Origin of the sequence: Pseudosulfitobacter koreensis, from assembly GCF_024733015.1 — a bacterium.
Taxonomy (GTDB): domain Bacteria; phylum Pseudomonadota; class Alphaproteobacteria; order Rhodobacterales; family Rhodobacteraceae; genus Pseudosulfitobacter; species Pseudosulfitobacter koreensis.
In genome coordinates this window covers 1-108,314 of record NZ_JANKJG010000003.1, presented here as the reverse complement: position 1 = coordinate 108,314, position 108,314 = coordinate 1, and the positions used below count along the sequence as shown (strand labels likewise).

The following is a 108,314-nucleotide window of genomic DNA, read 5'->3' as shown; positions in this document are numbered from 1 at the left end:
TGCGCGCTTCAGGTCCTCGGACGCGGCCTTGAGCACATCGGTGCTGGCCCCGAAGAACTGCACGTCCAGCGCATCGCCCCCAGGGCCCGAACGCCCGCCTCGAAAGCTGACAGTCTCGGCCTGAGGGTGCGCCACAACCGCCTCTTGCAGTTCCGCGACAAAGGCAAAGGACGAATAGGGCCGCAGGTCCGCGTCGATCAATTCGATCGAGATACCGCCCAGCAGATCGGGGTCCTTGGTGTCTACCCCTGCCAGCCCGCGCCCGGCGTTGCCGCCGATCTCGGCGATGACGTAATCCAGAGGGTTGCGGCCATAGCGCTCGGCATAGGAGGCGCCAAGCGCCTCGGTCGCGCGCTGCATCTCGCGCATCATCTCGATGGTGTCTTCGCGCGTCGCGCCTTCGGCCATGGCGAAGTTGCCGCTGACCGTGCCCTGCTCGGGCGAGTTGAAGAACCGCCACTGCACCTCGCCGGTGATCAGCAGCGCCACCTGGCTGGCCAGCACGGCCACAACACCGGCCAGCACCACGTAGCGCGCATGGATCACACCGGCCATGAAGGGGCGGAACAGCCGCTCGCGCAGCCATTCAAAGCCCCGGTTGACGATCTTCGACGGCAGGTCGATGCCCGCCGTGCCGATGCGCTGCACCACAACAGCCTTGATCCGGCGCGGCGACAGCAGGAACAAGACCGCCACTGCGGCGAGCGTATAGGCGGCCATGCGCAGGCCATCCCAGACGATCGCGCCCCAAACGCCGCCCTCTGGCTTGGTGACCAGCGCCCAGACCAGGATCGCGCCACCGCCGATGAACAGCGCCCCTGTGACCAGCCCGACCGCCAGCTTGCCCAGGCTGAACTGCGACTGTCCGTCCGGCCGGATCGCATGGGACATATGGTGCGGCAGGATCAGGAAACATTCGACCAGCGAGGCGATCAGCACCACGATCACGGTATAAGGAATGTCGCGGATCAGGTCGCCAAAACGCCCCCCCACCGCCACCAGCCCGAAGAACGCGATCACCGTGGTCAGCGTGGCGGCAAAGACCGGCATCGCCATGCGCTGTGCCGCCGTCTCGGCGGCGACCACCGGGGATTCGCCGTAATAGCGCGCACGGTGATCGGCATGTTCGCCCACCACGATGGCATCATCGACCACGATCCCCAGCGTGATGATCAGTCCGAACAGCGAGACCATGTTGATGGTAAGGCCGCCCACGTACATCAGCGCAATCGCCGCCATCATCGCCACCGGAATGCCCGCCGCAACCCAGATCGCGGTGCGCGCGTTCAGGAACAAAAACAGCAGCGCCACGACCAGAGCCAGACCGACCAGCCCGTTGTCGATAAGGATGTTCAGGCGCCCCGATATCGCCTCGGCGCGGGTGCGGATCAGCTCGACCTTGACCTCGGGGGGCAATGTCGCCTCCAGCGCCGCGGCCACCTCTTCGACCCGGTGCTGGATCGCGATGGCGTCGCCGCGGTCGGTGCGGTCGACGCGGATCGTGACCGCAGGGTTCGGCCCGACAAAATAGCCGCGCGCGCGGTCGATACCGCTCTGCTCGACGCGGGCGACATCGCCGATGGTCAGCTTGGAGCCGTCCGCGTTCGACCGCAGCACGATGCCGCTGATCTCCTGCGCGCTGCGCTTGGCGGTGCCGGTGCGCACCCGTGCGTTGGCCCCGGCCACATCCCCCGCCGGATCGGCATCGACCTCTGCAGCGATGGCCGCTGCGATCTCTGCCATTGTAACGTCATAGGCAATCAGCCGGGCCGAGGGCACCTCGACCAGAACCTGCGGGGCGGCAACGCCCTGGATGCTGGTGCGGGTGACCCCTTCGGCAAAGAGACGCGTCACCAGCTCATCGGCGAACTGCCCCAGTTGCTGCGGCGCCACGGGGCCGGTAATGACCACATCGGTCACCCTGTCGCGCCAGGCACCGCGCCGCACCGATGGCTCCTCGGCCTCGTCCGGCAGCGTGGTGATTGCATCCACCGCCGTCTGAACGTCGACCGAGGCGCGGGCCATGTCCCAGTTCGGCTCGAACTCCAGCGTGATAGACGCACTGCCTTCGGTCGATCTCGATTGCGAACCTTCCACACCCTCGACCGCCAGCAACACAGGCTCAAGCACCTGCACGATGCCTGCGTCCACGTCGTCGGCCCCTGCACCGTCCCAGCGTACGCTGACGGTGACGTTGTCGATGATCACGTCGGGAAAGAACTGCGCCCGCATGTTCGGCGCGGCGAAGGCCCCCGCCGCCAGCATCAGGACCAGCAACAGGTTCGCCAAGGTCCGGTGGCGGGTGAAATAGCTGAGGATGCCGCCGGCGGCGGCGGGGATCGCGCGCGCCATGCTCAGCCGCCCATCCGGCTTTCGATGCGCGCGACCATTTGCGCGGGCACCTGCGGTTCGGCCAGTTGCGCCAGCACACGCGCCTTGGCCTCTTGCGGCATGCGGTCATTGGCCTCGACGAAGGCCACCAACCGCGCGCGGCGTTCCACGCTGAGTTCAAGCATGTCGGACGTGGACGGGGCCGCATCCTGAAGGCCCGCGCGCAGCGGTGTCACGGCAATGCCCGCGCCCAGCAAGGGCGAGCGTGCCTCGACCACCTCGCGGCCCTGCAATTCATCGCCGCGCACCAGAACGCTGTCGCCCTGACGGCGCAGCAGGGTCACGGGCACGGTCTCCAGCCGGTCGCCTTCGCCTAGGACCAGCACCGATCCGTCAGCGCCAAGGGCTGATGCTGGCAGCCGGACAACCTGCGTCAGCACAGGCTCCTGCACCGCGACGGTCACGAAGTCGCCGGGTTTGAATCCCCGCGCGCTGTCGAGCCGGGCAAAGACCAGACGCCCGGTCTGGGTTTCGCCCGCATCGGCGCTGACACGGGTAATCATGCCCCTAGCGCTTAAGTCGATGCCTGCGACATCCAGCGTGGCCGTGACGGGCGCATTCAGCAGATCGCCTGCATCGTCCAGCAGCCGCGCATATTGCGCGGTGGACAGCCGAAACGACACCTCCAGCGCGTCGGGGTCGATCAGATCGGCCAGCTTTTCATTCGCTGAAACCAGCCGCCCCAATGTCACGTTCGTCAGACTCAGCGTGCCGTCGAACGGCGCGCGCAAGGTCGTATCTGCCAGACGGCGCTCTGCCTCGGCCAGCGCAATCTCGGTGCGTTGCAGGGTGGTTTGCGCCTGATCTATCCGCGCCTCGGCTGCAGTCACGGCCTGCCTGCGCGACAGCACCGCCTGGCGCGCGGACGACGCGGCCAGTTCGGCGGTTTCCACGGCGGCGGCGGTGCCCACTCCGCGTTCTTCCAGATCGACCTGCCGCTGGAATGCCCGTTCGCGCAGGTCTGCCTGTTCCTGCGCGGCTGCCTGATCGTCGCGGCCCAGATCCAACGTGCGCTGCGCGTCCAGCAAATCGGCTTTGGCGTCAGAAATATCGGCCTGCACCCGATCCAGAGCCGATTGCGCATCGGCGGGGTCGATCCGCAACAGAACCTCGCCCGCGCGCACGATGCCGCCATCCTCGAAGCTATCGGCCATCTCTACCACGCGCCCGGTGACAGCAGCGCGCAACTCAAGCGTGCGGCGCGACTGGACCTGACCGAAGGTCTCCAGCACCGGCACCACGTCATCCGCCTGCGCCAGCACCAGGTTGACCGAAAACGTCCGTTCGCGGGCAGGCGGTGCCTTGGTCTCGCGCGAGAGGCGCTCCTGCACGGCACCGCGCAGAAGATCGCCCGCATAAACCAGAAGGGCCAGCGTTAATGCCGTCAGAACCAGACCGATCAGGCTTTGCCTCAGAAACCGCATGTGTCCATACCTATATGCCCCTGCATCGTGTCAGAGGCTGTTATCATAGCGCGCATCGGCACCGGGAAACCCCCGGTGCACGACACTGTTACGCGGCACGATTTCATTTCCGTCGCAGATGTTCGTCCAGACGCGGCATTATTTCCACGAAATTGCAGGGACGGTGCCGGAAATCGAGTTGTTTCAGCAATATCTCGTCCCAGGCGTCCTTGCAGGCACCGGGGCTGCCGGGCAGTGCAAACAGATAGGTGCCGCCCGCGACGCCCCCCGTCGCGCGGCTTTGAACCGCGCTGGTGCCGATCTTGTTCATGCTTACGATGGTGAAGACGGTGCCGAAGGCGTCGATTTCCTTTTCATAGACATCGCGGTGCGCCTCGACCGTGACATCGCGGCCCGTCAGGCCGGTGCCGCCTGTACTGATCACCACGTCGATCTGCGGATCGGCGCACCATGCGCGCAGTTGTGCTGCGATCTCGGCGCGCTCGTCCGCGATGATCTTGCGGTCGGCCAGAACGTGACCCGCCGCCGCGATCCGGTCCACCAATACGTCACCAGACCGGTCATCGGCCAGTTGCCGCGTGTCGCTGACGGTCAGCACCGCGATGCGGACGGGGATGAATTCAATGGTCTCGTCGATACGGCTCATGCGCTGCGCTCCAACAGGGCCAGCCGCAGCGCGAGTGCCGCGAAAATGCCACCGGTTACATAGTCCAGGATGCGGCTGCCCCGCGCCAGCCGTGCGCCGAGGCCCGAGGCAAAGATGCCTACCGCACCGTTGATCACGAAACCGCCCAGCGCCATCACGGCACCCAGTATCAGGAACTGCACCAGTACCGGCGGCCCCTCGGGACGCACGAACTGGGGCAGAAAGGCAACCACGAACAGGATCACCTTTGGATTGGTCAGGTTGACCACCAGCCCTGTGCGAAAGGCCCGCACGACACTCATGCCCCCGACCTTGCTGCGTTTCGCGTCATCGCCACGCAGCAGTTGCACGGCCAGGAACAGCAAATAGGCGACACCTGCCCAGCGTATCACCTCGAATGCGCCGGGCACCGTCGCGACCACGGCACCCAGACCCAGACCCGCCAATCCGGTGTGAATGAACGCGCCGAGCGAGATCCCCGCACTGGCAGCCACTGCGGCCTTTGGACCCGACCTCAGCCCCTGCCCCAGACAGAACATCATGTCCGCCCCCGGTGTCAGGTTCAGCGCCAGCGCCGCAGGCACGAAGGCCAGCAAAGTGATCCATTCGGTCATCATCCCTCGACCTCGAACCAGTTCACCGTAGGCCCCAGATTGACCACGCGGGTTGCACCGATCAAGCTTTCCTGACCCCAGCAGTCGTGGATATGCCCGCAGAGCATCAGCTCTGGCTGCACCCGCTCCACCGCGGCCCGCACGGCAGTCGATCCCACCGACATGCCACCACTGGTCACGTCCACCGCACCCTTGGGCGGGGAATGGCAGATCAGGATATCTGCCCCGTCGCAGCCTGCAAGCATCGCCTCGGCCGCGCCTTCGTCCAGATCGCACGACCATTCGCCGAAGGGCGTGGGCGGGATGCCGCAGCCCAGACCGAACAGGCGCAAACCGTTGATCTTGCAGCCCGTCCCATGCAGCACCGTCGCACGCGGGGCGGCGGCGCGCAGCTCATCGGCGCTTTCGGCATTGCCGGGAACCAACACCATCGGCGCCTTGATCCCGTCCAGCAGCGCCATGGCGCCCTGCAAATCCTGACGCATGTTGCAATAGTCGCCCGCGCCGATGACCAGGTCGGCACCGGCGCTTGCGGCGACCAGATCGGCGGCACGGGCACGGGCGTGGTGCAGGTCGGAAAAGGCGAGGATCTTCATGCGGTCAACCTGGCCTTTATCTCCAGCAGATCGGCCCAGGCCTCGCGTTTGGCCAGCGGGTTGCGCAGCAGATGGGCGGGCGGGAACATCGGCATCGCGGGCTTGCCGCAGACCTCGGCCCAGGTGCCGCGCATCCGCGTGATGCCGGGTTTGCCCAGCAGCGCCTGCGCCGCCACATTGCCCATGATCACCACCACATCCGGATCGGCCAGCGCGATGTGACGCTCCAGAAACGGCGCCATCATCGTGATTTCCTCGCCGCTGGGCGCGCGGTCCTGCGGGGTGCGCCAGGGCAGCGCCAGCGTCATGTAGACCGGCACATCAGTGCCGCGCCCTATGCCGATGGCCGCGAACATCGCGTCCAGCATGGCACCGTCAGCCCGCACGAACGGCTTGCCCTCGCGGTCTTCGTCGCGGGTGGGCACGTCGCCCACGATCATCACCCGCGCGGACGGATCGCCATCGGCGAACACCAGATTGCGCGCGCCTTTTTGCAGATCGCACCGGCCAAAGCCGTCAATCGCCGCGCGCAGGGCCGCCAGATCGCCCGCCTGCGCCGCCGCCGCGCGTGCCAACGCAGGCAAATCCACGTCCGGTTCGACAAACCGCACCGGCCCGCGCTGGGGCGCTTTCTCGGCGGCCTTCGCCTTCGGCGCAGCGGCAGGTGTTTCATAGCGGTTCACGGGCGCATCCATGATGCACTCGTCCACCCCCAGCTCGACCTGCCAGGCCAGCATCGCGGCGGCGTCTTGATAGCTCAGTGATTCCATGTCGCCAGTCTACGCCGCCCCGCCGCCAGACAAAACGCCTGTTGCGCAGATGGCCACCGATGCTTGCCGCCCCCTTGCCGCCTGCCTATAAAGCGCCGTAACTTCGGAGACGCGCGCAATGACCTTCAAACACCGCCATCTGCTGGGCATCGAGCCGCTTGCCCCCATGGACATCACCACTTTGCTGGATCTGGCGGATGATTACGTCACCCTGAACCGCACCGCGAAACACTCCGAAACGCTGGCGGGGCTGACCCAGATCAACATGTTTTTCGAAAACTCGACCCGCACGCAGGCATCCTTCGAGATCGCGGGCAAACGGCTGGGCGCGGACGTGATGAACATGGCGATGCAGGCCTCGTCGATCAAGAAAGGCGAGACCCTGATCGACACCGCGATGACGCTGAACGCGATGCACCCCGATCTGCTGGTGGTGCGCCATCCGCAATCGGGCGCGGTCGATCTGCTGGCGCAGAAGGTGAACTGCGCGGTGCTGAACGCAGGCGACGGACGCCACGAACACCCCACGCAGGCACTGTTGGACGCGTTGACGATCCGCCGCGCCAAGGGGCGTCTGCACCGGCTGTCGATCGCTATCTGCGGCGACATCGCCCACAGCCGCGTGGCGCGCAGCAACATCATGCTGCTGGGCAAGATGGAAAACCGCATCCGCCTGATCGCACCGCCGACGCTGATGCCCTCGGGGATCAAGGAGTTCGGCGTCGAAGTGTTCGACAACATGGCCGAAGGGCTGAAGGACGTCGACGTGGTGATGATGTTGCGCTTGCAAAAAGAGCGCATGGACGGCGGCTTTATCCCCAGTGAACGTGAGTATTACCACCGTTTTGGATTGGATTCCGAAAAGCTTGCACATGCCAAGCCCGACGCCATCGTCATGCACCCCGGCCCGATGAACCGGGGCGTCGAAATCGACGGAACCTTGGCCGACGACATCAACCGCAGTGTCATTCAGGAACAGGTCGAGATGGGCGTAGCCGTACGCATGGCCGCGATGGACCTGCTGGCGCAAAACCTGCGGGCCGAACGCGCCGCCGCCTGAGGGCACTGGTCACGCAGCCCATCCGTCATATGTTGAACCAGACACTTTCAAACCCGCAAAGGGCACCCTGATGAGCCTTGCCGAAATACCCCCCATGGAACGTGGCCGTCTGCGCCTGTTCGCTATCAACAAGACCGAAGCCGAAGCCCGCGCCCTGCTGGACGGGGGCATCAAGGCGATCCAGGACCTGCTGGGCATCGATGACCTGAACCCCGATTTCATCGAACTGTTTCGTGTCGCCGATCTGGGCGAGATGGGTCTCGATGACTATCTGCACACCGGCTACGATATCCCGCGTGCCCAGCTTGATCCGCAGGCGGGGCGTCTGCGCGCGCTTGAGGGCTACGTGCTGGTCGTGCTGTCGCTGGCGTTTCGCGATCTGCACGTGTCCCTGCCCGACACACCGGACCTGACCCTGATCGGCACCTTCGGCGCGCCCGCACCCGAGTGGACCACGACCGATACGATCACCAGCACCTCGGCTGACCTCTACAGCAGTCCGGAAAAGACCCGCAAACCTGTGTCCGACGCCGCCATGTCCGGCCGTATAGCCTCGATCGCGCTGCTGGTGATCTTTCTGATAACGGGCTTGGTCATCTGGCTGGCGTGATGCCTGTCCGGGGCGACATTTGCACTGCGCTTGCTCTTTCCCTGATCCGCAATCCCCGTTAAAGCCGTCGGGAACACCGGAATGAGGATGCGCCCCTTGACCCTGACCCTCTTTACCAACGCCAGGCTGATCGACCCCGAGGCAGGCCAGATCATCGACGGCGGTCTTCTGGTCGAAGATGGCACGATCAGGGAAATCCTGAACGGCCCTGTCGAAAATCCGACCAAATACGGCGCAGACACCGTGATCGACTGCGCAGGCAAGTACCTCGCTCCGGGCATCGTCGACATCGGCGTGAAGGTCTGCGAGCCCGGCGAGCGGCACAAGGAAAGCTTTCGCTCGGCGGGGGCTGCGGCGGCTGCGGGCGGGGTCACCACCATCGTCACCCGCCCCGACACCGATCCGGCGATTGATAACCCCGAAACGCTTGAATTCGTCATCCGCCGCGCGCGCGAGGCAGCACCGGTTCACGTGCTGCCAATGGCCGCGCTGACCAAGGGCAGGATGGGCCGCGAGATGACCGAGATCAGCTTTCTGCTGGACGCTGGCGCCGTCGCCTTCACCGATTGCGATCATGTGGTCACCGACACCAAGGTGTTCTCACGCGCGCTGACCTATGCCCGCTCGCTGGGTGCGCTGGTGATCGCCCACGTGCAGGACCCCGGCCTGAGCGCCGGTTCCTGCGTGACCTCGGGCAAGTTCGCCTCGCTGCGCGGCCTGCCCGGCGTGACGCCGATGGCCGAACGCATGGCGCTGGACCGCGACATCGCCCTGATCGAGATGACCGGCGCGCGCTATCACGCCGACCAGATCACCACCGCGCGCGCCCTGCCCGCACTTGAACGGGCCAAGGCCAACGGTCTGGACATCACGGCAGGCACCTCGGTGCACCACCTGACACTGAACGTGCTGGACGTGGCCGACTACCGCACCTTCTTCAAGCTCAAGCCGCCCCTGCGCGACGAGGACGACCGCACCGCGGTGGTCGAAGCCGTGGCCTCCGGCCTGATCGACATCATCTCGTCGATGCACACGCCGCAGGACGAAGAGAGCAAGCGCCTGCCGTTCGAGGAGGCCGCCAGCGGTGCCGTCGCCCTGGAAACCTTCCTTCCTGCCGCCCTTCGGCTGGTGCATGCGGAGCAGATCAACCTGCCGCACCTCTGGCGCGCGATGTCGCTTAACCCCGCCAAACGGCTGGGCCTTCCCTCGGGCCGTTTGAGTGCCGGAGCGCCCGCCGATCTGGTGCTCTTCGACGCCAACGCCCCCTTCGTGATGGACCGCACGACACTGCGGTCAAAGTCGCGCAACACGCCGTTTGACGGCCAGCGCATGCAGGGTAAGGTGCTGGCGACATATGTGGACGGCGCATGTGTTTTTGAAACGGGGTCCTGAATGCCGCTGATTGAAAGTTCCACCTTCACCCTGATCCTATGGGCGCTGATCGGCTATGGTTTGGGCTCGATCCCCTTCGGTCTGCTGCTGACGCAGCTTTTGGGGCTGGGCAACCTGCGCGAAATCGGATCGGGCAATATCGGCGCCACCAACGTTCTGCGCACGGGCAACAAGACCGCCGCGGCGCTGACGCTGCTGCTGGACGGTGGCAAGGGCGTTGTCGCCGTGCTGCTGGCGCGCAGTCTGGCGGGCGAAGACGCCGCACAGCTTGCCGCGCTGACGGCGATGATCGGCCATTGCTATCCGGTCTGGCTGCGCTTCAACGGCGGCAAGGGTGTGGCCACATTCCTCGGCCTGATGTGGGCGCTGGCATGGCCCGTGGGTCTGGGCTGCAGTATCGCATGGGCCGTGGGCGCGCTGGTGTCGCGCATGTCGTCGATGGGCGGCCTGCTGGCGGCCGCGATGTCGACGTTCCTGCTGGTTCTGACCGGTCACGGCCCGATGCTGATCCTTGGCATCCTGCTGACCATGCTGGTGTTCTGGCGTCACCGGGGCAACATCGCGCGCATCCGTCAGGGCACGGAACCGAAGATCGGCAGCAAGGCCTGAGGTCGTCTGCCATGCGGCTGATGACCCCGGACAGAGCCACTATCAATAGGAATATTCGGCAAAGATCCTTTTGAGGTCGCCGTTCCAGTCGCCATGATACTGCGCCAGCAATTCATCCGCAGGCGTGCGCCCGGTCTCGACGCTTTCATGCAGCGCGTTCAGGAAATGCGTCTCGTCGGGGATCAGCCCGCCTGCGCCGGGCCGTGCCCGCGCCTGCAAGCCTGCCTTGGAAATTTCCAGCGATTGCCGCGCGATGTCCATCATCGACACGTCGCCGACCTTGGCCTGCAACCCGTCGATCGACGCCGCGACGCGCAGCCCCTCGCGGGTTTCGGCATCCCAGTCCTTGACCAGGTCCCATGCCGCATCCAGCGCGCCCTGATCGTACATCAGACCGGTCCAAAAGGCGGGCAGCGCACACAGACGCCGCCACGGGCCTCCGTCGGCGCCGCGCATCTCGATGAACTTCTTGATCCGCGCCTCGGGAAAAGCGGTGGTCAGATGGTCGGCCCAGTCCGACAGCGTCGGCTTTTCGCCGGGCAGCGCGGGCAGTTGCCCCTTGAGAAAGTCGCGGAACGACATGCCCAGCGCGTCGATATATTTGCCGTCGCGGTAGACAAAGTACATCGGCACATCCAACGCATATTGCACCCATGCCTCGAACCCGAAGCCTTCGTCAAAGACGAAGGGCAGCATGCCGGTGCGCGCCGGGTCCAGATCGCGCCAGACGCGGCTGCGCCATGACTTGTGCCCGTTGGGCTTGCCCTCGAAGAACGGCGAATTCGCGAACAGCGCCACCGCGACCGGCTGCAACGCCAGCGCCACGCGCAGCTTTTGCACCATGTCCGCCTCGGAACCGAAATCGAGGTTCACCTGAACCGTACAGGTGCGGCGCATCATCGTGCGCCCCATCGTCCCGACCTTGCCCATGTAGGCATCCATCAGCTTGTAGCGCCCCTTGGGCATCAGCGGCATCTCGTCATGGGTCCAGATCGGGGCAGCACCCAGGCCGATGAAACCGACGCCGATCTCGTCCGCGATGTCCTTGACCTGGCGCAGGTGTTCGTTGACCTCGTCGCAGGTGCCGTGGATCGTCTCCAGCGGTGCGCCCGACAACTCAAGCGCGCCGCCCGGTTCCAGCGAGACGTTGGCGCCGTCCAGTTCCAGCCCGGTCAGGTGTCCGCCCTCACGCACCTCGGACCAGCCATAGCGGTCGCGCAGGCCTTCCAGCACGGCCACGATCGACTGCTTGCCTTCGAAGGGCAGCGGCTCCAGCGTGTCCTTGATATAGCCGAATTTCTCGTGTTCGGTGCCGATGCGCCAATCTTCCTTGGGCTTGCAGCCGTCAGCCAGATATTGCGCCAGTTGGTCGTGATGTTCGATCGGCCCGCCGCCGGACTGTGGAATAGACATGCGCTGTGGCCTTTCGTATGCGTCGCAAGACTTGGTGTATGGCGTGCGCAGAAGTGTCAAGGCGCAAGGCCGTGAACATGCGCTCTAATGCAACCGCATGGTCTGCGGACGCAGTGGTGCGCGCTCCCATATCACCACTGCGGCCTTGCTGTCCTCGCCCAGTTCGCTCAGCATCCGTTCGGTCCGCAAGCCCGGAAGGGTGGCAAAGGCATCGAACAGCGCGTCCGATCCGGCAGCATTGACCGGTATCATCAGCGCAGGCGATCCGTGCTGGTCCAGCCGCCAGTGCGGCGGATACATCGCGCGGTCCAGCGTCAGCCGCTCCAACTCGCGCAGGGCAACGGCACCCCCCGTCAGGGGCCCAAAGTACGTGATCTGCCCCTCGTCGACCTGCACCGCACCGGCACCGCCGCCGGGTCCGCGAAACCGCCCGCGCTGAACGCCGATCAGGATCAGACCGCCCGCGATCAGCACCAGCCCGGCCCCCACCAGCGCCAGCAGCCCGCCGGGACCCATGATCCACCACAGGCCCAGCACGGCAAGCCCCGCGCCGACCAATGCCTCGCGCCAGCGCTTTACTGCCGCGACCGCCTCGGGGCGAAAGAAACCTACTGCCATGCCCTACGCCTTTCGCTTCTTTTGGCCGAAAATATCCCGGGGGAGGCCGCAGGCCGGGGGCAGCGCCCCAATTGCACCAGCATCACCAATCCCCCAAGGCGCGTTGCCACAGCGTCATCGCCGCCACAGCCGCCGTATCCGCCCGCAATATGCGCGGCCCCAGCGCCACCGGATGCGCAAACTCTGCCCCCCGCAGTCGCTTGCGTTCGCTGTCCGAAAACCCGCCCTCGGGTCCGATCAGGATCGCCCAGGGGCCAGGCTCTTGCGGCAATTCCAGCGGGTCACCTACCAGCGCCTCGTCGCAAAACAGAATGCGCCGCGACGCGTCCCACCCATCCAGCAGACGCCCCAACTTTTCCGCTTCCGTCACTTCCGGCACATAGGTGCCGCCGCATTGCTCTGCCGCCTCGACCGCGTGGGCCTGCAGGCGGTCGCGCTGAATGCGGCCTGCGTTGGTGAACTCGGTCATCACCGGCACGATGCGCGCAGCCCCCATCTCGGCGGCCTTTTCCACGATGAAGTCGGTGCGCGCCTTCTTGATCGGGGCGAACAGCAGCCACAGATCGGGCGGCATCCGCAGGGGTGCCGTCTGCACCACGCAGGTCAGTTCACCGCCACGCTTGCCCGCCTGCGCAATCTCGGCGCGCCATTCGCCGTCGCGTCCGTTGAACAACAGCACGGCGCCCCCCACGGCCTGCCGCATCACCCCGAAAAGATAATGCGCCTGGTCGCGGTTCAGAGGAACCGTTTGCCCCTGCCCCAAGGGTGCGTCTACATAAAGGCGGATTTTCGCGTCACTCATGGGCAGATACATATGCAAGACAACCCCGCCACACCAGAGGCAGAGGCCGCTGAAAGCGCAACCGCCCAAGGATCGGTCGCCGATGCGGTCAGCGGCAACTGGGTGGATCAGTGGGCACCGGCCTGGACGCGGCCCTATCTGCGCCTGTCGCGCGCCGACCGGCCCATCGGGACCTGGCTGCTGCTGATCCCCTGCTGGTGGGGTCTGGCGCTGGCGATACTCTATGACCAGAGCCCGCGCTGGCACGATCTGTGGTTGGTCGTAGCCTGCGCGCTCGGCGCATTTTTGATGCGCGGCGCGGGCTGCACCTGGAACGACATCACCGACCGCGACATTGACGGGTCGGTCGAGCGGACGCGGTCGCGGCCCATCCCCTCGAGGCAGGTCAGCGTGCGCGGGGCGATGGTGTGGATGTGCATCCAGGCGCTTCTGGCCTTCGCGATCCTGCTGACGTTCAATGCCGCTGCCATCCGCATGGGTGTGCTGGCGCTGGTACCGGTCGCGATCTATCCCTTCGCCAAGCGGTTCACCTGGTGGCCGCAGGTCTTCCTGGGGCTCGCGTTCAACTGGGGCGCGCTGATGATCTGGGTCGCGCACACCGGATCGTTGGCCGCACCTGCCGTCGTGCTCTACCTGGCGGGGATCGCTTGGACGCTGTTCTATGACACGATCTATGCGCATCAGGACACCGAGGACGACGCGCTGATCGGGGTGAAATCCACCGCTCGTCTCTTTGCGGAAAAGTCGCCGCAGTGGCTGCGCCGCTTTCTGATGGCCACCGTCGGGCTGATGGGAATCGCGGTGATCTTCGCAGGCCTGCCGCAGGCGTCGGTGCTGGCGCTTGTGGTCGCACTTGCCGGTCCCTGGGCGATGGGATGGCACATGGCCTGGCAACTGCGCGGCTTCGATGCAAGCGACGCGGGAAAGTGTCTGCAACTGTTCCGCGCCAACCGCGACACCGGCATGATTCCGCTCTTGTTTTTCGGGGCCAGCCTGCTCGTATGATTGAAACCACGGGGTTGGCCGCGTAACACGGTTCCAACCAGTCACTGCCTACGGAATCCTCATGCGTCTCAGTTCGGTTCTGATCATCGCCATCACCTTTGTCGCAGCGGCGGCCGTGTCGGTGGTGGCTGCAAATTTCTCGGTCAAGCTGATCGAGGAAACGTCAGAGATCGGCGTGCGCGACGCGCTGGACGATGCCGGAGCCACCTGGGCCGAAGTCCAGGCCGACGGGCTGACCGTGACGCTGGCGGGCACCGCCCCGTCCGAGGCCGATCGCTTTGCCGCGCTAACCACCGCAGGCACCGTGGTCGACGCCGCGCGCGTCATCGACGGCATGGAGGCCGAGGTTGCCGACGCCATACGCCCGCCCCGGTTTTCCGCCGAGATCTTGCGCAATGATGCAGGCATTTCCATCATCGGCCTGATCCCCACCAGCACCGACCGCGACATCATAACCGACCGGTTCGCGGCGATGGCCGGGTCCGAGACGCCCGTGGCCGACCTGATCGAGACCGCCGATTATCCCGCCCCCGAGGGCTGGGAGGACGCGTTGAGCTATGCATTGGTCGCGATGGAGCAGCTGCCCCGCGCCAAGGTGTCGGTCAACGCCGGGCGCGTGGCGATCACCGCGATCACCGACAGCGCCAAGGACAAGCTGGCGCTGGAGAAATCGTTGAAGGCCGCCGCCCCTCCCGGTCTGCGGCTGATGCTGGACATCTCGGCGCCCCGCCCCGTCATCACGCCGTTCACGCTGCGCTTCATCATCGACGAGGACGGCGCACGTTTCGACGCCTGCAGCGCCGACACCGACAAGGCACGCACGCGCATCCTGAACGCAGCGCTCAAGGCCGGTCTGTCCGCGCAGGGCCGCTGCACCGTCGGCATGGGCGTGCCCTCGCCCAACTGGGCGCAGGCGGTCGAACAGGCGATCACGGCCCTTGCGACCATCGGCGGCGGGTCGGTGACCTTCTCGGATGCCGACATCACGCTGCTGGCGCTGGAGGGCACTGATCAGGATACATTCGACACCGTGGTGGGCGAGCTGGAAAATGCCCTGCCCGAGGTCTTCGCGCTCTATGCCAAGCTGCCCGAGACCCAGGCCCCCGATCAGGGACCGCCCGAATTCGTGGCCACCCTGTCGCCCGAGGGTCAGGTGCAATTGCGCGGACGGCTGAGCACCGAGAACCTGCGCAACATCGCTGACAGCTACGCGCGCTCGCGCTTCGGTTCGGACCGGGTCTATACCGCCGCGCGGGTCGTCGAGGGGTTGCCCTCGGACTGGTCCACCCGCGTTCTGGCCGGTCTGGAATCGCTGTCGCATCTGTCGAACGGTGCCGTCACGGTCACACCCGACAAGCTGACCGTTTCGGGCAATACCGGCAGCACCGACGCCAGCGGCCAGATCGCGGCGCTGCTCGCGGCCAAGCTGGGCGAGGCCGAAGATTTCGAGATCGACGTGACCTATCAGGAAAAGCTGGACCCGCTGGCGTCCATCCCGACACCGGATGAATGCGAGGCGCAGATCAAGGCCATCACCGACGCCAGCAAGATCAACTTCGAGCCGGGCAGCGCCACCATCGACGCAAGCACGCTTGGCACGATGGACGACATTGCCGAGGTGCTGAAGGTCTGTGGCGAGTTGCGTCTGGAAATCCAGGGCTACACCGACAGCCAGGGCCGCGAAGAGATGAACCTTGCGCTCAGCCAGGCCCGCGCCCAGTCGGTCCTGAACGAGCTGCGCGCGCGCCGTGTTCGCACCTCGACCTTCGAGGCCAAGGGCTATGGCGAGGAGCGCCCGATTCAGGACAACGCCACCGAAGAGGGCCGTGAAGCCAACCGTCGCATCGAATTCTGGCTGATCCGACCCGAACCGAGTGCGCCCGAGCGTCAAACAACTCTGGAAAGCATCGCGGAAACGAGCGATAACGGAGCGCAAGACGGCACCGAAGACGCAGCAGGCAGCAATGCGTCAGAACCGTCAGAGGACGCGACGGAATGAGCAGAACAGAATTCGTCATCGCGACGGCTATCATCCTATTCGTGGCATTCTGCCTTGGATGGTTTGCAAACTGGCTGGTGCACCGCTTCAGCCGCGTGGCACCGGGCGACGTGGCAGAACTGGACCGGATGAGCCAAGAGTTGCACGAGGCGGAAGAGACGCGCGATCAGGCGATCACCTACCTGCAGCAGCGCGAGGCAGAGCTGACCAACCAGTTGAGCCAGACCGAGGCCGAGCTGCGTGCCGCGATGGACGGCCTGCGCGATGCCCGCCACGAGGCCGAGGAAATGCGCGCCCATATCGACCGGATACAGGCGGGCTGAACGGCAACGGCGCTGACGAAATGTCTACGCGCGATGAGCAGCCGACACCTACCAGCGGTCCAGCGCATCCTCGTCCGTATCCTTCGCCTCGACCCATGCTGACGCGCCGTTGGCAGTGATCTCGCGCTTCCAGAAGGGGGCGCGCGATTTCAGGAAATCCATCAGGTATTCCGCCGCCTCGAACGCATCGCGCCGGTGCGGGGCGGCGGTGGCGACCATCATGATCGGCTCGCCCGGTGCCATCCGGCCATAGCGGTGGATCACCAGCACGTCGCCCAGATGCCACCGTTCCTGCGCGCGGGTCGCGATGTCGGTCAGCGCCGCCTCGGTCATGCCGGGGTAATGCTCGATCTCCATCGCGACAAGGGGATCACCAGGCAGATCGCGCACGACGCCGGTGAAAGTCACGATGGCGCCCATGTCGGTGTGCCCGGCGGCAAAGGCGTTGCTCTCGGCGCCCAGATCGAACGCAGCCTCCTGCACCGTCACGCGCATGGCCTAGCCGCCCGTCATCGGGGGAAAGAACGCAACCTCGCGCACACCTGCAAGCGATGCATCAAAGTCGGACAACTCCTGGTCCAGCGCCACACGCAGCGCGCCCAGATCGGAAAACGCCATGTCGTAGCGGTCTTCGCGGGCGCGCAGTTCTGCCACCAGATCGTTCACCGTCGCGGCATCGGTCTGGATCCGTTCGCGCGGCAGGCCGATACGCTCACGCACCCATGCGAAATACAGCACATCCATCAGGCGTTCTCCTTAAGATGCGGCAATGCCTTGCGAAAGTAATCCCAGCCCGTGACCAGTGTCAGCGCGGCGGCGATCCACAACAGCCATAACCCGATACGGCCCGACCATTCGGCGGTCATCAGCTTCCAGCCCAGCCCGCCGGCCGAGACGCTGTAATGTTCGAACACCCCTTGCGAGAACAGGACCGCGATGGCGACCATCTGCAATGTCGTCTTCCACTTGGCCAGTTTGGTCACGGCCAATGTGCCCGCCACGTCGCCCAGGAATTCGCGCAACCCGCTGACGAATACCTCGCGGAACAGGATCATCGTCGCGGGCAGCACCAGCGAGGCTTTCCAGCTGGAAAAGGCGATGATGACCATCAGCGCGATCACCACCATCGCCTTGTCCGCGATGGGGTCCAGCATCGCGCCCAGCTTGGTCTGTTGCTTCCACGCGCGGGCCAGATAGCCGTCGAACCAATCGGTGATGGCCGCCCCCACGAACAGCACCAGCGCAAACCAGTCGGCGTAAAAGCGCGGGAAAAACAGAAACATCACCGCGACCATAGGTGCCGCAAGCAACCGCAATGTGGTCAGGATATTTGGCAGGTTCCAGATCATATCAACGTGGTATCCTGTTGCGGGCCGATGGAAAAGGGTCAGATCGCGACGGCGGCGCGGATACGCCCGACCGCGTTCATCACATGATCCAGCCAGACCGCATCGGTGGGCGTGTCTTCGGACGAGAACCAGGCGATGGACAGTTCGCGCACCGGATCGACGAATACGAACTGGCCGTGAATGCCCAGCCCGTGGATCAGCGGCGTGTCGCCGGGGTGCACGTACCATTTGGCGCGGTAATGCATGTCTTTGTTCTCGAACTTGTCGTGGAAATCGCCGCGCATCCATGCGGCGTTGTCGCCCTTGGTCACGATGTCGTCGATCCAGCCTTTCGGGATGATCTGCACGCCCTCGCGCGCGCCGCCCTCGATGATCAACTGCCCCACCAGAGCCAGATCGCGCGCGGTCAGGCACATGCCCCCGGCCCCGCGCGCGCCGCCCAAGCGGTCGACGGTGATATAACCCGAAGTTTCGGCCCCCATCGGCGCCAGCAGGCGCTGCGACACCAGATCGGCAAAGCGGATGCCCGTTGCACGCTCCATCAGCCAGGCCAGAAGGTCGGTCACCGGCGAGGCGTAGTAGAAGGTTTCGCCGTGCGGCCCCGTACTGTCGGTCAGCCGCTCTTGGAAACTGCGCAGATCGCCCGCCACGTCGCCCGCCGCCAGCGGGTTCCAGTTGGCGGCCTTGCGGTAATCGACGATCACACCATCGGTCGCCGTATAGTCCTCTTCGAACAGCAGGCCCACCTGCATGTCCAGCGCATGACGCACGGTGGCCCCGGCATAGGCTGTAGCCTCCAGTTCCGGCAGGTGCTTGGTCAGCAGGTCATCCAGCGCCACCTCACCCCGCTCGACCAGCGTGCCCATGACCAGACCCAGCACCGATTTCGACACCGACATCAGGATGTGCGGATCGTGGCGCGTCATGCCGTTGCGATAGCTTTCGTGCACCACACGGCCCTTGTGCAGGATCACCAGCGCGTCGTTCGCCATACCGTTGACAGCGTGGTCCAGATCGGCGGCGGACAGGTCGGTGTCGCCCTCGGGCAGTACGCGCACATTTGCCGGATCGTTGCGGATCTCGGCAGAGGGCACGATTTCGCGCACATGGTGAAACGACCAGGCGTTGAACGGCTGGGTGCGCCAGTTGGCCAGCGTGGCGCGATCTTCGGGGGCGGGCGGAAAACCTTGCATCAGGGACATGTCGGGACCTTTTGTTGTTTCTCCGCAGCGTCGGAGGATTACGCGGCAGAGGCAAGACGGAATTGTGCGATGCCGCAAGGTTACTGCGCGCGCAGGGCCGCTAACCCGTCTGGAAATAATCGTAAATCTTCTGCGCCAGCGCCGCCGAGACGCCGTCGACCGCCTTGAGGTCCGCGAGGTTGGCCCGCCCCACCGCCTTGGCAGAGCCGAAATGCGCCAGCAGGGCACGTTTGCGCGCAGCACCCACGCCCGGCACATCGTCAAGCGGTGTCGCCCCCACGGCCTTGGACCGTTTCGCGCGGTGCGTGCCAATGGCAAAGCGGTGCGCCTCGTCGCGCATCCGCTGGATGAAATAAAGCACAGGATCGTTGTGGCGCAGCGCCTTGACCGTCTTGCCGGTGCGGTGGAACTCTTCCTTGCCCGCGTCGCGGTCCAGCCCCTTGGCGACGCCGACCATTGGGATGTCGCCGACGCCGTGATCCTCCATGATCTCGCGCACCGCACTGACCTGCCCTGCGCCACCGTCGATCAACAAAAGGTCCGGCCACATGCCCCGGCTGCGGTCCGGATCTTCCTTGAGCAGCCGTTTGAAGCGGCGGTTCAGCACTTCCTTCATCATGCCGAAGTCATCGCCGGGGGTCAGCTCATCGCCGCGAATGTTGAACTTGCGGTACTGGTTTTTCATGAACCCGTCAGAGCCCGCCACGATCATCGCGCCCACCGCATGCGCGCCCTGAATGTGGCTGTTGTCATAAACCTCGACCCGCGCGGGCGGCTTGGGCAGTTCGAACGCATCCGCCAGCCCCTGCAACAGCCGCGCCTGCGTCGCGGTCTCGGCCATCTTGCGCGCGAGGCTCTCGCGGGCATTGCGCAGGGCGCTGTCGATCAGTTCGGCCTTTTCCCCGCGCTGGGGCACCAGCAGCTCGACCTTGCGGCCCAGTTTCTGCGTCAGCGCGTCAGCCATCAGATCGGGGTTTTCGACCTGATTGGACAGGATCAGCTGACGCGGCGGCTCGCGGGTGTCGTAGAACTGCCCCACGAAGGCCTCGAGCACCTCGGCCGCATCCACATCCGCACCGGCGCGCGGATAGTAGTCGTGGTTGCCCCAGTTCTGCCCCGCCCGGATAAAGAACACCTGCACGCAGGCCTGCCCGTTTTCCAGATGCAGGGCGATGATGTCCGCCTCGTCCACGTTCCTGGGGTTGATGCCTTGCGCCGTCTGCACCTGGGTCAGCGCCTTGATCCGGTCGCGCAGGGCGGCGGCGCGTTCGAACTCCATGTTTTCTGACGCCTCGGCCATATCGCGGCCCAGTCGGGCCTGAATATCGGTAGACTTGCCGGACAGGAACTTTTCGGCGTCGCGCACGGTCTGCTGATACTCCGCCGGGCTGATCTTGCCCACACAGGGCGCGCTGCAGCGTTTGATCTGGTATTGCAGACAGGGGCGCGAACGGCTCTCGAACATCGAATTGGAACAGTCGCGCAGCAGGAACACCCGCTGCAACTGGTTCAGCGTGCGGTTCACCGCACCGGCGCTGGCGAAGGGACCGTAATAGGCACCCTTTTCCTTCTTCGCGCCGCGATGCTTCTTGATCTGCGGATAATCCTTGTCGGCGGTGACCAGGATATTGGGAAAGCTTTTGTCGTCGCGCAGCAATACGTTGTACTTGGGCTTGAGCTGCTTGATCAGGTTCTGCTCCAGCAGCAACGCTTCAGTCTCGGTGCGGGTGGTCAGGAACATCATCGACGCAGTGTTGTCGATCATCCGCGCGATCCGCCCGCTGTGCCCGGTGGGCCGCGCATAGGATGACACCCGCGCACGCAGGTTGCGCGCCTTGCCCACATAGAGCACGCGGCTTTCGCTATCGAGCATCCGGTAAACACCCGGCGAGGCGTCGATGGTCTTGAGATAGGCCTGGATGACCTTGTGGCCCTGTTCGACCTTTGCCGGGGTTTCGCTGCCGTCCTGCGCCATGTTCAAACCGAATCTTCCGCGGGGCGGGCTGCACCATACAAGGCGAACACTTCAAGCAGTTTGATGTCCACCATTCCTGTGGATAAGTCTTTGGACAACTTTCCCTGGTCTCGGATTTTTCGTTGGTTTTTACAGGCTTCCCTGATGTGCCTATTTTTTAGGCACATCGTGAGGTCCTTGATTTTTATCGAAAAATTCTTTCCCATCCGTCAAACCTATGAAAACACGTAGCTTTTCGTAACAGTTTTGTAACCAAGATTAACGCAGTGCAAAACTTTCGGGGCCTCACTTGATCTGCGGGCCTGAACAGCCCTCGAATCGCTTGCGACTCGTTTCACTCCACACCTTGAACGTCCGGTGTTTGCCATGCCAGATGCTGACCGCCATCGACGCACAGCAACTGACCCGTGATGGCAGGAGCGTCGAGGAAATAGCCCAGGGCAGCCGTGATGTCAGGGGCATTCGCCCCCCGCCCCAGGATCGTCGCGGCCCGTTGCGCGGCGAAATGCGCGTCGCTTTGCCGTGCACCCTGCAGGGTTGGACCCGGCCCGATCGCATTGACCCGGATCGCTGGGGCCAGCGCGCGCGCCGATGTCTGGGTCAGCGCCCAAAGCCCCATCTTGGCCAGCGTATAGGTCATGAATTCCGGCGTCAGCTTGCGCACGCGCTGGTCCACCATATTCACGATCAGCGCGGTGGCGACAGGTTCGCCGTTGTCATCGGTATCGGCCTGCAGCCCTTGGGCCGCCATCCGCTGCGTCAGCAGAAACGGCGCGCGCAGGTTGCTGCCCATGTGCCTGTCCCACGTGTCGCGGGTGGCCGAATGGATGGTATCGTATTCAAAGATCGAGGCATTGTTGACCAGACAGGTGATCGGCCCGCCCAAACCCTCGACCGCCTGTCCGAACAGCGTCTGGGTTGCGTCATCGTCCAGCAGATCGGCCTGGATGGCGATGGCATGTCGGCCCATGTCCTTGATCTGTTGCACCACGTCGTCGGCCCCCTCCGACGAGGTTGCGTAATGCACCGCAACGTCGTGCCCGCGCTGCGCGAGGTACAGCGCCATCGCGCGGCCAAGACGGGTGCCGGCGCCGGTCACAAGGCTGCGGGTCATGGGGCGGTCCTTTCAGGAACTCAGACGTAGAACAACACGACCAACAGATAGGCCGCATAGAGCGCGGTCAAGACCACCCCCCACAGCCGCGAGATGTCCTGCCGGAAATAGACGAAGGGCAGCAGCAGCAGCGACGAGGCCAGCATCACCCAGAAGTCAAAGGTCAGGAACTGCGGATCGACCGGGATCGGGCCCACCATCGTGGCAATGCCGATGATCGCCAGAAGATTGAACAGGTTGGACCCGATGACGTTGCCCAGCGCCACATCGGCTTGCCGACGCAATGCGGCCATCACCGTGGTGGCAAGCTCGGGCAACGATGTGCCGACGGCAACCAGCGTGAGGCCAATCACCGTGTCGCTGACACCGTACGCCGTGGCGATCACCGTCGCGTTGGTCACCAGCAGCTGCGCGCCCACGGGCAGACCGATCAGACCGGCCACCAGGTAGGCCAGGATGCGCCACATCTGCATGTCGGGATCGGCACCTTCGACCTCTGGCTCATCGTCCTCGCTGGCCTCGGCAGCGGCACGCGCCGCCTTGCCTGCATGGCGGTGCTTGCGGGTCTGGCGAAAGGCGTCGAACAGCACACCGGCCATCAGCGTCAGCAGGACAATGCCCGCGATCCAGTCGTAGACGCCGCGAAAGCCAAGCGCGATGAATACGACAGTGGCCAAGATCATGAAGCGGAACGTCTTGCGGGTGTTGTGCTCGGAGGTATGCATCGTCGCGAGGATTGCTGGTAGACCCAGCACGAGCAAAATATTCGCCGTATTCGATCCGACCACGTTGCCTAGCGCCATGCTGGGCACCCCGTCCAAGATCGCCTGCACCGAGATCAACAGTTCTGGCGCAGAGGTGCCGAAGGCCACGATGGTCAGGCTGACGATCAACGCAGGCACACCGAAACGCAGGCTGAGGTTCACCGCTCCTTTGACCAGCGCGTCACCGGCAAACAACAAGATAACGAGCCCGAGGCCCGACATGATCCACGGCAACAACATTTTCAGCCTTTTTTACAGGGACAGGGAGAGGTGCCGATGCGGTATCGACCACAGCTTTTGCATTTCGTCTGGCTCAGGCGCTTGCCCCCCAGCCAGTGCATCTTGCCGAAAAAGCCAAGAACGGCGATAAACACGAAGAACAGAACAATAATCTTGAGCAGCATGGATCAGAGCCCGAACCGCGCATAGGCGGCGCGTTCTTCGATCATGTGGCCCGCATCCTCAAACACCTGCGCCCCAAAGCGCGACAGGAACGGGCGGCGCACACCGTAGCGGCGCAGACGGACCTTGTCGCCAAAGCGCTGTTTCAGCATCGGTTTCAGGTGACCGATCCCGTCGATCAGCCCCAGCTCCTGCGCACGCTTTGCCAGCCAGACCTCGCCGGTGAACAGCTCTTCGGTGCTGTCCAGCTTGCCGCCGCGCCGGGCGGTGACATGGTCGATGAAGTTGGTGTGGATGTCGTTCAGCAACCGGTCCAGCCGGGCGACGTCTTCTTCCGTTTCAGGGCGAAACGGGTCGTTCATCGACTTGGATTTCCCGGCGGTGTGCACGCGCCGTTCGATGCCATAGCGACCGATCAGGTCCTGCAGGCCGAACCCTGCGGAAATCACCCCGATGGACCCCAGAACCGACGAGGGGTCGGCATAGATCTCGTCCGCCGCCGCCGCCAGCCAGTAGCCACCGGATGCCGCCACGTCCTCCACGAAGGCGATGACGGGAATGTTCTTTTCCTCGGCCAGCCGCCGGATGCGCGCCCCGATCAGCGAGGATTGTACCGGGCTGCCTCCAGGAGAGCTGATTTCCAGCGCCACCGCCGCCGGTTTGCCCCGCGAGAATGCCTTTTCAAGAATCGGCCCCAGGCTTGCATCATTCAGCGTGCCACGCGTACCGCCCGCGATCACGCCCTGCATCCGCACGACAGCCACCGACGGATCGGATTTCATAAAGGGAATAAAACGTTTCATTCCGATGATGTAGACAGCGCAGGCACCGCAAACAAGGCCAAGCGCGGTTTATTCCCGAATGCGCCAGCCGGTCCGGAAGATCCAGCCGATCACCAACAGGCACAGACCGGTGAATCCGGCAATCGCCAGCAGGCTGGTGGCGATGGGCACATCGGCAATGCCGAAGAACGCCCAGCGAAAGCCCGAGATCAGGTAGACCACCGGATTGAACATCGAAATCGCCTGCCAGACCGGCGGCAGCATCGTGATCGAATAGAACGATCCGCCCAGGAAGACCAAGGGCGTGACGATCAGCAGGGGCACCAGTTGCAGCTGTTCAAAGTTCTTGGCCCAGATGCCGATGATGAAGCCGAACAGCGAAAAGCTGACGCAGGTCAGGACCAGAAACAGCACCATCGCGCCGGGGTGCAGGATCGTGATGTCGACAAAGAAAAACGCGGTGATCAGGATGATCGTGCCGATGAACATGGCCTTGGTCGCCGCAGCGCCCACGTAGCCCAGAACGATTTCCAGAAAGTTTACCGGTGCCGACAGCAATTCGTAGATCGTGCCGATGAACTTGGGAAAGTAGATGCCGAACGAACCGTTCGAGATGCCTTGGGTCATCACCGACAGCATGATCAGCCCCGGCACGATGAACGCGGCGTAGCTCACGCCCTCGACCTCGTTGATGCGGCTGCCGATGGCAGCACCGAACACCACGAAATACAGCGATGTCGACAGCACCGGCGAGATCAGAGATTGCAGGAAGGTGCGGAAAAACCGCGTCATCTCGAAGACATAGATTGATTTGATCGCCGTCCAGTTCATGCCGCGTCCTCCTTGACCAGTGTCACGAAAATATCCTCAAGCGAGGACTGCCGCGTGACCACGTCGCGCAGGACCAGCCCCTCGGCGGCCACGTCGCTCAGCAGTTTGGTAATGCCCGTGCGCTCGGCGCGGGTGTCGTAGGTGTAGATCAGGCTGGAGCCGTCCGTGCCCAGCCGCACCGCATCCGATTTCAACCTGTCGGGCAGCACATCCAGCGGTGCGCTCAACTGCACCTCCAGTTCCTTCTTGCCCATCCGCTGCATCAGCGCGTTCTTGTCCTCGACCAACAGGATTTCCCCCTTGGCGATCACCCCGATGCGGTCGGCGATGGCCTCGGCCTCTTCGATGTAATGCGTCGTCAGGATAATGGTGACGCCATCGGCCTTCAGATCGGCCACGATGTCCCACATGTCCTTGCGCAACTCGACGTCGACACCGGCGGTGGGTTCGTCCAGGAACAGCACGCGCGGCTCGTGAGCCAGCGCCTTGGCGATCAGCACACGGCGCTTCATGCCACCCGACAGTTCCTTGATCTGGCTGTTGCGCTTGTCCCACAACGACAGGCGTTTCAGGATGCTTTCGATCAGCGCATCATCGGCGCGCTTGCCGAACAGCCCGCGTGAAAAGCGCACTGTGCTGATGACCCGCTCGAAGGGTTCAAGCGACACTTCCTGCGGGACCAGCCCGATCATGGTGCGCGTCGCGCGAAAGTCGGTGGCGATGTCGTGCCCGCCCACGGTGACGCTGCCCGACGTCGGCATGATGATACCGCAGATGGCAGAGATCAGCGTGGTCTTGCCCGCGCCGTTCGGCCCGAGAAGCGCGATGATCTCGCCCTCTTCGATGGACAGGTTCACGCCCTTGAGCGCCTCGAACCCGCCGTCGTAGGATTTCTTCAGGTCGCGGATTTCGAGAATGGGGGACATGGGAGCAGCTCCGTAAGGTTCGCAGTGTACCTAGTGCCTGCGCGCGCCCATGACCAGCGCAGGAGCGCACAGACACCTGTGCGCGTTTAGCTCTTGCCGCTGAACCGGCCCAGCCAGCTTTTCTTGGGCGTCTCGGCATCGGCCACTTCGACATCGGGAACGACCTCCTCGGGGGCGGCGTCTGCGACCTCGTCCGGTGCGGGACCCTCGACCGCCGCCTTGAAGTTGTCAAAGAACTGGTCGGCCATCTTCTTGGCGAAACCGTCGATGATCCGGCTGCCCAACTGCGCCAGCTTGCCGCCGACCTTGGCCTCGACGTCATAGCTCAGTTCGGTGCCGCCGTCTTTTTCGACCACGCGCACGTCCGCAGCCCCCTTGGCAAAGCCTGCGGCACCGCCCTTGCCCTCGCCCGAGATGGTCAAGGATTGGTTCTCGACCATCTCCGACAGCGTCACCTGCCCCTTGAACGTGGCCTTCACCGGGCCGACCTTCTGCACCACCGTCGCCTCGAAACCTTCCTCGGGCGATCCGGTCACGTCCTGTGCACCGGGCACGCAGGCCTGCAGAACCTGCGGGTCCAGCAATGCGGCATAGACATCTGCGGGCGGGGCCGCGATCTGGCGGGTGTCGGTCATTTTCATCTGGGTGGCCTCCCTCTGGGCTGTGATCCGGTCATATCCTAATGCACATGATGCGCCAAGAGGGGGTGACAGCCGCAGGAACCGTGATACGGCTGGAGCCATGACAAGCCTTCTGCAGAATCGCGCCAACATCGGCATCCTCTTCATCCTGATCGGCGTTTTCAGCATTTCGATCAACGACATGCTGATCAAGCAGCTGTCGGGTGGCTATCCGCTCCACGAGATCGTCTTTGTCCGCTCGGCGATCGGCATCCTGATCACGCTTTGCGTCGTTCAGATGGAAGGCGGCTGGTCGATCCTGCGCACCTCCACGCCAGGCCTGCATGCCCTGCGCGGGCTGTTGATCGTGGTGTCGAACATGACGTTCTTTCTGGCGCTGGCCGCGCTGCCCTTGGCCGATGCCACCGCGTTGTTCTTCGCGGCCCCCCTGTTCATCACGCTGCTGTCGATCCCCGTGCTGGGCGAAAAGGTCGGGCCCCTGCGGCTGGGTGCGGTGGTCGTGGGCTTTGTCGGCGTCATCATCATGCAGCGGCCATGGGTCGACAGCGGTGATCTCGCGGCCTCGCGACTGGTGCTGCTGCTGCCGCTGGTGGCGGCGCTGACCTATGCGATGAACCAGCTGATGACCCGCAAGCTTGGTGTCAAAAGCAAGGCCAGCGCCCTGTCGGTCTACATTCAGGGCACGTTCATCGTGGTCTCCCTGGGCTTTTTCGCGGTCGCCGGAGACGGGCGTTTCGCCGAAGGATCGACCAGCCCGTCGGTGCTGTTTCTGCTGCGCGCATGGGTCTGGCCCGCCGCTGCGGACATTTGGGTACTGTTGGGGCTGGGCCTCAACTCGGCCATCGTCGGTTATTGCCTCAGCCAGGCCTACCGCATGACCGACGCGGCCACCGTGGCACCGTTCGAATATGTGGGCCTGCCGTTGGCGGTGTTCTGGGGCTGGATCATCTTTTCGGAAATCCCGGTCCTCGAAGTCTGGATCGGCATCACGCTGATCCTCGCGTCAGGTCTGTTCGTGTTCCTGCGCGAACAGAAAAAGGCACGGCTGATCGCGAGTTCCAAGCTTAGTCAGCGGTGATCTCGATCACGACCTTGCCGGTGGCCTTGCGCGAACGCAACAGCTCCAGCCCGTCATTGGCACGGTCCAGCGGCAGCACGTTGCTGACATGCGGGCGCAACTTGCCCGCGTCGTACCACGCGATCAATTTGGCAAAGCTGCGGGTCAGCACGTGGGGCGCGAAACGCTTGTAGCCACCGACGTAAAAGCCGATGACGGTCAGGTTCTTCACCAGCAGGATATTGGCCGGAATTTGCGGCACCGTGCCGCTGGCAAAACCGATGGGCAGGATGCGCGCCTCGGGGTTGCAGGCGCGCATCGCGGCAGTGAACAGATCGCCGCCGATGGGGTCATAGACCACGTCGGCCCCGCCCAGATCCAGCACGGCCTCTCGCAGGTCATCCGCATCGCTGTCGATCAGATGGTCGGCCCCCGCCTTGCGCGCGATTTCCAGCTTGTCGGCTCCACGCGCACAGGCAATGACCTCGGCGCCCATCAGCTTGCCCAGTTCCACCGCCGTCAGCCCCACGCCACCCGATGCACCCAGCACCAAAAGCCGCTCGCCGGGCTGAAGATGGGCCCGGTGGTCCAGCGCCATGTGGCTGCTGGCATAGGCCACCAGAAACGCAGCCGCATCCGCGTCGGGCATGTCGTCAGAGATCGGCACGCAGGCACTGGCGGGCACAACGGCATAGTCCGCAAGCCCCCCATGTCCGGGGTTGGCCGCGACACGCTGGCCGACACTGAACCCGTCCATGCCCTCGCCCAGCGCGTCGATGACGCCGCAGAGCTCCATCCCCGGTGTCACCGGCAGATCAAATTTTTCCTGATATTTGCCGACCTGCACCAGCGTATCGGCAAAGTTCAGACCGCAGGCGCGCACCCTGACCCGCACCTCGCCCACGCCGGGTTCCGGCATGGCGATGTCATGCAGTTTCAGCGGCGCACCAAGGGCCCGGATCTGCATCGCCCGCATCAGAAGCCTTCGGGCCGCGCCTCGCGCGCCATGTGGTCCAGAACCGCATTCACAAAGCTGGGCTCCTTGCCGTCCGGAAAGAAAGCCTTGGCCACGTCGACGTATTCGACGATCACCACCTTGGGCGGCGTGCCTTGATCGCGGAACTCGGCGCCGGCGGCGCGGAACAGTGCGCGCAATGTGGGATCAATCCGTGCAATCGGCCATTTCGCCACCAGCGCACGGTCGGTCATCTGGTCGATCGACGCCTGATAGTTCACCGCATCTTCCAGCACCCGCGCGAAATGGTCGGGATCGCCTTCCTGCATCTCGTCGCCTTCGTAGATCGCACCGAAACGGTGGTCCAGAAACTCGCGCTGCACCGCCTCGACGGTCATGCTGGAATGTTCCATCTGGAACAGCGCCTGAACCGCATAAAGCCGCGAGGCCGAGCGCATCTTGCGTTTTTGATTGCCCGAAAGGGTCATGCTGTGGAAGATCCGTCTTTGTCGCCTGCAAGCAGGGTGTTCTCAGAGGCCGGTTTGAACCCGATGCCTTTGCTTTGGCCCCGCCATTTACGGGCGAGCGCGACAAGATGCAAGGCCGCAGCCGCCGCCCCACCGCCCTTGTTCTGGCCGTTCACGTCGGCGCGCACTTCGGCCTGCGCGCGGGTCTCGACGGTCAGGATGCCGTTGCCGATGCACAGGCCCTGCAGACCCAGCAATTGCAGCGCGCGGCTGCTGTCGTTGCACACGGTCTCGTAGTGGGTGGTTTCACCACGAATAACGCAGCCCAACGCCACGTAGCCGTCGAAGTTCGACGCGCGGTCCGAGATGCCGATGGCGGTGGGAATTTCCAGCGCGCCGGGCATTTCGACCAGATCCCAGGTGCCGCCCGCCGCCTCGATTTCGGCCTTGGCACCGGCGACCATATTGTCGGCGATGTCCTTGTAATAGGGCGAGACCACGATCAGGATCTTCACCGGCCGGTCAAAGCTTGGGCGATCCAGCACATAGTGTTGTTCGGTTCCGGCCATCAGGCGTCTCCCATGATCGGGCGGGTGCCCGTGATTTCCAGGTTATACGAATCCAGACCCAGATAGCGCGTTTGCGGGTGGTCCGTCAGCAGGATCAGCTGATGCACCCCGAGATTGGACAGGATCTGCGCGCCAAGCCCGGTGTTCTTGACGGTGCGCGGGCCATCTTCGCCAGACACCTCGTCGCTGAGCGTCTTGCGCGGCTGGCGGAACAGGCAGACGACGCCACGGCCCTCCTCGGCAATGATCTGCATCGCGCGCGGCAGTTCGGCGGCGGGTGCAGGGCCCAGACCCAGCACGTCGGTCGAGACATCCAGCGCATGGGTGCGCACCAGCACAGGTTCGGGCGTGGAGATGTCGCCCTTGATCAGCGCCACGTGTTCGACGCCAAAGGTCTGGTCGGTGAAAATCCGCATGTCCCATTCGCCACCGAATTCCGACGTCACCTTGCGCGCATCGGTCTGGTCCACCAGATTGTCGTGGCGGCGGCGATACGCGATCAGATCGCTTATCGTGCCGATCTTCAGCCCATGCTCTCGCGCATAGTCCACCAGATCGGGCAGGCGCGCCATCTCGCCGTCGGGTTTCATGATCTCGCAGATGACCGACGCAGGGTAATGCCCCGCCAGCCGCGCCACGTCGCAGCCTGCCTCGGTGTGACCGGCGCGCACCAGAACGCCGCCGGGACGGGCGCGCAGCGGAAACACGTGGCCGGGCGTCGCGATATCGGCGGCACCCGCCTGCGGGTTGATCGCGGTCGCAACGGTCAGCGCCCGGTCGGCGGCGGAGATGCCGGTGCTTACGCCCTCGCGCGCTTCGATGCTGACGGTAAACGCGGTTTCATGCCGCGACGAGTTGTGCATCGCCATCATCGGCAGGCCCAGTTCCTCGATCCGCTCGGCGGGCAGCGTCAGGCATATCAGCCCGCGCCCGTGCGTCGCCATGAAGTTCACAGCCTTGGCATCGGCAAAACCTGCGGGGATCACCAGATCGCCCTCGTTCTCGCGGTCTTCGTGGTCGACCAGAATGAACATCTTGCCCGCGCGTGCTTCCTCGATGATCTCTTCGATCGGGCTGATGGCGTCCGCAAGGCTGCCTTCGACGGGGCCTGGCGTTTCGAATGTCTTGCTCTCGGGCATGTGGCGCCTCCGTTTGAACTGTTATCCGGCAGATAATCCCTAAGGTCGCAAAACGCCAGTGCGGGCTGTCGTTCAGGGGGCTGTGCGCCGATGCACAAGCCAAAGCGCCGCAGGGTAACTTCCACCGCGCGTTGCAAATTCGTTAGTCTGATACCGCGACACACAAAAGTCGCACTTTCTTTGGGAGGAGAAACACGATGATTACACTCAGAACCGGCCTGCTTGCCGGGGCCGTCACCATTGCCACCGCGCTGGCCTCTGTGACCGCATCGCTTGCGCAGGAACTGCCACGGGGCGACGCGACCGAACTGGGGCTGGACCCATCGCGCCTGGCCCGGATGGACGCCACGTTCAGCGCGCTGATCGACAAGGGGATGACCCCCGGCGCCGTCATCATGCTGATCCGCGACGGCCAGATCGCGCATCTGTCGACGCTTGGCAAACGCACGCCTGACGGCGAGCCGATGACCGAAGACACGCTCTTTCGCATCTATTCGATGACCAAACCGATCACCACCGTCGCCGCGATGATGCTGGTCGAAGAGGGGCGGCTGGTGCTCGAGGCTCCGGTTGCCAACTACCTGCCCGCGTTCAAGGACATGACCGTCGTCACCGGCGAGACCGACGCCGAGGGCAATGCCGTCACCCGCCCCGCCAAGGGCACGATGACGGTGCGCGACCTGATGCGCCATACCGCCGGGCTGACCTATGGGTTCTTCGGCGCGGGCCCTGCGCGCGAGGCCTATAACGAGGCGGGCGTATTTTCGTCAGAGAATACGGGCATCGAGCAGGCAAACCTGCTGGCCAGCTTGCCGCTGGAACATGATCCGGGCACCACGTGGGAATATTCCCGCGCCACCGACGTGCTGGGGGCCGTGGTCGAGAAAGTCTCGGGCCAAAGCCTCGAAGAGTTCATGACCGCCCGTATCTTCGAGCCGCTGGGCATGGACGACACCGCGTTCTACATCGACGACGAGGCCGACTTCCCCCGCATCGCCGAACCATTCTCGGATCAGGCCGGCCTGGGTGAAGGCGACGTCTTCGATCCACGCGTGCGCAAACCAAACCAGTCGGGCGGCGGCGGGTTGATGTCCACAGTGCACGACTATTCCAAATTCGCGCAGATGATGCTGAACGGCGGCGAATTGAACGGCACCCGCCTGTTGTCGCCCATGACGGTGCAACTGATGACCGCGAACCACCTGGAGGGGATCACGCCCGGCAAATACTACTTGCCCGGTCCCGGCTATGGCTTTGGTCTGGGCTATGCGGTGCGGTTGCAGAACGGCAATGCGCCCTCGCTGGGCTCGGAGGGCGAGTTCAACTGGGGTGGTGCTGCAGGCACGGCCTATCACACCGACCCCAAGGAAGACATGATCGCGCTTTTGATGATCCAGTCACCGGCCAATCGCGGCCCGCTGCGCGTGATCTTCAAGAATCTGGCGTTCAGCGCCATCGCGGAAAGTCAGGACTAAGCTGCACCGCACCTGAAACCAAAGCGCCCCTGCACACACCTGCGGGGGCGCATCAGTTCTCAGCCAGCCTCGGCCAGCCGCGCGACGTAGCGGGCCAGTGTGTCGATCTCGAGGTTGATGGCGTCGCCCACGGCCACGTCGCCCCAGGTCGTCATTTCCTTGGTGTGCGGGATAAAGTTGATGCCGAACACGTCGCCGTCCACCTCGTTCACCGTCAGCGATGTGCCGTTCAGAGCAACCGACCCCTTGGACGCGATGAACCGCGACAGGGCGGCAGGTGCGCGCAATTTCACACGCGTGCTGTCGCCCTCGTCCGTGACCGAGATCACCTCGGCCACGCCGTCGATGTGGCCCGACACGATGTGACCGCCCAGCTCGTCGCCCACCTTCAGCGCGCGCTCCAGATTGACCCGCTTGCCTTCGGTCCATGCCCCAAGGTTGGTCTTCGACAAGGTCTCTGCGCTGATGTCCACATCATACCAATCGTCGCCCAACGCCACGACAGTCAGGCAAACCCCGTCCGACGCGATAGACGCCCCCATGTCGATGCGGGCCGTGTCATAGCTGGTTTCGATCCGCGCGCGCAGGTCGCCCGCGTGCTCCAATGCGGCGACTTTGCCGATATCCGTGATGATCCCTGTAAACATGGCGGTGCCCCCTTTGACGCTGATCCTTTCAGCTAAACCTGCCGGTGCCCCCGCGCAAGAGGTGTGCAAGATCCGCAGCCATTGCGCAAATGCCCAAGCACAGTCATATTTCAGCCGGATTTGGATGGTCACTGGAAGATAACCTTTTCCGTCCAGTCAGGGAACCGATGCCACACACGACCGCCGATCAACGCGTATTCCTGTTCCTGCAGGGCCCGCACGGACCATTTTTCAACCGTCTTGGAAAAATGCTGCGCCGCGCGGGGGCGTCCGTGTGCCGTGTGGGTTTCAATGCGGGCGACCGGGCCTTCTGGTTCCACCCGTCCAGCTATATCCCCTATCGCGGCACGGCCGAGGATTGGCCGCAGACCTTTGCCGATCTGTGCACCGCCCGCAATGTGACCGACATCGTGCTTTATGGTGACACCCGTCCCATCCACGCCAGCGCCGTGGCCGAGGCGAAGCGGCGCGGGATCACCGTGCATGTTTTCGAAGAAGGCTATATGAGGCCCTATTGGGTCACTTACGAACGCGGCGGCACCAACGGCAATTCGCGGCTGATGGGCATGAGCATTGCCCAGATGCAAGAGGCGCTGGCCATGTCCGACATGGAGGCCCCTCTGCCCCCCGCTCATTGGGGCGACATGCGCCAGCACGTGTTCTATGGCGCGCTCTACCATTGGTTCGTGATGTTCCGAAACGGCGACTACCGCAATTTCCGCCCGCATCGCAGCATCGGCGTGACCAAGGAATTCCAGCTCTACGTGCGTCGGCTGCTGCTGATGCCATTCCACGCCATCGACCGGCGGATCAGCACGCTGCGTGTGCGCCACGGCGGCTTTCCCTATCATCTGGCGCTGCTGCAACTGGAACATGATTCCAGTTTTCAGCAACATTCGCCCTTCGACACGATGTCTGACTTCCTCAAGGTGGTGATCGAGGGATTTGCGAAGGGTGCGCCGAACCACCACCACCTTGTGTTCAAGGATCATCCGCTGGAGGATGGTCGCGTTCCGGTGCGCCGTGCCATCCGCAGGCTGGCCCGCGAATACGGCGTCATGGACCGAGTGCATTATGTGCGCGGCGGCAAGCTGGCGGGCCTGATGAACGAAGCGCGCAGCGCCGTGACCGTGAATTCCACCGCAGGCCAACAGGTGCTGTGGCGGGGCATCCCGCTCAAGGTCTTTGGCCGCGCGGTCTACAACCAGCCCGAGTTCGTGTCGGACCAACCGCTCGATGCGTTTTTCCGTGGCGCCACCCGCCCCGACAACAAGGCCTACAAGGATTACCGGCGCTATCTGCTGGAAACCTCGCAACTGCCGGGCGGCTTCTATTCGTCGCGCGGGCGGCGGCAATTGCTACGCCATGTTGTCGACATGATGCTCTCACCCGAAGATCCGTATGACGCACTAAAATCCGGAACCGCGGCTCCAAGGCAACAGTTGCGGTTGGTCAACTGAACCACACCACCCCTAGCGGTAGATTTTCTCTGCGGATTCCGGTAGCTTGGTCGCTAATACCCCGAAACAATCGGGGATTTTGAGGCAGAACAAGAATAGGTCGAGGAGACCGCGCAGTGATTTTCCATGGTATGAAGTGGGCGCGCCCTGTCGCGCTGCTGACAGCGATTGCTGTTCTCGGCTCGTGTGGTTTGCCACAGGTTGGCCCCAACAAACGGCAGATTTATGCCGGCTCCGTCCAACGCGAGGGTGATTCGTTCATCGTAGCGGTCAATGATCGCGTCACCCGTGCCACGTCCGTGGTGCCCGCCCTTGGCTTTTCCGAAGGGTTCAAATCCGCCGCCGTTCTGGGGTCGGACACGATCCAGCCCGGCGACGTGCTGGGCCTGACGATCTGGGAAAACGTCGATGACGGCCTGCTGGCCGGCGAAATGCAGAACGCCACCCCGCTGGAAGAAGTGCAGGTCGACGGTGCCGGGTTCATCTTTGTGCCCTATGCGGGCCGTATCCGTGCCGCGGGCAACAGCCCCGAAGCCATTCGCCGCATCATCACCGCCAAGCTTGAAGAGCAGACCCCTGACCCGCAAGTGCAGGTGCGCAGGCTCGCCGGTGACGGCTCGACCGTGTCGCTGATCGGTGCGATCGGCGGCCAGGGTGTTTACGCGATCGAGCGGCCCACGCGCACGCTGGGGGCCATGCTGGCCCGCGCGGGCGGCGTGACCATCCCGCCCGAAATCGCGCAAGTGACCGTCATTCGCGGCACGCAGCGCGGCAAGATCTGGCTGCAGGACCTCTATGACCACCCCGAACTCGACATCGCCTTGCGCGGTGGCGACCGGGTTCTGGTCGAGGAAGACACCCGCGCCTTTACGGCGCTGGGTGCAACGGGCGGTCAGGCCCGTGTTCCATTCAAAAGCCAGAACATGAGCGCGCTGGAAGCCATCGCGCAGGTCGGCGGTCTGAACCCCGTGACGGCGGACCCGACGGGCATCTTCGTGATGCGCAACGAAGACGCGGTCATCGCCAATTCGGTTCTGGGCCGCAACGACCTGCAAGGGGCGCAGCGGATGGTCTATGTCCTGGACCTGACGCAACCCAATGGCATGTTCGAGGCGCGCGACTTCCTGATCCGCGATGGCGACACGATCTACGTGACCGAAGCACCCTATACGCAGTTCACCAAGATCCTCTCGGCGCTGACCGGGCCTGCGGGGTCCGTCAACTCGCTGGCAAGCATCGCCGGAAACTGACCTTTGACGCCTGCACCGCAGGGCATGCACGTCGCCGGACCTGAAAAGGTCCGGCGGCTTTGCGTTTACAACGGCGGTTTTCTGACCCAGCGCCGGGTGCGGCGCATTCTGCAACTGGCAGGCTACAAGATTGCGCTGGGCCTGCCGCGCGAGGGTGATCTGGTGGGCGTCTGGGGCAACAGCCCGACCGCGCATCGGGGCGAGAGCATCGCCGCGAAACATGGCGCGCCCCTCGTGCGGATCGAAGACGCCTGGCTGCGCTCGCTGTTTCCGGGGCGTGCATCCGGGCGGGCGGGCGATCCGCCGCTGGGCCTGCTGATCGACTATTCCGGTTTGCATTTCGACCCTGCGCAGCCATCCGACCTTGAGAAGATCCTGCGCGACGACCCGCTGGACGACACCGCCCTGCTGAACCGCGCCCGCGGCTGCATCGCGCGGCTGCAAGAGGCGCATCTGACCAAATATACCGCCTTCGATGCCACGCGCGCGCCGCTGACGCCGGGCTATGTGGTGGTCATCGACCAGACATTCGGCGACGCGTCGGTGCGCGCCAGCGGGGCCGACCGCAACCGATTTCTCGAAATGCTCTTTGTCGCGCAAGAGGAACACCCCGGCGCGCCCATCGTGATCAAGACGCATCCCGAGACCGCCCAAGGGTTCCGCCAGGGGTATTTCACCGCTGCCGATTGCAACGACCGCATCACGATGATGGACGACGCGATCAGCCCGTGGACCCTGTTCGAGGGGGCCATCGGCGTCTACACCGTCTCGTCGCAACTGGGGTTCGAGGCGATCTTCGCGGGCCACAAGCCCCGCGTGTTCGGGCAACCGTTCTATGCGGGCTGGGGGCTAACCACCGACGAATTTCCGGTGCAGCGCCGCCAGCGCAGCCTGACTCGCGCGCAGCTTTTCGCGGGGGCGATGCTGCTCTATCCCAAATGGTACGATCCTTATCGCGATTGCCTGTGCAGCGCCGAAACTGCCATCGAGACACTCGCCGCACAAACCCGCGCATGGCGCGCCGATCACCTCAGCTGGGTGGCCAGCGGCATGCGCCTGTGGAAACGCGCGCCCCTGCAAAAGGTCTTTGGCCGTCACAAGCGGATGGTCTTTCAGGACGACCCTGCCCGAGCCCGCGCCACCGGGCGGCCCTGGATGGTCTGGGCGGGCAAGGCGCAGGTGGGGCATGGCGATGCCGTGCGTGTCGAGGACGGCTTTCTGCGGTCGCGCGGTCTGGGCGCCGAGCTGGTGCCGCCGCTGTCGCTGGTGACTGATGACTTGGGGATCTACTACGACCCGTCCCAGCCCAGCCGTCTGGAACGTCTGATTGCCGAGCGGGCCAGCCTGCGCCCCGATCAGCGCGCCCGCGCCGAGGCACTGATCCGGCAGCTGAAGGATGCGGCACTGAGCAAATACAACCTGGGCGGTGCACTGCCTGAACTGCCCGATGGCCCCTGCGTGCTGGTTGTGGGGCAGGTCGAGGATGACGCGTCGATACGTACAGGATCGGGCGAAATATGTACAAATCGCGCCTTGCTTGAGGCCGCGCGTGCCGCGCACCCCGAGGCCACGCTGATCTACAAACCGCACCCGGACGTCGAGGCAGGCCTGCGCGCCGGGGCCTTTGACGCGAGCGACATCGCGGATGTGGTCGCCGCGCAGACCGACATTGCAGCGCTTCTGGGACAGGTGGACCGGCTGTGGACCATGACCTCGCTGACAGGGTTCGAGGCGCTGGTGCGGGGCGTGCCCGTCACCACCACCGGCGCGCCGTTCTATGCGGGCTGGGGGCTGACCGATGATCGCGGCGACGTGCCACCGCGCCGCCGCGCGCTGCCTGACCTGGCCGGATTGGTCCATGCCACGCTGATTGATTACCCGCGCTATTTCGACCCCAAAAGTGGCCTGCCCTGCCCCGTCGAGGTGGTCACCGAACGGCTGGCCTCGGGTGACGTGCCGCATCCCGGTGCGCTGAACCGGCTGGCCGCAAAGCTGCAGGGCGTCTTTGCCTCATACGCGCATTTGTGGCGTTAGTTCGGTAACTTACCCCTCGGCTCGCTCCCACAGGTGCATCACATCCGGCCCTATGCTGCGCACCTCAATCAGCTTGAACCGTGCCGCCTCGGAGAGTGACCCGAGCCCCAGAGCCCCGACGCCCGGCAGCCCCTCGGCACCGATTGCGAGACCTGCGGTAAAGCCCACCAGCCGGTCCACCAGATCATTCGCCAGCAGAGATGCGGCAAGCGCACTGCCGCCTTCGCAGTAGACCCGGTTCAGTCCGTGTGCGCCCAGTTGGGTCAGAACGTCATGGGTATCAAGCTGGCCACCGCTGATCTGGCAGGGCAGCAAGGTGGCCCCCAGCTCGGACCAGGTGCGTTGCAGATCTTTGTCGGCGTCCTTGCCGTGGCACAGGATCACGGGAATATCCCGCGCCGTTCGCGCCAGATTGCCCAGCAAGGGCAGATCGAGGCGGCGCGTCACCACCACGCGCGCGGGCTGGTTCGATACTCCCATATCGCGCACCGTCAGGGACGGATCGTCATGGCGCGCGGTGCCGCCGCCGACCATCACCGCATCGTGGCGCAGGCGCATGGCGTGGCCCACGCGCCGCGCTTCGGGGCCCGTGATCCACTGGCTTTCGCCGGTGCCGGTGGCGATGCGTCCATCAAAGCTGCTGGCGAGTTTCAGGGTGACCTCGGGGCGGCCCATGACCACGCGGCGGAAAAATCCGGCCATATCGGCAAAGGCGCGGTTGGCCATCAGGCCTTCTTCGACAGCAATCCCTGCATCGCGCAGCATCGCCAGCCCCTTGCCATCCACGCGGCCATCAACGTCGGCCACGGCGACCACCACGCGGGCGACGCCCGCACGGATCAGCGCCTGCGCGCAGGGCGGCGTCTGGCCGTGGTGGGCGCAGGGTTCCAACGTGACATAGACGGTCGCACCGCGCGCTGCTGACCCGGCCTGATCGAGGGCCACGACCTCGGCATGGGGCCGCCCGCCCGGCTGGGTCCAGCCGCGTCCGACAATCCGGTCATTTGAGACGATGACGCAGCCCACTGCCGGATTGGGCGCGGTATTGCCCTGCCCCCGCCGCCCAAGCGACAGGGCCAGCGCCATGTAGCGGCTGTCAGATGCGACGCTCACTCATCCATTGGCTGATCGGGACGCAGTTCCTGCACGAACTTGTCAAAGTCATCAGCCGCCTGGAAGTTTTTGTAAACGCTGGCAAAACGCACGTAGGCCACGGTGTCGATACGGGCCAGAGCCTCCATCACGATCTCGCCGATGGCTTTGGACGGAATGTCGGTCTCGCCCAGCGATTCCAGTCGCCGCACGATGCCCGAAATCATCTGGTCGATGCGCTCAGGCTCGATGGGACGTTTCTGCATCGAAATGCGGATCGAGCGTTCCAGCTTGTCGCGGTCGAAATCCTCGCGTTTGCCGCTGGATTTTATGACCACCAGATCGCGCAATTGGACGCGCTCATAGGTGGTGAACCTGCCACCACAGGCCGGACAAAAGCGGCGGCGCCGGATCGAAACGTGATCCTCTGCCGGTCGGCTGTCCTTGACCTGGGTGTCGATATTTCCGCAAAATGGGCAGCGCATTGGTCTGTCCCCTTCTTTTGTCCCGCCTCGTTGTGGGGTTTGACCCGCACTTATCCACAGTTATAGGGGGTTCCCTAGGTTTTGGGTAGAGTAGAAATGCGACCGCAAGATAGGCCGCCTATTTTTGCCCCTGCACTCCTGCGCTATGGGTCAATCCGGGCGGAAATGGGCCGCGACCTTGCGCTGATGCGGACGGTTCCTGTGTTCGAACAGGTAGATGCCCTGCCACGTGCCCAACACCATGCGCCCCGCCGTCACCGGAATGGACAGCGACACCGGCAGCATCGCCGCCTTGATATGGGCGGGCATGTCATCGGGACCTTCGTAGGTGTGGGTCAGATAGGACATCGACGGATCGGTCGTGGGTGGCACCAGACGCGCGAAATAGGCGTTCAAGTCGGTCTGCACCTCGGGGTCCGCGTTCTCCTGGATCAGCAGCGAGGCCGATGTGTGCTGCACCAGAAGCGTCAGCAGCCCGTCGCCCTGTCCGTGCAGCCAGCGCGCGACGGTCATGGTGAATTCGGTCAGGCCGGGGCCACGGGTGTCGATGTGAAACAGGGTCTGCATGGTGCGAAGGTGCCGCAGCGCCGAAGGGGCTGCAAGCGGTTCCTTGCATGGATTACAAGCTGCCCGGCACCCGCTGGCCTGCGCACAAAGACAGCGCATGGGAGACCGAAAGGGTCGATCCGGCCTGATAGGTGGAAAGCGCTGCGATCACGGTCTGGCGCGGCACCGTGTCTTGTGGGGACAGCGAAAATGTGACGGCGGTGCGTCCCGGCACGGCTTGGCTGGGACCGCGAGGGGTCACCACATATAGCCGCGCGCCGTGTGCGGGGTTCAGCGCATCGCGGGCATGGTCTGCCGCCGCGCACCACAGGCCACGCGCACCTGCGCCCTGGCCCTCGATCACCTCGAAAGTGTCGGCGGAGAGCGGCGCGATCGTCAGGTCGCTGGGGTCGGACAGACCTTGGGTCAAGCCGGGCGTGGCGACCGCAAGGCCAAGGATCGTGGTCAGTGTTTTCAGCATCGGGGCCTCCTGTCCCTGCCCTCAGGGGAAAATATCGTTCTTCTCGATGATCTGGTCTTTGCAGAACTGTTCGGCGTGAAACACCAGCAGGTTCGCCCCCGCGATGTCCGTGGTCACCGAATAGCCGGTGCGCGCAGCGATGCCAGGATCGCGCGTCGAGAACGCCACGCCAGTCTCCCCGGCACGGGTCTGCGCAGGGCCGCGCGGCGCGACGACGTAGATGCGCCCACGTTGCTTGCCCAGATCGCGAATGGCGTAATCGGCTGCCGCGCACCAGATCTCGCGGGGGCCTGCACCGCCCTTTTCGATCACCTCGTATGTGGTGTCAGACAGCGGGTTCACCTCAAGCTTGGGCGCGATGAAGATATCAACGTATTGGGCCGCCGCTGGCAGGCTGGTCAGGGCAAGTGCGAGGCTTGCGACGATTGGCAAATTGTACATGATCTTATTTCCTCTCTCTGCCCCTACATAAGATGCAGGGCCTGCGCCGCCAATCACATGGTCGTCACTGAACAACTGCCGTGCTCGCGCGTTGTTCCCTTTGAGCAATTCAGGAGACAGACATGAGCAACAAGACACTCTTCATCACCGGCGCATCATCGGGCATCGGGGCTGCGACTGCGCGGGCTGCTGCGGCGGCTGGCTGGAACGTCGGGCTGTTCGCGCGCTCTGCCGACAAAATCGACACACTGGCGGCAGAGATCGGCGATCAGGCCATGGCGCTGCCCGGTGACGCGACCGATCTGGATGCGCAGAAGAACGCGATCGACAAGCTGGCGGCAAAGTTCGGCGGGGTTCACGCGGCCTATGCCAATGCAGGCATGGGGCTGGACACACCGGGCACCGAAAACGGTGATCCGTCGGAGTGGAAGGACCTGATTGAACTGAACATTATGGCACTTCTCTACACGGCCAAGGTGGCGATGCCGCACCTGAAACCGGTGAAGGGCCACATGGTTCTGACCGGCTCCGCCGCTGGTCGTCGGCACATCAAGGGGTCGATCTACGGCGCGTCCAAATGGTTCGTGCACGGCTACGGCGGCAATCTGGCCGACGAGATGAACGAATGGGGCGGGCGCTGTACCATCGTCGCCCCCGGCATGGTCAACACCGGGTTCTTTGACGAGGAGAAGCCCGACAAGCTGCAACCCGAGGATGTGGCAGATGCGGTCGTGCATGCCCTGAACGCCGATCCGCGCAACACGGTGCGCGAAGTGTTCCTGATGCCGACGAACTGAGCCCTGTCAGGGCGCGGTGTCTATGAACCGCGCCCGCACGTCCTTATCGGGCACCATGCAGGTGTCGTAACGCCCGAAGATGCGGTAGCGGTTCCGCGCGATGACGTCGTAAAGCGGTCGCTTGATGACGGTGGGCATCCGTTTGGCGGCGGCGAAGGCGCGCCACGGCCAGCCCATCGCGGACATGGCGGCGGCGAAGGCGTCCAGCTTTTCGTAGATTAGCCCGTTCACGATCACCAGGTTGGTCTCGAAGTCGTCGGCGTTCAGATCGAGCGCTTTGTAGAGCGCCTGACCCAAAGGCGATTGCGCGGTGACGAAAGAAAACCGCTGCGCATGGTCATGGCGCAGTACAAAGCGGAAAAAGCCCGAGCAAAGCACACATTCCCCGTCAAAAACGATAAGGTCGCGGCCCCGAAGGACCGCGACCTGTGTTGCTGGCAGAACATCTATCGGACGGGACATGCTGTTGTCCCCCTGACTTTACTGATCCAGGAACGACCGCAGCTTGCGCGACCGGCTGGGGTGCTTGAGCTTGCGCAGCGCTTTCGCCTCGATCTGGCGGATCCGTTCGCGGGTGACGCTGAACTGCTGGCCGACTTCTTCCAGCGTGTGGTCGGTGTTCATGCCGATGCCAAAGCGCATCCGCAGCACACGTTCCTCGCGCGGGGTCAGCGACGCCAGCACACGTGTCGTCGTTTCCTTGAGGTTTTCCTGAATGGCGCTGTCCAGCGGCAGCACGGCATTCTTGTCCTCGATGAAATCGCCCAGCTGGCTGTCTTCCTCGTCGCCGATGGGCGTCTCGAGCGAAATCGGCTCCTTGGCGATTTTCATCACCTTGCGGACCTTTTCCAAAGGCATCTGCAGCTTTTCTGCCAATTCCTCGGGCGTCGGTTCGCGGCCAATCTCGTGCAGCATCTGGCGACCGGTGCGGACCAGCTTGTTGATCGTCTCGATCATGTGCACCGGAATACGGATGGTGCGCGCCTGATCCGCGATGCTGCGCGTGATCGCCTGTCTGATCCACCATGTCGCATAGGTCGAGAACTTGTAACCACGACGGTACTCGAACTTGTCCACCGCCTTCATCAGGCCGATGTTGCCTTCCTGGATCAGGTCGAGGAATTGCAAACCGCGGTTGGTGTATTTTTTGGCAATCGAAATCACCAGCCGCAGGTTCGCTTCGACCATTTCCTTCTTGGCCTGACGGGCTTCTTTCTCGCCCTTCTGGACCTGCTGCACGATGCGGCGGAATTCCGAGATGTCCAGACCGACGTACTGACCGACCTGTGCCATGTCTGCGCGCAGCTCGTCCACCTTGTCCGCAGAGCGTTCGATGAACATCTGCCAGCCGCGACCTGAGCGTTCGCCCATCCGCTCCATCCAGTTGGGGTCAAGTTCGTGGCCACGATAGGCGTCCACGAATTCCTTGCGGTTGATGCGCGCCTGATCCGCCAGCTTCACCAGGGCACTGTCGATCTGCATGATGCGGCGGTTGATGCCGTAAAGCTGGTCAATCAGCGCTTCGATACGGTTGTTGTGCAGGTGCAGTTCGTTGACCAGCAGCACGATTTCCGACCGGAGCTTTTGATAGGTGGTCTCGTCGACCTCGCTGAAGCTGGAGTCTTCGTTCAGCGTGGCCGAAATCCGGCTGTCCTGCATCTGGCTCAGCTTGACGTAATCGTCGGCGATGATGTCCAGCGCTTCGAGAACCTGCGGTTTCAGCGCGGCTTCCATTGCGGCCAGCGACATGTTGGCTTGTTCGTCTTCGTCCTCGTCGTCATCGTCGGCAATCGGGTTGCCGTCCGCGTCCAGCTCGGACTTGCCACCGTCGTTCGACTTCGATGTCTCCGAGGAGGCCCCCGAAACCACAGGTTCGGTGGTGACTTCGTCGCCCAGCTGGTCGCCGAATGTCGCCTCGAGGTCGATCACATCGCGCAGAAGAATGTCTTCGCTGAGAAGTTCGTCGCGCCAGATGGTGATCGCCTGGAACGTCAGCGGGCTTTCGCAAAGGCCCGCGATCATGGTGTTGCGGCCGGCCTCGATGCGCTTGGCGATGGCGATCTCGCCCTCGCGGCTGAGCAATTCGACGCTGCCCATCTCGCGCAGGTACATGCGCACCGGGTCGTCGGTGCGGTCCAGTTTCTCGGAGGTGCCCGAGCCCAGCGTGATCTCGCGGGTGCCTTCGGTCGTGGTCAGGTCGGTCGAACCCTTGTCCTCGTCCTCGGCTTCCTCGTCCTCGATGATGTTGATGCCCATTTCGGACAGCATCGACATCACGTCCTCGATCTGCTCGGAACTGACCTGATCGGGCGGCAGCACGGTGTTCAGCTGGTCGTAGGTGATGTAGCCCTTCTCGCGGGCTTCGGCGATCATCTTCTTGACGGCCGCCTGACTCATATCAAGCGAGTGACCGGTGTCGGAATCGTCGGTCTTGGTGTCTTCGTTTGTGTCTTTCGCGGCCATCGGTTGCTCCTGTTCAAGCACTCCTGTCACGAATCACCATACAGTGATTCGATTAACAGGGAATCATTCACGATTCGGGTGATTCGGCCACCCGTGTACCGTTATTTTCCCGAGGTTTCCCAACGAAAACCTCCCTAGTGTTGTTTTCTGCCCCGCTTCGAGAAGTCGATGGCATCGAACATAGCGCGACTGCGGGTCACTTCGCCCTTTTCCAGCTTCACGCCATTGTCGGCTGTCACAAAATCCCCGCTGCCCTCTTTCTGGGTGCTGCGGTTGGCACTGTCTGCGGCCTCGGCGGCCTGGCTCAGCCGCCAGGTCACTCCTTCGTCGGCCACCCCTGTCAGGTCTTCGGCGGCATCGGCAATTTCGGCGTCCAGCCCGCGCGCCGCCGACAGTTTTGCCAGTTCTTCGGCCACGGTGATCCGGGCCATGTCGGCGTCGCCCGGCGTGCGGATACATGGAACGATTGCGACATGGCTTGCACTCAGCAGGTTTTCAAGGGCTTCGGGGCCCCGTGCGCTGGAAATCTTTTCGCGCAACACCTCTGGCCCCTCGTGGGCATGACGCAGGATCAGATCGCGCAGGGCGGCGTTGTCGGGGTTGATGCAGCGCAGCCTTTCCAGTGGCGTTTCAAAGGCTTCGACCACCTGAGGGCAGGTAATCAGCGCCGCCATGATCACCGATTCGCGCAGCATGTGCGTGACCGTGTCGCCCGGTGCCATGGCCAGCGCCGAGGATTTGGTCGAGGGCAGCGGCACGGGCGCAGGTTGCCACTTGCCAAAACCGCCCTTACCAAAACTACCGCTGCGCTGGCCACCGGATCGTGCGGTGCCAGAGGGCGTGCGCTGCGGGCGGAACAGCTGCCAGCGCAGCTCCTTGATCTCTTGCCCATAATGACTGCGGATCGACGGGTCGGCGATCATCTTGATTTTTTCGCGCAGGGCCTTGTCCAGCGCCGCCTTGCGTTCGGGGCTGTCGAAAACGCGGCCCTCGGTCTCGCGCTGCCACAGCAGGCGCACCATCGGCATCGCCGCATCCAGCAGTTTTTGCAGCGCGGGGGCGCCAGAAGCTTTCAGCAGATCGTCGGGGTCCTGCCCTTCGGGCATCATCGCAAAGCGCAGGGATTGCCCCGCCTCGACCAGAGGCAGGGACAGGTCTATCAGCCGCATCGCCGCACGCAGACCGGCGGTGTCGCCGTCCAGCGCGATAATCGGTTCGGGCGAAATCCGCCAGAGCATCTGCAACTGGCTTTCGGTGATCGCGGTGCCAAGGGGGGCGACTGCAGCCCCGAAACCGGCCTCGGACAGGGCGATCACGTCCATGTACCCCTCGGCCACGATCAGCGGCTGACCCTTGCCCGCCGCTGTGCGCGCAGGCCCGTGATTGTAGAGGCTGCGCCCCTTGTCGAACAGTTCGGTCTCGGGCGAGTTCAGGTATTTGGCATTGTCGTCGGGGTCCATCGCGCGCCCGCCGAAGGCCGTGCAGCGCCCGCGCGCGTCGCGGATCGGGAACATGATGCGCCCACGGAAGGTGTCATAGGGCTTGCCGCCCTTCTGGCTGGGCTTGGCCAGCCCTGCGCCGATTATCAGATCGTCGGCGATGTTCTTGGACTTCAGATGGTCCCAGAGCCCCTGCCAGGCATCGGGGGCAAAGCCGATTTCCCAACGGTCCAGCGCCTGTTGGCTGAGGCCACGCCGTTCCAGATAGGCGCGCGCGTCCGATGCGACGCCGGTTTTCAGCTGAAGACGGTAGTATTGCACCGCCTGCTCCATCACCTCGGCCAGTTGGGTGCGGGTGTCGGCCTTTTGCTGGGCTTGCGGGTCGCGCTGAGGCATGGGCATGCCCGCCTCGCCCGCCAGAATCCGCACTGCCTCCATGAAATCGACGTTCTCGGTCTCACGCACGAAGGATATGGCATCGCCCTTGGCGTGGCAGCCGAAGCAATAGTAGAACCCCTTGCGGTCATCGACGTGAAAGCTGGCAGATTTTTCCTGGTGGAATGGGCACGGGGCCCACAGATCGCCCTTGGCCTGGTTTGACTTGCGGCTGTCCCACATGACCTTGCGGCCCACAACCTGTCCAAGGCTGAGGCGGGTGCGCAGTTCGTCGAGGAATCCGGGGGGCAGGCTCATGCCCTATTATATCGTATCGCGGAGCGTCAGAGTCCAGATGCGGTGCGCGCGCAGGTTAATTCCCGATGTCGCACCCGACGGTGACTGCGGGAGCCTCCGGCGGGGATATTTTGAGGCCAAAAGAAAGCGGGCGCGCTTACTGTTGCAGGCAAAGTTCCGACCATGCGCCTGCGAAATCCTTGGTTCGAAGGTCGCGGCGCTCTTGTTGGTAAACCCAAGGCGCGATGATCGGGATTGCGGCATCATAGGCGTCTGGCCAGCTGTGTTCGGCCTCGAGGATGGCGGCGGGAACGGCCTGTTCCCGGACCCCGTCCAGACGCGCGTCTTGCACGGCAGAGACGATGGCGGCCTGATGCGCGCAACTTTGTTCCTTGGTGTCGGCGGCGAAGGCGGTGGTCGACATGGCGGCAGCGGTGAGCGTCGCTGCGGCAATTTTTAACATACGGGTCATTGCGGGCCTCATTTAGGACGTGTGTTATGACTTTGGGTCAGCTTAGCGCCGTGCGGCCAGGCTTTCCATCGCCGTGACAAGATCGTGAACCAGTGTGGTCGCCATACTGCGGAAGACGAGGATAAGGTAGCTGTCGGCTTCGGTGCGGGTGATCGACGCATTCAGGTGACCCAGTTGCGTGCGCGCGGTATGGCCGCGTTTGAATTTGGCCGCCGACAGATCGACGGGAACCAGCCTGGCCAGCACCGCGGCGGCATCCTCGCCCGAGAGGGTCACGCAAGCCCAGGCGTCGGTCTGGTCGGTCAATGCTGCGTGCTCGGCCAATGCCGCGTCGGGGGTCGGGCCGACCAACAGCGCCATGTCGCGACCAAACCAGATTGCGCGCGCGCCATCATTGCCGGTCATACGATTTGGTGCGGGGAACGCCAGTCGGTGTGCGTCTTTCAGCGCTTCGGAGAGCGCCGACTGCTTGTAGGGTGCAATCGAAGTCAGTCTGCCCAGATTGGTCTCGATCAGATCACAGGTGCCGATGGACTTGGGCAACAGCCCATAGCAGGGCGTGGTGGCAGTCAGGGTCAGTGCGTCAGCCATATCATCAACCGCGGGCGCGGCCTCCTTCGGGGTCAAGGAAAACGGGGGAGCACACCTCGACCACGGTGTCGATCCCGCGCAGGGCATCGACGAAGCGCAGGCGGTCGCCATGGCGTTCGGCTCCGCCGCGCACAAAGCCAAGGCCGATGTAATGGCCAAAGGCGGGCGAAAATGCCACGGAAGTTACATAGCCCTGATCGTTGGCAGGCACCGCTTCGCTGGCGTCGGCATAGAGATGCGCGCCGGCGGTCAGCTTCTTGATCGCACCGACCGGTTTGAGGCCGACGAGTTGGGCGCGGTCGTCGTCGACCAGCCCCTCGCGTGCGGCCATCGTCTTGCCGATGCAATCCTTCTTGGCGGAAATCATCCGGTCCATGCCGACGTCGAAGGCGGTGGTGCGACCGTGGATTTCCGAATGGGTGATGTGTCCCTTTTCGATGCGCAGCACGTTCAGCGCCTCCATCCCGTAGGCACCGCCCTCCAGCGCCTCGGCGCGTTTGACCAGCACGCGGAATAGCGCATCGCCGTAGCGTGCAGGCACCGCAAGCTCGTAGGCATGTTCGCCCGAGAACGAGATGCGAAACAGCCGCGCGTCGATCCCCGCCACGCGCACCGGACCGCAGGCCATGAAGGGCCAAGTGTCGTTGTCGATCGGGGTTTCGACCAACCCGTTGACCAGATCGCGCGATTTCGGCCCGGCAATGGCGAATTGCGCCCATTGTTCGGTGACGGACATGATGCGCACGTCCCATTCAGGGTGGTGCGCCTGGGTCAGAAACTCCAGATGGCGCATCACCTGCCCTGCGGCCGCGGTGGTCGTGGTCATCACGAAATGCGTCTCGCCCAGCCGTGCGGTGGTGCCGTCGTCCATGACGTGGCCGTCTTCGCGCAGCATCAGGCCATAGCGCACGCGCCCTACCTTGAGCGTCGAGAACATGTTGGTATAGGCGAAGTCCAGCAGCTTGGCCGCGTCTGCACCCTGGATGTCGATCTTGCCCAGCGTCGACACATCGCAGACGCCCACCGCATTGCGCACGTGGCCGACTTCGCGGTCGCAGGATTGCCGCCAGTTGGTTTCGCCCTTGCGGGGGAAATAGCTGGGCCGATACCACAGCCCCGCTTCGATCATCGGGGCGCCCATGGCGACACTGGCCGCGTGCGAGGTGGTGTGGCGTTCGGGGGCGAAGCCCTTGCCGCGCGACCCTGCACCCAAGGCGGCCAGCGTCACCGGCGTATAGGGCGGGCGGAACGTGGTCGTGCCGGTTTCGGGGATGCCCCGGCCTGTCGCGTCGGCCAGCACAGCCAATGCGGCGACGTTCGAGTTCTTGCCCTGATCGGTCGCCATCCCTTGGGTCGTGTAACGCTTCATATGCTCGACCGAGCGGAAGTTTTCGGTCGCGGCCTGCTTCACGTCCTTGACCGTCACGTCGTTCTGGAAGTCGAGCCAGGCGCGGCCCTTGCCCGCGACCGCCCAAAGCGGCGTGATGGCATAGGGCGTATCGTCGGCCTGGGGCACGGCGATATCCGCGACGGTCATGCCCAGCGCGGACAAGGCTGCGCGCGCCGCATCGGCACCCGATGTCAGGCAGCCATGCAGGGTGAACCGGCCCGATGCAGCGCCTGCGACAGTCATGTCTGGGATGGCGTCTTGCCTAGGCACGAAGCTTGCGATGCTCTCGTCCCACTCGGGACGACCGTTCATGTGGCAGGTCAGGTGCACGGTCGGGTTCCAGCCGCCAGACATGGCCAGACAGTCGGTCGACAGCTTATCCTCGCCCGAGGTGGTGCGGTAGGTGATTGCGTCCAGCCCCTTGCGGCCCGTGCTGTTGCAGACCTGTGCGCCCCGGATCAGACGGTAGTCGCCCTGCGCCTGCGCGTCGGTGCGGCTATCGAGGACCGCCGTCACGTGGACGCCCGCGGCGATCAGGTCCAGCGCAGTGCGGTGCGCATCGTCGTTGTTCGCAAAGAGGGTGACAGATTTGCCCGGTGCAACCCCCCAGCGGTTGAGATAGCTGCGCACCGCGCCCGCCGTCATGATGCCGGGGCGGTCGTTGTTCTGGAATGCAACCGGCCGTTCCAGCGCGCCTGCGGCCAGGATGCTGCGCTTTGCCACGATCCGCCAGAACGTCTCGCGCGGGAGCCGCCCATCGGGGCGCGCGATGTGGTGCGAGACGCGTTCAAGCGCGCCGAAGGTGCCCTGATCGTAGACGCCGGTGACCGTGGTGCGGCTCATCAGGCGCACGTTTTCCATGCCCTTGAGTTCCTCCAGAACCGAGGCCGCCCAGTCGGCACCGTCCTGTCCATCGACCGTCTCGGTGTCGGACAGCAGGCGCCCGCCCATCTGTGCATCTTCGTCAGCCAGGATCACATCCGCCCCGGAGCGCGCGGCGACCAGTGCCGCCATAAGCCCCGCAGGGCCCGCACCGATGACCAGCAGATCGCAAAAGGCAAAGGCCTTTTCATAACGGTCCTGATCCGCTTCGCCGCTGAGTGCTCCCAGACCGGCGGCACGGCGGATCGCGGGCTCGTAGAGCCTTTCCCAGAAGGCACGGGGCCACATGAACGTCTTGTAGTAGAACCCCGCCGACAGGAAGGGCGACGCCAGATCGTTGATTGCCAGCAAATCGAAGTCGAGCGAGGGGAAGGCGTTCTGCGCGCGTGCCTCGAGCCCTTCGTAGATCTCCTGAACCGTTGCGCGCACGTTGGGTTCGCGCGCGGCCCCGACGCCTATGGTCATCAGCGCGTTGGGCTCTTCACTGCCTGCGGTCAGCACGCCGCGCGGGCGGTGGTATTTGAACGAGCGGCCCATCAGCCGCACGCCGCTTGCCAGAAGCGCCGAGGCGACGGTATCGCCTGCGAAGCCCTTGTATTGCATGCCGTCAAAACGGAAACTGACCGGCGCGCTGCGGTCGATGCGGCCCTTGCCTGCGATCCTCATCGTGCCGCCTCCGACGCGAGTTTGGCGCCTGAAATCGCGTGGGTCACGGTGTTGCGCGTGACCACCAGCCATGCGCCGCAGCCTGCGTCGTGGCTCCACAATTCGTCCAGATCGCCGGGCTGGTTCTCGCGCAGGTGAACGTAATTCTCCCACACGGCCGCATCTGCGTCGGGCGCGGGGCGGCTCAGCGCCACCGCTGAACCCTGATAGTAGAATTCGCGGCGGTCCCGGTCTCCGCAGATTGGACAAGGCAGGCGCATGTCAGTTCCCCTTGGTGCGCGCGTTGCGCAGCTTTTGTAAATCAATCATATCGCTGGTGAAGGCTTGCATCGGATGGTCCCACCGTCAGTGCAGGTTGTGCTGAGACCCTGAGGCCTCTTCATCCAGGATGCCCCGCCCGGTTCGGAACCGGTCCAGCCGCAGCGCCTTGGCCACGGGGTGCGGCGTGTCGGTCGCCAGCAGATGCGCGAACGTGTGTCCCGAGGCTGGCGTTGCCTTGAAACCGCCGTAGCACCAGCCGCAGTTCACATAGAGCCCGTCGATATGGGTGCGGTCGATCACCGGAGAGCCGTCGGGCGTCATGTCCATGATCCCGCCCCAGCTGCGTAGCATCCGCGCCTTGCCGATCACCGGCATCAGTGTCATCGCCGCCTCGACCACGTGTTCGGCGGTGGGCAGATTGCCCCGGCTGGCATAGCTGGAATACATGTCCAGATCGCCGCCAAACACCAGTCCGCCCTTGTCCGACTGGCTGATGTAGAAATGGCCCATGCCGTAGGTGATCACGTGATCGATGCAGGGCTTCAGCCCTTCGGTCACAAAGGCCTGAAGGATGTGGCTTTCTATGGGCAGGCGCATTCCGGCCATCGCCGCCACCTGACTGGACCGGCCTGCGGCGACCATGCCGATCTTTTTCGCACGGATCGGTCCGCGCGTGGTCTGCACCCCGCGCACCGCGCCGTTTTCGATGTCGATGCCGGTGACTTCGCATTGCTGGATCAGGTCCACGCCCCGGCTGTCGGCCCCGCGCGCAAAGCCCCAGGCGACCGCATCGTGCCGTGCCGTGCCGCCGCGTTTGTGGTAGAGCCCGCCGTAAATCGGAAACCGGGTCTGGTCGAAGTCGAGGTAAGGCAATTCGCGCTGCACGCCTTCGCGGTCCAGCAGGATCGCGTCGTCGCCTTGCGCGATCATCTGGTTGCCGCGCCGTGCAAAGGCATCGCGCTGGCCGTCGGAGTGGAACAGGTTGATGATGCCGCGCTGCGAATGCATCACGTTGTAATTCAGGTCCTGCTCAAGCCCCTCCCAGAGTTTCAGCGAGTGGCTGTAGAATTCCGAGTTGCCCGGCAGCATGTAGTTGGCACGCACGATGGTCGTGTTGCGGCCTACGTTGCCGCCGCCGAGGTATCCCTTTTCCAGCACCGCGACATTGGTGATGCCGTGCTGCGAGGCCAGATAATGCGCCGTCGCCAGCCCGTGACCGCCGCCGCCGATGATGATGATGTCATATTCGGGCTTGGGTTCGGGGTCGCGCCAATGCGGGGTCCAGCCCTTGTTGCCTGTCAGGCCTTCTTTCAGAACCCTCAGGCCGGAAAACCCTTTTGTCAGCCGATCAAAACCCATGACCCATCCTTAAGTCGACGCATGCACGGCGCACGCTGTCGTATCGGGCGAGAACTATCAATGGGTCAGAGTAAATCCAGCGAAATTTCCGGCATACGCAGGTCGGCCAGCGACACAGATTTAAGCGAAGGCGCAGGCAGAGGTTCCCCCCTACCCGCTTTTGGTTAAAGGCCCTTGGCGCGGTAGCTGCTGGCCACGCGTCCGATCGACACCAGATAGGCGGCGGTGCGCAGATCCTTGACGTCTTCGCGCGAACGCCAGACCTCTGCCATCGCCTGATAGGCGGTGCGCATCGTGTCCTCAAGCCCCGAGCGGACCAGCTCCAGCTCGCCCGCGCCACGCAGGTATTTCGTCTTGAAATCCGGCGAGAGGGTCCAGCCCAGTTCCTTGTCCTTCGAGAGCCGCTCAAGCTCGTCCACGATCAACAGGTGCCGCGCCTCTTCCTGGCGACGGCCCATGCGCCCGAAGCGGATATGGCTGAGGTTCTTGACCCATTCGAAATAGGACACGGTCACGCCGCCCGCGTTGGCGTACATGTCGGGGATGATCACGCAGCCCTTTTCACGCAGGATCTCGTCGGCGCCGGCAGTCACGGGGCCGTTCGCGGCCTCGATGATCAGCGGTGCCTTGACCCTGTCGGCGTTGCCAAGGTTGATCACGCCCTCAAGAGCTGCCGGGATCAGGATATCGCATTCGGCCTCAAGCACCGAAGCGCCGTCTTCGACGTAGGTGGCGTCGGCATAGCCCTTGACGCCGCCATGGTTGCGTATCCAATGCGAGACCGCCTCGACGTCGATACCCTTGGGGTCGGTCAGGGCCCCGTCACGTTCGATGATGCCCGTGACCAGTGCGCCGTCTTCTTCGGACAGGAACTTGGCCGCATGATAGCCCACGTTGCCCAGCCCCTGAACGATGACACGCTTGCCATCCAGCGAACCGGTCAGGTTGGCCTTGGCCACGTCCTGCGGATGGCGAAAGAACTCCTGCAGCGCGTATTGCACGCCGCGTCCCGTCGCCTCGACCCGGCCCTGGATGCCGCCCGCGTTGATCGGCTTGCCGGTCACGCACGCCTTGGCGTTGATGTCGGTGGTGTTCATCCGCGCGTATTGGTCGGCAATCCACGCCATTTCACGCTCGCCCGTGCCCATGTCGGGGGCGGGCACGTTCTGGCTGGGATGGATCAGGTCACGCTTGGCCAGTTCATAGGCAAAGCGGCGGGTGATCAGTTCCAGCTCGTGTTCTTCGTATTCACGCGGATCAATCCGCAAGCCGCCCTTGGAGCCACCGAAGGGCGCCTCGACCAGCGCGCATTTGTAGGTCATCAGCGCGGCCAGCGCCTCGACCTCGTCCTGGTTCACGCCCATCGAATAGCGGATGCCGCCCTTGACCGGTTCCATATGTTCGGAGTGCACCGACCGATATCCGGTGAATGTCTGGATCTTGCCGCGCAGACGCACGCCAAAGCGCACGGTATAGGTCGCGTTGCAAACCCGGATCTTTTCCTCAAGCCCCGGCGGGAGGTCCATCAGCGCGACTGCCCGATTGAACATCAGGTCCACACTATCGCGGAAACTGGGCTCTTGCACGTTACTCATCATACTTCCTCTGATCGCGACTCGGATTCTTCGAGACAACTGAGGCCAGCCTATGACGAAGTGGTTACAACTTGCTAATTTTTTGGGCGAATTTTTCGAGGAATATTCCGAATCGCGCCTAAGCGCAGTGACGGAAACAATCTGCAAGGCCGCCAGATCACTGTCCGCCCCAAGACCCCGAAAGCGCCACAATTGACTTAAAAACACCTTTAAAACACAGTGATTACCCCCTTTCGCCTGAATGTCACCATAATCTCCATGCATTCAAGGCTTCGGCGAATTGGCCTCATTTGGCCGCATTTGCAAACAACAACATTGGACCTCCATCATGACACGCATTCTACGCGACACGACATTCAAGTCAGCCCGCACCCATTCTTGCGGTGTAACGAGACGGTTGCGTGAATTTGCGCGTGCCGAAGACGGGACCATGACCGTATTCACCTGCTTCATGGTGCTGATGATGCTGCTGGTGGGCGGCATCGGTGCAGACCTGATGAAAGCCGAGATGGAGCGGACGCGATTGCAGAACACGCTGGACCGCGCGGTTCTGGCAGCGGCCGATCTGGACCAGAAAAGCACACCCGCGGACGTCGTGACCGACTATTTCGAAAAGTCGGGCATGGGCAGCTATCTCAACAGCGTCACCGTGGACGAGGGGCTGAACTTTCGCACGGTCACGGCCAATGCGTCGACCAAGTCCACCACCAGCTTCATGCGGCTGGTGGGTGTTGACGAGTTGAACGTGCCCGCCGCCGGCCAGGCCAGCGAACGCATCGCCAACGTCGAGATTTCACTTGTGCTGGATATCTCCGGCTCGATGGTTTCCAACGGCAAGATCCAGAACCTGCGCGATGCGGCAGCGGTCTTTGTCGACACTGTCATCCGCCCCGAAACCGAAGATCTCGTGTCGGTGTCGCTGGTGCCCTATTCTGAGCACGTGAACGTCGGCGAAGATATTTTTAAAGAGATCAAGACCTATCACCGCCACGATTTTTCCTATTGCGTCGAAATACCGGACTTCGAATTCGACAATGCGAATTTCGATCTTTCGCGCACCTATGACCAGATGCAGCACTTTCAATGGAACTATGACGGGCGCAACAATGACCGTTCGGATACGGTTTGCCCGAGCGAGGATGACTACGAAACGATCGCGCCGCTCAGCCAGAACGCGAACAGGCTGAAACAGCAGATCAGCCGGTTTCAGCCGCGCGCGGGCACCTCGATCTTTATGGGCATGAAGTGGGCCACTGCCTTGCTTGACCCGTCATTCCGACCTGTCGTTACCAAGTTGATCGGCAAGAACAAGATCGACAACGAATTTGCCGGCCGCCCCGTGGCCTATGACGACATCGAGACGCTCAAGACCATCATTCTGATGACAGACGGCAAGAATGACCGGTCGAACCGCATCGCTGATTGGGCTTATGATTCAGAAGGCGATTATGAGCATTGGAGCAAATACAACTTCAATTGGTACCTGTCCAACTACGTAAACAGAAATGACCGCTGGCGCTACTACACGTCGGATTACTACACCGCGACCAAGGGCGACACGCTTCTGGACAACATCTGCGACGCCGCCAAGGACAAGGGCATCGTGATCTGGGCCATCGGCTTCGAGGTGGACGACCACGGCGCAGGCGAGATGCGAAAATGCGCCTCGACACCCAGCCACTTTTTCCGCGTCGAAGGCGTTGAGATCACCGAAGCGTTCAAAGCGATTGCACGCACCATCAACCAACTGAGGCTGACACAATGACCCGCTTCTTGACGAAAGGACTGCGCAGGTTCCGCAAGGAAGAAGGCGGGTTCATGGTTGCCGAATTCGCGCTGGCGATCCCGCTAATCTTTACCTTGTTTCTCACATCGGTCGAACTGGGCATCTATACGGTTCATCAGATGTTTCTGGATCGCGGAATGGACATGTCCATCCGCATGGTCCGGCTGAACACCGCCAAGAACTATACCCACGCTGAACTCAAGGACATGATCTGCGATTATTCGGCCATCCTGCCCGATTGCAAGGCGCAGTTGCGGGTCGAAATGAACCTGGTGGACATGCGCAGCTTTGCCGGTCTTCCAAGCAGGGCCGATTGCGTGGATATATCCAAGCCGATCACGCCGCTGCGCACCTTCACGCGCGGGTCGGACCATTCGATCATGCTGATCCGTGGCTGCTATATGTTCGACCCAATCTTCAGAATGAACGGTCTGGGCGAAGCCTATACAAAAGATGGCGCAGGCCATGCGCAAATGGTCAGCACCTCGGCCTTCGTACAGGAGCCACGCTGATGTCGCTTGCAAATCCAATTCGCTGGTTGCGCCGGTTCGCGCACAAGGAAGATGGCAACGTCGCCATCGAAACGATCATCATCCTTCCGGTGCTGTTCTGGGTCTATCTGACGATGTATGTCATCTTCGATGCTTACCGGCAGCATGCGCTGGCGGAAAAGGCGGCCTATACAATCGGCGACGTGATCTCGCGGCAGACAACGCCACTGGACAACGCCTATCTCACAGGCACGCAGGGGCTATTGGGCTATCTGACCCGCAACAGGGATCTGTCGCCTTCCATCCGGGTCACGTCGATCAGATATGATGCCAACAATGACATCTACAAACGCGACTGGTCGAATACCCGCGGACCCGGCATCTCGGCACTGACCGACCTGAACGTCAAGAACTGGCACGAGCGCCTGCCCATCATGCTGCACGACGAGCGGATCGTGGTGGTCGAAACCTTCGTCAATTACACGCCACCGTTCAACACAGGCTTTCCCGACATGCAGATCAGAAACTTTGTGTTCACACGCCCACGCTATACTCCGCAGGTCTTGTGGACCTCGGGTTAGGTCGACGTGCCCATGTCGCGTTGGGCCAGCTTGATCGCGATGATTTCGGACACGGATTTCGACTGAGACCCAGGCGTCATGCCGCCCACGCCGATCCGGTTGCCGATCCGCCACCAGAGCCCCGGTTGCCACGTGCGCGACTTGGGGCTCTTGGTTTTCAAAAGAAAGCCGTTCGACGGTTTGAACGCAAAGACCCCGCGGTCGATGCTTTCGATCTCGTCCATCGTCGCCAGAATGGTGCCTGCGGTGTCGCGCAGTTCGGTTTCGGTCAATACGATGGTGTGCCCCGTCGCCTGCCACATGCGGATCGACAGCCACAGCGACGTGGCTCCGATCAGCAGCAGGAACAACTGCCAGCCCAGCGCCGGGGGCTGGAAGAACGCAAGGTAGATCAGCAGCAACCCCAGCAGGGCCACCGACGTCACACCGATGATCCGCCGCCCGAATGACGCGGATACCGCGGCCAGAACCTCGTCTGGGTTGATGTCTTGCATGTTGGGGTCCCCCGTTTGACCCCTTTTGCATGGCGGACTGCAGCGGGGCAAGCTGTCAGTGACGCCGCGCCACCTCATAGCCGCGTTCTTCGGGTTCGTCGTCGACAAGTTCCTGGGGGAAACCGTCCGCAAGGATGCGCAGGCCCGTCGCCTCTTCCAGCCGTTCGATCATGCGATCCGACTGTGCGCGCAACCCATAACGGGCCTGTCCGTCGGTCATCATCTGGATCATCAGCGGCGAGATTTCCAGCGGCACGCCTGCGTCATCTGCCAGCTTTTGAAACAGCCCGATGTCCTTTTGGATCAGGTCCATCGTGAAGTTCACATCGCGCGATCCCGACAGGATCAGCTGGCTTTCCGTTTCGTGCACGAAGCTGTTACCCGACGACATGGCAATCGCCTCGTAGGTCAGGCCCAGATCGACGCCGGAGGCCTTCATCACCGTCAGTGCTTCGCAGAGCGTCAGCAGGTTGGCGGTTGCCAGATAGTTGGTCATCACCTTCAACGTCGATGCGGTGCCGATGTCGCCCACGTGCAGGATGCGACGCCCCATATGGGTCAGCACCGGCAAGACCCGCTCGAACGTGGGCCTGTCGCAGCCCGCGTAGATCGAGATGTTGCCAGTGTCCGCCCGGTGGCATCCGCCGGACACCGGGCAATCGACCGCGCGCCCATCGCGTTCGGCGACCAGACCGGCAAGCCTTTTGATATCGGCGGCATCCGTGGTCGACATTTCGATCCAGATCTTGCCCGCGCGGACCTCGGGCAGCATCTCGTGCACCACCGCGGCCGAAGCCGCAGGCGAGGGCAAACAGGTGATCACCGCATCGCACGCGCGCATCATCTGCGCTGGCCCCTCCCCTTGGGTGGCGCCTGCGGCAACCTTCAGGTCGATCAGGTCCGGGTCCAGATCAAAGACCTGCACGTCCTCGCCATTGCGGATCAGGCTGCCCGACAGCTTTCCGCCTACATTGCCCAATCCGATAAAACCGATTTTCATGTGAAGGCTCCCAGTTTTTGGGAGTTTTCAGGTCAAGTGACCCGCTGTCCGCTCCAATTGCGACGCATGAAGGGCTATTAAGCCGCTTCGGAGATTGCCTGACTGCAAGCGATGCTGGAAATTGTACGGCGACTGTACAATAGTGCAGCGGGACTCAAACCTTCAGGTGCCGCCCCGACCCGATGCTGGAATAACATGATGAAACGCATGAGCGTTCGCAGTTTCTATACGCGCTTGACGGCCTCGGTGGTTCTGCCGACCCTGATTTGTGCTGTGTTCGCGAGCGTTTTCAGCCTGGTTTTCACGATGAACACAATGAGCCAGCGGGCAGAGAGCCATATCGACACGCTGGCGCAGATCAGCAGCGTTCACATTTCACAGCAGGCCGAACGGCAGGATCTGGACACGATCCAGAAGGTTCTGAACCAGCTTGTGGCGTCGGACGATCTGGTCGGGGCCAGGGTGTCGGGACTGAGCCCGGACGATATGATAGCGGGACTTTCCGATGACATCGCCTTGCCGGTGATGGCGTCGGCGGCATTGGGCCACACGGTCAACGGCACTTACCAGCCTCTCGGCATGCTGACGCTTTACGGCTCGCTTGGATCGGCCCGCCAAGACAGCATGCTGCGGGCTTTCTTTATTCTTTGCATCGCGGGTCTGTGCACCGTGCTGATCGCCCTGATGATCATAGTCATGCTCAGCCGCAGTGTCATGCGACCGCTGACCGAAATCGACCAGTGGCTGCGCGACCTCGATCCGTCGCGGCCCGACGCCGCAGCCCGGTTCAGCACGACATCGCAGCGGCACATGATCGCCCCGCTGCGCCATGTTGTCGATGCCATCGAAAGCCTGCGCGCCCGTATCACCCAATCCGATCAGCTGACGCGGCAGCAGCAAAAGGAATTGACCCGCGCGGTGGACATCGCCCGGCTGGGATATGCCTCTTACGATGTGACGCAGCGGCGCTTTACCGGATGTGATGCGGCATTTGCAGAGATGCTGGGCCTGAGCGTCGATGAAATCCTGACGGCTGACGGTTTCGACCTGGCACGCAGCGACCTGCTGCTGGATTTCGACGAGGAAAGCAGCGCCGAACGCCACGCCGCCCTTGCGCGCGGAGAGACCGTGACAGCGACCTACCGCATCATGCTCCGGTCGGGGAAAATTCGTATTGTCCGCGCCATAATCGAGCCGGTGCCTGGCCCCGATGACAGTCCGCCCATGTTGGAACTGGTGGCTCAGGATGTGACCGAAATGCATCTGGCCGAACAGCGCGCCAACCAAGCCGAACACATGTCGACGCTTGGCAACCTGACCGGCGGCGTGGCCCACGATTTTAACAATCTGCTGGCGATCATTTCCGGCAACATTGAGCTGACCGAGCTTTCACAGTCCGAAGCCGAGCGGGCCGAGTACATCGACAACGCATTGTCAGCCGTGGCGCGCGGTGCGGCGCTGACGCAGCAATTGCTGGCCTTTGCGCGCAATCAGCCGCTGTCGCCTGCGGAGATTGATCCGCACAGTTTCCTGACCTCGGTGTTGCCGAGATTGCGCAAGGCGGTCGGTGCGGCCATCACGATCAAGGTCCCTGTGGAAACAGGTGGATGGACCTTGCACGCGGATGCCACGCAACTGGAAGCAAGCCTGGTGAACCTTGCGCTGAACGCCGCCGATGCCATGCCAGAGGGCGGCATCCTGACCATCACCATCGACAACCGTGAGATAGACAGGTTTCAGGCCCGCCAGATCCCAGGGTCAGAGCCTGGTGAATATGTCTCCATCGAGGTTGCCGACACCGGCGAAGGCATGAGCCCGGCCGTCGCCGCCAAGGCGTTCGATCCGTTCTTTACCACCAAGAGCGTCGGAAGAGGCACCGGCATGGGGCTGGCCATGGTTCTGGGGTTCGCCCAGCAGTCGGGCGGTTTTGCCACGCTGAACACCATCGAGGGGCGCGGAACTGCCGTGCGCATCTGTCTGCCAAGGGCGCAGGTCCAAGCGACCTTCGGCATTTCGCCCGGCGAAACAGGCCCCGAGGGCTGCACGCGCGGGCGCGCCGCTCTGAAAGACCGCCATGTGCTGCTGATCGAGGACGAGGACCAGTTGCGTATTCTCTACGCAGGCCAGCTTGAAGCGATGGGGTGCCGGGTGACCCAGACGACGTCTGCGGTACATGCGCTGGTAACGGCGCGGAAAATTGACCCGCCGGATATCATCCTCAGCGATATCGTCCTGCCGGGGGGAAGCAATGGCATAGAGTTGGCCGAAACGCTGGTTCAGTTCTTTCCCGATGCCAAGGTCATCTTCGTTTCAGGCTTTTCCGAGAATGCGATGCTGAATAACGGAATGTTAGCTGCCGGGGGCGTATTGCTGCAAAAGCCCTTTGGCAGAAGCAAACTGGAAACCACTCTTGTCAACGCGATCCTGCAACAAACCCGCACCGTGGACCTCTGACCCCCTACCGATCAGCGACAGTGCCGGTTTGCGCCTTTTGCACAGGGAATCGCCGTGACACTTGCGCCCGTGGACAAGACCACCGTGGCGGCGGCAATCTTGATGGAACGGCTGATCCGCGGTGCCTATCCGGCCCGACACTCATCGGCCATACAGCCCTTGCAATGGTCGATCTTGCGGTATCTTGCACGGGCGCCAGAGGATCAGCGCCAGTTGCGCCGCATCGCGCCGTTTCTCAACCTGACGGCAGCACCTGTTGCGCGCGCGCTGAAAACGCTGGGCCAGCGCGGTCTGGCCACGCAGCGCATCAACGACACCGACAGCCGGATCAGGACGATCACCCTGACACCATCCGGGGTTGAAGCGTTGCGCGAAGACCCTATCATTTGCGTAGCAGCGCGGATCGAGGCCCTGCCTTTGACCGAGCGTGACAGGTTCATCAAGTCCATCCGCTCGATCGCATTGGGACCGATGCCCGAACCAGAACGAGTGGATGACGCAGGTGGCGACCCAGATACTTCTCGTTGAGGACGACCCGGCAATCAGCAAGCTGATCGTGCAATTTCTGAAAGGAGATGGCGCAGAGGTCATCGCGTCAAGCAACCCGGAGCGGGCCCGCCAGATCCTTTCGGAACGCACTGACTTTGATCTCGTGATAGTCGATTTCTTGCTGGGCGAAGTCACCGCCGTCGCGCTGATGGACGAGCTGCGCATCATCCTTAGGGATGTACCGGTCGTGATCATTTCGGGCGGAAATCCGATGACGGATCTTGAAACCACGCAGGCCATCGCCGATCTGAGCGGTGCCGTGGCGTTCTTGCAGAAACCCTTTCGCAAAGCCGAACTGCTGGATGCCGTCGCCACTTCATTGAAGTAAATTCCGCGATATCAAAGCCGCGGAATTGTCTGTTTCGACTTGAATTGATTGCTACTAGCAATCAAATATGCACATAATAATGCGTTCAAGTAGCGATTGAAGGGTTGAGATTATGGGTGGTCGCGCGGAAGACGCCGTGTACGAAGCAAGGCAGGTCATCATGGATCTTGCAGGTTATCTTCGCGCCGTCAAAATCAATCTTGGCGATGATTCGGGCGTTGAACTCGACAGTTTGGCGCAGCGTCTGGAAGTGATCGCACGGGATTGCGACCCCGATACCAGATTGTCCTGACCTGGGTTTGCCCCCCTTCCGACAAGGCTGATTGTCGTCGTTGGAAGATTAAACCAGCGGAGCCGCACCATGGCCGAGACCGCGGCGAAACAGCCCATGACGATCGCTTTGGACTGAAGCGCCCAAGACTTGGAAACGCCAATCGGCGGACACAGGATTACCACGCCACGCCACGTTTCAAACGCGAATTTTTCAGATGGCACTGGCAATACGCAGCCCGGTCTGGCCACGCCGCGCCCAAGCCCTGCGCGCCCCGACGGTGAATGTCACCAAAATCAGGGGCGCGAAATTGCGGCTCAGGATTCGCGTTCGAGCTTCTTGCGGGCCAGCTTGCGCGCGCGGCGAATGGCTTCGGCCTTTTCGCGTGCTTTTTTCTCAGAGGGCTTTTCGAACTGTTCCTTGAGCTTCATCTCACGGAACACGCCTTCGCGCTGAAGTTTCTTCTTCAAAGCCCGGAGGGCTTGATCGACATTGTTGTCACGAACACTGACCTGCATGCGGAGCGTCTTTCTGGAATGTGGTTGCAATAAATTACAGGAGCCCTCGTTACTGCCTGAAATTGGACTTGTCGAGGTTTTTGTTACAAACTTCCCGATAAGGTCTGGCAAGCTTTGCCTTTCAGGACAGCCGCTTGGCCATCGAATGGCGGCGACCCAAGAAAAAGGCCGCCCAAGGCGACCCGTTCACATTTGGCGAAAAGTGTAAGTGGCGGACCAAGGAGGATTCGAACCCCCGACCCCTTGATTCGTAGTCAAGTACTCTATCCAGCTGAGCTATTGGTCCACTGGCGCGGGGTTTAGTCGGAGTGGCGCGCGGGTGCAAGCCCTGATCCGAGAATTATGTCAGGAAAATTACAGTGATCTTTCGTGGGCGACGATTGCGCCCTTCAAAGCGTGCCGTCGCCCTTGGGCAGGCGGATCGAAAAGGTCGATCCATCGGGTCCGCTGTGCAGCAGGGTCAGCGTGCCGCCATGCCCGCGCACCAGCTCATGGCTGATCGCAAGGCCGAGGCCCGAGCCGCCCTTGCGCGCTCCGCCCTGAAAGGCGGTAAAGAGATGCTCGCGCGCCTTGGGCGGCAACCCCGGCCCCGTGTCGGCCACTTCGATCCACCAGGCGTCGGCATCTTCGCGGGCCGATACGGCGATCTCTCCGGGTCGGCCCGACGCCACGATGGCCTGCCGCGCGTTGCGCACCAGATTGGACAGGACACGGTACAACTGTTCGGCGTCGGCGCGCAGGGTCAGCATGGCGGGAATATCTTCGGCAAAGCTGAGGTCATAGCCTTCGACCGCCAGCCGTTCCGCCTCGATCACGTCAGAGACGGCTTCGGACAGGTGCACCCGCGCCAATGTCGGCCCCGGCTCTTCCGCCTTGCCAAAGGCCAGCGTGCTTTCGCACAGATGCACGGCGCGGGTGATCGAGCCCACCAGCTTGGGCGCCATACGGCGCACCAGCGGATCGTCCGACCCTTCGATGCGGTCCACGAACAGCTGCGCCGAGGTCAGGATATTGCGCAGATCGTGGCTGATCTTGCTGACGGCTCCACCCAGCTGTGCCAGCCGTTCCTTCTGACGCAGGGCCTGTGTCAGCTCGGTCTCCAGCGATTGCAGCGCGGTTTCCGCCTCGCGCAGTTCCTTGATCCCAGCCCCCGGTGTGATGATCCGGCGCGAATCCTCCGGGGCGGCGGCATAGTTCTGCATGTGCCCCACGACCCGTTTGATCGGTTTGACCAGAAACGCCCGCACCGCCAGGAACAGCATCACGGCCGTGATGATCGAAATCACCGCCGACAGGATCAGGATACGTACACCGTAGTCGATCATCGCCGCGCGCAGGGGGGCCGCGTCCATCGTCACCTCGATCAGCAGCCCTGCATCGCGCACCGGCGCACCGATCACGCGGATCACCTCCTGGTCGGCGTCCACCAGCCGTGTCAGCGCATCCTTGATCAGCGTCATCGCACTGGCGTCGCGCAGATCGAAGGTGGCCGAAATCGGGCGCGGCATCGGCGAGGACAACATCAGCTGGCGCACCTCGTCCCGGCGCAGCACCACGTTGAAGACGCCGGCATTCTCCAGCAGTTCCTGTTCCAGCTCGGCGTTCAGCATATCGTCGGCCAGCAAGGCCAACGACGCGATTTGTGCCCGCTCGAGATGCGACCGCAGATAGTCCTCTCGGAACCGCGCGATGGAGGGCACAAAGATCAATATCTCGGCCAACATCACGAAGATGGTGGTCAGGATCAAAAATCGGCCAGAGAGGGAATTCAACATGGTGCAATTACGGTGTCAGGGAATGAAGCGCTGGACAAGTCCGACGACGGTCTTGACCAGGCTGCTGTCGAACAGACGCGGGCTGAAATAGGCGCCTGCTGCGCGCTTGTTCAGCTCGCTGATCGTCGGATAGGGCGAGACCATGCCCGCGATCTTGCTCATCTTCATGTTGGCGGACAGGGCCAGCGCCCACAGGTTGATCAGCTCGCCTGCCTGATGGCCGACGATCGACGCGCCCACGGGGCGGCCCTTGACCACCATCACCTTGATGAACCCTTGGGTCTTGCGTTCAGTGAGGGCGCGGTCGTTGTGGGCATAGTCGGCACGCACGACCTCGACCTTGTCACCATGCTGCTTGCGCGCCTGCGCTTCGGTCAGGCCGACCTGCGCCAGTTCGGGGTCTGTATAGGTGACCCAGGGAATATGCGAAGTCTTCGCCTTGGCGGGCAGCGCGAACAGCAGCGACCGGATGACGACGCCGCCGTGATAGCCCGCGACATGGGTGAACTGCATCCCTCCCGCCACGTCGCCGATGGCATAGACCCGCCGGTTCGACGAACGCAGCTTGTCGTCGACCTTTACCCCGCGCTTGGTGGTCTCGACGCCCGCGACCTCCAGGTCCAGCCGGTCGGTGTTGGACTTGCGCCCCACCGCCATCAGCAGGTGCGAGCCGTGAAAGCGCTGCCCGTCGTCGGTTTCGATGGTGATATCGCCCGCCTTGCCGCTGACCTTGCTGGCCTGCGCCCCCTCGATGATCTCGACGCCCTCGCCCTTCAGCGTTTGCAGGACGACCTGCGCCAGTTCGGGGTCGTCCTTGCCCAGCGCCTTGTCGCCTTCGATCACGGTGACCTTGCAGCCCAGACGCACATGCGCCTGCGCCATTTCCATACCGATGGGACCGCCGCCCACGATCAGCAGATGATCGGGACGGTCGCGCAGATCGAAGAGGGTCTCGTTGGTCTCGAACGGGACATCCTCCAGCCCCGGTATCGGCGGCACCAGCGGCGAGGAGCCTGTGGCGATCACGATGCGGCGCGCGCTGATTTCAGTATCGCCGGCCTGCACGGTCCGCGCGCCGGTAAAGCGGCCCCACTCGCGGATCACCCGCACGCCCAGCCCCTCGAACCGCTCGACACTGTCCACGGGGGCGATCTGGGCGATGACATCCGCGACGTGATCCTTGGCCGCCGCATAGTCAACCGTGCCCGGCCCATCCGCGACGCCGAACTTTGCGCTGTTGCGCTGCGCGTAAGCCGCCTTGGCCGAGGCGATCAGCGCCTTAGACGGCACGCAGCCGTAGTTCAGGCAATCGCCGCCCATCTTGTGCCCTTCGAGAAGGGTCACATCCGCCCCCATCTGCACGGCACCCGCAGCGACCGAAAGCCCGCCGGAGCCTGCGCCAATGACCAGAATATCGGTTTTGATCTTTTTCATTTTAGAACGTCTTTCTTGCCCGTGAAGGCCTTGTAGAGGATGGGCACCAGCGCCAGCGCGACAAGGCCCAGCAGGGGGAACAATATGTGTGGCGCAAAGATAATACCCAGATCCGGCGTTTCACCCCGCTCGAACACTTCTCCCAGTCCGGCGCCGACAGACGTGAAGACAACCGCGCCGGGCATGATCCCGAAAAACGTCGATACGACAAAGCGGTAAAGCGGCACCTGCATGAAGGCAGGCACCAGATTGGCCACGAAGAAGGGCACTGCGGGCACCAGCCGGATCAGAAACAACATCGACCATTGGTTCGCGTCGATCCCGTCCTTGATCCGCTTGACCACGCCTTTGCTGCTCTCCAGCTTCGCCCCCAGTTGCGCGCCCAGCCCGTGCCGCGCGGCCAGAAAGATCAGCGCTGCACCGATGGTGGCGGAGGTGACGTTAAGGGTGGACCCCAGCACCGTGCCAAAGAGAAACCCGCCGGTCAGAGTGGCAATCGTGGCACCAGGCAGCGAAAAGGCTACGATCACGACATAGGCCAGCGCAAACCCCAGCGCCGTCAGCACAAAATTCTCGTCACGAAACGCCAGCAACGCCTCGCGGTTGTCGCGCAGCGTGTCGAAGCTGAGGTAGTCGCGCAAGGTGAAGGCACCGATTGCCGCCACCACAAGGATCGCAATCAGCGGCAAGCGGCGCAGCAATGTCGATTTTTGGGACGTGGTCTGGTTCTGCATGCGGCGCGGCCTTTGATAAACACTGTCGGATGGTCTAGACTATGGGCGGGCGCATGCCGATGGCTGTAACGACACGTTCACGCGCGGGTGATCCGGGGTGACCGCAACACACGGGTTTCGAAGCCAATCGCCGGGGTTTGAAACATTAAAACCTCCGACAGGGTGCAAATGTTGCATCTTCTCATGCGTTTTGTCCGATTGAGGGTTTGACTTGCTCCCCTACGGCGGTTAGAGCACGGGCCTTGAACATATTACGGGCACAGCGATTCCGCGCAGCCCATCCGAAAAGACGGAGACGGAGCGATGAAACGCACCTTTCAACCAAGCAACCTCGTGCGCAAACGGCGCCACGGTTTCCGCTCGCGCATGGCGACAAAAGCAGGTCGCAAGATCCTGAACGCCCGTCGCGCACGTGGCCGGAAGTCGCTGAGCGCGTAAGCGCCCTGCGTCACGGTATTTCGACATGACCCCGCCGGAGGCCCCCGCAGACAGCGTTCACGCTGGATCGGACCAGCCTCGGGCGGGTTTGTCGTGTTTGACACGTCTCAAAAGCGGTCAGGTCCTGAAGAACCGCGCCGATTTCCTGCGCGCGGCGCGCGGGCCTCGCGTGGTGACACCTGGTTTCGTGATGCAGATCCGCGCGCGCGGTGACGATGCGCCGCTGCGTGTCGGCTTTACCTGCTCGAAAAAGGTCGGCAATGCGGTTGCCCGCAACCGCGCCAAGCGCCGCCTGCGTGAAATCGCCCGGCTGGAGCTGCCCGAACACGGCATGCCCGGCACCGATTACGTGCTGATCGGGCGCCATCAGGTCACCGCGACACGCGATTTCGACCAGATGCGCCAGGATCTGCGCGCCGCATTGACCCGCAAATGACCCCGCTGGCGCATCTGGTCGCCCTGCCCGTGCGCGCCTATCGCCTGATTTTTTCGCCTTGGGTCGGGTTTAACTGCCGTTACCAGCCCACTTGCAGCGCCTATGCGATGGAAGCGCTGGAAAAGCATGGTGCCCTGCGCGGCAGCCTGCTGGCGGCGCGCCGCATCGGACGCTGCCATCCTTGGGGCGGCGACGGCTACGATCCTGTCCCCGATCACGAACACTGACACCCCACTGGCCTTGGCCACGGCATGAGAGTATTCAAGCACCATGCGAGACGAGATTTCAGAAATTCACGCGCTGTTCGAAGGTGCCCCCGAAACCACCGAGTTTCGCAAGCTGCGCAAGCGCATCGTGCGCCATACCCGCGAAGCGATTGAACAATACGGCATGATCGAAGCCGGGGCGCACGCGCCCGGTGCCAAACGGCAGAAGTGGCTGGTGTGCCTGTCAGGCGGCAAAGACAGCTATACGCTGCTGGCGGTGCTGCACGAATTGCAATGGCGCGGGCTGCTGCCCGTCGATCTGCTGGCGTGCAATCTGGATCAGGGCCAGCCGAACTTTCCCGCGACGGTCCTGCCCGAGTTTCTGGAGCGCATGGGCGTGCCGCACCGGATCGAATATCAGGACACATATAGTATCGTCGTCGACAAGGTGCCCGCTGGCCGCACGTTTTGCGCTCTCTGTTCGCGTCTGCGGCGTGGCAATCTCTACCGGATTGCCCGCGAGGAAGGCTGCAGCGCCGTCGTGCTGGGCCACCACCGCGACGATATTCTAGAGACATTTTTCATGAACCTGTTCCACGGCGGGCGTCTGGCGACGATGCCGCCCAAGCTGGTCAACGAAGAGGGCGATCTGTTCCTCTACCGTCCGCTGGCCCATGTGGCCGAGGTGGATTGCGAGAAATTCGCGCGGGCGATGAACTATCCGATCATCCCCTGCGATCTGTGTGGCAGCCAGGATGGCCTGCAACGTCAACAGGTCAAGCAGATCCTCGACGGTTGGGAGACCAACAGCCCCGGACGCCGTCAGGTGATGTTTCGCGCATTAATGAACGCGCGGCCTTCGCATTTGCTCGACCCCAAGCTGTTTGATTTCGCGGGATTGATGCTGAAGTCAGACCAATTTGACGCAAATGACGACGGGATTCCCGTCCTGCGTTAACTCCGACATCACCGTCTGCGCTGCAATCTGCCGCTGCACTGTGTCCCAGGGGCGCATGCACAGCGAGGGATTTCCATGGGCAGACGCCAGCCACGATTTTTTGTCCGTTTGCGCGAAACCATGCAGGTCATCCTGTATGGTCCGCAGGCGCTTGCGTTTCTGTCGGCCATGTTGCTTGCCGCCTATTGGTGGGGCGGTGAACCGGTGTTTCTGGGCGTCGCTATCGTGGCCCCCGTCTTGCTGCTTGCCTTGCACGGCATGGCCCCCGGCCGCTCGCCGCTTGTGCGCGCCTCTGGCAACGGCGTGCTGCAGCGGGCGCATTTCGATGCGATGGTCGGCCACATCTGGCAAACTGCAAACGATGACAACAAGACATCGACGCTGATGTTTCTGGAACTCGATGATTTCGACGGGCTGACCAACCAGCACGGACAGGCTGCTGCCGACACGGTTGCGACACGCGTGATGCAGCGCATAGTGACCGCCCTGCGCGACGACGATGTGGTGACCAGAACCGGCGATGCGCGCTTTGCCATTTGTTGCGCGCCGTCACCGCGCATCGACCTAGAGGTCTGCATCCAGATGGCAAGCCGCATTCAGGGCGCAATCGAAGAACCGATCGCCGTCGATGGCACTACGGTCTATGTGTCCTGCGCCGTCGGCTTCTGCCTGCACTCGCGCGCGCCAGAGGCCAGCGCCGACGCGTGGATGACGGCCGCCCGGACCGCCCTGGTCGAGGCGCGGCGGCGCGGGCCGTCAACCATCCGCGCCTTTTCGCATGAAATGCAGCTGGCCAAGACCGCACGCACGGCCCTTCGCGACGAGGCATCGCTGGCCCTGGAAAGCGGCCATATCCAGCCATGGTATCAGCCGCAGATTTCGACCGATACCGGCAGGGTGACAGGCTTCGAGGCGCTTGCCCGCTGGGTTCACCCCGCCCGCGGTGTCATTTCCCCGGCCGAGTTTCTGCCCGCTCTGGCAGAGGCGGGCCTGCTGGAGCGTCTGTCGGAGGTGATGATGTACCACACGTTCACCGCCCTGAAGGCATGGGATGCCGCAGGGGTGCACGTGCCGCAGGTCGGTGTGAACTTTTCGGGCAGCGAATTGCGCAATCCACGTCTGGTGGAAAAGATCACCTGGGAGCTGGACCGTTTCGATCTGGCCCCCGAACGGCTGGCGATCGAGGTTCTGGAAACCGTCGTGACCACCGCGCCCGATGATGTGGTGTGCCGAAACCTCAGCGGATTGGGAAAATTGGGCTGCCGGATTGATCTGGACGATTTTGGCACCGGCAACGCGTCGATCGCGGCCATCCGCAGGTTTTCGGTCGGGCGGATCAAGATCGACCGCAGCTTTGTGATGAAATCGGATCGTGACCCCGACCAGCAGCGGATGATCAGCGCCATCCTGACGATGGCCGAGCGGTTGCAGGTGGAAACACTGGCCGAAGGGGTTGAAACGGTTGGCGAACATGCGCTGCTGGCGCAACTGGGATGCGACCACGTTCAGGGCTTTGGCATCTGCAGCCCGATCCCCTTTGACCAGACGCTGAGTTGGATCAACGCCCACAATGCCAAGCTGCAGGATACACCGTCAATCACCGGCAGACGCGGGAATGCGCTGTGAAATTGGCCTTGTCCTGTGCCGATTGGGCGCGGCAGAGCGGCCCGGAAAACCCCGAATCCGCTTGACCTTTGGGGTCCTTCTCTGTTGAACCCTGCTTGATATACAAATTGCGCAGGTGCCGGTCCCTATGGACGATCAGAACAAGAACCTCATTCTTGCAACAGCTCTCAGCTTCGTCGTGATCCTTGTCTGGTTCGTGTTGTTTCCGCCGCCCGAACCCGATCCGGTCGCCGAGACGCCGACCGAGCAGGTGCAGACCACCGCAGACGGCACCGGAACAGTGCCTGCCGGTACGTCGGACCAGCCCACCGCTGCCGCGCCCGGCGTCGAAACGCCAGTCGCCGCCATCGAGGCACCGCGCATCGACATCGACACCGACCGCGTCGAAGGTTCGATTTCGCTGGCCGGTGGCCGCATCGACGACCTGCGCCTGAAAAACTACCGCGTCACCATCGAACCCGATGCCGACATCGTCACCGTGCTGGCCCCGGTCGGCGCGCCCGACGCCTATTATGCCCTGCAAGGCTGGGCACCTGCCGGCGATCTGGCCGCCGACGCCGTTCCCGGCCCATCAACTGAATGGACCCAGGTGGGCACAGGCGGCCTGACCGTCGACACGCCAGTCATTCTGGAATGGAACAACGGCAACGGCCTGACCTTCCGCCGCGAGATTGCCGTTGATGACCAATACATGTTCGACATCACCCAAAGCGTGCGCAACGATGGCGACACCGCCGTGCGCGCAGCCCCTTATGGCATGGTCGTGCGCCACGGCGAACCCTCTGATCTGAAAAACTTTTTCATCCTTCACGAGGGTGCCGTCTCGATGGCCGACGGAGAGCTGTCCGAGACAAACTGGGACGAAATTCCCGACGCAGACGTCGATCCCGCATGGGGTCGCCCGGCCATCGTGACCAATGGCGTCGCCGAAGGTTGGATCGGTTTCACCGACCACTACTGGCAGACGATTCTGGTGCCCGAAGTCGGCAGCACCTTTGACCAGGCGCTGACCTACGACCAGGCCGCAAATGTCTACCGCGCCGTCACCCGCCTGCCGACGCGCACCATCGCACCCGGCGAGACCGTGACCAGTGAAACCCAGATGTTCGCCGGCCCGAAGGAATGGGAGACCCTGCAAGACTATCAGGCCTCGGGCATCGGTGGGTTCATCGACAGCATCGACTGGGGATGGTTTTTCTTCCTGACCAAGCCGATCTTCTGGCTGCTGCACGAGCTGAACAAGCTGATCGGCAACATGGGTCTTTCGATCATCACGCTGACCCTGATCATCAAGGCCGTTCTGTTCCCGCTGGCCTATAAATCCTATGTCTCGATGGCGCGCATGAAAGAACTGCAGCCGCAGATGGAGAAGCTGAAGGCCGATGCCGGCGACGACCGCCAGAAAATGCAGCAAGGCATGATGGAGCTTTACAAGAAGAACAAGGTGAACCCCGCAGCGGGCTGTCTGCCGATCCTGTTGCAGATCCCGATCTTCTTCTCGCTCTACAAGGTGATCTTCGTCACGATCGAATTGCGTCATGCGCCGTTCTTTGGGCCGTTCCAGGATCTCAGCGCACCTGATCCCACGTCGATCTTCAACTTTTTCGGCCTGTTGCCTTGGGGTACGCCCGAAGCCGGATCAATCATGGCGCTGATCTTCATCGGTATCCTGCCGCTGCTGCTGGGCATCTCGATGTTCATTCAGCAAAAGCTGAACCCGGCGCCGACCGATCCAACCCAACAGATGATCTTTGCCTGGATGCCGTGGGTGTTCATGTTCATGCTTGGCGGTTTTGCGAGCGGGCTGGTGGTCTACTGGATCGCGAACAACACGATCACGTTTACCCAGCAGTATCTGATCATGCGCTCGCAGGGGTACACGCCCGACATTCTGGGCAACATCAAGGGCGGCTTCAAACGCACGCCCAAGGACGCCAAGAAGTGATCACCGTCACGTCCCTGTGGCGCCATCCCATCAAGAGCCACGGGCGGGAGGCTATCAAGACGGTTACCCTGTCCGCAGGCCAGACAATGCCATGGGATCGCACCTGGGCCGTGACGCATGGCAAGACCGGCTTTGACGTCAAAGACCCCGCATGGGCTGGAAGCCGCAATTTCATGGTGGGCACGTTGACGCCCAAGCTGGCCGGGCTTTGGGCAAAGCTGGACGCGGCGACGCGCACCGTCACGCTGAGCCATGTCGATCTGGGCAGCCTGACGTTTTGTCCCGATCAGGCAGAAGACGTGCAACGTTTCGTGGCCTGGGTGGCACCGCTTTGCCCCGCCGACCGATTGGTGCCGCAGGGCATCGTCGCGGTGCCGGACAGGGGCATGACCGACAGCCCGTACCCTTCGATCTCGGTGATGAACCGGGCCTCGCACGATGCGGTGCAGGATGCATTGCAGTCCACGGTCGAGCCTGAGCGCTGGCGCGGCAACATCTGGCTGGACGGGCTGGATGCATGGGCCGAGTTTGACTGGATCGACCGCGATGTGACCATCGGCGGCGCGGTCCTGCGGATGCGCGAGCGGATCAAGCGGTGCATGCACACCGCGTCGAACCCGCACAACGGGGTGCGCGACATCGACACTCTGGGCGCGCTGCGCGGGCAGTTCGGTCATCAGGATTTCGGCGTCTACGCCGAGGTCATCACGGGCGGAGAGATTTCGCTGGGCGACAAGGTCGAGGTGCACTGATGCAGATCAATTTCAAGCTGGCGGAAGAGCCCGATGCCCAGACCGCCGAACAGGGCCGTTTGCTGTTCGCGGGCGAGACCGTCTTTGTCAAAGGCGTGGTCGCCATGTCCGGCCTGCCCGATCCCGACCGGATGGAGGTCTGCTTTGCCGGGCGCTCGAACGTGGGCAAGTCCAGCCTGATCAACGCGCTGACCGGCACAAAGGCGCTGGCGCGGGCCTCGAACACGCCGGGTCGGACGCAGGAAATCAACTTTTTCACCGCCGGAGACGAACTCTATCTCGTTGACCTTCCGGGCTACGGCTATGCCAACGCGCCTTTGCAGGTGGTCGAGAAATGGCAGCGTTTGCTGAAACAGTACCTCAGCGGGCGGCAGACCCTGCGCCGCGCCTTTGTGCTGATCGACGCACGACACGGCATCAAGAAGGTCGACCACGAGATCATGTCGCTGCTGGACAGTTCCGCCGTGACGTTCCAATGCGTGCTGACCAAGGCCGACAAGGTCAAGGAAGTCGAGCGCACGGCGATCATCGAACAGGTGCGCGGCGAGTTGGTCCAGCACCCGGCCGCCTATCCCGAGATTGTCGTGACATCTAGCGAGAAGGGTTGGGGCATCCCGACCTTGCGTGCGCTGATCGCCACACTGGAATAACTTGCAGGCCCCGCAGCCTTTATTGATAACGGGGGCAAGAGGGACGCATATGAGAAAGCAAGAGATGAACCGCGACTGGATCGCCACTGCCCGCACACTCAGCCAAGCGTTGCCGTACATGCAGCGCTACTCCGGCGCGCGCGTGGTGATCAAGCTGGGCGGGCACGCAATGGGCAGCGACGAGGCGATGGCGACATTTGCCGCCGACGTGGTGTTGATGCGGCAGGTCGGCGTGAACCCGGTGATCGTTCACGGTGGCGGGCCGATGATCAACGCGATGCTGGAGAAGCTGGACATCAAGTCGGAGTTCGTGAACGGCAAGCGGGTCACAGACAAAGCGACGATGGACGTGGTTGAAATGGTCCTGTCGGGGCTCGTCAATAAGCGTATTGTGCAGGCGATCAATGCCCAGGGTGGGCGCGCCGTGGGCCTGTCGGGCAAGGATGCGAACCTGATCGAATGTGTGCCCACCGACCCCGCGCTGGGTCTGGTCGGCACACCGAACAAGATGGACCCGCGCATTCTGGAAACGCTGTTCGCGCAGGAGATCATTCCGGTGATAGCGCCGCTCGGCTCGGGTGCGAACGGCGAGACGTTCAACATCAACGGCGACACGGCGGCAGGTGCAATCGCCGGAGCGCTCAAGGCCGACCGGCTGCTGCTGCTGACCGATGTGTCAGGCGTGAAAAACGCCGAAGGCGAGGTCGTGACCGAGATGACCGCCGCGCAGATCCGCGAGATGACCGCCGATGGCACCATCGCAGGTGGCATGATACCCAAGACCGAAACGGCGCTGGACGCCATCGCGTCGGGTGTGCGGGCCGTCGTCATCCTGGATGGACGTGCACCCAACGCCTGCCTGCTCGAGCTGTTCACGGATCACGGTGCGGGCAGCATCATCCGGCGCTGACACCCTTGTGACACGCCGCTGCTTGGCAGGCGCGTCACGGACCGCTACCTACATCGCATGGAACACGAAACCGTCATCCGGCTGGGCGTCTTTCTGGGGCTCTTTGCCCTGCTGTCGCTGGCCGAGGTGCTGATCCCCCGCCGCGCGCGCGCGCATGCCCGCAAGGGCCGCTGGCTGACCAACTGGGGCATCATCCTGACCAGCACCGCTGGTCTCCGTCTGCTGGCGTTGGCCTTACCGTTGCTGGCCGTGGGGGCGGCGATAGACGCGCCGCGGCGAACGGCTGGGGCCGGGCTGGAATGGCAAGACGACCGCCCGTCGCGCCTGGGGTGGTCACTGATCCTGCCGTTCGCCCGCAAGTGACACCAGAAGCGATCTCTGTCGCATGCGCGCCGCATGGGTTGATGGTCATGGGCGGCAGCGAAAATCGCGTATTGCTGGGCTGCGACGCAAGCTTTTGGCGGGTGTTTCGGGACAGTGCCGAATACGGCGATGGCACACCGCATCCGCTGGACCGCTGGTCCAAACGGATCATCGGCGGCATGGCGAAAGACATGGGTGCAAACACCGCGTTTCCGTCAGACGGGCCGCCCTATGCGCCGTTTATCGCTTGGGCGATGGACACGGGTCGATTTTTCCAAAGCCCTGTGGGCATGATGGTGCATGACGTGGCGGGGATGATGATCTCGATCCGGGGGGCTTTGATATTTGACGACATTGCGGATCAGCCGGGGGCTTCGGCGCATCCCTGCGAAAGCTGTGCGGACAGGCCCTGCATCATGGCCTGCCCGGTTAACGCCCTGTCAGCTATCCCGCCCTATGATGTGCCAGCCTGCAAGGCTTATCTGGACACGGCGGCAGGCAAGGACTGCATGACCAGAGGGTGCAAGGTGCGCCGCGCCTGTCCCATCAGCCAGGATTTCAACCGGCCCGATGTTCAATCCCATTTCCATATGAAGGCCTTTCATCCGACATGACCTGCACACTTATCCTGATGCGCCACGCCAAATCCGACTGGAACCACACGGATCTGAGCGATCATTCACGCCCCCTGAACCCGCGCGGTCGCGACGGCGCCACGGCGATGGGGCACTGGCTGCGCGACCGGGGGCATGTGCCGGATGCTGCACTGGTGTCGTCGGCCACCCGCACGACCGAGACGTTCCAGCGACTTGGCTTTGACGTGCCGGTACAGAACACCGGTGATCTCTATATGAAAAGCAGCGATACGATGTTCGGAATGCTGCGCAAGGCAACGGCGCCCGTGATCCTGATGGTCGGGCACAACCCGGGCATCGGCGAAATGGCCTGGCGGCTCTGCGCCACCCGGCCTGACCACCCGCGATTTGCCGACTATCCGACCTGCGCGACGCTTGTGGTGCAGTTCGATGCACAAGGCTGGAACGACATCGGCTGGCACACTGGCCAGCCGATTGATTTCGCCATTCCCGGCGATATTCTCTAAGACGCACCGCAAGGTGCCACCGTGATCAGTGTCCGAGGATCTGGCTGAGGAACAGCTGAGTCCGTGGCGATTGCGGGTTGTTGAAGAACTCTTCGGGTTCGTTCTGTTCGACGATCTGGCCCTGATCCATGAAGATCACGCGGTTCGCCACCTGACGGGCAAAGCCCATCTCGTGCGTCACGCACAGCATGGTCATGCCTTCTTCGGCAAGCTCGATCATCGTATCGAGCACTTCCTTGATCATCTCGGGGTCCAGCGCCGATGTAGGCTCATCAAACAGCATGATGCGCGGGCGCATGCACAAGGACCGGGCGATGGCCACACGCTGCTGCTGACCGCCCGACAACTGGCCGGGGTACTTGTCCGCCTGATCGGGGATCTTCACCTTTTCCAGGAAGTGCATCGCGGTTTCCACGGCTTCCTTCTTGGGCGTCTTGCGGACCCAGATCGGGGCCAGCGTGCAGTTCTCCAGAATGGTAAGATGCGGAAACAGGTTGAAGTGCTGAAAGCACATGCCGACCTCGGAGCGGATCTTGTCGATGTTCTTGAGGTCGGAGGACAGCAGCGTGCCATCCACCTCGATCGAGCCCTTCTGGTGCTCTTCCAGCGCGTTGATGCAGCGGATCAGCGTCGATTTCCCCGAGCCCGAAGGCCCGCAGATCACGATACGTTCGCCACGATTGACCGTCAGGTCTATGTCGCGCAGGACGTGGAAGGACCCGAACCACTTGTTCATGTTCTGGATCGAAATCGCCACCTCGTCAGAGACAGCCATCTGGGCGGGGGTCTTTACGGCTTCAGTCATGTCTGAACCTTTCTCTTAACGGTGGTCTGTCGCAAGACGGCGTTCCAGCCACTGCGAATATTGCGAAATGCCGTAGCAGACGACAAAGAACAGCAACGCGGCAAAGCCCAGCAGTTCCCAGTAGACGCCGTTCCAATCGGTCGAGGCCAGGATCGGGCCACGGATCATGCCGACCAGATCGAACATCGAGATGACCGAAACCAGCGTGGTGTCCTTGAACAGGCCCACCGCGATGTTCACGATGCCGGGGATCGAGATTTTCAATGCCTGCGGCAGGATGATCAGACGCATCGACTGCGCATAATCCAGCCCCAGACTGTCCGCCGCCTCGTACTGCCCCTTGGGCAGGGCCGCCAGACCGCCACGGATCACCTCGGCGATATAGGCCGATGAGAACATGGTGATCATGATGACAACGCGCAGGAACAGATCGACGGTCGAGTTCGGCGGGAAGAAATAGGCCAGCATCACGCTTGCCACGAAGAGCAGGGTGATCAGCGGCACACCGCGAATGAACTCGATGAAGATGACGCTGAGCCATTTGATCAGCGGCATCGACGATTGCCGCCCCAATGCCAGCGCGATGCCGATGGGCACCGACAGCGACACGCAGGTCACGCCCAGCATGAAGTTCAGCATATAGCCACCCAGATCGCGGCTTGGAACCGCGTCCAGCAAGGACGACGGGCCGGTGGTCGCATCGACGAGATAGCCACCCAGAAACCAGACCACTGCGGCGGCGGCGATACCGCCAAAGAAACCGCCTGCAAAGCTCTGGGCGACCAGTCGCGAATAGACGACATAGCCTGCGCCCACCCCGACCAGCGCCACGATCGGCACCAGGATCGGGCCGCCCCAGATCAGCCAGTAGGCCAGGAACGGAAACACGGCGGTAAAGGCCAGCAGCTTGCGCGGCAGATCGAAGAACAGCACCGGCGCCACGGCGAAAAAGAACAGCACGAGGGTCAGCGTCGGACGCCACAGCTGGTCAGAGGGGTATTTGAACCCGAAAAACAACTGCTCCCAGCGGTCGACCAGAACGGCAAAACATCCGCCCCGTGTTCCGGCCAGAATTTCACGGCACTCGGACAGACTGCCCGCGTTCCAGACGCCGTTCAGCACCCAAGGCAGGATCGCCGACAGCACCACATAGATCACGTAGATCGAAACCAGCGTCAAAAGCGCGTTGGCGGGCGTCGCGAACAGGTTCTCGCGCCCCCATTTGTAGACGCCACGCTCGGCTGTCGGCGGTGCGGCCTGCGGCAGCGTCGTCTCGCGAACGAAGGGGATGGATTCTGCATGTGTGTCTGACATGGCTCAGCGCTCCTTCAGTTTCATCGAGTTGTTGTAGACGTTCATGAACGCCGAGATCAGCAACGAGATGATGAGGTAGAACAGCATCAACAGCAGAACGCATTCAATCGCACGGCCCGTCTGGTTCAGGGTGATCCCGCCCAGCGTCGCGGTGATGTCCGCATAGCCCACGGCAATCGCCAGCGAAGAGTTCTTGGTGATGTTCAGGTATTGCGAAATCAGCGGCGGCACGATCACCCGCAAGGCTTGCGGCAACACAACAAGGCTCATGACGCGGCGCGGGCGCAGGCCCAGGGCTGCGGCGGCTTCGGTCTGGCCCTTGGACACGGACAGAATGCCGGCACGAACGTTCTCCGCGATGAAGGCACCGGTATAGATCGAGAGGGCGAACCACAGTGCAATCAGCGGGCCACCGATCTGGATGCCGCCGCCAAAGTTGAAGCCCCTGAGCGCGGGAATGTCCCACTGCAGGCCCAGTGCGAACAGGACCACGATGATCGGCACGAACCAGATCGCCAGGTTGATCCAAAGTGTCTTGGGCCGCACGCCAGTCGCTTCCTGCTTGGCATTGGCCGATGCAGTCACGGCGCGGGTGCCGATCAGCGATCCGATCAATACGGCGATCACCAAGATCCAGTTCAGACCGCCGTTGCCCTCAAGCCCGAAGCCGCGGGTGAAATACGGGCCGGGGATGTAGATGCCGCGGTTGGTAAAGGCCGCAAGGTTGAACAGCATCGAACTGTCGGGATCATCGCCCCGGAATGCGCTGGGTGCAGGCAGCACCGCCGTCATGATTGTAAAGATGATGATGATCCAGATCAGCACCGGAATATTGCGGAAAATCTCGACGTAGAACGCCATCAACTTGCGCACCAGCCAGTTCGGCGACAGGCGCAGAACACCGGCAAGAACGCCAAAGATGGTCGCGGTCACGCAGGCCAGAAAGGCCACAAGCAATGTGTTCAGGATACCGACGACGGCAGCCCGCAGGTTGCTGGACTGGCTGTTATAGTCGATCAGCGTCTGGTTGATGTCGTAGCCGGCGGTGTCGGCCAGGAACCCGAAGGAAATGTTCAGACCGGCGGCGCGCAGGTTGTCGGCAAGGTTCGAGTACAGGTACATCAGGCACAAGGCCAGAACGATCGCCGCAATCGCCTGCAATGTCAGCGAACGATAGCGCGTATCGTACAACAGCATAGAAGGCCGGAACGCACCCTTCGCGGGGTCGGTGAGTGTTGTCATGAAACTGTTCCCTGTGTCCCGTGCCTGAGATTTGCTGCATCTTTATGATGCTTATTCGGCCGGTTCGTTTTTGGCTTGGCACCGCACGCGTGCGGGTTGCACAAGGGGCGCGGACAAATGCCCGCGCCCCTTGGCGTATTGGATTTAGCGGAACGGAGGTGCGTAGACCAAGCCGCCGTTCGTCCACTGTGCGTTCAGGCCACGGGCCAGACCGATGGGTGTTTCTTCGCCGATGTTGCGTGCGAAGATTTCGCCGTAGTTGCCACCGACTGCGATGGCATTTGCAGCCCAATCCGCGTCAACGCCCATCATTTCGCCCAGCGTACCCTCGGTGCCCAGCAGACGCTTGACTTCGGGGTTGGTGCTGGACGCGCCGATTTCAGCGACGTTTGCCGATGTGACGCCCAGCTCTTCAGCTGCGATCAGAGCGTTCAGGGTCCAACGGACCACGTCGCCCCACTCGTCATCGCCGTGACGGACCAGCGGGCCCAGCGGCTCTTTCGAGATGATTTCGGGCAGCAGGATGTGGTCACCGGGGTTTTCGAATGTGGCACGTGTCGCGGCCAGACCCGATGCGTCGGTGGTGTAGGTGTCGCATGCACCGGCCAGGTATTGCTGTTGGCCTTCTGCGTTGGTTTCAACGGGCACGGGCTCGTAGCTGATGTTGTTGGTGCGGAAGAAGTCCGCGAGGTTCAGCTCGGTTGTGGTGCCGGTCTGGATGCAGACGGTCGCGCCGTCCAGATCCTTGGCCGAGGACACGCCCAGTGCCTTGGGAACCATGAAACCCTGGCCGTCGTAATAGTTGACGCCGACGAAGGTGAACTTCAGGTCCACATCGCGCGAGAAGGTCCATGTGGTGTTACGGGCCAGCATGTCGATTTCGCCCGAGGCCAGCGCGGTGAAGCGTGTCTTGCCTGTTGTCGGGACGAACTCAACGGCATTGCCGTCACCCAGGACAGCCGCCGCGACCGCGCGGCAGACTGCAACGTCAAAACCTTCCCAGTTGCCGTCCGAGTCCGGGGCCGCGAAGCCCACCAGACCAGTTGTTACGCCGCAGTTCAGTTTGCCGCGTGCCTTGACGTCGTCCAGTGTGCCAGCTGCTGCGGCACCGGCCGCAAGGCCTGCAATCGTCAACGCGCCAAAAATTACTGATTTTTTCATTTTTACCTCTTCCTGATTTCGCGCCCCGTTCGGGCGCTTCGACCGGCTTTTGCAGCCGGAGGCGATACAAACAAGGGGGTCACCCCCTGCTGATGGTCGACAGTGTGCTAGGATTCATCTCCGTCCGTCAAGGGCATGATCACGGAAAACGATGGATCACACCGCGCAAACGACCTAAATCTTTACGCGCGTCAATTTTAGGTTGCGCGGTGCGCGTCGACAAAGGATTTTGCGTGCAGAAACGAGGCCTTCTTGATGTTTGAGTGGGCCAGCGCCTCGTCGTCCACACCCCAGAATTCGGCCTGCCATTCCTCGTCCAGACGCGACAGATGCCACAGCTCTGCTGCGTCCCTTGCGTCGGTCAAAGCAGCGAAACCGATGATCAGGGACCCCGAAAGGCTGACCAGATCATGAAAACCAGTCAATTCGAACGCATCCAGCGCATGTGTGCGCTGCGTCAACACATCGAGGGCGGCAGGGTCTTGCGGCACGTGCATGACCCCCTGCAGCGTGGTCAGCCGCACGCCCAGTTCGTCATTCGCCCAATTTAGAAGCGGGTCCCAGCGTTCTGCCTGCCGCGCGACCAATTCCTCAGGGCTGGCCGCCCGGTAGCACAGAAGATCGGCATCTCCATAGGCCGCGACCAGATCGGCCACTTCAGCGTGCTGGATGCGCACCTTGTCAATGGCGGCATTGGCGCTGCGGGTGAACGGCATGGTCATGGGATCGACGGTGCCCTCCTGTGCTGCCCATTCGTCCGCGATTGCCTGCGCCATGGCGCTCGAAGGCACGACCAGCGGCGCCTTGGCCGGGGTCTTGACCGACCGTCCGTCAAGCGCGATGCCAAAGCCGCCCTCGGCCTCGGTCACGTCCGACTTGGTCCAGAACTTCTTTTGCTTCCACTCGCTCATCTGTGCAGGCTCCAATAGGTGTCTATGGCGCGGTGCAGGTGGTCGAAATCCTGCACAATATGTGTCGCGGCGGTCAGTGCAGCGGGCGCATGATAGCCCCAGCTTACACCGATGCCGGTGACGCCCGCCGCCTGTGCCATGTCCATGTCATAGGTGGTGTCGCCCACCATGACCGCATCGGCGGCGTCAACGCCGGTCTCGGCCAGTGCGGCATGTATCATCGACGGATGCGGCTTGGACGGGTGAAAATCGGCGACCTGGCGGGTGATAAACATCTGCTCCAGCCCGTGCGCCTCGATCAGCGCATCAAGGCCGCGTTTGGATTTGCCCGTCGCCACACCCAGCAGGATGTCGTCCTGTGCGGCCAGCTTTTTCAATATCCCCAGCGCACCGGGATAGAGCGGCGACGCCGCTGCAGCCCCGTGCGACAGTCGCAGTTGCGAATAGCTGTCCTTGTACCCTTGCACCAGCGCGCCATGCTGCACGCCCGACAGCGAAGGTGCCAGCCGGGGCATTGCCACATCCAGCGAAAGCCCCACGATGCCGAGAATGTCAGCACGCGACGGCACGATGGCCCCCAGAGCCTCGAACGCCATGGTCATCGAGGCGACGATGTGCCCCTGACTGTCGACCAGCGTGCCGTCAACGTCGAAGATCACCAGCCGCAATGGCGTCATTGCAGGGTCTCGAAGGGGTCATCTGCTGCCAGGTCCTCGGTCCAGCCGAAGGTGTCCCAGCTGTGGGCCATGTGTTCAGGCAGCTCTGCCGTAACGGTGATGACCTTGCGTGTCTCTGGATGCTCGAACCGCATCATGCGCGCGTGCAGGTGCAGCTTTTTCGAAATGATCCCGCCCAGTTGCGCGCCCCAGCCGTCGCCCATGTTTTCCTGACCCGAGCCGCCGTATTTGCCGTCGCCTACAATCGGATGGCCCACCTCGGCCATATGCGCGCGCAACTGGTGGGTGCGGCCGGTAATCGGCTCAAGTGCGACCCAGGATGCCCGCGAGCCCACGCGGAACAGCGTGGCGTAAAGCGTATGGGCCCGTTTCGCGCCCGGCGTGCTGTCGACGTCGCGGGGGTGCACGGCGATCATCTTCTCGCCCTCGCCGCCCTTGCCGTGGCCACCGGCCTTGACCAGCCCATAGCGGACCTCGCCCAGGTAGGGTGTGGGCACGCCTGCGACGATGGCCCAGTAAATCTTGCGCGTTTCGCGATGCCGCATGGATGCGGTCAGCGCTTTGGCCGCGAGCCGTGTGCGCGCCATCAGCAATACCCCGGATGTGTCGCGGTCCAGCCGGTGCACAAGGCGCGGCTTTTCCTCCGCGTCGAACATCAGCGCCTCGGACAGCGCATCGACATGACGGTCAGACTGGCCGGAGCCACCCTGCACCGCCAAGCCGGGCGGTTTGTTCAGCGCGATCACGTGATCGTCGCGGTAGATCACGCAGTTGCGGATCATCTTGGCATCCGCATCGGTGATGCGCGTGCGCGATGGCGGCGGCGGGGCTTCGCCATCGGGCAGCGGCGGAATGCGCACCTGCTGCCCCTCTTCCAGACGGGTTGCGGATTTCACCCGCCCGCCATCAACGCGAATTTCACCCTTGCGGCAGAATTTCTCGATCATGCCCTGGCTCACCTGCGGAAAGCGGCGCTTCATCCAGCGGTCGAGGCGCTGGTCGCCCTCGTCGCTGCCGACGGTGATGGTTTGAACACGGCTCATACAATAGCTCCTCGGGCAAGTGTCATGCCCAGCATCAGGCCCAGCACCGAACACCCCACGGACAGGGTGACATAGGCCCCGGCAAGACCGAACTGGCCCCGCTCGATCAGGCCGACGGTTTCCAGCGAAAAGGCGGAAAAAGTGGTGAACCCGCCCAGCAGCCCCGTCATCACCAGGGGCGACAGATGCGTCAGCCCCCGGTGTGCCGCGGCCACCACGAAAATCCCCATCAGGAACGATCCCAGGATGTTCACCCCAAGGATCGCAATCGGGAATTGTGTCGTTCCCGCCACGCGCAGCACTGCCATGCCAAAGACAAAGCGCAGGCAGGCACCGATGGCACCGCCGAGGGCGACGAGGGTCAGGGTCGAGATCATGGCGCGTCCATCGCTCGGACACGCGGCAGAGTCAAGTTTTCCTCAGGTCTCGCGCTTCGCGCGCAGCTTGACGAAGTAATCCAGCCGCTTTTTCAGGTCGCGCTCGAACCCGCGCTCGACCGGGGCATAGAGAACCGGGCGCTGCATGCCATCGGGGAAATAGTTCTGCCCGGAAAACCCGTCTTCGGCGTCGTGATCGTAGGCATAGCCTGACCCGTAGCCCTGATCCTTCATCATGCCGGTGGGCGCGTTCAGGATATGCTTGGGCGGCATCATCGACCCGGTCTTTTTTGCGGCTTTCCGCGCGGCCTTGTAGGCAACATAGGCGGCGTTGGATTTCGGCGCGAGCGCCAGATAGGTCAGCGCCTGCGCCAGCGCCAATTCGCCCTCGGGACTGCCGAGACGCTCATAGGTCTCCCAGCTTTGCAGGCAGACCGCCTGCGCGTTTGGATCGGCAAGCCCGATGTCCTCGACCGCCATGCGGGTGATGCGGCGCGCCAGATACCGAGGGTCTTCGCCGCCCTCCAGCATCCGCGCGAACCAATAGAGTGCCGCGTCGGGGTCAGAGCCGCGCACGGATTTGTGCAGCGCGCTGATCAGGTTGTAATGATGCTCGCCGCTTTTGTCGTATTGCGCGGCGCGGCGCATCAGACGGGTGGCCAGCGCGTCGGGGCCAAGCGGTGCGTCAACCTTCCAGCCGCTGACCTGCTCGATCAGGTTGAGCAGCGCGCGCCCGTCGCCGTCTGCCATCTCCAGCAGCGCCTCGCGGGCAGGGCCGTCCAGCGGCAGCTTGCGGTCCAGTTCCTGTTCCGCCCGTTGGGCCAGCCGCTCAAGGTCTTTCAGTTCTAACCGTTGCAGCACCAGAACCTGCGAGCGTGACATCAGGGCGGCGTTCAGCTCGAAGCTGGGGTTTTCCGTGGTCGCGCCCACCAGCAGGATGGTGCCGTCTTCCATGTGGGGTAGAAAGCCGTCCTGCTGCGCCTTGTTGAAGCGGTGGATTTCGTCGACGAACAGCAATGTGCCCTGCCCGTTCCGGCGGCGGATGCGGGCAGCCTCGAACACCTTTTTCAGGTCCTGAACGCCGGTGAAAATCGCGCTGATCTGCACGAAATGCATGTCCGTCTCGCCTGCCAGCAGACGCGCGATGGTGGTTTTCCCAACGCCCGGCGGTCCCCAGAAGATCAGCGAGCTGAGCGTATCGCCCGCCAGCATCACGCCCAGGGGCGCATCGGGCCCCAGGATGTGATCCTGCCCGATCACTTCGTCCAGCTTGGCGGGGCGCAGACGGTCGGCCAGAGGGCGGCCCTTGGCCGGGGCGTCGTCGCCGCCGGGGGTGTCGAACAGATCAGCCACCGCGCAACCGCAATTCTGCGCGCCGTCCGTCGCGGATCAGCCCGAAGGCATACCAGCGGCCCGACATTTCCAAAACCTGTTCCAGTGTTGCGGGGTCGGTAACCGCCACATCGTTCAGGGTTTCGATGATGTCACCGATACGCAGACCGGACCGCATGGCCGGACCTTCCAACCGGGTCACCACCACGCCTGCGGCCTCGATCGGCAGGTTCATCTCTGCGATCACTGCCGGATTGATCCGCGCCACGGTCAGCCCCGGAAAACGCGAAATCGGACCAAAGCTGAGCGGGTCACGCGGCGGCGCGTCGGGGGCCGCCATCAACTGCACGGCGATATCCTCGGGCACACCATCGCGCAGGCGTGTGATCTGCGATGCCTGTCCCAGCCCCGCGACCGTCATGCGGTAGACCATCTCGGAGGGGGTGTTGACCGGCAGGCCATCGACCGCTTCGATCACGTCACCCACCTTGAAACCCGCGCTCAGGAACGGGCTGCTGGGATGCAGACCAGACACGACAATGCCGCTGACCGATGGCAGGCCCAGCGATTGCGCCATGTCGAAATCGACCGACTGTCCGGTCATGCCGGCCCAAGGGCGGCCAAATTCCGTCGCGCCCGCCTGGGCCTGTTCGACGAAGCTGCGCACCAAGGCGGCGGGGATCGCAAACCCGATACCGTTGGAGCCGCCCGACCGGCTGACGATGCGGGTGTTGATCCCGATGATGCGGCCCGCCATGTCGACCAGCGCACCGCCCGAGTTGCCGGGGTTGATCGGCGCGTCGGTCTGGATGAAATAGCCGTGACCCGCGCCCCCTGCCCCGCCCGAGCGTGCGAGCCCCGAGACGATCCCGCTCGACACCGTTTGACCGACGCCGAAGGGGTTTCCAATGGCAAGAACCAGTTCGCCCACCTCGACCGTGGCGCTGTCGCGCAGGGGCACGAACGGCAGGTTGCGAGCGCCGACCAGTTGCAGGACCGCAAGGTCGCTGTCCTGATCCGCCAGCAGAACGTCTGCTGCGTATTCGGTGCGGTCGGTCAGTACCACCCGGATGTCGGTCGCCATGCCGACCACATGGTAGTTGGTGACCATCAGCCCGTCGCTGCTGAGAATCACGCCCGAGCCAAGCGAGCTTTGCACGCGCGGCTCCGGCCTGCCGAAGCCTTCAAAGAACCGCTCGAAAAACGGGTCATCCATGAAGGGCGTCTGGCGACCTTCGGTTACCCATTTGGCATAGATATTGACCACCGCAGGGGCCGCCGCACGGACCACGGGCGCAAAGCTGAGCGAAATTTCAGCCGATGTGCCAGGGACCTTTGGTTGCTCCTGCGCGGCTGCCCAAAAAGCTGTGAAAACCAGCATGGCAGCAAGAATTAGACGTCTCATGGCTCCTCCGGTCTGCCTGTCCGATATGCCCAGAGACGGGGGCAATTGCAAGCACAGGGCGGAACCGTGGACGCCTCCCGACCGTTTGTCTGACAGACAGTTGAAAGGAGAGAGACCATGGCAGACCGTCACAGATCAAACGATGGTAAACAGGAGACCAAGGAATATCTCGACGATGCAGAAACCCCTTCCGATCAGGGCCGCGCAGACGGCAACCTGGAACGCAAGGTGGGCACCCGCGACACGCTGAAACGCACGAAGGATGACAATGCAGGCGCGACCCGCGTGCATAAATCTGACGAAAAGGGCGAGGGCAACCTCGGCGGTCTTCACGGTACAGGAAAGGACGACTGATATGGCTAAGATGGAAAAAGGCACGTGGATCGTCGTCACCGACAGCGAAAAGGCGCTTTTCATGCGCAACCTGACCGACCTTCAGGACCCGAACTTTGAAGTGACGGGCAGCGAGGAGCAGGAAAATCCGTCTGACCGTGAACAATCCGCCAACCGTCCGGGGCGCAAGCAGGACACCGGAGTGCAACAGCGGTCTTCGATGGATGATACGGATTGGCACGAACTGGCCAAGGAACGCTTTGCCAAGGACCTGTCGGACCTGCTGTACAAGGAAGCGCACAAGGGCAATTTCGACAAGCTGATCATCGTCGCCAGCCCGCAGGTTCTGGGCGTGCTGCGCGAAGACATGCATTCGGAAGTGACCAGCAGGATCATCGCCGAAATCCCGAAGACGCTGACCAACCACCCGGTCGACGAGATCGAAAAGATCGTCAAGGACGCGCTGGAAGACGCCTGAGCCTGAGCGCACCTTCATGTGAAACGCAAAACGCCGCCCCGTCGGGGGCGGCGTTTCTGCATCCGACCCTTACGGGCCAGACAAAAATCAATCTTCGGCTTCGACTTCGACCAGACGTGCCTTGTCTGCGGCGCCCTTGGCGTCGCGGTCGCGGTCCACGAATTCGATGATCGCCATGGGTGCCATGTCGCCATAACGGAAACCGGCTTTCAGGACGCGCACATAGCCGCCTTGGCGGTCTTTGTAGCGGGGGCCCAGAACTGCAAACAGTTTCTCGACGAAAGCGTCCTGTTTCAGCTTGCTGGCGGCCTGACGACGGGCGTGCAGGTCACCGCGTTTGGCCAGAGTGATCATTTTCTCGATGATCGGCTTCAGCTCTTTCGCCTTGGGCAGGGTTGTCTTGATTTGCTCATGTTCAATGAGCGAGCCGGCCATGTTTGCCCAGAGCGCCTTGCGGTGCTCATGTGTGCGGTTCAGGCGGCGGTATCCACGTGCGTGACGCATAGTATTTCTCCTAGATGTGCCCTCTACGGGCGGTTTTGCTTTGTCTGGCCCGCGATGCGTGTCTTGGGCTCTCCTTGGGGCTTTCGGCCCAGTCGTGTTCCGGGGCGGGGTCTCCCCCGCCTCGGGGCTGTCTTAGAAGGAATCTTCGAATTTCTTCGCCAGATCCTCGATGTTGTCTGGCGGCCAGTCCTCGACGTCCATGCCAAGGTGCAGACCCATGCCCGACAACACTTCCTTGATCTCGTTCAGGGACTTGCGGCCAAAGTTCGGCGTGCGCAGCATTTCTGCTTCGGTCTTCTGGATCAGATCGCCGATGTAGACGATGTTGTCGTTCTTCAGGCAGTTTGCCGAACGCACGGACAGTTCCAGTTCATCCACTTTCTTCAGCAGAAGCGGATTGAACTCGAGACCGTCGTCGTCGTCCTGACGCGAAGCCGATTCAGGCTCGTCGAAGTTGACGAAGATGCCCAGCTGGTCCTGCAGGATACGTGCGGCGAATGCCACGGCGTCATCCGGCGTGATGGAGCCGTCTGTCTCGATCTTCATGGTCAGCTTGTCATAGTCCAGAACTTGACCTTCGCGCGTCGGCTGCACGTCATAGCTGACGCGTTTGACAGGCGAATAGATCGCGTCGATCGGGATCAGACCGATGGGCGCATCTTCGGGCTTGTTCTTGTCGGCAGCGACATAACCCTTGCCGGTGTTGACCGTCAGTTCCATGTAGAGATCCGCACCGTCATCCAGGTGGCAGATCACATGCTCGCGGTTCAGAACTGCGATGCCATTGCTTTCGGTGATGTCACCGGCGGTGACGACGCCCGGACCCTTTGCCGAAATCGACAGGCGCTTGGGCCCTTCGACTTCCATGCTCAGGCTGACGCCCTTGAGGTTCAGGATGATGTCGGTCACGTCTTCACGCACACCGGCCACCGACGAGAACTCGTGCAGCACGTTGTCGATTTGCACCGACGTGATGGCCGCACCCTGCAGCGAGCTCATCAGCACGCGGCGCAGGGCGTTGCCCATGGTCAGACCAAAGCCGCGTTCCAGCGGTTCGGCGATGACTGTGGCCTGACGGGCCGGGTCATTGCCCGGCTTGACATCAAGCTGTTGAGGCTTGATCAATTCAGCCCAATTCTTGTGGATCATGCGTCCCTCCATTCCTGTCTGTTCCCCATGTCCTTAAGGAGCAGACTCCCGAGGTTTCAAAAAAGCGGATTGGGGCCGCGTGCGGACACGCAGCCCCTTCAGTAATACGATGCTTAGACGCGGCGGCGTTTCGGCGGGCGGCAGCCGTTGTGGGCCATCGGTGTCACGTCACGGATCGACGTGATGTTGAAGCCAACAGCGGCCAGAGCGCGCAGGGCGCTTTCACGACCGGAACCGGGGCCTTGCACTTCGACTTCCAGCGTTTTCACGCCGTGGTCCTGTGCCTTCTTGCCTGCGTCTTCGGCGGCCATCTGGGCGGCATAGGGTGTCGATTTACGCGACCCCTTGAAGCCCATGGTGCCTGCGGACGACCATGCAATCGCGTTGCCTTGAACGTCCGAGATCAGGATCTTGGTGTTGTTGAAGGAAGAGTTCACATGCGCCACACCAGCGGCGATGTTCTTGCGCTCTTTTTTCTTTGTACGTGTCTTATCGCGTGCCATTGATCAGAGCCTCCCTTATTTCTTCTTACCGGCAATGGCCTTTGCGGGGCCCTTGCGAGTACGTGCGTTGGTGTGAGTACGCTGACCACGAACGGGCAGGTTACGGCGGTGACGCAGGCCACGATAGCAACCAAGGTCCATCAGACGCTTGATGTTCATCTGGGTGTCACGGCGCAGGTCGCCTTCGACGGTGTAGTTTTCGTCGATGTGCTCGCGCAGTTTCAGAACTTCGGTGTCGGACAGTTCGTTCACACGACGCGATGCGTCGATGCCAACTGCTTCGCAGATGGCTTTGGCCGAAGTGTTACCGATACCGGTGATGTAGGTGAGGGCGATTGGAACCCGCTTTGCAGTGGGGATGTTAACGCCGGCGATACGTGCCACGTGTCATATTCCTTTTCGTTGCGAGCCCGTAATTCCGGGCCCTTTTTTCACAACATAAGCCCGAAGCATCACTGCTACGGGCCGCCGCTGATCAGGTGATCTGTTCTTGTCGGGCGCGACCCTGCCAGAACATAGCGATTCTCTTTCGAGATAGCGCTAATTATGTGGCTCAGCGCACAGGGTCAACCCCCTGCCGTTAAGGATTGCCTTGGCCCTTGAAACCCCAAAGGGCGCAAGGGAAATAGTAGTCCGGCAAGCCGGTGCTGCCGTTGAGACCCGTAAGGGTGATGCGGCCCTGCGCATTGACGGAAACGCCGATCCGAACATCGGCCTGACCGTCTTGGCCGTTGCACGACGCGTCCACTTGGGCGACCAGACCCGGCACATATTCAAGTGGCGTTTGCCAGTTGCAGGCGCGCCAATGTGCCTCGACTGAGCGGGGAAAGAGATAGGCCGCACCGGCCAGTTCCTGTTCGGGTCCGGGTGCTGTGCACAGGCCGGGGTTGTCGATGATATCCTGCGCCAAGGCGGGAAGGGTCGCGAGGCTGAACAGCGTTGCCGCAAAAATCTGTCTCATGCCTCTTGGTCCCTTCCCTGCCCCTATGACGTCAGCGCCTTGTCGATCGCGGCCTTGACCGTGGAAATCTCGCCCAGGCCGTCAACCTTGGTCAGCATGTCCTTGGCGTAGTAATAGCCGATCAGCGGCGAAGTCTTCTTGTAGTATTCCATCAGACGGGTCCGAAGGCTTTCTTCGTTGTCGTCTGCGCGTCGGCGGAAATCGGATGCGCCGCAATTGCTGCATTTGCCGTCGGCAGGCTGCGGCTTGGTCTTGTCGTTGTAGACTTCACCGCAATTGCCACAGGTTGACCGTGCGGTGATGCGTGCGACCAGCGCTTCGTCGTCGACTTCCATCTCGACCACCGCGTCCAGGCTTTCGCCCTCGGCGGCCAGCAGGTTGGTCAGCGCATCGGCCTGGCCCAGCGTGCGCGGGAAGCCGTCAAAGATGAAACCCGCGGCCTTCACCGTATTAAGCTGTTCGCGGATCAGACCGATCACGATCTCGTCTGTCACCAGACCGCCGCGCGCCATGACCTCGGCCACGACCTCGCCCATTTCGGACCCGCTCTCCTTGGCGGCCCGCAGCATGTCGCCGGTGCTCAACTGCACCATGCCGCGTTCTTCGACCAGGATGCGTGCCTGTGTTCCTTTGCCCGCCCCCGGCGGTCCAAGCAATATTATATTCATCGACGCACGGGGCTCCGTTTCTTGCGGGGTTTGCCCCCTTTGCCTTTGCCACGCAGGTTCGATTTCTCGATCAGGCCTTCGTACTGGTGGGCGAGCAGGTGGGATTGAATTTGCTGGATCGTGTCCATCGTCACCGAGACGACAATCAGAACCGAGGTGCCGCCAAAATAGAAGGGAATGGCAAACTGACCGCGCAGGATTTCCGGCAGCAGACAGACAGCGGCCAGATAGGCGGCGCCCAGCACCAGGATGCGGTTGACCACATATTCCAGATACTCCGAGGTCTTCTTGCCCGGACGGATACCGGGAACAAAACCGTTCTGGTTCTTCAGGTTGTCTGCCACCTCATCAGGTTTGAAGCTGACGTTGAACGTGTAGAAATAGGCAAAGAACACGATCATCGCCACGAAGAACAGCAGGTAGAGCGGCTGACCGGGGCCGAAGTTGGCCAGCATCCAGCTCATCACCGGGTTGGTCGAGTTGCCCGAGAAGGTGCTGATGGTGACCGGCAGCAGCAGAAGCGACGAGGCGAAGATCGCGGGAATGACGCCCGCAGGGTTCACCTTGACCGGGAGGTGTGACGAGCCGCCGTCATAGACCTTCATCCCGACCTGGCGGCGTGGGTACTGGATATGGATCTTGCGCAGGGCGCGTTCCATGAACACCACGAACATGATGGTCAGGATCACCATCACGATCACGCCGACGATCACCGCCGGGCTGATGGCACCGCTGCGGCCGCTGGCAAAGAACTGTGCAAGGGCTGCGGGAACCTCGGCGATGATGCCGACGAAGATGATCAGCGAGATGCCGTTGCCGATGCCGCGCGCGGTGATCTGCTCGCCCAGCCACATCAGGAACATGGTGCCGCCGACCAGCGTGATCAGACAGGCGACGCGGAAATACATGCCCGGATCGGTGACCAGATCACCGGCCTCAAGGCTGACGGCAAGGCCATAAGCCTGCAACGTCGCCAGGGCCACGGTGCCGTAGCGGGTGTATTGGTTGATCTTCTTGCGCCCCTGCTCGCCTTCCTTCTTGAGCTGCTCAAGCGAAGGCACCATCGAGGTCAGAAGCTGAATGATGATCGAGGCCGAAATATAGGGCATGATGCCAAGAGCAAAAATACCCATCCGCCCTAGCGCGCCGCCGGTGAACATCGAGACCATGCCGCCGATGCCCTGACCTGCGCCCTCCATGAACTCACGAAGTGCGGCGCCGTCGATCCCCGGAACCGGGATGAACGTGCCCAGACGGTAGACAATCAGCAGGCCCAGCGTGAACAGGATGCGGTTGCGCAAGTCCGTGGCCTTGCCCAGTGCAGACCAGCTGGTGTTGGCGGCCATGTTTTCGACGGCGGATACCATATATCGGCTCTTTCTGTTGCGGAAACGCCGCCCAGGCCGTTTTCCGGCGGGCGGCGTTAAGGAAAACTCAAGGTTATGTAAGCCGGACAGCGCCGACCCACAAGGTGCGAGTATGGCTTACTCGGCCGCTGCCGCAGGTGTGACTGTCAGCGAACCGCCAGCTTTTTCCACTGCTTCAACCGCAGATTTGGACGCGCCGGTCACTTGCAGGTCCAGCTTCGACGTCACGTCGCCTTTGGCCAGAACGCGGATGCCGTCCAGTTTGCGACGGACCAGACCCGACGAGATCAACACGTCTTCGGTGATCGCGGCGGAGCCGTCGATTTTCTTTGCGTCGATGAATTTCTGGATCAGGCCCAGGTTCACGACCGCATAAGATTTGCGGTTCGGCTTGGTAAAGCCGCGTTTGGGCAGACGCTGGTAGATCGGCATCTGGCCGCCTTCGTAGCCATTGATCGCCACGCCCGAACGGGATTTCTGACCTTTGATACCACGGCCACCCATTTTACCGGTGCCGGAGCCGGGACCACGACCAACGCGTTTGCGTTTCTTGGTGGCGCCGTCGTTATCGTGAAGTTCATTCAGTTTCATGTCGCTTCTCCTTTTGCCGGAAATGACCCCCAGCGACGGGAGCGGTCAAACGCGGCGTTTCATGATTCTTGCGGGCCACGGATGGTGGCCACTCGGGGCGTATAAGGGATGGGGCGGCATGGGGCAAGGGGAACATCGGCTGCGTGGTGCAGCGTCAACGGGGCGCACCCCCAAACAGCAAAACGCCCCGCAGTTTCCCGCGAGGCGTTTCGGCATAAAGTCCAGCGGGCCGAGACCCGCTAAAAATTCAGCCTTTTTCTTCGACAATCTCGACCATGTGCGGAATCGAGTTGATCATGCCGCGCACAGAAGGTGTGTCTTCCAGCTCGCGCACGCGGTGCATTTTGTTCAGGCCCAGGCCGATCAGAGTTGCGCGCTGCTTTGCAGGGCGGCGGATCGGGGAGCCGATTTGTTTGATGACGATAGTCTTGGCCATGCTTATACTTCCTCAACCACTTGGGCGGACGACTCTACGTTGTCTTCGCGCTTGGGCAGAATGTCAGCCACTTTTTTACCACGACGCTGGGCAACCGAACGAGGCGATGCCTCTTTCTTCAGGCCGTCCATGGTGGCGCGGATCATGTTGTACGGGTTTTGCGAACCAATCGACTTGGACACGACGTCCTTGATGCCGAGCATTTCGAAAACGGCACGCATCGGTCCACCGGCGATGATACCGGTACCTTCTGGTGCTGTGCGCATCACGACCTTGCCGGCGCCGTGGCGACCTTCCATGTCGTGGTGCAGGGTGCGGCCTTCGCGCAGTTGCACGCGGATCATCTGGCGTTTTGCCTGCTCGGTGGCTTTGCGAATGGCCTCGGGGACCTCTTTCGCCTTGCCTTTGCCGAAGCCGACGCGGCCTTTCTGATCGCCAACAACCACAAGTGCGGCGAAGCCAAAGCGCTTACCACCCTTGACGGTTTTGCTGACGCGGTTGATCGCGACCAGACGGTCTGCGAATTCCGGTGTTTCTTCCCGGTCGCGGCGCGGGCCGCGGCGGTTTTCACGTTCTGCCATGAGAACATCCTTTTCATTGGTGGCTTGCGCCGAATAGCTCAATCCTGGTGGGACAAAAGCCCCCGGATCATCGAAGCCGCCCCCTGCATGGCAAGGGGCGACCTACATTGGTCTTAGATTTTCAAACCACCTTCACGCGCAGCGTCGGCCAGAGCCTTCACCTTGCCGTGAAAGAGGAAGCCGCCGCGGTCGAAGTATGCTTCTTCCACGCCTGCCTTCTTCGCGCGCTCTGCGATCGCAGAACCGACCTTGGTGGCCGCGTCGATGTTGTTCTTGCCCACAACGCCGAGATCTTTCTCGAGGCTGGAGGCCGATGCCAAAGTGACACCATTCACATCGTCGATCAGCTGAACGCTGATGTTCTTGTTCGAGCGGTGAACCGAAAGGCGCATGCGCCCTGCGTTCACGCGGCGAAGTTTGTTCCGGACGCGCAGGCGGCGCTTGAGGAACAGGGTCCGTTTGCTGTTTGCCATCTGTCTGGTCCTTACTTCTTCTTGCCTTCCTTGCGGAAGATATACTCGTCTTTGTACTTGATGCCCTTGCCTTTATAAGGCTCGGGCTTCCGCCAGGCGCGAATGTTCGCTGCAACCTGACCGACGAGTTGTTCATCAATGCCTTCGACCACAATCTCGGTCTGCTTCGGCGCGGTCACTGTCACCCCTTCGGGTGGCAGATAGTCGACGTCGTGAGACAGGCCGAGGTTCAGGCGCAGGGTGTTGCCCTGCATCTGGGCGCGGTAACCCACGCCGTTGATCTCGAGTTCTTTCTTGAAGCCTTCGGACACGCCGGTGACCAGGTTCGCGACCATCGTGCGGCTCATGCCCCACTGCTGGCGCGCGCGCTTGGATTTGCCACGGGGCGTGATCTTGACCACATTGTCTTCGACCGTCAGGGTCACGTCATCCGTTGCCTTGAACGAACGTGTGCCTTTGGGGCCTTTGACTTCGATGGACTGGCCGCTGACCGATGCGGAAACACCGCTGGGCAGGCTGACCGGTTTCTTACCAATACGAGACATGGAACCCTCCTTAGAATACGGTGCAAAGCACTTCGCCGCCAACATTGGCCGCCCGTGCACTTGCATCCGACATCACACCTTTGGGTGTGGAGACAATCGACACGCCCAGGCCCTGACGGACAACGGGGATGTCATTGACGCCCATGTAGACGCGGCGACCGGGCTTGGAGACCCGTTTCACTTCGCGAATGACGGGTTCGCCTTCGTAGTATTTCAGGCTGATTTCGAGAGCCGGGTGGCCGTCGATGCCTGTTTTTGCTTCGTAGCCGCGAATATAGCCTTCGTCGGCCAGCACGTCCAAAACCCATGCACGCAGCTTGGAGGCTGGTGTCATGACTGTGGACTTGCCGCGCATCTGGCTGTTGCGGATGCGTGTCAGCATGTCTGCGATAGGATCATTCATACCAAAAGCCCTCCTTACCAGCTCGACTTGACCATGCCGGGGATCTGGCCACTGGAGCCAAGATCACGCAGCGCGATCCGCGACATTTTCAGTTTACGATAATACGCATGCGGACGGCCGGTCAGTTGGCACCGGTTGTGCAGACGCGTCGCCGAGCTGTTGCGCGGCAGTTTCGCGAGCTTCAAGGAAGCGCGGAAGCGATCCTCCATCGGCTTGCTCTCATCGCTGATGATCTCTTTCAGTGCGGCGCGCTTGGCGGCGTACTTCTTGACCAGAGCTTCGCGCTTTTTCTCGCGCTCGATCATGGATTTCTTAGCCATATCTAAATTCCTTCCCGCGCTTAAGAATTGAAGGGCATGTTGAAAGCTTTCAACAGCGCCTTGGCTTCTGCGTCGGTTTTCGCCGTCGTGGCGATCACGATGTCCATGCCCCAGGTTTCGTCAACTTTATCAAAGTTGATTTCAGGGAACACGATGTGCTCTTTCATGCCCATGGCATAGTTGCCACGGCCGTCGAAAGACTTGCCCGATACGCCGCGGAAGTCGCGGATACGAGGCATTGCAATTGTGATCAGGCGATCGAGGAATTCGTACATGCGGTCGCCACGCAGGGTGACTTTGGCACCCAAAGGCATGTCTTCACGCACCCGGAAACCCGCGATGGATTTCTTGGCAACGGTGGTCAGTGCCTTCTGGCCAGCGATCGCGGACAGGTCTTCCTGGGCGGATTTGGCTTTCTTGCTGTCACGGACAGCTTCTGCACCACAACCGATGTTCAGGACGATCTTGTCCAGACGCGGGATTTGCATCTCGTTCTTGTAACCGAACTCTTCTTTCAGGGCAGCGCGGACTGTGTCGCGGTACTGCTCCCGGAGGCGGGGTGTGTATTTTGCGTCGTCGAGCATCAGATCACGTCCCCTGTTGTCTTGGCAAAGCGCACTTTCTTGTCGCCTTCCATTTTGAAGCCCACGCGTGTGGCTTTTCCGTTTGCGTCCAGCAGAGCCAGATTGCTCAGATCGACCGGCATCGCCTTGGGGATGCGGCCGCCTTGCGTGGTCTGGCTTTGACGTGTGGCGCGGATGGCGATGTTCAGGCCATCGACCACGGCTTTGTTCGACTTGGGGTCAACCGAGGACACTGTGCCCTGCTTGCCTTTGTCCTTGCCGGTGAGCATGACGACCTTGTCGCCTTTTTTGAGTTTCGCAGCCATCAGAGCACCTCCGGAGCCAGCGAGATGATTTTCATGAAGTTCTTGGCGCGCAGTTCGCGAACAACCGGGCCAAAGATACGTGTACCGATGGGCTCGTTGTTGTTGTTCAGGATGACGGCGGCGTTGCGGTCGAAGCGGATGGCGGTGCCATCGTCACGACGAACTTCCTTGGCGGTGCGCACGACGACGGCCTTGCGGACGTCCCCTTTTTTCACACGGCCGCGCGGAATGGCTTCCTTGACCGACACGACAATGATGTCGCCGACGGATGCGTATTTACGCTTGGAACCACCCAGCACCTTGATGCACTGAACACGGCGAGCGCCGCTGTTGTCAGCAACATCCAGGTTGGTTTGCATCTGGATCATTTGGTTTCTCCCGACCTTTGGGGGGCGATGCGTGCCTGATCCCCAGGGTTTCGATTAATGTTGAGAGCGTGGCTCAGACTTCAGCGCCTGCGTACACTTCCCAGCGTTTTGTCTTCGAGCGTGGCGCGCATTCGATAATCCGAACTGTGTCGCCGACCTTGAAGGCATTCTTTTCATCGTGCGCCCGGTACTTCTTGGACTTACGAATGGTCTTTTTCAGAACCGGGTGCGTAAAGCGGCGCTCTACGTTCACGGTGATGGTCTGTTCGTTCGCGTCGGAAGTCACGACGCCTTGCAGGATACGCTTGGGCATGTCGGCCTTCCTTATTCAGCTGTGGCTGCGGTGGCAGCTTTTTGGTTCAGGATCGTCTTCACACGCGCGGCATTTCGGCGCGCGGTGCGGATCAAAGCCGCATTTTCCAGCTGGCCGGTGGCTTGCTGAAAACGCAGGTTGAAGCTTTCCTTTTTCAGCTCGGCCAGCTTGTCACGCAGCTGGTCCGGCGTCATGTCGCGCAGTTCTTGGGCGTTCATCCCATTTTCCTTTCAACATCACCAGTAGGCCCCTGAGGGGTGACCATGATTCTGGTGGAGTTCATGATGAAAGGTGCCAATACGCGGGATGCACCAACATGGCAACCCCTATGCGGGATATGCCCGACCTTATATCGCGATGCTCCCTGCAGGCAATTGATCCGGCAGGGGTCAACCTGATAACCCGTGGATCAGACCATTGATCAGCGAGAACATCATGACCCAGAAAACCGCCCTTGTCACGGGTGCCGCGCGCGGCATCGGCCTTGCCACCACACGGCTCTTCATCGAACAGGGTTGGCGCGTGGCGATGGTGGACCGCGACGGGGACGAACTGAATGACGTGGCCAAGGGCATCAACGAGGCATCCGCCTTCGTCTGCGATGTGTCCCGCCCTGATGAGGTCGACAAGATGGTCGCCGAGGTGCGCCGCAGCTTTGGCCGCATCGACGCGGTGGTAAACAATGCGGGTGTCGCTGATTTCGGGCCGATCGAAGAGACGGACTTTTCCCGCTGGCGCCGCGTGATGGACACCAACCTCGACGGTGTCTTTCTGGTCTCGCAGGCCTGCGTCCCGGCGCTGAAGGAAACCCGCGGCGCACTTTTGAACATCGCGTCGATCTCGGGCCTGCGGGCATCGACCCTGCGCGTGGCCTACGGCACCTCTAAGGCTGCGGTGATCCACCTGACCAAGCAACAGGCCGCCGAACTGGGCGAATACGGCATCCGCGCCAATTGCGTCTGCCCCGGCCCCGTACGCACCAAGCTGGCGATGGCGGTTCACACGCAAGAGATCATCGATGCCTACCACGACGCTATCCCGCTGAACCGCTACGGGTCAGAGAACGAAATTGCCGAGGTCATCACCTTCCTCTGCTCGGACAAGGCGAGCTATGTCACCGGGCAGATCGTCGCCTCGGACGGCGGCTTTGAAAGCACCGGCGTCGGCCTGCCCGCCCTGCGTTCATAACACTTCCCTAAGAAAGCCGCCCTCATGTCCGATATTTCATCCCTTTTCGTAACCCGCCTCTACCACGCCCTGCTGTCCGAACATGGCCCTGCCATCGACGCCGATGAAATGAGCGCATCATGCTACGCAATCGCCGACGATGACGAAGCCGGACAGGACTGGTGCGAGGAGAACGGCTTTCCCGGCTATACCTCCTATGCCTCGCTGACCGACCTGCCCTGGCGGTTTCCGATCTTTGCCGATCTGGTCAAGGCGCTGGACAAACACGTGGCCGCATTCGCCGAGGACGCGGGCTTTGACCTCGACGGGCGCAAGCTGGTTCTGGAAGATCTGTGGATCAACATCCTCCCCGAGGGCGGCAGCCATTCCGGCCACATCCACCCGCATTCGGTGGTGTCCGGCACGACCTATGTGGCGATGCCCGAAGGTGCCAGCGCGATCAAGTTCGAAGACCCCCGCCACGCCATGATGATGGCCGCGCCCCCCCGCGTGAAAGACGTGCGAGAAGAGTTGAAACCCTTTATCTATATCGCCCCGTCCGTCGGCGACGTGCTGCTTTGGGAAAGCTGGCTGCGTCACGAAGTGCCGATGAACATGAGCGAGGACGAGCGGGTGTCTGTGTCGTTCAACTATCGTTGGGAATGAGGCGCGGCCCGGCAGGCGTAATGCCTACCTCTTCTTCGCGGCCTTGCGCGCGTCTTCCTGCTCTTTCACCAAGGCCTTCTCTTCCTTGGTCAGCTTGTTGCCCCACTGGTTGTTGCTGAGGCCCAGGTCGGCGGGCATGGGCTTGGTCTTGCCCTTCTTGACCGCGCCGCCCTTGTTGAGGAACTCGCGGATCAGGTCTTCATCGGTGGTGGGTTTGGGGACTTGTTTCATCGCGGAGGCCTTTGCGTGGGTGGCGGAACGTCGTCTGCGGCGAGGGTAAAGGGGATTGAGTGTGATGGCCAGACTTGGCTTGGCGCCCGTCGCCTAGTGTCAGGTCTCTGGAACAGAAAAAGCCCCCGCTGATCGTTCAGCGGGGGCCTTTTGTCATTACCGGGGCCGGAACGGGCATTTCTGCAAAATACCCTGCCTCCGGCTGATTGCGCCTTTGGGCGCAATCCTTACCAGTCCTCGCGGACAACCACGCGGGTTTTGATCGGCAGCTTCATCGCAGCCAGGCGCAGGGCCTCGCGTGCAACGTCGTCACCGACGCCGTCGATTTCAAACATCACACGACCGGGTTTCACCTTGGCCGCCCAACGGTCGACCGAACCCTTACCTTTACCCATACGAACTTCGATGGGCTTGGCTGTGACGGGAACATCCGGGAAAATCCGGATCCAGACACGGCCCTGGCGTTTCATGTGACGTGTCATCGCGCGGCGTGCCGCTTCGATTTGACGTGCTGTAACCCGCTCAGGCTCAATGGCTTTGAGACCATAGGTGCCGAAGTTCAGGTCAGACCCGCCCTTCGCCAGACCCTTGATGGAGCCCTTGAACTGTTTGCGGAACTTCGTGCGTTTTGGTTGAAGCATCTCTCTTCCCCTTTAGCGACGGCCACCAGCGCCACGGGGCGCAGGACCATCCTGGAGTTCTTGTGCTTTACGATCACGCGCCTGCGGGTCGTGCTCCATGATTTCACCTTTGAAGATCCAAGTCTTGATCCCGATGATACCATAAGCCGTTGTCGCTTCGACGTGTGCGTAATCAATGTCGGCCCGCAAGGTGTGCAAAGGCACGCGGCCTTCACGGTACCATTCGGTCCGCGCGATCTCAGCGCCGCCCAGACGGCCGGCGACGTTCACGCGGATGCCAAGGGCACCCATACGCATGGCGTTCTGAACCGCACGCTTCATGGCGCGGCGGAAAGACACCCGGCGCTCCAGCTGTTGTGCGATGCTTTCGCCAACCAGTGCCGCATCCAGTTCCGGCTTGCGCACTTCAACGATGTTGAGGTGCAGTTCGCTGTCGGTCAGGTTGGCCAGCTTCTTGCGCAGCACTTCGATGTCGGCGCCTTTTTTGCCGATGATCACACCGGGACGTGCCGTGTGGATCGTGACGCGGCACTTCTTGTGCGGACGTTCGATGATCACGCGGGCGATACCGGCCTGCTTGCACTCTTCCTTGATGAAATCGCGCATCTTCAGGTCTTCCAGCAGAAGATTCCCGTAGTCCTTGGTGTCGGCGTACCAGCGGCTGTCCCAGGTGCGGTTGACCTGAAGACGCATACCGATCGGATTGACTTTGTTACCCATCAGGCTTGCTCCTCGACTTGACGCACTTTGATCGTGATTTCGGCAAACGGCTTCATGATCTTGCCGAACCGGCCACGAGCGCGCGGACGACCGCGTTTCAGCGTCAGGTTTTTACCAACCCAGGCTTCTGCGACGATCAGTTCGTCAACATCCAGATTGTGGTTGTTCTCGGCGTTCGCGATGGCGGACTGAAGGCATTTCTTCACGTCCTGCGCGATACGCTTTTTCGAGAACGTCAGGTCGGTCAACGCTTTGTCGACTTTCTTGCCGCGGATCATCTGTGCGACCAGGTTCAGCTTCTGAGGGCTGGTGCGCAGCATGCGGGTTTTTGCCATGGCTTCATTGTCGGCCACGCGGCGCGGATTCTTATCCTTGCTCATTTGCGTTTCGCCTTCTTGTCAGCGGCGTGACCATAATAGGTACGCGTCGGGGAATATTCACCGAACTTCTGGCCGATCATATCTTCGGAGACGTTCACCGGGATATGCTTGTGGCCGTTGTACACGCCAAATGTGAGGCCCACGAACTGGGGCAGGATGGTTGAGCGACGCGACCAGATCTTGATCACTTCTTTGCGGCCGCCTTCACGCGACGCTTCGGCCTTTTTCAGGACGTAGCTGTCGACGAACGGGCCTTTCCATACGGAACGAGACATCTATTAGCGCCCCTTCTTCTTGGCGTGACGCGAGCGGATGATCAGCTTTTGCGACGCTTTGTTTTTGTTGCGGGTACGAGCACCCTTGGTCGGTTTGCCCCATGGCGATACAGGGTGACGACCACCCGATGTACGGCCTTCACCACCACCGTGGGGGTGGTCGATCGGGTTCATGACGACACCACGCACAGATGGGCGGATGCCCTTGTGACGCATGCGGCCCGCTTTACCGTAGTTCTGGTTCGAGTTGTCGGGGTTCGACACGGCACCGACGGTGGCCATGCATTCCTGACGCACCAGACGCAGTTCACCGGACGACAGGCGGATCTGAGCGTAGCCACCGTCACGGCCTACGAACTGGGCGTAGGTGCCTGCGGCACGCGCGATCTGACCACCCTTGCCGGGCTTCATTTCGATGTTGTGTACGATTGTACCGATGGGCATGCCCGAGAAAGGCATCGCGTTACCGGGTTTGATGTCGGCCTTTTGGCTCGACACGATCTTGTCCGCCACTGCCAGACGCTGGGGCGCGAGAACATAGGCTTGCTCGCCGTCCTCGTATTGCACCAGTGCGATGAACGCGGTCCGGTTGGGGTCATATTCGATGCGGACGACTGTGGCCGCCACGTCAAATTTGTTACGCTTGAAATCGACGATCCGGTAGAGGCGTTTCGCCCCACCGCCTTTGCGGCGCATCGTGATCCGTCCGGTGTTGTTCCGTCCGCCATTCTTGGTCAGACCCTCTGTGAGGGCTTTGACCGGGCGGCCTTTCCAAAGCTCCGAACGGTCGATCAGTACCAGCCCGCGCTGGCCCGGCGTCGTCGGCTTATACGACTTAAGTGCCATGTTTGCTGTCTTCCGTTTTGCTTGTCAGCGACCGGAGTCGCCGTGGTTGTAGGGCCCCGAAGGTCCCCGTTTGGTATGTTCCACAGTCAGAAGTTGCGCCTGATGCAGGAACAAAGGCAAAGCCCCGGACGAATCCGGGGCTCTGCCGATGGGGCGACCTAGCAGGTTCGATCCAAGCCGTCCAGAGGCAGCGCCGCAGTTTGCGCGAACAAGATGCCTGCACCCAGATAGGCACCCCAACCGACAGACAAAAAGAAAGGCGCCGAAGCGCCTTTCTCATCGTCTCTTATGGTGCAATCTAAGCCTGTTGGCTCAATTACATGCCAAGTTCGTCGGCCATGACCACGCCGGGCTGCAGGACGCGCACTTCGGCTTCGTTGAACTCGGGCATCATTTCCAGACGCTCTTCGGTCACGCCGGGCACGATGACTTCGTTGCCTTGCATGATCAGCTTCTCAAGCGGGATGGCGACGTTGTTTTCGCCCATACCGAGGAAGCCACCGACACCGACGATGGCGACCAGCGTGTCGCCACGCATGCCGACTGCGTCGATCTCGCCCACGTCTTCACCCATTTCGGTGGCGACGTTGCGGCCGGTAAGTTCCTCAACGCGTAGACGGAAGATCGGCAGAACCGCGACCTCGGCCTGATAGCGCTCGCGATCTGCTTCCGCCATATTGCCCTGTTCGTCGGCGTTGTAGTCTTCCAACACGACTCGCGCCTGCTGCTGCATGACGTCGATGTCGGCCTGATCTGCGCCTTCGACGTTTACTTCGGGCTGCGGTGCCGCACCGACGACGACATTGGCGTCCTCACCTTGCTGCACGTTCACCTCGGCTTCGCTGCGCTCGACGCTCACTTCGGGGTTTTCGGCAGCGGCGACGTTCACGTTCGCCTCGGCGCTCTCGACTGTGATGCGCGGCTCGGCTTCCTCGATGGTGATCCGCGGCTCGGGGCGCACGAAGCGCACGACGGGTTCCGGTTGCTCCAGATCCACGATCGGCTCGCCGGTTTCAACGTCGACTTCGGGCTGCGGCACCATGACGGTCACGACAGGCTCGGGGATGCGGACGGTGACCTGCGGCTGCGCCTGCTCGACGGTGATGATCGGCGCTTGTTGCTGCACGCGCACGGTCGGTTCAGGCACGGCCACTGTCACTTCGGGCTGGCCCTGCTCGACAGTAACGACAGGCGCCTCTTGCGAGACGTTCACATCGGGGTCGGGTACGGTCACGTCAACGGTTGCGTCTTCCTGCTCGACGACAACCTGGCCGCCTGCGACATCAGCCGTGGCTGCGGGTTCGTCCGAAGTCTGTGCGGCCAGCGGTGCGGCTGCAAGCAGGGCTACGGCGGATACGCCCGCCAAGAGTTGTTTTGAATATAAGGTCATTTGGATCTCCCATTTTCGTTCATTCTGCGGAGCTGAGAACGCCCCGCTGCATGAAAAAGGAACAAGCCAATGTCGCCGACGTTCCGAAAAAAGTTGAAGATTATTTACGGAACTTTTCGATGGCAAAATCGTTTCAGCGGCCCGGACCACGGACGCCCTGACCAGGCGAATAGACCAAAACCAAAAAGCCCCGGCTGCTTGCGCGACCGGGGCTTTCCAATAATGTGCGAGACGACTTACAGCCCCGAAGAGATGTCGATCGTGTTGCCCTCTTCGAGGGTCACATAGGCTTTCTTGACGTCGCGACGACGGCCGGGCTGGCCGCGGAACCGCTTGGTCTTGCCTTTGGTGATGGACGTGTTGACCGCTTTCACCTTGACGCCAAAGACGGCTTCGACAGCCTCCTTGATCATCGGCTTGTTGCTGTCCATCGCCACTTCGAACACAACGGCATTGGCTTCGGATGCCATCGTTGCCTTCTCGGTGATGATCGGCTTGCGGATCACGTCATAGTGGTTTGCTTTGGCGCTCATTTCAAACGGGCCTCCAGTGCTTCGACACCTGCCTTGGTGATCACCAGAGTGTCACTTTTCAGGATGTCATAGACGTTTGCGCCCATCGACGGCAGGATATCCAGACCTTCGATGTTGCGTGCGGCGATCAGGAACTCTTCGTTAACCGAAGCTCCGTCGACGATCAGCGCGCGTTTCCAGCCCAGATCCTTGACCTGTTTGGCCAGAGCGGCGGTTTTACCGGCGGCAGTCGCCTGGTCGATGATGACCAGTTCGCCCGCTTTCATCTTGGCGCTGAGTGCGTGACGCAGGCCCAGTTTGCGGAACTTCTTGGTCAGCTCGTGGCCGTGCGAACGCGGGGTCGGACCCTTATAGATACCACCTTTGCGAAAGATCGGAGCAGAGCGTGCGCCGTGGCGTGCGCCGCCGGTGCCCTTCTGGCGATAGATCTTCTTGGTCGAGTAGCTCACTTCCGAGCGTGTCTTGACCTTGTGGGTACCTTGCTGGGCGTTGTTACGCTGCCAGCGCACGACGCGGTGCAGGATGTCGGCGCGCGGCTCGAGACCGAACAGGGCCTCGTCCAACTCTACCGATCCGGCTTTTCCGCCGTCCATTTGGATGACATCGAATTTCATGCGTCACCTTCTTTCTTGTCTTCGGCGTCCGAGTTGTCGGCGTCAGAACCTTCGGAAGCGATATCGGCTTCAGCGGCTTTCAGCGCTTCGGCTTCGGCTGCGGCTTGCTCTTCGGCCAGACGCTTTGCTTCTGCTTCTGCTTCGGCTGCGGCGGCTGCGGCGGCTTCTTCAGCGGCTTTGGCGGCTTCGTCGGCTGCGGATTTCAGGGCTGCGGGCAGGATTGCACTGTCGGGGAACGGTTTCTTGACCGCGTCCTTGACTGTGACCCAGCCGCCTTTGGAACCGGGAACGGCGCCCTTGACCATGATCAGGCCACGGTCGCTGTCGGTGCGGATCACTTGCAGGTTTTGTGTGGTGACACGGGCAGCGCCCATGTGACCGGCCATCTTCTTGCCTTTAAAAACCTTGCCCGGATCCTGACACTGACCTGTCGAGCCGTGCGAACGGTGCGAGATCGAAACACCGTGCGACGCGCGCAGACCACCGAAGTTGTGACGCTTCATCGCACCGGCAAAACCTTTACCGATGGAGGTGCCTGCCACATCCACGAACTGACCTTCGAAATAGTGGTCAGCAATGATTTCCTCGCCCACGGCCAGCATGGCCTCGGGGTCGACGCGGAATTCCGCGACCTTACGCTTGGGTTCAACCGAAGCGGCGGCAAAGTGGCCGCGCATCGCCTGACTTGTGCGTTTGACTTTGGCGGTGCCCGCACCCAGCTGAACGGCAGTATAACCGTCTTTCTCGGGTGTACGTTGGGCAACGACCTGCAGTTTGTCGAGTTGGAGAACGGTCACAGGGATCTGCTTGCCGTCTTCCATGAACAGCCGGGTCATGCCGACTTTTTTCGCGATAACGCCTGAGCGCAACATATGATTACCCTCCTACGCTTACGATTGCAGCTTGATCTCGACGTCCACACCAGCGGCCAGGTCGAGCTTCATCAGCGCGTCCACGGTCTGGGGAGTCGGATCAACGATGTCCAGCAGGCGCTTGTGCGTGCGGATCTCGAACTGGTCACGGGATTTTTTGTCAACGTGGGGGCCACGCAGAACGGTGAATTTCTCGATCTTGTTCGGCAGCGGAATTGGGCCGCGAACCGAAGCGCCTGTGCGCTTCGCGGTGCTGACGATTTCCTGTGTGGAACTGTCAAGTACCCGGTAGTCAAACGCCTTGAGGCGAATGCGAATGTTTTGGCTTTGTGCCATGTGCATATCCCTTGACTTGGGATTTCTACGGATTGGAGGAAAGACGCTCATCGCCTCCCCTCATCGCGTGTGGTGTAGAACCAAGAAGGGCACGCATAGGCGCACCCTTCAGAGAACTTGGGCCGTTTACGAGGAGTCGGGTGCAAATGCAATGGGCATCTGGCAAAAACTTGAGACGCAAAACAGGGTTTGCGTTAGGGAAATTTTGCATAATCCCTCTGCTACTCTATATTAAACAAAAAAAACAAGTAGATCGTTGAGCAGTCGCATATGTTGAAAGTTCTTGCAAAAATCTGGGGATACACTTTTGCCCCGATGCTGCAGCGCCCCCGGCGTTTGCAGGTGGCGGCGCTGTGCCACCGCTCAAAGGGTGACGACACCGAGGTGTTGCTGGTCACCAGCCGGGGCACCGGGAGGTGGATCATCCCGAAGGGCTGGCCGATCCGCGGACTAAAATCGTCCGAGGCGGCATTGCAAGAAGCCTGGGAAGAGGCCGGAGTGCGCAACAGCAAGGCGATTGAGGCGCCCATCGGTACCTATACCTATGACAAACGCCAGAACACAGGCTGGGACATGCCCGTGGAAACGCTGGTCTACTCGGTCGCGGTCAGCGAACTGAGCGAAGATTTCCCCGAAGCGCACGAGCGCAAGCGCAAGTGGGTCAAGCCGAGGGAAGCTGCCGATATGGTGGCCGAACCGGAACTTCAGATGATTTTGCGCCAGATGTAGCGTCACGTGATGCTGGCCTGCGCTTGAACGTCCGGCACGTATCGGGCAAGTACGGTCAACCTCGAAGGGACCGGACACATGAGCAACACCGAAGGCGACCCGCGCCACCTAGACACCCTTGATCGCGACCTTAACCGCTTTTCCAATGCGGAAATGGCGGCGCTTTATGTTGCGCGCCCAATGGTCAGCACGGGCATCGCCCTGATCTTTGTGGTTATGGCGGGCCTGGCGGCGGCATTGTTCTTTGGCCAGGCCAACAACACCCTGATCGTCGTCGTGGCTGCCTGCCTTGGGGCCTATATGGCGTTGAACATCGGTGCCAACGATGTTGCCAACAACATGGGGCCGGCAGTGGGCGCGAACGCACTGACCATGGGCGGCGCTATTGCCATCGCCGTGGTTTTTGAAAGTGCCGGTGCATTGCTGGCCGGGGGCGACGTGGTGTCGACCATCGCCAAGGGCATCATCGCCCCGCAAAGCATGGGCACCGCGACTGTATTCATATGGGCGATGATGGCCGCTCTGCTGTCTGCGGCGCTCTGGATCAACCTTGCCACCTGGGTCGGCGCGCCCGTGTCCACCACGCATTCGGTCGTGGGCGGCGTCATGGGCGCTGGCATCGCAGCCGCCGGTTTCACCGCCGTAAACTGGCCGACGATGAGCGCAATTGCCGCCAGCTGGGTTATTTCCCCGGTGCTGGGCGGGGTCGTCGCTGCGCTGTTTCTGGCGCTGATCAAATCCCGCATCATCTACCGCGACGACAAGATCGCGGCTGCCCGCATCTGGGTGCCGGTCCTCGTCGGCATCATGTCGGGCACCTTTGCCACCTATCTGGCGCTCAAGGGGCTTGGCAAAGTGCTCGATATTACACTGCCCACTGCCGTGCTGATCGGCGTGGGCGTCGGGGTGCTGACATGGGTGGTTATGATCCCGTTGATCCGCAAACAGTCCAAGGGGCTGGAAAACCGCAACAAATCGCTCAAGGTGCTGTTCGGCATCCCGCTGATCGTCTCTGCGGCCCTGCTCAGCTTTGCCCATGGCGCCAACGATGTGGCCAACGCCGTGGGGCCCCTTGCTGCCATCGTGCAGGCGTCGGGCACCGGCAGTTTCACCGATGTCGTCAGCATCCCGACCTGGGTGATGGTCATGGGGGCGTTCGGCATCTCCTTCGGGTTGTTCCTCTTCGGGCCCAAGCTGATCCGCATGGTCGGCGGCCAGATCACCAAACTGAACCCGATGCGCGCCTATTGCGTGGCGCTTTCGGCGGCGATCACGGTGATCGTTGCCAGTTGGCTTGGCCTGCCCGTCAGCTCGACGCATATCGCCGTGGGCGGCGTGTTTGGCGTCGGGTTCTTTCGCGAATGGGACGCTGAACGGCGCATCCGCAAGGCCAAGCTTGCCATGCCCGAGCGCGCAAGCTACGGGCCGGAAGAACGCAGGCGCCGCAAACTGGTGCGCCGCTCGCACTTTCTGACGATCATCGCCGCCTGGGTGATCACGGTTCCAGCAGCGGCAACGCTTTCTGCGGTGATCTTTTTTGGCATCCAGAGCGTTGCAGGTTAGGCCTACAAGCCTGCGCGCCTTAGGTGATTCGTCACGCCAAGCTCGCCTAAAGCGTGAACGGGCGACAGTTCAGTCCAAGGCCATGCATTGATCCCGGACCGGAAACCAAAACGCGCGAGAACTTGCTTATACCTGTGACAGCCACGCGCAAGCGCGTGCGCAGCCTCGCGCGGCTCCCGCTTTGCGTGTAAAATCCAGGGAGAAATCCGCGCCAAGCCTGCCCGTTTCGGACAGGCTCGAAAGGCGGATCAAACGAGCAAGCATCGTCCGCGGTCGACGCAGTTGCCGGGGCGGTCGCCAAACAACCGGAGCCTGAGCAATGACCAATCCCGATACGCAAAGCACGCCCGATACACCGACAGCCGACGAGATGAAGAGAACCGCCGTTCCGGATCTGGAGCGCCGCATGGTGAGCTTTACAACGGGAACGCGGATTTCGACCCGAAAGGGTCTGGTCGCCGTCGAAAAGCTGAAAGTCGATGACGAGGTGCTGACCCGCGATCAGGGGCATCAAAGCATCCGCTGGATCGCTTCCAGTGATCTGACCGCGGCAGAGCTTGGCCAGAACCCGCAGCTGCAGCCCATTCGGGTCCTCAAGGGCGCGCTGGGGCCCCAGCAACCCACGCACGACACCGTGCTGAACCCCAACCAGCGTGTGCTGATTGCCAGCACCGATAACGCGCCCGAAGCGATGGTATGCGTCAACACGTTGCTGGACCGCGACGGGATCGAGCAGGTCGGGGCGACCGATATCACGTATATTCACCTGGTTCTTGACCGACACCCCGTCGTCATGGGCGACGGGCTTTGGTCAGACAGCCTTCAACCGGGTAACACGAAAGCAGCGGCTAAACGAGACACTCCCGAGAATGGATTTGTGGATCTCTTTCCCGAACTCTCCCCCTCTGCTGCAGACGCTGAAAACATGTATGCGCAAGCCGCTGCCGAGAAGGAATACGCGCAGAGATTGCCCAATTTGCCGATCCGATAGGGGACGAGCACATCAGCGACACCGCACATGAAAAAGGCCGCAGCATCCGCTGCGGCCTTTTCTTTGTCTCGGCGTCAGGCGGGCCCGAGAGCCCACCCAGATACCTTACTCGGTGATTTTCGCCACCACGCCGGCGCCGACTGTGCGGCCACCTTCGCGGATCGCAAAGCGCAGGCCCTGCTCCATCGCGACCGGTGCAATCAGCTCAACGTCGAACTTCAGGTTGTCGCCGGGCATCACCATTTCCGTGCCTTCGGGCAGGTTCACGGTGCCGGTCACGTCTGTGGTCCGGAAGTAGAACTGCGGACGGTAGTTCGCGAAGAACGGCGTGTGACGGCCGCCCTCATCCTTGGTCAGGATGTAGGCTTCGGCTTCGAACTTGGTGTGCGGCTTCACGGAGCCGGGCTTGCAAAGAACCTGACCACGCTCGACGCCTTCACGGTCGATACCGCGCAGCAGAGCGCCGA

The 108,314-nt window shown here is 62.3% G+C and carries 126 protein-coding genes and 1 tRNA gene (1 of these 127 running past the window's edge); 39 read left to right on the top strand and 88 right to left on the bottom strand.

Annotation, left to right across the window (positions count from 1 at the left end; translation table 11 throughout):
• The 6 genes from NTA49_RS05995 to NTA49_RS05970 form a co-directional block, all read right to left on the bottom strand.
• Positions 1-2,352, bottom strand: partial view of an efflux RND transporter permease subunit gene (locus NTA49_RS05995; protein WP_258293758.1) — the 5' portion only. It extends 1,272 nt beyond the left edge of the window; 2,352 of the gene's 3,624 nt are visible here — the first part of the coding sequence; it begins with the start codon at positions 2,350-2,352; the stop codon falls past the left edge of the window.
• A 2-nt stretch (positions 2,353-2,354) separates the two neighbouring features.
• Complete coding sequence (locus tag NTA49_RS05990; protein ID WP_258293757.1) at positions 2,355-3,815, bottom strand: efflux RND transporter periplasmic adaptor subunit; 1,461 nt, start codon at positions 3,813-3,815, stop codon at positions 2,355-2,357.
• A 103-nt stretch (positions 3,816-3,918) separates the two neighbouring features.
• A complete protein-coding gene (gene moaB, locus NTA49_RS05985) occupies positions 3,919-4,461 on the bottom strand; it encodes a molybdenum cofactor biosynthesis protein B (protein ID WP_258293756.1) in 543 nt (180 codons plus the stop codon).
• Positions 4,458-5,075 carry a LysE family translocator gene (locus NTA49_RS05980; protein ID WP_258293755.1) on the bottom strand — a complete coding sequence of 206 codons (618 nt, stop codon included), beginning with the start codon at positions 5,073-5,075 and terminating at the stop codon, positions 4,458-4,460. The genes moaB and NTA49_RS05980 overlap by 4 nt, the downstream gene beginning before the upstream one ends.
• The gene (locus NTA49_RS05975; RefSeq protein ID WP_258293754.1) at positions 5,075-5,671 is read right to left on the bottom strand and encodes a metallophosphoesterase family protein; all 597 of its coding nucleotides are present in this window, start codon (positions 5,669-5,671) and stop codon (positions 5,075-5,077) included. Before NTA49_RS05975 ends, NTA49_RS05980 begins: the two co-directional genes overlap by 1 nt.
• On the bottom strand, positions 5,668-6,441 hold the full coding sequence (locus NTA49_RS05970) for a uracil-DNA glycosylase (RefSeq protein WP_258293753.1): 774 nt from the start codon (positions 6,439-6,441) through the stop codon (positions 5,668-5,670). The genes NTA49_RS05975 and NTA49_RS05970 overlap by 4 nt, the downstream gene beginning before the upstream one ends.
• Before the next feature lie 118 nt (positions 6,442-6,559).
• Between NTA49_RS05970 and NTA49_RS05965 the strand changes: the two genes are divergently transcribed.
• The 4 genes from NTA49_RS05965 (at position 6,560) to plsY (ending at position 10,112) form a co-directional block, all read left to right on the top strand.
• A complete protein-coding gene (locus tag NTA49_RS05965) occupies positions 6,560-7,501 on the top strand; it encodes an aspartate carbamoyltransferase catalytic subunit (RefSeq protein ID WP_258293752.1) in 942 nt (313 codons plus the stop codon).
• A 94-nt stretch (positions 7,502-7,595) separates the two neighbouring features.
• The gene (locus NTA49_RS05960) at positions 7,596-8,111 is read left to right on the top strand and encodes a hypothetical protein (protein WP_258293751.1); all 516 of its coding nucleotides are present in this window, start codon (positions 7,596-7,598) and stop codon (positions 8,109-8,111) included.
• Between the two features lie 87 nt (positions 8,112-8,198).
• Positions 8,199-9,503: a dihydroorotase gene (gene pyrC / locus NTA49_RS05955; RefSeq protein ID WP_261368166.1), complete on the top strand. Its 1,305-nt coding sequence runs from the start codon at positions 8,199-8,201 to the stop codon at positions 9,501-9,503.
• On the top strand, positions 9,504-10,112 hold the full coding sequence (gene plsY / locus NTA49_RS05950) for a glycerol-3-phosphate 1-O-acyltransferase PlsY (RefSeq protein WP_258293749.1): 609 nt from the start codon (positions 9,504-9,506) through the stop codon (positions 10,110-10,112). It abuts the gene before it with no gap.
• 42 nt (positions 10,113-10,154) lie between these two features.
• On the opposite strand, the gene NTA49_RS05945 is transcribed toward plsY, so the two are convergent.
• The 3 genes from NTA49_RS05945 to NTA49_RS05935 form a co-directional block, all read right to left on the bottom strand.
• On the bottom strand, positions 10,155-11,525 hold the full coding sequence (locus NTA49_RS05945) for a glutamate--cysteine ligase (RefSeq protein WP_258293745.1): 1,371 nt from the start codon (positions 11,523-11,525) through the stop codon (positions 10,155-10,157).
• 84 nt (positions 11,526-11,609) lie between these two features.
• Positions 11,610-12,143 (bottom strand): hypothetical protein, encoded by a 534-nt coding sequence (locus NTA49_RS05940; protein WP_258293744.1) that lies wholly within the window; start codon positions 12,141-12,143, stop codon positions 11,610-11,612.
• 82 nt (positions 12,144-12,225) lie between these two features.
• Positions 12,226-12,945, bottom strand: a complete 720-nt coding sequence (locus NTA49_RS05935) for a 16S rRNA (uracil(1498)-N(3))-methyltransferase (protein WP_258293743.1) — start codon at positions 12,943-12,945, stop codon at positions 12,226-12,228.
• A gap of 12 nt (positions 12,946-12,957) precedes the next feature.
• On the opposite strand from NTA49_RS05935, the gene ubiA reads away from it, so the two are divergent.
• From ubiA to NTA49_RS05920, 3 genes are all read left to right on the top strand, one after another.
• A complete protein-coding gene (ubiA, locus tag NTA49_RS05930; RefSeq protein ID WP_258293742.1) occupies positions 12,958-13,950 on the top strand; it encodes a 4-hydroxybenzoate octaprenyltransferase in 993 nt (330 codons plus the stop codon).
• A 61-nt stretch (positions 13,951-14,011) separates the two neighbouring features.
• Positions 14,012-15,949, top strand: coding sequence for an OmpA family protein (locus NTA49_RS05925; protein ID WP_258293741.1), 1,938 nt, complete (start codon positions 14,012-14,014; stop codon positions 15,947-15,949).
• Positions 15,946-16,272, top strand: coding sequence for a hypothetical protein (locus NTA49_RS05920; protein ID WP_258293740.1), 327 nt, complete (start codon positions 15,946-15,948; stop codon positions 16,270-16,272). Before NTA49_RS05925 ends, NTA49_RS05920 begins: the two co-directional genes overlap by 4 nt.
• Positions 16,273-16,320: 48 nt before the next feature.
• Here the strand turns inward: NTA49_RS05920 and NTA49_RS05915 are convergent, their stop codons facing one another.
• The 12 genes from NTA49_RS05915 to NTA49_RS05860 form a co-directional block, all read right to left on the bottom strand.
• Positions 16,321-16,767, bottom strand: a complete 447-nt coding sequence (locus NTA49_RS05915; protein WP_258293739.1) for a molybdenum cofactor biosynthesis protein MoaE — start codon at positions 16,765-16,767, stop codon at positions 16,321-16,323.
• A gap of 3 nt (positions 16,768-16,770) precedes the next feature.
• Positions 16,771-17,016 carry a molybdopterin converting factor subunit 1 gene (gene moaD / locus NTA49_RS05910; RefSeq protein WP_258293738.1) on the bottom strand — a complete coding sequence of 82 codons (246 nt, stop codon included), beginning with the start codon at positions 17,014-17,016 and terminating at the stop codon, positions 16,771-16,773.
• Positions 17,016-17,621 (bottom strand): CDP-diacylglycerol--glycerol-3-phosphate 3-phosphatidyltransferase, encoded by a 606-nt coding sequence (pgsA, locus tag NTA49_RS05905; RefSeq protein ID WP_258293737.1) that lies wholly within the window; start codon positions 17,619-17,621, stop codon positions 17,016-17,018. The genes moaD and pgsA overlap by 1 nt, the downstream gene beginning before the upstream one ends.
• 38 nt (positions 17,622-17,659) lie before the next feature.
• Positions 17,660-18,823 carry a serine hydrolase domain-containing protein gene (locus tag NTA49_RS05900; RefSeq protein ID WP_258293736.1) on the bottom strand — a complete coding sequence of 388 codons (1,164 nt, stop codon included), beginning with the start codon at positions 18,821-18,823 and terminating at the stop codon, positions 17,660-17,662.
• 100 nt (positions 18,824-18,923) lie between these two features.
• Positions 18,924-20,798, bottom strand: coding sequence for an excinuclease ABC subunit UvrC (gene uvrC / locus NTA49_RS05895; protein ID WP_258293735.1), 1,875 nt, complete (start codon positions 20,796-20,798; stop codon positions 18,924-18,926).
• Positions 20,799-21,132: 334 nt separating this feature from the next.
• Positions 21,133-21,912 (bottom strand): SDR family oxidoreductase, encoded by a 780-nt coding sequence (locus NTA49_RS05890; RefSeq protein WP_258293733.1) that lies wholly within the window; start codon positions 21,910-21,912, stop codon positions 21,133-21,135.
• A 20-nt stretch (positions 21,913-21,932) separates the two neighbouring features.
• Entirely contained in the window at positions 21,933-22,916 is a 984-nt protein-coding gene (locus NTA49_RS05885; protein WP_261368165.1) for a calcium/sodium antiporter, read from the bottom strand.
• A gap of 2 nt (positions 22,917-22,918) precedes the next feature.
• Positions 22,919-23,080 carry a hypothetical protein gene (locus NTA49_RS05880; protein ID WP_258293731.1) on the bottom strand — a complete coding sequence of 54 codons (162 nt, stop codon included), beginning with the start codon at positions 23,078-23,080 and terminating at the stop codon, positions 22,919-22,921.
• Positions 23,081-23,083: 3 nt separating this feature from the next.
• On the bottom strand, positions 23,084-23,881 hold the full coding sequence (locus tag NTA49_RS05875; RefSeq protein WP_258293730.1) for a S49 family peptidase: 798 nt from the start codon (positions 23,879-23,881) through the stop codon (positions 23,084-23,086).
• A gap of 48 nt (positions 23,882-23,929) precedes the next feature.
• A complete protein-coding gene (locus tag NTA49_RS05870) occupies positions 23,930-24,691 on the bottom strand; it encodes an ABC transporter permease (protein WP_258293729.1) in 762 nt (253 codons plus the stop codon).
• The gene (locus NTA49_RS05865) at positions 24,688-25,617 is read right to left on the bottom strand and encodes an ABC transporter ATP-binding protein (protein WP_258293728.1); all 930 of its coding nucleotides are present in this window, start codon (positions 25,615-25,617) and stop codon (positions 24,688-24,690) included. Before NTA49_RS05865 ends, NTA49_RS05870 begins: the two co-directional genes overlap by 4 nt.
• A gap of 86 nt (positions 25,618-25,703) precedes the next feature.
• On the bottom strand, positions 25,704-26,258 hold the full coding sequence (locus tag NTA49_RS05860; protein WP_258293727.1) for a CoxG family protein: 555 nt from the start codon (positions 26,256-26,258) through the stop codon (positions 25,704-25,706).
• 100 nt (positions 26,259-26,358) lie between these two features.
• Between NTA49_RS05860 and NTA49_RS05855 the strand changes: the two genes are divergently transcribed.
• The gene (locus NTA49_RS05855; protein WP_258293726.1) at positions 26,359-27,336 is read left to right on the top strand and encodes a DMT family transporter; all 978 of its coding nucleotides are present in this window, start codon (positions 26,359-26,361) and stop codon (positions 27,334-27,336) included.
• On the opposite strand, the gene NTA49_RS05850 is transcribed toward NTA49_RS05855, so the two are convergent.
• Genes NTA49_RS05850 through ribB form a run of 4 tightly spaced genes read right to left on the bottom strand, consistent with a single transcriptional unit; the run spans position 27,323 to position 30,445 of the window.
• A complete protein-coding gene (locus tag NTA49_RS05850) occupies positions 27,323-28,291 on the bottom strand; it encodes an NADPH:quinone oxidoreductase family protein (protein ID WP_258293725.1) in 969 nt (322 codons plus the stop codon). The genes NTA49_RS05855 and NTA49_RS05850 overlap by 14 nt on opposite strands.
• Complete coding sequence (nusB, locus tag NTA49_RS05845; RefSeq protein ID WP_258293724.1) at positions 28,291-28,758, bottom strand: transcription antitermination factor NusB; 468 nt, start codon at positions 28,756-28,758, stop codon at positions 28,291-28,293. Before nusB ends, NTA49_RS05850 begins: the two co-directional genes overlap by 1 nt.
• Positions 28,755-29,306, bottom strand: a complete 552-nt coding sequence (locus NTA49_RS05840; protein ID WP_258293723.1) for a 6,7-dimethyl-8-ribityllumazine synthase — start codon at positions 29,304-29,306, stop codon at positions 28,755-28,757. Before NTA49_RS05840 ends, nusB begins: the two co-directional genes overlap by 4 nt.
• Positions 29,306-30,445 (bottom strand): 3,4-dihydroxy-2-butanone-4-phosphate synthase, encoded by a 1,140-nt coding sequence (gene ribB / locus NTA49_RS05835; RefSeq protein ID WP_258293722.1) that lies wholly within the window; start codon positions 30,443-30,445, stop codon positions 29,306-29,308. The genes NTA49_RS05840 and ribB overlap by 1 nt, the downstream gene beginning before the upstream one ends.
• Positions 30,446-30,642: 197 nt before the next feature.
• On the opposite strand from ribB, the gene NTA49_RS05830 reads away from it, so the two are divergent.
• Positions 30,643-31,920: a serine hydrolase domain-containing protein gene (locus NTA49_RS05830; protein WP_258293721.1), complete on the top strand. Its 1,278-nt coding sequence runs from the start codon at positions 30,643-30,645 to the stop codon at positions 31,918-31,920.
• Between the two features lie 59 nt (positions 31,921-31,979).
• Here the strand turns inward: NTA49_RS05830 and NTA49_RS05825 are convergent, their stop codons facing one another.
• Complete coding sequence (locus tag NTA49_RS05825; protein WP_258293720.1) at positions 31,980-32,567, bottom strand: riboflavin synthase; 588 nt, start codon at positions 32,565-32,567, stop codon at positions 31,980-31,982.
• A 167-nt stretch (positions 32,568-32,734) separates the two neighbouring features.
• Between NTA49_RS05825 and NTA49_RS05820 the strand changes: the two genes are divergently transcribed.
• The 3 genes from NTA49_RS05820 (at position 32,735) to NTA49_RS05810 (ending at position 37,311) form a co-directional block, all read left to right on the top strand.
• On the top strand, positions 32,735-34,027 hold the full coding sequence (locus tag NTA49_RS05820) for a capsule biosynthesis protein (protein ID WP_258293719.1): 1,293 nt from the start codon (positions 32,735-32,737) through the stop codon (positions 34,025-34,027).
• Positions 34,028-34,158: 131 nt separating this feature from the next.
• Complete coding sequence (locus NTA49_RS05815) at positions 34,159-35,277, top strand: polysaccharide biosynthesis/export family protein (protein ID WP_261368177.1); 1,119 nt, start codon at positions 34,159-34,161, stop codon at positions 35,275-35,277.
• Between the two features lie 24 nt (positions 35,278-35,301).
• Positions 35,302-37,311: a capsular polysaccharide biosynthesis protein gene (locus tag NTA49_RS05810; RefSeq protein ID WP_258293717.1), complete on the top strand. Its 2,010-nt coding sequence runs from the start codon at positions 35,302-35,304 to the stop codon at positions 37,309-37,311.
• A gap of 9 nt (positions 37,312-37,320) precedes the next feature.
• Here the strand turns inward: NTA49_RS05810 and ribD are convergent, their stop codons facing one another.
• The 5 genes from ribD to NTA49_RS05785 form a co-directional block, all read right to left on the bottom strand.
• Positions 37,321-38,424, bottom strand: coding sequence for a bifunctional diaminohydroxyphosphoribosylaminopyrimidine deaminase/5-amino-6-(5-phosphoribosylamino)uracil reductase RibD (gene ribD / locus NTA49_RS05805; RefSeq protein WP_258293716.1), 1,104 nt, complete (start codon positions 38,422-38,424; stop codon positions 37,321-37,323).
• On the bottom strand, positions 38,421-38,888 hold the full coding sequence (nrdR, locus tag NTA49_RS05800) for a transcriptional regulator NrdR (RefSeq protein ID WP_258293715.1): 468 nt from the start codon (positions 38,886-38,888) through the stop codon (positions 38,421-38,423). Before nrdR ends, ribD begins: the two co-directional genes overlap by 4 nt.
• A gap of 150 nt (positions 38,889-39,038) precedes the next feature.
• On the bottom strand, positions 39,039-39,455 hold the full coding sequence (locus NTA49_RS05795; protein WP_258293714.1) for a secondary thiamine-phosphate synthase enzyme YjbQ: 417 nt from the start codon (positions 39,453-39,455) through the stop codon (positions 39,039-39,041).
• Between the two features lie 52 nt (positions 39,456-39,507).
• Positions 39,508-39,915 carry a hypothetical protein gene (locus NTA49_RS05790; protein ID WP_258293713.1) on the bottom strand — a complete coding sequence of 136 codons (408 nt, stop codon included), beginning with the start codon at positions 39,913-39,915 and terminating at the stop codon, positions 39,508-39,510.
• A 21-nt stretch (positions 39,916-39,936) separates the two neighbouring features.
• Positions 39,937-40,356, bottom strand: coding sequence for a hypothetical protein (locus NTA49_RS05785; RefSeq protein WP_258293712.1), 420 nt, complete (start codon positions 40,354-40,356; stop codon positions 39,937-39,939).
• A 122-nt stretch (positions 40,357-40,478) separates the two neighbouring features.
• Here NTA49_RS05785 and NTA49_RS05780 point away from each other — a divergent pair, with 122 nt between their 5' ends.
• The gene (locus tag NTA49_RS05780; RefSeq protein WP_258293711.1) at positions 40,479-41,153 is read left to right on the top strand and encodes an SDR family oxidoreductase; all 675 of its coding nucleotides are present in this window, start codon (positions 40,479-40,481) and stop codon (positions 41,151-41,153) included.
• Between the two features lie 6 nt (positions 41,154-41,159).
• Here the strand turns inward: NTA49_RS05780 and NTA49_RS05775 are convergent, their stop codons facing one another.
• From NTA49_RS05775 to NTA49_RS05735, 9 genes are all read right to left on the bottom strand, one after another.
• The gene (locus tag NTA49_RS05775; RefSeq protein ID WP_258293710.1) at positions 41,160-41,615 is read right to left on the bottom strand and encodes a thiol-disulfide oxidoreductase DCC family protein; all 456 of its coding nucleotides are present in this window, start codon (positions 41,613-41,615) and stop codon (positions 41,160-41,162) included.
• Positions 41,616-41,633: 18 nt separating this feature from the next.
• Positions 41,634-43,616 carry an RNA polymerase sigma factor RpoD gene (gene rpoD, locus NTA49_RS05770; RefSeq protein ID WP_258293709.1) on the bottom strand — a complete coding sequence of 661 codons (1,983 nt, stop codon included), beginning with the start codon at positions 43,614-43,616 and terminating at the stop codon, positions 41,634-41,636.
• 134 nt (positions 43,617-43,750) lie between these two features.
• Positions 43,751-45,748 carry a DNA primase gene (dnaG, locus tag NTA49_RS05765; RefSeq protein ID WP_258293708.1) on the bottom strand — a complete coding sequence of 666 codons (1,998 nt, stop codon included), beginning with the start codon at positions 45,746-45,748 and terminating at the stop codon, positions 43,751-43,753.
• 136 nt (positions 45,749-45,884) lie between these two features.
• Positions 45,885-46,199, bottom strand: a complete 315-nt coding sequence (locus NTA49_RS05760; protein ID WP_258293707.1) for a hypothetical protein — start codon at positions 46,197-46,199, stop codon at positions 45,885-45,887.
• A 42-nt stretch (positions 46,200-46,241) separates the two neighbouring features.
• A complete protein-coding gene (locus NTA49_RS05755) occupies positions 46,242-46,790 on the bottom strand; it encodes a sarcosine oxidase subunit gamma (RefSeq protein ID WP_258293706.1) in 549 nt (182 codons plus the stop codon).
• A 4-nt stretch (positions 46,791-46,794) separates the two neighbouring features.
• Entirely contained in the window at positions 46,795-49,728 is a 2,934-nt protein-coding gene (locus tag NTA49_RS05750; RefSeq protein ID WP_258293705.1) for a sarcosine oxidase subunit alpha family protein, read from the bottom strand.
• A complete protein-coding gene (locus NTA49_RS05745; RefSeq protein WP_258293704.1) occupies positions 49,725-49,988 on the bottom strand; it encodes a sarcosine oxidase subunit delta in 264 nt (87 codons plus the stop codon). The genes NTA49_RS05750 and NTA49_RS05745 overlap by 4 nt, the downstream gene beginning before the upstream one ends.
• A gap of 85 nt (positions 49,989-50,073) precedes the next feature.
• Complete coding sequence (locus NTA49_RS05740) at positions 50,074-51,348, bottom strand: sarcosine oxidase subunit beta family protein (protein ID WP_258293703.1); 1,275 nt, start codon at positions 51,346-51,348, stop codon at positions 50,074-50,076.
• 164 nt (positions 51,349-51,512) lie between these two features.
• Complete coding sequence (locus tag NTA49_RS05735; protein ID WP_258293702.1) at positions 51,513-52,943, bottom strand: Glu/Leu/Phe/Val family dehydrogenase; 1,431 nt, start codon at positions 52,941-52,943, stop codon at positions 51,513-51,515.
• 430 nt (positions 52,944-53,373) lie between these two features.
• Between NTA49_RS05735 and NTA49_RS05730 the strand changes: the two genes are divergently transcribed.
• From NTA49_RS05730 to NTA49_RS05720, 3 genes are read left to right on the top strand one after another with little or no spacing between them, the layout of a single operon-like run.
• Positions 53,374-54,708 (top strand): pilus assembly protein TadG-related protein, encoded by a 1,335-nt coding sequence (locus NTA49_RS05730; RefSeq protein ID WP_258293701.1) that lies wholly within the window; start codon positions 53,374-53,376, stop codon positions 54,706-54,708.
• Complete coding sequence (locus NTA49_RS05725; protein WP_258293700.1) at positions 54,705-55,241, top strand: TadE/TadG family type IV pilus assembly protein; 537 nt, start codon at positions 54,705-54,707, stop codon at positions 55,239-55,241. Before NTA49_RS05730 ends, NTA49_RS05725 begins: the two co-directional genes overlap by 4 nt.
• Positions 55,241-55,801, top strand: a complete 561-nt coding sequence (locus tag NTA49_RS05720; protein WP_258293699.1) for a TadE/TadG family type IV pilus assembly protein — start codon at positions 55,241-55,243, stop codon at positions 55,799-55,801. Before NTA49_RS05725 ends, NTA49_RS05720 begins: the two co-directional genes overlap by 1 nt.
• Here the strand turns inward: NTA49_RS05720 and NTA49_RS05715 are convergent.
• Positions 55,798-56,295 (bottom strand): hypothetical protein, encoded by a 498-nt coding sequence (locus NTA49_RS05715; RefSeq protein WP_258293698.1) that lies wholly within the window; start codon positions 56,293-56,295, stop codon positions 55,798-55,800. The genes NTA49_RS05720 and NTA49_RS05715 overlap by 4 nt on opposite strands.
• A gap of 55 nt (positions 56,296-56,350) precedes the next feature.
• Positions 56,351-57,295, bottom strand: coding sequence for an NAD(P)-dependent oxidoreductase (locus tag NTA49_RS05710; RefSeq protein ID WP_258293697.1), 945 nt, complete (start codon positions 57,293-57,295; stop codon positions 56,351-56,353).
• 315 nt (positions 57,296-57,610) lie between these two features.
• Here NTA49_RS05710 and NTA49_RS05705 point away from each other — a divergent pair, with 315 nt between their 5' ends.
• The 4 genes from NTA49_RS05705 to NTA49_RS05690 all read left to right on the top strand — a co-directional run bounded on the left by NTA49_RS05705 (position 57,611) and on the right by NTA49_RS05690 (position 60,918).
• On the top strand, positions 57,611-59,749 hold the full coding sequence (locus NTA49_RS05705) for a hybrid sensor histidine kinase/response regulator (RefSeq protein WP_258293696.1): 2,139 nt from the start codon (positions 57,611-57,613) through the stop codon (positions 59,747-59,749).
• A 54-nt stretch (positions 59,750-59,803) separates the two neighbouring features.
• Entirely contained in the window at positions 59,804-60,277 is a 474-nt protein-coding gene (locus tag NTA49_RS05700) for a MarR family winged helix-turn-helix transcriptional regulator (protein WP_258293695.1), read from the top strand.
• Positions 60,243-60,626 carry a response regulator gene (locus NTA49_RS05695; protein ID WP_258293694.1) on the top strand — a complete coding sequence of 128 codons (384 nt, stop codon included), beginning with the start codon at positions 60,243-60,245 and terminating at the stop codon, positions 60,624-60,626. Before NTA49_RS05700 ends, NTA49_RS05695 begins: the two co-directional genes overlap by 35 nt.
• Positions 60,627-60,738: 112 nt before the next feature.
• Complete coding sequence (locus NTA49_RS05690; RefSeq protein WP_258293693.1) at positions 60,739-60,918, top strand: hypothetical protein; 180 nt, start codon at positions 60,739-60,741, stop codon at positions 60,916-60,918.
• 296 nt (positions 60,919-61,214) lie between these two features.
• On the opposite strand, the gene rpsU is transcribed toward NTA49_RS05690, so the two are convergent.
• From rpsU to NTA49_RS05665, 5 genes are all read right to left on the bottom strand, one after another.
• Positions 61,215-61,415 carry a 30S ribosomal protein S21 gene (gene rpsU / locus NTA49_RS05685; RefSeq protein WP_258293692.1) on the bottom strand — a complete coding sequence of 67 codons (201 nt, stop codon included), beginning with the start codon at positions 61,413-61,415 and terminating at the stop codon, positions 61,215-61,217.
• A gap of 209 nt (positions 61,416-61,624) precedes the next feature.
• Positions 61,625-61,701: transfer RNA gene (locus NTA49_RS05680), tRNA-Arg, on the bottom strand.
• A gap of 103 nt (positions 61,702-61,804) precedes the next feature.
• Positions 61,805-63,190, bottom strand: a complete 1,386-nt coding sequence (locus NTA49_RS05675; RefSeq protein ID WP_258293691.1) for a sensor histidine kinase — start codon at positions 63,188-63,190, stop codon at positions 61,805-61,807.
• 15 nt (positions 63,191-63,205) lie between these two features.
• Positions 63,206-64,624, bottom strand: coding sequence for a dihydrolipoyl dehydrogenase family protein (locus tag NTA49_RS05670; protein WP_258293690.1), 1,419 nt, complete (start codon positions 64,622-64,624; stop codon positions 63,206-63,208).
• On the bottom strand, positions 64,621-65,358 hold the full coding sequence (locus NTA49_RS05665) for a TVP38/TMEM64 family protein (protein WP_258293689.1): 738 nt from the start codon (positions 65,356-65,358) through the stop codon (positions 64,621-64,623). Before NTA49_RS05665 ends, NTA49_RS05670 begins: the two co-directional genes overlap by 4 nt.
• A gap of 303 nt (positions 65,359-65,661) precedes the next feature.
• Between NTA49_RS05665 and rpmH the strand changes: the two genes are divergently transcribed.
• The 12 genes from rpmH (at position 65,662) to NTA49_RS05605 (ending at position 74,744) form a co-directional block, all read left to right on the top strand.
• Positions 65,662-65,796, top strand: a complete 135-nt coding sequence (gene rpmH, locus NTA49_RS05660; RefSeq protein ID WP_072775959.1) for a 50S ribosomal protein L34 — start codon at positions 65,662-65,664, stop codon at positions 65,794-65,796.
• Between the two features lie 25 nt (positions 65,797-65,821).
• Positions 65,822-66,232, top strand: coding sequence for a ribonuclease P protein component (gene rnpA / locus NTA49_RS05655; protein ID WP_258293688.1), 411 nt, complete (start codon positions 65,822-65,824; stop codon positions 66,230-66,232).
• On the top strand, positions 66,229-66,459 hold the full coding sequence (yidD, locus tag NTA49_RS05650) for a membrane protein insertion efficiency factor YidD (RefSeq protein ID WP_258293687.1): 231 nt from the start codon (positions 66,229-66,231) through the stop codon (positions 66,457-66,459). Before rnpA ends, yidD begins: the two co-directional genes overlap by 4 nt.
• 43 nt (positions 66,460-66,502) lie before the next feature.
• Positions 66,503-67,396 (top strand): tRNA 2-thiocytidine(32) synthetase TtcA, encoded by an 894-nt coding sequence (gene ttcA, locus NTA49_RS05645; RefSeq protein ID WP_258293686.1) that lies wholly within the window; start codon positions 66,503-66,505, stop codon positions 67,394-67,396.
• A 120-nt stretch (positions 67,397-67,516) separates the two neighbouring features.
• Positions 67,517-69,022 (top strand): putative bifunctional diguanylate cyclase/phosphodiesterase, encoded by a 1,506-nt coding sequence (locus NTA49_RS05640; RefSeq protein ID WP_258293685.1) that lies wholly within the window; start codon positions 67,517-67,519, stop codon positions 69,020-69,022.
• A 127-nt stretch (positions 69,023-69,149) separates the two neighbouring features.
• Positions 69,150-70,967 carry a membrane protein insertase YidC gene (gene yidC / locus NTA49_RS05635; protein WP_258293684.1) on the top strand — a complete coding sequence of 606 codons (1,818 nt, stop codon included), beginning with the start codon at positions 69,150-69,152 and terminating at the stop codon, positions 70,965-70,967.
• A complete protein-coding gene (locus NTA49_RS05630; RefSeq protein ID WP_258293683.1) occupies positions 70,964-71,719 on the top strand; it encodes an MOSC domain-containing protein in 756 nt (251 codons plus the stop codon). The genes yidC and NTA49_RS05630 overlap by 4 nt, the downstream gene beginning before the upstream one ends.
• Positions 71,719-72,369, top strand: coding sequence for a ribosome biogenesis GTP-binding protein YihA/YsxC (gene yihA / locus NTA49_RS05625; protein ID WP_258293682.1), 651 nt, complete (start codon positions 71,719-71,721; stop codon positions 72,367-72,369). The genes NTA49_RS05630 and yihA overlap by 1 nt, the downstream gene beginning before the upstream one ends.
• Positions 72,370-72,418: 49 nt before the next feature.
• Complete coding sequence (argB, locus tag NTA49_RS05620) at positions 72,419-73,279, top strand: acetylglutamate kinase (protein ID WP_258293681.1); 861 nt, start codon at positions 72,419-72,421, stop codon at positions 73,277-73,279.
• Positions 73,280-73,336: 57 nt separating this feature from the next.
• Positions 73,337-73,642: a hypothetical protein gene (locus tag NTA49_RS05615; RefSeq protein ID WP_258293680.1), complete on the top strand. Its 306-nt coding sequence runs from the start codon at positions 73,337-73,339 to the stop codon at positions 73,640-73,642.
• Between the two features lie 47 nt (positions 73,643-73,689).
• Positions 73,690-74,256: a hypothetical protein gene (locus tag NTA49_RS05610; RefSeq protein WP_258293679.1), complete on the top strand. Its 567-nt coding sequence runs from the start codon at positions 73,690-73,692 to the stop codon at positions 74,254-74,256.
• On the top strand, positions 74,253-74,744 hold the full coding sequence (locus NTA49_RS05605) for a SixA phosphatase family protein (protein ID WP_258293678.1): 492 nt from the start codon (positions 74,253-74,255) through the stop codon (positions 74,742-74,744). The genes NTA49_RS05610 and NTA49_RS05605 overlap by 4 nt, the downstream gene beginning before the upstream one ends.
• Positions 74,745-74,769: 25 nt before the next feature.
• Here the strand turns inward: NTA49_RS05605 and NTA49_RS05600 are convergent, their stop codons facing one another.
• The 10 genes from NTA49_RS05600 to NTA49_RS05555 form a co-directional block, all read right to left on the bottom strand.
• Positions 74,770-75,519 (bottom strand): amino acid ABC transporter ATP-binding protein, encoded by a 750-nt coding sequence (locus NTA49_RS05600; RefSeq protein WP_258293968.1) that lies wholly within the window; start codon positions 75,517-75,519, stop codon positions 74,770-74,772.
• Positions 75,520-75,564: 45 nt separating this feature from the next.
• Positions 75,565-76,863, bottom strand: a complete 1,299-nt coding sequence (locus NTA49_RS05595; RefSeq protein ID WP_258293677.1) for an amino acid ABC transporter permease — start codon at positions 76,861-76,863, stop codon at positions 75,565-75,567.
• Between the two features lie 3 nt (positions 76,864-76,866).
• Positions 76,867-78,105 (bottom strand): amino acid ABC transporter permease, encoded by a 1,239-nt coding sequence (locus NTA49_RS05590; RefSeq protein WP_258293676.1) that lies wholly within the window; start codon positions 78,103-78,105, stop codon positions 76,867-76,869.
• 144 nt (positions 78,106-78,249) lie between these two features.
• Positions 78,250-79,266: an amino acid ABC transporter substrate-binding protein gene (locus NTA49_RS05585; RefSeq protein ID WP_258293675.1), complete on the bottom strand. Its 1,017-nt coding sequence runs from the start codon at positions 79,264-79,266 to the stop codon at positions 78,250-78,252.
• A gap of 197 nt (positions 79,267-79,463) precedes the next feature.
• The gene (locus NTA49_RS05580) at positions 79,464-80,177 is read right to left on the bottom strand and encodes an ATP12 family chaperone protein (protein WP_258293674.1); all 714 of its coding nucleotides are present in this window, start codon (positions 80,175-80,177) and stop codon (positions 79,464-79,466) included.
• A complete protein-coding gene (locus NTA49_RS05575; protein ID WP_258293673.1) occupies positions 80,174-80,854 on the bottom strand; it encodes an HAD-IA family hydrolase in 681 nt (226 codons plus the stop codon). Before NTA49_RS05575 ends, NTA49_RS05580 begins: the two co-directional genes overlap by 4 nt.
• Positions 80,851-81,897 carry an RluA family pseudouridine synthase gene (locus tag NTA49_RS05570; protein WP_258293672.1) on the bottom strand — a complete coding sequence of 349 codons (1,047 nt, stop codon included), beginning with the start codon at positions 81,895-81,897 and terminating at the stop codon, positions 80,851-80,853. Before NTA49_RS05570 ends, NTA49_RS05575 begins: the two co-directional genes overlap by 4 nt.
• Positions 81,894-82,274: a fluoride efflux transporter CrcB gene (crcB, locus tag NTA49_RS05565; RefSeq protein ID WP_258293671.1), complete on the bottom strand. Its 381-nt coding sequence runs from the start codon at positions 82,272-82,274 to the stop codon at positions 81,894-81,896. Before crcB ends, NTA49_RS05570 begins: the two co-directional genes overlap by 4 nt.
• A 42-nt stretch (positions 82,275-82,316) precedes the next feature.
• Positions 82,317-83,627 (bottom strand): replication-associated recombination protein A, encoded by a 1,311-nt coding sequence (locus NTA49_RS05560; protein ID WP_258293670.1) that lies wholly within the window; start codon positions 83,625-83,627, stop codon positions 82,317-82,319.
• Positions 83,620-85,011, bottom strand: coding sequence for a trypsin-like peptidase domain-containing protein (locus tag NTA49_RS05555; protein WP_258293669.1), 1,392 nt, complete (start codon positions 85,009-85,011; stop codon positions 83,620-83,622). Before NTA49_RS05555 ends, NTA49_RS05560 begins: the two co-directional genes overlap by 8 nt.
• A gap of 117 nt (positions 85,012-85,128) precedes the next feature.
• On the opposite strand from NTA49_RS05555, the gene NTA49_RS05550 reads away from it, so the two are divergent.
• Both NTA49_RS05550 and NTA49_RS05545 read left to right on the top strand, forming a co-directional pair.
• Positions 85,129-85,365 carry a hypothetical protein gene (locus NTA49_RS05550; protein WP_258293668.1) on the top strand — a complete coding sequence of 79 codons (237 nt, stop codon included), beginning with the start codon at positions 85,129-85,131 and terminating at the stop codon, positions 85,363-85,365.
• Between the two features lies 1 nt (position 85,366).
• Entirely contained in the window at positions 85,367-85,822 is a 456-nt protein-coding gene (locus tag NTA49_RS05545; protein WP_258293667.1) for a host attachment family protein, read from the top strand.
• A gap of 87 nt (positions 85,823-85,909) precedes the next feature.
• On the opposite strand, the gene rplQ is transcribed toward NTA49_RS05545, so the two are convergent.
• From rplQ to rpmC, 19 genes are all read right to left on the bottom strand, one after another.
• Complete coding sequence (gene rplQ, locus NTA49_RS05540) at positions 85,910-86,326, bottom strand: 50S ribosomal protein L17 (protein WP_028957262.1); 417 nt, start codon at positions 86,324-86,326, stop codon at positions 85,910-85,912.
• 132 nt (positions 86,327-86,458) lie between these two features.
• Positions 86,459-87,475 (bottom strand): DNA-directed RNA polymerase subunit alpha, encoded by a 1,017-nt coding sequence (locus NTA49_RS05535; RefSeq protein WP_258293666.1) that lies wholly within the window; start codon positions 87,473-87,475, stop codon positions 86,459-86,461.
• A 113-nt stretch (positions 87,476-87,588) separates the two neighbouring features.
• Positions 87,589-87,978 carry a 30S ribosomal protein S11 gene (gene rpsK / locus NTA49_RS05530; RefSeq protein ID WP_028957260.1) on the bottom strand — a complete coding sequence of 130 codons (390 nt, stop codon included), beginning with the start codon at positions 87,976-87,978 and terminating at the stop codon, positions 87,589-87,591.
• A 15-nt stretch (positions 87,979-87,993) separates the two neighbouring features.
• Entirely contained in the window at positions 87,994-88,362 is a 369-nt protein-coding gene (rpsM, locus tag NTA49_RS05525; RefSeq protein WP_258293665.1) for a 30S ribosomal protein S13, read from the bottom strand.
• Positions 88,363-88,558: 196 nt separating this feature from the next.
• Positions 88,559-88,939 (bottom strand): hypothetical protein, encoded by a 381-nt coding sequence (locus tag NTA49_RS05520; protein ID WP_258293664.1) that lies wholly within the window; start codon positions 88,937-88,939, stop codon positions 88,559-88,561.
• 23 nt (positions 88,940-88,962) lie between these two features.
• Positions 88,963-89,607 (bottom strand): adenylate kinase, encoded by a 645-nt coding sequence (locus tag NTA49_RS05515; protein ID WP_258293663.1) that lies wholly within the window; start codon positions 89,605-89,607, stop codon positions 88,963-88,965.
• A complete protein-coding gene (gene secY / locus NTA49_RS05510; protein ID WP_261368164.1) occupies positions 89,604-90,974 on the bottom strand; it encodes a preprotein translocase subunit SecY in 1,371 nt (456 codons plus the stop codon). Before secY ends, NTA49_RS05515 begins: the two co-directional genes overlap by 4 nt.
• Positions 90,975-91,091: 117 nt before the next feature.
• Positions 91,092-91,565 carry a 50S ribosomal protein L15 gene (rplO, locus tag NTA49_RS05505; protein ID WP_258293662.1) on the bottom strand — a complete coding sequence of 158 codons (474 nt, stop codon included), beginning with the start codon at positions 91,563-91,565 and terminating at the stop codon, positions 91,092-91,094.
• A 247-nt stretch (positions 91,566-91,812) separates the two neighbouring features.
• Complete coding sequence (rpmD, locus tag NTA49_RS05500) at positions 91,813-92,001, bottom strand: 50S ribosomal protein L30 (protein ID WP_258293661.1); 189 nt, start codon at positions 91,999-92,001, stop codon at positions 91,813-91,815.
• Positions 92,002-92,003: 2 nt separating this feature from the next.
• On the bottom strand, positions 92,004-92,582 hold the full coding sequence (gene rpsE, locus NTA49_RS05495; RefSeq protein WP_258293660.1) for a 30S ribosomal protein S5: 579 nt from the start codon (positions 92,580-92,582) through the stop codon (positions 92,004-92,006).
• A 113-nt stretch (positions 92,583-92,695) separates the two neighbouring features.
• Positions 92,696-93,055: a 50S ribosomal protein L18 gene (rplR, locus tag NTA49_RS05490; RefSeq protein WP_258293659.1), complete on the bottom strand. Its 360-nt coding sequence runs from the start codon at positions 93,053-93,055 to the stop codon at positions 92,696-92,698.
• Between the two features lie 11 nt (positions 93,056-93,066).
• Positions 93,067-93,600: a 50S ribosomal protein L6 gene (gene rplF / locus NTA49_RS05485; protein ID WP_258293658.1), complete on the bottom strand. Its 534-nt coding sequence runs from the start codon at positions 93,598-93,600 to the stop codon at positions 93,067-93,069.
• 10 nt (positions 93,601-93,610) lie between these two features.
• Positions 93,611-94,003 carry a 30S ribosomal protein S8 gene (rpsH, locus tag NTA49_RS05480; RefSeq protein WP_258293657.1) on the bottom strand — a complete coding sequence of 131 codons (393 nt, stop codon included), beginning with the start codon at positions 94,001-94,003 and terminating at the stop codon, positions 93,611-93,613.
• A 14-nt stretch (positions 94,004-94,017) separates the two neighbouring features.
• Positions 94,018-94,323: a 30S ribosomal protein S14 gene (gene rpsN, locus NTA49_RS05475; RefSeq protein WP_258293656.1), complete on the bottom strand. Its 306-nt coding sequence runs from the start codon at positions 94,321-94,323 to the stop codon at positions 94,018-94,020.
• Positions 94,324-94,343: 20 nt separating this feature from the next.
• Positions 94,344-94,907, bottom strand: coding sequence for a 50S ribosomal protein L5 (gene rplE, locus NTA49_RS05470; protein ID WP_258293655.1), 564 nt, complete (start codon positions 94,905-94,907; stop codon positions 94,344-94,346).
• Entirely contained in the window at positions 94,907-95,212 is a 306-nt protein-coding gene (rplX, locus tag NTA49_RS05465) for a 50S ribosomal protein L24 (protein WP_258293654.1), read from the bottom strand. The genes rplE and rplX overlap by 1 nt, the downstream gene beginning before the upstream one ends.
• Entirely contained in the window at positions 95,212-95,580 is a 369-nt protein-coding gene (gene rplN / locus NTA49_RS05460) for a 50S ribosomal protein L14 (RefSeq protein ID WP_013963207.1), read from the bottom strand. Before rplN ends, rplX begins: the two co-directional genes overlap by 1 nt.
• Before the next feature lie 73 nt (positions 95,581-95,653).
• A complete protein-coding gene (gene rpsQ / locus NTA49_RS05455) occupies positions 95,654-95,893 on the bottom strand; it encodes a 30S ribosomal protein S17 (RefSeq protein ID WP_258293653.1) in 240 nt (79 codons plus the stop codon).
• An 11-nt stretch (positions 95,894-95,904) separates the two neighbouring features.
• On the bottom strand, positions 95,905-96,111 hold the full coding sequence (rpmC, locus tag NTA49_RS05450; RefSeq protein WP_258293652.1) for a 50S ribosomal protein L29: 207 nt from the start codon (positions 96,109-96,111) through the stop codon (positions 95,905-95,907).
• Between the two features lie 217 nt (positions 96,112-96,328).
• On the opposite strand from rpmC, the gene NTA49_RS05445 reads away from it, so the two are divergent.
• Positions 96,329-97,081, top strand: a complete 753-nt coding sequence (locus tag NTA49_RS05445; RefSeq protein WP_258293651.1) for an SDR family NAD(P)-dependent oxidoreductase — start codon at positions 96,329-96,331, stop codon at positions 97,079-97,081.
• Positions 97,082-97,105: 24 nt separating this feature from the next.
• On the top strand, positions 97,106-97,726 hold the full coding sequence (locus NTA49_RS05440) for a 2OG-Fe(II) oxygenase family protein (protein ID WP_258293650.1): 621 nt from the start codon (positions 97,106-97,108) through the stop codon (positions 97,724-97,726).
• A 24-nt stretch (positions 97,727-97,750) separates the two neighbouring features.
• On the opposite strand, the gene NTA49_RS05435 is transcribed toward NTA49_RS05440, so the two are convergent.
• The 11 genes from NTA49_RS05435 to rpsJ all read right to left on the bottom strand — a co-directional run bounded on the left by NTA49_RS05435 (position 97,751) and on the right by rpsJ (position 104,564).
• Complete coding sequence (locus tag NTA49_RS05435; protein ID WP_258293649.1) at positions 97,751-97,957, bottom strand: hypothetical protein; 207 nt, start codon at positions 97,955-97,957, stop codon at positions 97,751-97,753.
• Between the two features lie 227 nt (positions 97,958-98,184).
• The gene (gene rplP, locus NTA49_RS05430; protein WP_231035679.1) at positions 98,185-98,598 is read right to left on the bottom strand and encodes a 50S ribosomal protein L16; all 414 of its coding nucleotides are present in this window, start codon (positions 98,596-98,598) and stop codon (positions 98,185-98,187) included.
• Between the two features lie 12 nt (positions 98,599-98,610).
• Complete coding sequence (gene rpsC / locus NTA49_RS05425) at positions 98,611-99,318, bottom strand: 30S ribosomal protein S3 (protein WP_258293648.1); 708 nt, start codon at positions 99,316-99,318, stop codon at positions 98,611-98,613.
• Positions 99,318-99,698, bottom strand: a complete 381-nt coding sequence (rplV, locus tag NTA49_RS05420; protein WP_037915861.1) for a 50S ribosomal protein L22 — start codon at positions 99,696-99,698, stop codon at positions 99,318-99,320. The genes rpsC and rplV overlap by 1 nt, the downstream gene beginning before the upstream one ends.
• Positions 99,695-99,973, bottom strand: coding sequence for a 30S ribosomal protein S19 (gene rpsS, locus NTA49_RS05415; protein WP_258293647.1), 279 nt, complete (start codon positions 99,971-99,973; stop codon positions 99,695-99,697). The genes rplV and rpsS overlap by 4 nt, the downstream gene beginning before the upstream one ends.
• 3 nt (positions 99,974-99,976) lie before the next feature.
• Positions 99,977-100,819, bottom strand: a complete 843-nt coding sequence (rplB, locus tag NTA49_RS05410) for a 50S ribosomal protein L2 (protein WP_258293646.1) — start codon at positions 100,817-100,819, stop codon at positions 99,977-99,979.
• A 316-nt stretch (positions 100,820-101,135) separates the two neighbouring features.
• Positions 101,136-102,209, bottom strand: coding sequence for a PRC-barrel domain-containing protein (locus tag NTA49_RS05405; RefSeq protein WP_258293645.1), 1,074 nt, complete (start codon positions 102,207-102,209; stop codon positions 101,136-101,138).
• 236 nt (positions 102,210-102,445) lie between these two features.
• A complete protein-coding gene (locus NTA49_RS05400) occupies positions 102,446-102,742 on the bottom strand; it encodes a 50S ribosomal protein L23 (protein ID WP_258293644.1) in 297 nt (98 codons plus the stop codon).
• On the bottom strand, positions 102,739-103,356 hold the full coding sequence (rplD, locus tag NTA49_RS05395; protein ID WP_258293643.1) for a 50S ribosomal protein L4: 618 nt from the start codon (positions 103,354-103,356) through the stop codon (positions 102,739-102,741). The genes NTA49_RS05400 and rplD overlap by 4 nt, the downstream gene beginning before the upstream one ends.
• The gene (gene rplC / locus NTA49_RS05390; protein WP_261368163.1) at positions 103,353-104,228 is read right to left on the bottom strand and encodes a 50S ribosomal protein L3; all 876 of its coding nucleotides are present in this window, start codon (positions 104,226-104,228) and stop codon (positions 103,353-103,355) included. Before rplC ends, rplD begins: the two co-directional genes overlap by 4 nt.
• 18 nt (positions 104,229-104,246) lie before the next feature.
• Positions 104,247-104,564, bottom strand: coding sequence for a 30S ribosomal protein S10 (rpsJ, locus tag NTA49_RS05385; protein WP_258293642.1), 318 nt, complete (start codon positions 104,562-104,564; stop codon positions 104,247-104,249).
• Positions 104,565-104,879: 315 nt separating this feature from the next.
• Here rpsJ and NTA49_RS05380 point away from each other — a divergent pair, with 315 nt between their 5' ends.
• The 3 genes from NTA49_RS05380 (at position 104,880) to NTA49_RS05370 (ending at position 107,847) form a co-directional block, all read left to right on the top strand.
• A complete protein-coding gene (locus NTA49_RS05380) occupies positions 104,880-105,293 on the top strand; it encodes an NUDIX hydrolase (protein WP_258293641.1) in 414 nt (137 codons plus the stop codon).
• Positions 105,294-105,371: 78 nt separating this feature from the next.
• The gene (locus NTA49_RS05375) at positions 105,372-106,856 is read left to right on the top strand and encodes an inorganic phosphate transporter (protein ID WP_258293640.1); all 1,485 of its coding nucleotides are present in this window, start codon (positions 105,372-105,374) and stop codon (positions 106,854-106,856) included.
• A 319-nt stretch (positions 106,857-107,175) separates the two neighbouring features.
• Positions 107,176-107,847 (top strand): Hint domain-containing protein, encoded by a 672-nt coding sequence (locus NTA49_RS05370; protein ID WP_258293639.1) that lies wholly within the window; start codon positions 107,176-107,178, stop codon positions 107,845-107,847.
• A 105-nt stretch (positions 107,848-107,952) separates the two neighbouring features.
• On the opposite strand, the gene NTA49_RS05365 is transcribed toward NTA49_RS05370, so the two are convergent.
• The coding region (locus NTA49_RS05365) for an EF-Tu C-terminal domain-related protein (RefSeq protein WP_456300292.1) at positions 107,953-108,314 on the bottom strand (362 nt) is incomplete at its 5' end.

Coding starts and splice junctions, on each gene's coding strand:
- NTA49_RS05575 (WP_258293673.1), bottom strand. CDS start 80,854: ATGACGCCATTGCGGCTGGTGATCTTCGACGTTGACGGCACGCTGGTC.
- NTA49_RS05830 (WP_258293721.1), top strand. CDS start 30,643: ATGATTACACTCAGAACCGGCCTGCTTGCCGGGGCCGTCACCATTGCC.
- NTA49_RS05735 (WP_258293702.1), bottom strand. CDS start 52,943: ATGAGTAACGTGCAAGAGCCCAGTTTCCGCGATAGTGTGGACCTGATG.
- NTA49_RS05885 (WP_261368165.1), bottom strand. CDS start 22,916: ATGTTGTTGCCGTGGATCATGTCGGGCCTCGGGCTCGTTATCTTGTTG.
- NTA49_RS05975 (WP_258293754.1), bottom strand. CDS start 5,671: ATGAAGATCCTCGCCTTTTCCGACCTGCACCACGCCCGTGCCCGTGCC.
- NTA49_RS05890 (WP_258293733.1), bottom strand. CDS start 21,912: ATGACCCGCAGCCTTGTGACCGGCGCCGGCACCCGTCTTGGCCGCGCG.
- NTA49_RS05775 (WP_258293710.1), bottom strand. CDS start 41,615: ATGTCCCGTCCGATAGATGTTCTGCCAGCAACACAGGTCGCGGTCCTT.
- NTA49_RS05515 (WP_258293663.1), bottom strand. CDS start 89,607: ATGAATATAATATTGCTTGGACCGCCGGGGGCGGGCAAAGGAACACAG.
- NTA49_RS05610 (WP_258293679.1), top strand. CDS start 73,690: ATGGGCGGCAGCGAAAATCGCGTATTGCTGGGCTGCGACGCAAGCTTT.
- NTA49_RS05790 (WP_258293713.1), bottom strand. CDS start 39,915: ATGCTGAAAACACTGACCACGATCCTTGGCCTTGCGGTCGCCACGCCC.
- NTA49_RS05710 (WP_258293697.1), bottom strand. CDS start 57,295: ATGAAAATCGGTTTTATCGGATTGGGCAATGTAGGCGGAAAGCTGTCG.
- NTA49_RS05590 (WP_258293676.1), bottom strand. CDS start 78,105: ATGACAACACTCACCGACCCCGCGAAGGGTGCGTTCCGGCCTTCTATG.
- NTA49_RS05400 (WP_258293644.1), bottom strand. CDS start 102,742: ATGAGCGCCAAAGCAAACCACTATGACGTGATCCGCAAGCCGATCATC.
- rpmC (WP_258293652.1), bottom strand. CDS start 96,111: ATGAACGCCCAAGAACTGCGCGACATGACGCCGGACCAGCTGCGTGAC.
- NTA49_RS05935 (WP_258293743.1), bottom strand. CDS start 12,945: ATGAGTGACGCGAAAATCCGCCTTTATGTAGACGCACCCTTGGGGCAG.
- NTA49_RS05920 (WP_258293740.1), top strand. CDS start 15,946: ATGAGCAGAACAGAATTCGTCATCGCGACGGCTATCATCCTATTCGTG.
- rplX (WP_258293654.1), bottom strand. CDS start 95,212: ATGGCTGCGAAACTCAAAAAAGGCGACAAGGTCGTCATGCTCACCGGC.
- NTA49_RS05720 (WP_258293699.1), top strand. CDS start 55,241: ATGTCGCTTGCAAATCCAATTCGCTGGTTGCGCCGGTTCGCGCACAAG.
- dnaG (WP_258293708.1), bottom strand. CDS start 45,748: ATGAGCCTGCCCCCCGGATTCCTCGACGAACTGCGCACCCGCCTCAGC.
- ribB (WP_258293722.1), bottom strand. CDS start 30,445: ATGCCCGAGAGCAAGACATTCGAAACGCCAGGCCCCGTCGAAGGCAGC.
- NTA49_RS05605 (WP_258293678.1), top strand. CDS start 74,253: ATGACCTGCACACTTATCCTGATGCGCCACGCCAAATCCGACTGGAAC.
- NTA49_RS05520 (WP_258293664.1), bottom strand. CDS start 88,939: ATGAGACAGATTTTTGCGGCAACGCTGTTCAGCCTCGCGACCCTTCCC.
- rpoD (WP_258293709.1), bottom strand. CDS start 43,616: ATGGCCGCGAAAGACACAAACGAAGACACCAAGACCGACGATTCCGAC.
- NTA49_RS05600 (WP_258293968.1), bottom strand. CDS start 75,519: ATGGCTGTCTCTGACGAGGTGGCGATTTCGATCCAGAACATGAACAAG.
- nrdR (WP_258293715.1), bottom strand. CDS start 38,888: ATGCGCTGCCCATTTTGCGGAAATATCGACACCCAGGTCAAGGACAGC.
- NTA49_RS05545 (WP_258293667.1), top strand. CDS start 85,367: ATGGCTAAGATGGAAAAAGGCACGTGGATCGTCGTCACCGACAGCGAA.
- NTA49_RS05900 (WP_258293736.1), bottom strand. CDS start 18,823: ATGTCCCTGATGCAAGGTTTTCCGCCCGCCCCCGAAGATCGCGCCACG.
- NTA49_RS05980 (WP_258293755.1), bottom strand. CDS start 5,075: ATGACCGAATGGATCACTTTGCTGGCCTTCGTGCCTGCGGCGCTGGCG.
- pyrC (WP_261368166.1), top strand. CDS start 8,199: ATGCGCCCCTTGACCCTGACCCTCTTTACCAACGCCAGGCTGATCGAC.
- NTA49_RS05715 (WP_258293698.1), bottom strand. CDS start 56,295: ATGCAAGACATCAACCCAGACGAGGTTCTGGCCGCGGTATCCGCGTCA.
- pgsA (WP_258293737.1), bottom strand. CDS start 17,621: ATGATCTGGAACCTGCCAAATATCCTGACCACATTGCGGTTGCTTGCG.
- NTA49_RS05880 (WP_258293731.1), bottom strand. CDS start 23,080: ATGCTGCTCAAGATTATTGTTCTGTTCTTCGTGTTTATCGCCGTTCTT.
- NTA49_RS05730 (WP_258293701.1), top strand. CDS start 53,374: ATGACCGTATTCACCTGCTTCATGGTGCTGATGATGCTGCTGGTGGGC.
- NTA49_RS05965 (WP_258293752.1), top strand. CDS start 6,560: ATGACCTTCAAACACCGCCATCTGCTGGGCATCGAGCCGCTTGCCCCC.
- NTA49_RS05820 (WP_258293719.1), top strand. CDS start 32,735: ATGCCACACACGACCGCCGATCAACGCGTATTCCTGTTCCTGCAGGGC.
- NTA49_RS05755 (WP_258293706.1), bottom strand. CDS start 46,790: ATGGCTGACGCACTGACCCTGACTGCCACCACGCCCTGCTATGGGCTG.
- NTA49_RS05690 (WP_258293693.1), top strand. CDS start 60,739: ATGGGTGGTCGCGCGGAAGACGCCGTGTACGAAGCAAGGCAGGTCATC.
- NTA49_RS05870 (WP_258293729.1), bottom strand. CDS start 24,691: ATGAACTGGACGGCGATCAAATCAATCTATGTCTTCGAGATGACGCGG.
- rpmD (WP_258293661.1), bottom strand. CDS start 92,001: ATGGCCAAGACTATCGTCATCAAACAAATCGGCTCCCCGATCCGCCGC.
- NTA49_RS05915 (WP_258293739.1), bottom strand. CDS start 16,767: ATGCGCGTGACGGTGCAGGAGGCTGCGTTCGATCTGGGCGCCGAGAGC.
- NTA49_RS05940 (WP_258293744.1), bottom strand. CDS start 12,143: ATGGCAGTAGGTTTCTTTCGCCCCGAGGCGGTCGCGGCAGTAAAGCGC.
- plsY (WP_258293749.1), top strand. CDS start 9,504: ATGCCGCTGATTGAAAGTTCCACCTTCACCCTGATCCTATGGGCGCTG.
- NTA49_RS05795 (WP_258293714.1), bottom strand. CDS start 39,455: ATGCAGACCCTGTTTCACATCGACACCCGTGGCCCCGGCCTGACCGAA.
- NTA49_RS05840 (WP_258293723.1), bottom strand. CDS start 29,306: ATGGCCGGAACCGAACAACACTATGTGCTGGATCGCCCAAGCTTTGAC.
- rpsC (WP_258293648.1), bottom strand. CDS start 99,318: ATGGGTAACAAAGTCAATCCGATCGGTATGCGTCTTCAGGTCAACCGC.
- NTA49_RS05585 (WP_258293675.1), bottom strand. CDS start 79,266: ATGAAAAAATCAGTAATTTTTGGCGCGTTGACGATTGCAGGCCTTGCG.
- NTA49_RS05570 (WP_258293672.1), bottom strand. CDS start 81,897: ATGAGCCGTGTTCAAACCATCACCGTCGGCAGCGACGAGGGCGACCAG.
- NTA49_RS05990 (WP_258293757.1), bottom strand. CDS start 3,815: ATGCGGTTTCTGAGGCAAAGCCTGATCGGTCTGGTTCTGACGGCATTA.
- NTA49_RS05705 (WP_258293696.1), top strand. CDS start 57,611: ATGAGCCAGCGGGCAGAGAGCCATATCGACACGCTGGCGCAGATCAGC.
- rplR (WP_258293659.1), bottom strand. CDS start 93,055: ATGGCAAACAGCAAACGGACCCTGTTCCTCAAGCGCCGCCTGCGCGTC.
- NTA49_RS05970 (WP_258293753.1), bottom strand. CDS start 6,441: ATGGAATCACTGAGCTATCAAGACGCCGCCGCGATGCTGGCCTGGCAG.
- rpsK (WP_028957260.1), bottom strand. CDS start 87,978: ATGGCACGCGATAAGACACGTACAAAGAAAAAAGAGCGCAAGAACATC.
- NTA49_RS05370 (WP_258293639.1), top strand. CDS start 107,176: ATGACCAATCCCGATACGCAAAGCACGCCCGATACACCGACAGCCGAC.
- NTA49_RS05615 (WP_258293680.1), top strand. CDS start 73,337: ATGGAACACGAAACCGTCATCCGGCTGGGCGTCTTTCTGGGGCTCTTT.
- rplD (WP_258293643.1), bottom strand. CDS start 103,356: ATGAAATTCGATGTCATCCAAATGGACGGCGGAAAAGCCGGATCGGTA.
- NTA49_RS05810 (WP_258293717.1), top strand. CDS start 35,302: ATGCACGTCGCCGGACCTGAAAAGGTCCGGCGGCTTTGCGTTTACAAC.
- NTA49_RS05760 (WP_258293707.1), bottom strand. CDS start 46,199: ATGACCCGTATGTTAAAAATTGCCGCAGCGACGCTCACCGCTGCCGCC.
- NTA49_RS05860 (WP_258293727.1), bottom strand. CDS start 26,258: ATGAAAATGACCGACACCCGCCAGATCGCGGCCCCGCCCGCAGATGTC.
- yidC (WP_258293684.1), top strand. CDS start 69,150: ATGGACGATCAGAACAAGAACCTCATTCTTGCAACAGCTCTCAGCTTC.
- NTA49_RS05780 (WP_258293711.1), top strand. CDS start 40,479: ATGAGCAACAAGACACTCTTCATCACCGGCGCATCATCGGGCATCGGG.
- yihA (WP_258293682.1), top strand. CDS start 71,719: ATGCAGATCAATTTCAAGCTGGCGGAAGAGCCCGATGCCCAGACCGCC.
- NTA49_RS05945 (WP_258293745.1), bottom strand. CDS start 11,525: ATGTCTATTCCACAGTCCGGCGGCGGGCCGATCGAACATCACGACCAA.
- rplQ (WP_028957262.1), bottom strand. CDS start 86,326: ATGCGTCACGCACGTGGATACCGCCGCCTGAACCGCACACATGAGCAC.
- NTA49_RS05855 (WP_258293726.1), top strand. CDS start 26,359: ATGACAAGCCTTCTGCAGAATCGCGCCAACATCGGCATCCTCTTCATC.
- NTA49_RS05725 (WP_258293700.1), top strand. CDS start 54,705: ATGACCCGCTTCTTGACGAAAGGACTGCGCAGGTTCCGCAAGGAAGAA.
- rplP (WP_231035679.1), bottom strand. CDS start 98,598: ATGCTTCAACCAAAACGCACGAAGTTCCGCAAACAGTTCAAGGGCTCC.
- rpmH (WP_072775959.1), top strand. CDS start 65,662: ATGAAACGCACCTTTCAACCAAGCAACCTCGTGCGCAAACGGCGCCAC.
- rpsN (WP_258293656.1), bottom strand. CDS start 94,323: ATGGCTAAGAAATCCATGATCGAGCGCGAGAAAAAGCGCGAAGCTCTG.
- rplV (WP_037915861.1), bottom strand. CDS start 99,698: ATGAGCAAGGATAAGAATCCGCGCCGCGTGGCCGACAATGAAGCCATG.
- nusB (WP_258293724.1), bottom strand. CDS start 28,758: ATGACCCTTTCGGGCAATCAAAAACGCAAGATGCGCTCGGCCTCGCGG.
- rplN (WP_013963207.1), bottom strand. CDS start 95,580: ATGATCCAGATGCAAACCAACCTGGATGTTGCTGACAACAGCGGCGCT.
- NTA49_RS05825 (WP_258293720.1), bottom strand. CDS start 32,567: ATGTTTACAGGGATCATCACGGATATCGGCAAAGTCGCCGCATTGGAG.
- argB (WP_258293681.1), top strand. CDS start 72,419: ATGAGAAAGCAAGAGATGAACCGCGACTGGATCGCCACTGCCCGCACA.
- NTA49_RS05595 (WP_258293677.1), bottom strand. CDS start 76,863: ATGTCAGACACACATGCAGAATCCATCCCCTTCGTTCGCGAGACGACG.
- yidD (WP_258293687.1), top strand. CDS start 66,229: ATGACCCCGCTGGCGCATCTGGTCGCCCTGCCCGTGCGCGCCTATCGC.
- NTA49_RS05865 (WP_258293728.1), bottom strand. CDS start 25,617: ATGTCCCCCATTCTCGAAATCCGCGACCTGAAGAAATCCTACGACGGC.
- NTA49_RS05925 (WP_258293741.1), top strand. CDS start 14,012: ATGCGTCTCAGTTCGGTTCTGATCATCGCCATCACCTTTGTCGCAGCG.
- NTA49_RS05375 (WP_258293640.1), top strand. CDS start 105,372: ATGAGCAACACCGAAGGCGACCCGCGCCACCTAGACACCCTTGATCGC.
- NTA49_RS05405 (WP_258293645.1), bottom strand. CDS start 102,209: ATGACCTTATATTCAAAACAACTCTTGGCGGGCGTATCCGCCGTAGCC.
- moaB (WP_258293756.1), bottom strand. CDS start 4,461: ATGAGCCGTATCGACGAGACCATTGAATTCATCCCCGTCCGCATCGCG.
- rpsJ (WP_258293642.1), bottom strand. CDS start 104,564: ATGGCACAAAGCCAAAACATTCGCATTCGCCTCAAGGCGTTTGACTAC.
- rplC (WP_261368163.1), bottom strand. CDS start 104,228: ATGTTGCGCTCAGGCGTTATCGCGAAAAAAGTCGGCATGACCCGGCTG.
- NTA49_RS05665 (WP_258293689.1), bottom strand. CDS start 65,358: ATGCAGAACCAGACCACGTCCCAAAAATCGACATTGCTGCGCCGCTTG.
- ttcA (WP_258293686.1), top strand. CDS start 66,503: ATGCGAGACGAGATTTCAGAAATTCACGCGCTGTTCGAAGGTGCCCCC.
- rplE (WP_258293655.1), bottom strand. CDS start 94,907: ATGCTCGACGACGCAAAATACACACCCCGCCTCCGGGAGCAGTACCGC.
- rplB (WP_258293646.1), bottom strand. CDS start 100,819: ATGGCACTTAAGTCGTATAAGCCGACGACGCCGGGCCAGCGCGGGCTG.
- rnpA (WP_258293688.1), top strand. CDS start 65,822: ATGACCCCGCCGGAGGCCCCCGCAGACAGCGTTCACGCTGGATCGGAC.
- rpsH (WP_258293657.1), bottom strand. CDS start 94,003: ATGAATGATCCTATCGCAGACATGCTGACACGCATCCGCAACAGCCAG.
- NTA49_RS05435 (WP_258293649.1), bottom strand. CDS start 97,957: ATGAAACAAGTCCCCAAACCCACCACCGATGAAGACCTGATCCGCGAG.
- NTA49_RS05380 (WP_258293641.1), top strand. CDS start 104,880: ATGCTGCAGCGCCCCCGGCGTTTGCAGGTGGCGGCGCTGTGCCACCGC.
- NTA49_RS05695 (WP_258293694.1), top strand. CDS start 60,243: ATGACGCAGGTGGCGACCCAGATACTTCTCGTTGAGGACGACCCGGCA.
- crcB (WP_258293671.1), bottom strand. CDS start 82,274: ATGATCTCGACCCTGACCCTCGTCGCCCTCGGCGGTGCCATCGGTGCC.
- NTA49_RS05960 (WP_258293751.1), top strand. CDS start 7,596: ATGGAACGTGGCCGTCTGCGCCTGTTCGCTATCAACAAGACCGAAGCC.
- secY (WP_261368164.1), bottom strand. CDS start 90,974: ATGGTATCCGCCGTCGAAAACATGGCCGCCAACACCAGCTGGTCTGCA.
- NTA49_RS05640 (WP_258293685.1), top strand. CDS start 67,517: ATGCAGGTCATCCTGTATGGTCCGCAGGCGCTTGCGTTTCTGTCGGCC.
- rpsS (WP_258293647.1), bottom strand. CDS start 99,973: ATGTCTCGTTCCGTATGGAAAGGCCCGTTCGTCGACAGCTACGTCCTG.
- NTA49_RS05675 (WP_258293691.1), bottom strand. CDS start 63,190: ATGTTGAATTCCCTCTCTGGCCGATTTTTGATCCTGACCACCATCTTC.
- rpsQ (WP_258293653.1), bottom strand. CDS start 95,893: ATGCCCAAGCGTATCCTGCAAGGCGTCGTGACTTCCGACGCGAACGAA.
- NTA49_RS05850 (WP_258293725.1), bottom strand. CDS start 28,291: ATGCGGGCGATGCAGATCCGGGCCCTTGGTGCGCCGCTGAAACTGCAT.
- NTA49_RS05785 (WP_258293712.1), bottom strand. CDS start 40,356: ATGTACAATTTGCCAATCGTCGCAAGCCTCGCACTTGCCCTGACCAGC.
- uvrC (WP_258293735.1), bottom strand. CDS start 20,798: ATGGCGCAGGACGGCAGCGAAACCCCGGCAAAGGTCGAACAGGGCCAC.
- rpsE (WP_258293660.1), bottom strand. CDS start 92,582: ATGGCAGAACGTGAAAACCGCCGCGGCCCGCGCCGCGACCGGGAAGAA.
- NTA49_RS05580 (WP_258293674.1), bottom strand. CDS start 80,177: ATGAGCGAGTGGAAGCAAAAGAAGTTCTGGACCAAGTCGGACGTGACC.
- NTA49_RS05535 (WP_258293666.1), bottom strand. CDS start 87,475: ATGATCCACAAGAATTGGGCTGAATTGATCAAGCCTCAACAGCTTGAT.
- rplO (WP_258293662.1), bottom strand. CDS start 91,565: ATGAAACTGAATGAACTTCACGATAACGACGGCGCCACCAAGAAACGC.
- NTA49_RS05740 (WP_258293703.1), bottom strand. CDS start 51,348: ATGGGTTTTGATCGGCTGACAAAAGGGTTTTCCGGCCTGAGGGTTCTG.
- rplF (WP_258293658.1), bottom strand. CDS start 93,600: ATGTCTCGTATTGGTAAGAAACCGGTCAGCCTGCCCAGCGGTGTTTCC.
- rpsU (WP_258293692.1), bottom strand. CDS start 61,415: ATGCAGGTCAGTGTTCGTGACAACAATGTCGATCAAGCCCTCCGGGCT.
- ubiA (WP_258293742.1), top strand. CDS start 12,958: ATGCAAGACAACCCCGCCACACCAGAGGCAGAGGCCGCTGAAAGCGCA.
- NTA49_RS05750 (WP_258293705.1), bottom strand. CDS start 49,728: ATGAGGATCGCAGGCAAGGGCCGCATCGACCGCAGCGCGCCGGTCAGT.
- NTA49_RS05445 (WP_258293651.1), top strand. CDS start 96,329: ATGACCCAGAAAACCGCCCTTGTCACGGGTGCCGCGCGCGGCATCGGC.
- NTA49_RS05815 (WP_261368177.1), top strand. CDS start 34,159: ATGAAGTGGGCGCGCCCTGTCGCGCTGCTGACAGCGATTGCTGTTCTC.
- moaD (WP_258293738.1), bottom strand. CDS start 17,016: ATGGATGTGCTGTATTTCGCATGGGTGCGTGAGCGTATCGGCCTGCCG.
- NTA49_RS05550 (WP_258293668.1), top strand. CDS start 85,129: ATGGCAGACCGTCACAGATCAAACGATGGTAAACAGGAGACCAAGGAA.
- NTA49_RS05440 (WP_258293650.1), top strand. CDS start 97,106: ATGTCCGATATTTCATCCCTTTTCGTAACCCGCCTCTACCACGCCCTG.
- NTA49_RS05670 (WP_258293690.1), bottom strand. CDS start 64,624: ATGAAAAAGATCAAAACCGATATTCTGGTCATTGGCGCAGGCTCCGGC.
- NTA49_RS05875 (WP_258293730.1), bottom strand. CDS start 23,881: ATGAAACGTTTTATTCCCTTTATGAAATCCGATCCGTCGGTGGCTGTC.
- NTA49_RS05555 (WP_258293669.1), bottom strand. CDS start 85,011: ATGAGACGTCTAATTCTTGCTGCCATGCTGGTTTTCACAGCTTTTTGG.
- NTA49_RS05745 (WP_258293704.1), bottom strand. CDS start 49,988: ATGCGCCTGCCTTGTCCAATCTGCGGAGACCGGGACCGCCGCGAATTC.